Origin of the sequence: Burkholderia sp. 9777_1386 (assembly GCF_015712265.1) — a bacterium.
GTDB classification, from domain to species: Bacteria; Pseudomonadota; Gammaproteobacteria; order Burkholderiales; family Burkholderiaceae; genus Burkholderia; species Burkholderia cenocepacia.
This window is the reverse complement of sequence record NZ_JACCQB010000002.1, coordinates 115,344-230,686: the sequence shown is the minus strand read 5'-3', so window position 1 is coordinate 230,686 and position 115,343 is coordinate 115,344. Positions and strand designations below refer to the sequence as shown.

The 115,343-nt window shown below is 67.0% G+C and carries 97 protein-coding genes, 1 tRNA gene and 3 pseudogenes (2 of these 101 cut by a window edge); 65 read left to right on the top strand and 36 right to left on the bottom strand.

The window, feature by feature from the left end; all coding sequences use genetic code 11:
* The 4 genes from dnaG to H0X91_RS03045 form a co-directional block, all read left to right on the top strand.
* Positions 1–851: the 3' portion of a DNA primase gene (dnaG, locus tag H0X91_RS03060; RefSeq protein WP_059722584.1), read on the top strand. Its footprint begins 1,027 nt before the window's first position; the window shows 851 of its 1,878 coding nt (coding positions 1,028–1,878); its start codon lies beyond the left edge, outside the window; its stop codon occupies positions 849–851.
* A gap of 88 nt (positions 852–939) precedes the next feature.
* On the top strand, positions 940–3,357 hold the full coding sequence (gene rpoD / locus H0X91_RS03055; RefSeq protein ID WP_077020949.1) for an RNA polymerase sigma factor RpoD: 2,418 nt from the start codon (positions 940–942) through the stop codon (positions 3,355–3,357).
* A 138-nt stretch (positions 3,358–3,495) separates the two neighbouring features.
* A tRNA-Ile gene (locus tag H0X91_RS03050) sits at positions 3,496–3,574 on the top strand.
* A 314-nt stretch (positions 3,575–3,888) separates the two neighbouring features.
* The gene (locus H0X91_RS03045; RefSeq protein WP_006495999.1) at positions 3,889–5,436 is read left to right on the top strand and encodes a phospholipase D family protein; all 1,548 of its coding nucleotides are present in this window, start codon (positions 3,889–3,891) and stop codon (positions 5,434–5,436) included.
* Between the two features lie 7 nt (positions 5,437–5,443).
* Here the strand turns inward: H0X91_RS03045 and pdxR (H0X91_RS03040) are convergent, their stop codons facing one another.
* Positions 5,444–6,925: a MocR-like pyridoxine biosynthesis transcription factor PdxR gene (gene pdxR, locus H0X91_RS03040; RefSeq protein ID WP_196432795.1), complete on the bottom strand. Its 1,482-nt coding sequence runs from the start codon at positions 6,923–6,925 to the stop codon at positions 5,444–5,446.
* 233 nt (positions 6,926–7,158) lie between these two features.
* Between pdxR (H0X91_RS03040) and H0X91_RS03035 the strand changes: the two genes are divergently transcribed.
* Positions 7,159–7,809, top strand: coding sequence for a pyridoxamine 5'-phosphate oxidase family protein (locus H0X91_RS03035; RefSeq protein WP_006489063.1), 651 nt, complete (start codon positions 7,159–7,161; stop codon positions 7,807–7,809).
* A 148-nt stretch (positions 7,810–7,957) separates the two neighbouring features.
* Here the strand turns inward: H0X91_RS03035 and H0X91_RS03030 are convergent, their stop codons facing one another.
* The 6 genes from H0X91_RS03030 to H0X91_RS03005 form a co-directional block, all read right to left on the bottom strand.
* A complete protein-coding gene (locus H0X91_RS03030) occupies positions 7,958–9,781 on the bottom strand; it encodes a S53 family peptidase (protein WP_196432794.1) in 1,824 nt (607 codons plus the stop codon).
* Positions 9,782–10,409: 628 nt separating this feature from the next.
* Positions 10,410–11,033 carry a hypothetical protein gene (locus H0X91_RS03025; RefSeq protein WP_058902880.1) on the bottom strand — a complete coding sequence of 208 codons (624 nt, stop codon included), beginning with the start codon at positions 11,031–11,033 and terminating at the stop codon, positions 10,410–10,412.
* On the bottom strand, positions 11,030–11,722 hold the full coding sequence (locus H0X91_RS03020) for a response regulator (RefSeq protein WP_006489056.1): 693 nt from the start codon (positions 11,720–11,722) through the stop codon (positions 11,030–11,032). Before H0X91_RS03020 ends, H0X91_RS03025 begins: the two co-directional genes overlap by 4 nt.
* Positions 11,723–11,823: 101 nt before the next feature.
* Positions 11,824–13,254: an efflux transporter outer membrane subunit gene (locus H0X91_RS03015; RefSeq protein WP_196432793.1), complete on the bottom strand. Its 1,431-nt coding sequence runs from the start codon at positions 13,252–13,254 to the stop codon at positions 11,824–11,826.
* Between the two features lie 4 nt (positions 13,255–13,258).
* Complete coding sequence (locus H0X91_RS03010) at positions 13,259–16,402, bottom strand: multidrug efflux RND transporter permease subunit (RefSeq protein WP_060268321.1); 3,144 nt, start codon at positions 16,400–16,402, stop codon at positions 13,259–13,261.
* 20 nt (positions 16,403–16,422) lie between these two features.
* Positions 16,423–17,583 (bottom strand): efflux RND transporter periplasmic adaptor subunit, encoded by a 1,161-nt coding sequence (locus H0X91_RS03005; RefSeq protein ID WP_058902884.1) that lies wholly within the window; start codon positions 17,581–17,583, stop codon positions 16,423–16,425.
* A gap of 176 nt (positions 17,584–17,759) precedes the next feature.
* Here H0X91_RS03005 and H0X91_RS03000 point away from each other — a divergent pair.
* A pseudogene (locus H0X91_RS03000) lies at positions 17,760–18,612 on the top strand (APH(3') family aminoglycoside O-phosphotransferase).
* Between the two features lie 118 nt (positions 18,613–18,730).
* Here the strand turns inward: H0X91_RS03000 and H0X91_RS02995 are convergent.
* The 6 genes from H0X91_RS02995 to H0X91_RS02970 form a co-directional block, all read right to left on the bottom strand.
* Complete coding sequence (locus H0X91_RS02995; RefSeq protein ID WP_048985241.1) at positions 18,731–19,201, bottom strand: VirK family protein; 471 nt, start codon at positions 19,199–19,201, stop codon at positions 18,731–18,733.
* Positions 19,202–19,282: 81 nt separating this feature from the next.
* Positions 19,283–19,894, bottom strand: a complete 612-nt coding sequence (locus H0X91_RS02990; RefSeq protein WP_006483790.1) for an ankyrin repeat domain-containing protein — start codon at positions 19,892–19,894, stop codon at positions 19,283–19,285.
* 78 nt (positions 19,895–19,972) lie between these two features.
* A complete protein-coding gene (locus H0X91_RS02985) occupies positions 19,973–21,508 on the bottom strand; it encodes a catalase (RefSeq protein ID WP_006495986.1) in 1,536 nt (511 codons plus the stop codon).
* A gap of 235 nt (positions 21,509–21,743) precedes the next feature.
* A complete protein-coding gene (locus H0X91_RS02980; RefSeq protein ID WP_034202624.1) occupies positions 21,744–23,231 on the bottom strand; it encodes an efflux transporter outer membrane subunit in 1,488 nt (495 codons plus the stop codon).
* A gap of 13 nt (positions 23,232–23,244) precedes the next feature.
* Entirely contained in the window at positions 23,245–24,831 is a 1,587-nt protein-coding gene (locus H0X91_RS02975) for an MDR family MFS transporter (RefSeq protein ID WP_048985245.1), read from the bottom strand.
* The gene (locus tag H0X91_RS02970; RefSeq protein ID WP_034202622.1) at positions 24,824–25,948 is read right to left on the bottom strand and encodes an HlyD family secretion protein; all 1,125 of its coding nucleotides are present in this window, start codon (positions 25,946–25,948) and stop codon (positions 24,824–24,826) included. Before H0X91_RS02970 ends, H0X91_RS02975 begins: the two co-directional genes overlap by 8 nt.
* A 91-nt stretch (positions 25,949–26,039) precedes the next feature.
* On the opposite strand from H0X91_RS02970, the gene H0X91_RS02965 reads away from it, so the two are divergent.
* On the top strand, positions 26,040–26,873 hold the full coding sequence (locus H0X91_RS02965) for a CerR family C-terminal domain-containing protein (RefSeq protein WP_077020954.1): 834 nt from the start codon (positions 26,040–26,042) through the stop codon (positions 26,871–26,873).
* Between the two features lie 33 nt (positions 26,874–26,906).
* Here the strand turns inward: H0X91_RS02965 and H0X91_RS02960 are convergent, their stop codons facing one another.
* From H0X91_RS02960 to H0X91_RS02950, 3 genes are all read right to left on the bottom strand, one after another.
* Positions 26,907–29,366: a mechanosensitive ion channel family protein gene (locus H0X91_RS02960; protein WP_196432792.1), complete on the bottom strand. Its 2,460-nt coding sequence runs from the start codon at positions 29,364–29,366 to the stop codon at positions 26,907–26,909.
* Positions 29,367–29,701: 335 nt separating this feature from the next.
* Positions 29,702–30,661 (bottom strand): LLM class oxidoreductase, encoded by a 960-nt coding sequence (locus tag H0X91_RS02955; RefSeq protein WP_048985249.1) that lies wholly within the window; start codon positions 30,659–30,661, stop codon positions 29,702–29,704.
* 99 nt (positions 30,662–30,760) lie between these two features.
* Positions 30,761–31,492, bottom strand: coding sequence for a GNAT family N-acetyltransferase (locus H0X91_RS02950; RefSeq protein WP_112750691.1), 732 nt, complete (start codon positions 31,490–31,492; stop codon positions 30,761–30,763).
* 991 nt (positions 31,493–32,483) lie between these two features.
* Between H0X91_RS02950 and H0X91_RS02945 the strand changes: the two genes are divergently transcribed.
* Together H0X91_RS02945 and H0X91_RS02940 are read left to right on the top strand one after the other, a co-directional pair.
* On the top strand, positions 32,484–33,392 hold the full coding sequence (locus H0X91_RS02945) for an NAD-dependent protein deacetylase (RefSeq protein ID WP_048985286.1): 909 nt from the start codon (positions 32,484–32,486) through the stop codon (positions 33,390–33,392).
* Positions 33,389–34,030 carry a DUF938 domain-containing protein gene (locus tag H0X91_RS02940; RefSeq protein WP_062885412.1) on the top strand — a complete coding sequence of 214 codons (642 nt, stop codon included), beginning with the start codon at positions 33,389–33,391 and terminating at the stop codon, positions 34,028–34,030. The genes H0X91_RS02945 and H0X91_RS02940 overlap by 4 nt, the downstream gene beginning before the upstream one ends.
* Positions 34,031–34,045: 15 nt before the next feature.
* Here H0X91_RS02940 and H0X91_RS34915 read toward each other — a convergent pair.
* Positions 34,046–34,120, bottom strand: a pseudogene (locus H0X91_RS34915) (6-phosphogluconate dehydrogenase); the annotation flags it as partial.
* Positions 34,121–34,126: 6 nt separating this feature from the next.
* Between H0X91_RS34915 and gndA the strand changes: the two are divergent.
* Together gndA and H0X91_RS02930 are read left to right on the top strand one after the other, a co-directional pair.
* A complete protein-coding gene (gene gndA / locus H0X91_RS02935; protein ID WP_006479382.1) occupies positions 34,127–35,539 on the top strand; it encodes an NADP-dependent phosphogluconate dehydrogenase in 1,413 nt (470 codons plus the stop codon).
* Between the two features lie 200 nt (positions 35,540–35,739).
* Complete coding sequence (locus H0X91_RS02930) at positions 35,740–36,084, top strand: DUF4148 domain-containing protein (protein ID WP_006485136.1); 345 nt, start codon at positions 35,740–35,742, stop codon at positions 36,082–36,084.
* A gap of 115 nt (positions 36,085–36,199) precedes the next feature.
* Here H0X91_RS02930 and H0X91_RS02925 read toward each other — a convergent pair whose 3' ends face one another.
* Positions 36,200–36,520, bottom strand: coding sequence for a hypothetical protein (locus H0X91_RS02925; RefSeq protein ID WP_006485139.1), 321 nt, complete (start codon positions 36,518–36,520; stop codon positions 36,200–36,202).
* 425 nt (positions 36,521–36,945) lie between these two features.
* Here H0X91_RS02925 and H0X91_RS02920 point away from each other — a divergent pair, with 425 nt between their 5' ends.
* On the top strand, positions 36,946–37,680 hold the full coding sequence (locus H0X91_RS02920) for a peptidoglycan DD-metalloendopeptidase family protein (RefSeq protein WP_034202615.1): 735 nt from the start codon (positions 36,946–36,948) through the stop codon (positions 37,678–37,680).
* Between the two features lie 57 nt (positions 37,681–37,737).
* On the opposite strand, the gene H0X91_RS02915 is transcribed toward H0X91_RS02920, so the two are convergent.
* Positions 37,738–38,376, bottom strand: coding sequence for a Pr6Pr family membrane protein (locus H0X91_RS02915; RefSeq protein WP_012493201.1), 639 nt, complete (start codon positions 38,374–38,376; stop codon positions 37,738–37,740).
* A 226-nt stretch (positions 38,377–38,602) separates the two neighbouring features.
* Here H0X91_RS02915 and H0X91_RS02910 point away from each other — a divergent pair, with 226 nt between their 5' ends.
* The 5 genes from H0X91_RS02910 to H0X91_RS02890 all read left to right on the top strand — a co-directional run bounded on the left by H0X91_RS02910 (position 38,603) and on the right by H0X91_RS02890 (position 44,233).
* Positions 38,603–39,139 carry a cytochrome b gene (locus H0X91_RS02910; protein ID WP_006483770.1) on the top strand — a complete coding sequence of 179 codons (537 nt, stop codon included), beginning with the start codon at positions 38,603–38,605 and terminating at the stop codon, positions 39,137–39,139.
* Positions 39,140–39,294: 155 nt separating this feature from the next.
* Positions 39,295–39,663 (top strand): DUF2946 domain-containing protein, encoded by a 369-nt coding sequence (locus tag H0X91_RS02905; protein WP_196432791.1) that lies wholly within the window; start codon positions 39,295–39,297, stop codon positions 39,661–39,663.
* Between the two features lie 83 nt (positions 39,664–39,746).
* Entirely contained in the window at positions 39,747–41,879 is a 2,133-nt protein-coding gene (locus tag H0X91_RS02900; RefSeq protein WP_196432790.1) for a TonB-dependent copper receptor, read from the top strand.
* A gap of 221 nt (positions 41,880–42,100) precedes the next feature.
* Positions 42,101–43,195, top strand: coding sequence for a triacylglycerol lipase (locus H0X91_RS02895; protein WP_196432789.1), 1,095 nt, complete (start codon positions 42,101–42,103; stop codon positions 43,193–43,195).
* Positions 43,196–43,198: 3 nt separating this feature from the next.
* Positions 43,199–44,233: a lipase secretion chaperone gene (locus H0X91_RS02890; RefSeq protein ID WP_080324262.1), complete on the top strand. Its 1,035-nt coding sequence runs from the start codon at positions 43,199–43,201 to the stop codon at positions 44,231–44,233.
* A 27-nt stretch (positions 44,234–44,260) separates the two neighbouring features.
* On the opposite strand, the gene pdxR (H0X91_RS02885) is transcribed toward H0X91_RS02890, so the two are convergent.
* On the bottom strand, positions 44,261–45,784 hold the full coding sequence (pdxR, locus tag H0X91_RS02885; protein WP_112750690.1) for a MocR-like pyridoxine biosynthesis transcription factor PdxR: 1,524 nt from the start codon (positions 45,782–45,784) through the stop codon (positions 44,261–44,263).
* Positions 45,785–45,891: 107 nt separating this feature from the next.
* Between pdxR (H0X91_RS02885) and H0X91_RS02880 the strand changes: the two genes are divergently transcribed.
* The 5 genes from H0X91_RS02880 (at position 45,892) to H0X91_RS02860 (ending at position 52,035) form a co-directional block, all read left to right on the top strand.
* The gene (locus H0X91_RS02880) at positions 45,892–46,995 is read left to right on the top strand and encodes an ABC transporter ATP-binding protein (protein ID WP_012493203.1); all 1,104 of its coding nucleotides are present in this window, start codon (positions 45,892–45,894) and stop codon (positions 46,993–46,995) included.
* 76 nt (positions 46,996–47,071) lie between these two features.
* Positions 47,072–48,118: an ABC transporter substrate-binding protein gene (locus H0X91_RS02875; protein WP_058902895.1), complete on the top strand. Its 1,047-nt coding sequence runs from the start codon at positions 47,072–47,074 to the stop codon at positions 48,116–48,118.
* A gap of 111 nt (positions 48,119–48,229) precedes the next feature.
* Entirely contained in the window at positions 48,230–49,486 is a 1,257-nt protein-coding gene (locus H0X91_RS02870; RefSeq protein WP_027810457.1) for an ABC transporter permease, read from the top strand.
* Positions 49,487–49,523: 37 nt separating this feature from the next.
* Positions 49,524–50,360: an ABC transporter permease gene (locus tag H0X91_RS02865; protein ID WP_196432788.1), complete on the top strand. Its 837-nt coding sequence runs from the start codon at positions 49,524–49,526 to the stop codon at positions 50,358–50,360.
* Positions 50,361–50,616: 256 nt separating this feature from the next.
* Positions 50,617–52,035, top strand: a complete 1,419-nt coding sequence (locus H0X91_RS02860) for an MFS transporter (protein WP_006487759.1) — start codon at positions 50,617–50,619, stop codon at positions 52,033–52,035.
* A 62-nt stretch (positions 52,036–52,097) separates the two neighbouring features.
* Here H0X91_RS02860 and H0X91_RS02855 read toward each other — a convergent pair whose 3' ends face one another.
* Positions 52,098–53,831: a S53 family peptidase gene (locus H0X91_RS02855; protein WP_062910533.1), complete on the bottom strand. Its 1,734-nt coding sequence runs from the start codon at positions 53,829–53,831 to the stop codon at positions 52,098–52,100.
* A gap of 647 nt (positions 53,832–54,478) precedes the next feature.
* Between H0X91_RS02855 and H0X91_RS02850 the strand changes: the two genes are divergently transcribed.
* From H0X91_RS02850 to H0X91_RS02840, 3 genes are read left to right on the top strand one after another with little or no spacing between them, the layout of a single operon-like run.
* Positions 54,479–54,802 (top strand): ArsR/SmtB family transcription factor, encoded by a 324-nt coding sequence (locus H0X91_RS02850; RefSeq protein ID WP_058902898.1) that lies wholly within the window; start codon positions 54,479–54,481, stop codon positions 54,800–54,802.
* A complete protein-coding gene (locus H0X91_RS02845; RefSeq protein WP_034202609.1) occupies positions 54,802–55,239 on the top strand; it encodes an SRPBCC family protein in 438 nt (145 codons plus the stop codon). The genes H0X91_RS02850 and H0X91_RS02845 overlap by 1 nt, the downstream gene beginning before the upstream one ends.
* Entirely contained in the window at positions 55,236–55,676 is a 441-nt protein-coding gene (locus tag H0X91_RS02840) for a DUF1801 domain-containing protein (protein WP_034202608.1), read from the top strand. Before H0X91_RS02845 ends, H0X91_RS02840 begins: the two co-directional genes overlap by 4 nt.
* A 176-nt stretch (positions 55,677–55,852) precedes the next feature.
* Here H0X91_RS02840 and acnA read toward each other — a convergent pair whose 3' ends face one another.
* The 5 genes from acnA to H0X91_RS02815 form a co-directional block, all read right to left on the bottom strand.
* The gene (gene acnA / locus H0X91_RS02835; RefSeq protein WP_006495966.1) at positions 55,853–58,570 is read right to left on the bottom strand and encodes an aconitate hydratase AcnA; all 2,718 of its coding nucleotides are present in this window, start codon (positions 58,568–58,570) and stop codon (positions 55,853–55,855) included.
* 52 nt (positions 58,571–58,622) lie between these two features.
* Positions 58,623–60,074 carry a bifunctional 2-methylcitrate dehydratase/aconitate hydratase gene (locus H0X91_RS02830; protein WP_196432787.1) on the bottom strand — a complete coding sequence of 484 codons (1,452 nt, stop codon included), beginning with the start codon at positions 60,072–60,074 and terminating at the stop codon, positions 58,623–58,625.
* Between the two features lie 27 nt (positions 60,075–60,101).
* The gene (locus tag H0X91_RS02825) at positions 60,102–60,614 is read right to left on the bottom strand and encodes a hypothetical protein (protein ID WP_006487782.1); all 513 of its coding nucleotides are present in this window, start codon (positions 60,612–60,614) and stop codon (positions 60,102–60,104) included.
* A 230-nt stretch (positions 60,615–60,844) separates the two neighbouring features.
* Positions 60,845–61,852: an HpcH/HpaI aldolase/citrate lyase family protein gene (locus H0X91_RS02820; RefSeq protein ID WP_059722611.1), complete on the bottom strand. Its 1,008-nt coding sequence runs from the start codon at positions 61,850–61,852 to the stop codon at positions 60,845–60,847.
* Between the two features lie 185 nt (positions 61,853–62,037).
* Positions 62,038–63,024 (bottom strand): malate dehydrogenase, encoded by a 987-nt coding sequence (locus H0X91_RS02815; RefSeq protein WP_006487742.1) that lies wholly within the window; start codon positions 63,022–63,024, stop codon positions 62,038–62,040.
* Between the two features lie 288 nt (positions 63,025–63,312).
* On the opposite strand from H0X91_RS02815, the gene H0X91_RS02810 reads away from it, so the two are divergent.
* The 7 genes from H0X91_RS02810 to gltA all read left to right on the top strand — a co-directional run bounded on the left by H0X91_RS02810 (position 63,313) and on the right by gltA (position 69,243).
* The gene (locus tag H0X91_RS02810; protein ID WP_077020964.1) at positions 63,313–64,137 is read left to right on the top strand and encodes a GntR family transcriptional regulator; all 825 of its coding nucleotides are present in this window, start codon (positions 63,313–63,315) and stop codon (positions 64,135–64,137) included.
* Between the two features lie 169 nt (positions 64,138–64,306).
* Positions 64,307–64,723, top strand: coding sequence for a succinate dehydrogenase, cytochrome b556 subunit (gene sdhC / locus H0X91_RS02805; RefSeq protein ID WP_012493208.1), 417 nt, complete (start codon positions 64,307–64,309; stop codon positions 64,721–64,723).
* A gap of 4 nt (positions 64,724–64,727) precedes the next feature.
* Entirely contained in the window at positions 64,728–65,096 is a 369-nt protein-coding gene (gene sdhD / locus H0X91_RS02800) for a succinate dehydrogenase, hydrophobic membrane anchor protein (protein ID WP_006487767.1), read from the top strand.
* 3 nt (positions 65,097–65,099) lie between these two features.
* Entirely contained in the window at positions 65,100–66,875 is a 1,776-nt protein-coding gene (sdhA, locus tag H0X91_RS02795; protein ID WP_006487772.1) for a succinate dehydrogenase flavoprotein subunit, read from the top strand.
* A 21-nt stretch (positions 66,876–66,896) separates the two neighbouring features.
* Positions 66,897–67,598, top strand: coding sequence for a succinate dehydrogenase iron-sulfur subunit (locus H0X91_RS02790; RefSeq protein ID WP_006479352.1), 702 nt, complete (start codon positions 66,897–66,899; stop codon positions 67,596–67,598).
* A 7-nt stretch (positions 67,599–67,605) separates the two neighbouring features.
* Positions 67,606–67,875 (top strand): FAD assembly factor SdhE, encoded by a 270-nt coding sequence (locus tag H0X91_RS02785; protein ID WP_006495963.1) that lies wholly within the window; start codon positions 67,606–67,608, stop codon positions 67,873–67,875.
* Positions 67,876–67,941: 66 nt separating this feature from the next.
* Positions 67,942–69,243: a citrate synthase gene (gltA, locus tag H0X91_RS02780; RefSeq protein ID WP_006487713.1), complete on the top strand. Its 1,302-nt coding sequence runs from the start codon at positions 67,942–67,944 to the stop codon at positions 69,241–69,243.
* Between the two features lie 90 nt (positions 69,244–69,333).
* On the opposite strand, the gene H0X91_RS02775 is transcribed toward gltA, so the two are convergent.
* Entirely contained in the window at positions 69,334–70,311 is a 978-nt protein-coding gene (locus tag H0X91_RS02775) for a helix-turn-helix domain-containing protein (RefSeq protein WP_058902902.1), read from the bottom strand.
* Between the two features lie 72 nt (positions 70,312–70,383).
* Between H0X91_RS02775 and H0X91_RS02770 the strand changes: the two genes are divergently transcribed.
* From H0X91_RS02770 to H0X91_RS02750, 5 genes are all read left to right on the top strand, one after another.
* Positions 70,384–70,773 (top strand): VOC family protein, encoded by a 390-nt coding sequence (locus H0X91_RS02770; protein ID WP_006493458.1) that lies wholly within the window; start codon positions 70,384–70,386, stop codon positions 70,771–70,773.
* A gap of 110 nt (positions 70,774–70,883) precedes the next feature.
* On the top strand, positions 70,884–72,134 hold the full coding sequence (locus H0X91_RS02765) for a DUF1479 domain-containing protein (RefSeq protein ID WP_080324652.1): 1,251 nt from the start codon (positions 70,884–70,886) through the stop codon (positions 72,132–72,134).
* A gap of 209 nt (positions 72,135–72,343) precedes the next feature.
* Positions 72,344–73,102 carry a dimethylarginine dimethylaminohydrolase family protein gene (locus H0X91_RS02760; RefSeq protein WP_043205168.1) on the top strand — a complete coding sequence of 253 codons (759 nt, stop codon included), beginning with the start codon at positions 72,344–72,346 and terminating at the stop codon, positions 73,100–73,102.
* A gap of 98 nt (positions 73,103–73,200) precedes the next feature.
* Positions 73,201–73,665, top strand: a complete 465-nt coding sequence (locus H0X91_RS02755) for an Lrp/AsnC family transcriptional regulator (protein ID WP_006487769.1) — start codon at positions 73,201–73,203, stop codon at positions 73,663–73,665.
* Between the two features lie 103 nt (positions 73,666–73,768).
* On the top strand, positions 73,769–75,301 hold the full coding sequence (locus tag H0X91_RS02750) for an amino acid permease (protein WP_060212533.1): 1,533 nt from the start codon (positions 73,769–73,771) through the stop codon (positions 75,299–75,301).
* Between the two features lie 87 nt (positions 75,302–75,388).
* Here the strand turns inward: H0X91_RS02750 and H0X91_RS34910 are convergent.
* The 3 genes and pseudogenes from H0X91_RS34910 to H0X91_RS02740 form a co-directional block, all read right to left on the bottom strand.
* Positions 75,389–75,547 (bottom strand): annotated as a pseudogene (locus H0X91_RS34910) (LysR family transcriptional regulator); the annotation flags it as partial.
* Positions 75,548–75,633: 86 nt separating this feature from the next.
* Positions 75,634–76,359 carry a glutathione S-transferase gene (locus H0X91_RS02745; protein WP_006487776.1) on the bottom strand — a complete coding sequence of 242 codons (726 nt, stop codon included), beginning with the start codon at positions 76,357–76,359 and terminating at the stop codon, positions 75,634–75,636.
* Positions 76,360–76,480: 121 nt separating this feature from the next.
* On the bottom strand, positions 76,481–76,804 hold the full coding sequence (locus H0X91_RS02740) for a cupin domain-containing protein (protein WP_006487734.1): 324 nt from the start codon (positions 76,802–76,804) through the stop codon (positions 76,481–76,483).
* 347 nt (positions 76,805–77,151) lie between these two features.
* On the opposite strand from H0X91_RS02740, the gene H0X91_RS02735 reads away from it, so the two are divergent.
* The 8 genes from H0X91_RS02735 (at position 77,152) to asd (ending at position 83,839) form a co-directional block, all read left to right on the top strand.
* Entirely contained in the window at positions 77,152–77,976 is an 825-nt protein-coding gene (locus tag H0X91_RS02735) for a hypothetical protein (RefSeq protein WP_006495956.1), read from the top strand.
* Between the two features lie 35 nt (positions 77,977–78,011).
* Positions 78,012–78,767: a hypothetical protein gene (locus H0X91_RS02730; RefSeq protein WP_059722617.1), complete on the top strand. Its 756-nt coding sequence runs from the start codon at positions 78,012–78,014 to the stop codon at positions 78,765–78,767.
* A 207-nt stretch (positions 78,768–78,974) separates the two neighbouring features.
* Positions 78,975–80,384 (top strand): 3-isopropylmalate dehydratase large subunit, encoded by a 1,410-nt coding sequence (gene leuC, locus H0X91_RS02725; protein WP_043205143.1) that lies wholly within the window; start codon positions 78,975–78,977, stop codon positions 80,382–80,384.
* 3 nt (positions 80,385–80,387) lie between these two features.
* Positions 80,388–80,534 (top strand): entericidin A/B family lipoprotein, encoded by a 147-nt coding sequence (locus H0X91_RS02720; protein ID WP_006487745.1) that lies wholly within the window; start codon positions 80,388–80,390, stop codon positions 80,532–80,534.
* A gap of 67 nt (positions 80,535–80,601) precedes the next feature.
* On the top strand, positions 80,602–81,252 hold the full coding sequence (gene leuD / locus H0X91_RS02715) for a 3-isopropylmalate dehydratase small subunit (protein WP_012493210.1): 651 nt from the start codon (positions 80,602–80,604) through the stop codon (positions 81,250–81,252).
* Between the two features lie 75 nt (positions 81,253–81,327).
* Positions 81,328–82,395, top strand: a complete 1,068-nt coding sequence (leuB, locus tag H0X91_RS02710) for a 3-isopropylmalate dehydrogenase (protein ID WP_006487719.1) — start codon at positions 81,328–81,330, stop codon at positions 82,393–82,395.
* Positions 82,396–82,513: 118 nt separating this feature from the next.
* Positions 82,514–82,633: a hypothetical protein gene (locus H0X91_RS02705; protein WP_006756675.1), complete on the top strand. Its 120-nt coding sequence runs from the start codon at positions 82,514–82,516 to the stop codon at positions 82,631–82,633.
* 84 nt (positions 82,634–82,717) lie between these two features.
* Positions 82,718–83,839, top strand: coding sequence for an aspartate-semialdehyde dehydrogenase (gene asd / locus H0X91_RS02700; RefSeq protein ID WP_012493211.1), 1,122 nt, complete (start codon positions 82,718–82,720; stop codon positions 83,837–83,839).
* A 96-nt stretch (positions 83,840–83,935) separates the two neighbouring features.
* On the opposite strand, the gene flgE is transcribed toward asd, so the two are convergent.
* On the bottom strand, positions 83,936–85,180 hold the full coding sequence (gene flgE / locus H0X91_RS02695) for a flagellar hook protein FlgE (protein ID WP_196432786.1): 1,245 nt from the start codon (positions 85,178–85,180) through the stop codon (positions 83,936–83,938).
* Between the two features lie 26 nt (positions 85,181–85,206).
* Here flgE and H0X91_RS02690 point away from each other — a divergent pair, with 26 nt between their 5' ends.
* From H0X91_RS02690 to H0X91_RS02630, 13 genes are all read left to right on the top strand, one after another.
* The gene (locus H0X91_RS02690) at positions 85,207–85,473 is read left to right on the top strand and encodes a hypothetical protein (RefSeq protein ID WP_124550401.1); all 267 of its coding nucleotides are present in this window, start codon (positions 85,207–85,209) and stop codon (positions 85,471–85,473) included.
* A gap of 521 nt (positions 85,474–85,994) precedes the next feature.
* Positions 85,995–88,109: a FimV/HubP family polar landmark protein gene (locus H0X91_RS02685; protein WP_196432785.1), complete on the top strand. Its 2,115-nt coding sequence runs from the start codon at positions 85,995–85,997 to the stop codon at positions 88,107–88,109.
* Complete coding sequence (truA, locus tag H0X91_RS02680; RefSeq protein WP_006495949.1) at positions 88,109–88,921, top strand: tRNA pseudouridine(38-40) synthase TruA; 813 nt, start codon at positions 88,109–88,111, stop codon at positions 88,919–88,921. Before H0X91_RS02685 ends, truA begins: the two co-directional genes overlap by 1 nt.
* Entirely contained in the window at positions 88,918–89,619 is a 702-nt protein-coding gene (locus tag H0X91_RS02675) for a phosphoribosylanthranilate isomerase (protein WP_034202598.1), read from the top strand. Before truA ends, H0X91_RS02675 begins: the two co-directional genes overlap by 4 nt.
* Positions 89,620–89,673: 54 nt before the next feature.
* Positions 89,674–90,867, top strand: coding sequence for a tryptophan synthase subunit beta (gene trpB / locus H0X91_RS02670; RefSeq protein WP_006484413.1), 1,194 nt, complete (start codon positions 89,674–89,676; stop codon positions 90,865–90,867).
* Between the two features lie 9 nt (positions 90,868–90,876).
* Entirely contained in the window at positions 90,877–91,728 is an 852-nt protein-coding gene (locus H0X91_RS02665) for a DNA-methyltransferase (RefSeq protein ID WP_006484405.1), read from the top strand.
* A gap of 95 nt (positions 91,729–91,823) precedes the next feature.
* Positions 91,824–92,639: a tryptophan synthase subunit alpha gene (gene trpA, locus H0X91_RS02660; RefSeq protein ID WP_060268273.1), complete on the top strand. Its 816-nt coding sequence runs from the start codon at positions 91,824–91,826 to the stop codon at positions 92,637–92,639.
* Positions 92,640–92,701: 62 nt separating this feature from the next.
* Positions 92,702–93,574: an acetyl-CoA carboxylase, carboxyltransferase subunit beta gene (accD, locus tag H0X91_RS02655; protein WP_006484412.1), complete on the top strand. Its 873-nt coding sequence runs from the start codon at positions 92,702–92,704 to the stop codon at positions 93,572–93,574.
* A 99-nt stretch (positions 93,575–93,673) separates the two neighbouring features.
* Positions 93,674–94,984 carry a bifunctional tetrahydrofolate synthase/dihydrofolate synthase gene (gene folC, locus H0X91_RS02650; RefSeq protein WP_196432784.1) on the top strand — a complete coding sequence of 437 codons (1,311 nt, stop codon included), beginning with the start codon at positions 93,674–93,676 and terminating at the stop codon, positions 94,982–94,984.
* Positions 94,985–95,013: 29 nt separating this feature from the next.
* Complete coding sequence (locus H0X91_RS02645; RefSeq protein ID WP_034178306.1) at positions 95,014–95,850, top strand: SPOR domain-containing protein; 837 nt, start codon at positions 95,014–95,016, stop codon at positions 95,848–95,850.
* A 7-nt stretch (positions 95,851–95,857) separates the two neighbouring features.
* A complete protein-coding gene (locus H0X91_RS02640) occupies positions 95,858–96,352 on the top strand; it encodes a CvpA family protein (protein ID WP_006491262.1) in 495 nt (164 codons plus the stop codon).
* A gap of 51 nt (positions 96,353–96,403) precedes the next feature.
* The gene (gene purF, locus H0X91_RS02635) at positions 96,404–97,936 is read left to right on the top strand and encodes an amidophosphoribosyltransferase (RefSeq protein WP_006495945.1); all 1,533 of its coding nucleotides are present in this window, start codon (positions 96,404–96,406) and stop codon (positions 97,934–97,936) included.
* A 259-nt stretch (positions 97,937–98,195) separates the two neighbouring features.
* Positions 98,196–99,386, top strand: a complete 1,191-nt coding sequence (locus H0X91_RS02630) for an O-succinylhomoserine sulfhydrylase (protein ID WP_080331150.1) — start codon at positions 98,196–98,198, stop codon at positions 99,384–99,386.
* 101 nt (positions 99,387–99,487) lie between these two features.
* On the opposite strand, the gene H0X91_RS02625 is transcribed toward H0X91_RS02630, so the two are convergent.
* From H0X91_RS02625 to H0X91_RS02615, 3 genes are read right to left on the bottom strand one after another with little or no spacing between them, the layout of a single operon-like run.
* Positions 99,488–100,453: an NAD-dependent epimerase/dehydratase family protein gene (locus tag H0X91_RS02625; protein ID WP_006495943.1), complete on the bottom strand. Its 966-nt coding sequence runs from the start codon at positions 100,451–100,453 to the stop codon at positions 99,488–99,490.
* Positions 100,440–101,486, bottom strand: coding sequence for a GDP-mannose 4,6-dehydratase (gene gmd / locus H0X91_RS02620; protein ID WP_006491261.1), 1,047 nt, complete (start codon positions 101,484–101,486; stop codon positions 100,440–100,442). Before gmd ends, H0X91_RS02625 begins: the two co-directional genes overlap by 14 nt.
* 35 nt (positions 101,487–101,521) lie before the next feature.
* Complete coding sequence (locus H0X91_RS02615) at positions 101,522–102,586, bottom strand: acyltransferase family protein (RefSeq protein ID WP_006495941.1); 1,065 nt, start codon at positions 102,584–102,586, stop codon at positions 101,522–101,524.
* 468 nt (positions 102,587–103,054) lie between these two features.
* On the opposite strand from H0X91_RS02615, the gene H0X91_RS02610 reads away from it, so the two are divergent.
* From H0X91_RS02610 to H0X91_RS02600, 3 genes are read left to right on the top strand one after another with little or no spacing between them, the layout of a single operon-like run.
* On the top strand, positions 103,055–105,247 hold the full coding sequence (locus H0X91_RS02610; RefSeq protein WP_196432812.1) for a hypothetical protein: 2,193 nt from the start codon (positions 103,055–103,057) through the stop codon (positions 105,245–105,247).
* Positions 105,248–105,287: 40 nt separating this feature from the next.
* A complete protein-coding gene (locus H0X91_RS02605; protein WP_006491256.1) occupies positions 105,288–106,754 on the top strand; it encodes a flippase in 1,467 nt (488 codons plus the stop codon).
* Positions 106,751–109,219 carry a glycosyltransferase family 4 protein gene (locus H0X91_RS02600; protein WP_012493216.1) on the top strand — a complete coding sequence of 823 codons (2,469 nt, stop codon included), beginning with the start codon at positions 106,751–106,753 and terminating at the stop codon, positions 109,217–109,219. The genes H0X91_RS02605 and H0X91_RS02600 overlap by 4 nt, the downstream gene beginning before the upstream one ends.
* A gap of 382 nt (positions 109,220–109,601) precedes the next feature.
* On the opposite strand, the gene H0X91_RS02595 is transcribed toward H0X91_RS02600, so the two are convergent.
* Entirely contained in the window at positions 109,602–110,777 is a 1,176-nt protein-coding gene (locus tag H0X91_RS02595) for an acyltransferase family protein (protein ID WP_006495937.1), read from the bottom strand.
* A 217-nt stretch (positions 110,778–110,994) separates the two neighbouring features.
* Here H0X91_RS02595 and H0X91_RS02590 point away from each other — a divergent pair, with 217 nt between their 5' ends.
* Together H0X91_RS02590 and galU are read left to right on the top strand one after the other, a co-directional pair.
* The gene (locus tag H0X91_RS02590) at positions 110,995–111,138 is read left to right on the top strand and encodes a hypothetical protein (RefSeq protein WP_006479318.1); all 144 of its coding nucleotides are present in this window, start codon (positions 110,995–110,997) and stop codon (positions 111,136–111,138) included.
* A gap of 229 nt (positions 111,139–111,367) precedes the next feature.
* Positions 111,368–112,255: a UTP--glucose-1-phosphate uridylyltransferase GalU gene (gene galU, locus H0X91_RS02585; protein ID WP_006482949.1), complete on the top strand. Its 888-nt coding sequence runs from the start codon at positions 111,368–111,370 to the stop codon at positions 112,253–112,255.
* A gap of 365 nt (positions 112,256–112,620) precedes the next feature.
* On the opposite strand, the gene H0X91_RS02580 is transcribed toward galU, so the two are convergent.
* Positions 112,621–113,739, bottom strand: coding sequence for an acyltransferase family protein (locus tag H0X91_RS02580; protein ID WP_006495936.1), 1,119 nt, complete (start codon positions 113,737–113,739; stop codon positions 112,621–112,623).
* A gap of 266 nt (positions 113,740–114,005) precedes the next feature.
* Between H0X91_RS02580 and H0X91_RS02575 the strand changes: the two genes are divergently transcribed.
* Both H0X91_RS02575 and H0X91_RS02570 read left to right on the top strand, forming a co-directional pair.
* Complete coding sequence (locus tag H0X91_RS02575; RefSeq protein ID WP_006492882.1) at positions 114,006–114,455, top strand: HU family DNA-binding protein; 450 nt, start codon at positions 114,006–114,008, stop codon at positions 114,453–114,455.
* Positions 114,456–114,729: 274 nt separating this feature from the next.
* Positions 114,730–115,343: the 5' portion of an AadA family aminoglycoside 3''-O-nucleotidyltransferase gene (locus tag H0X91_RS02570; RefSeq protein ID WP_043205167.1), read on the top strand. Its footprint extends 178 nt past the window's final position; 614 of the gene's 792 nt are visible here — the first part of the coding sequence; its start codon is at positions 114,730–114,732; the stop codon falls past the right edge of the window.

Sequence of the window (115,343 nt, the reverse complement as noted above, 5' to 3'; positions counted from 1 at the left end):
ACCGGACGATCCGATTCCTTTTTCTGCCGGCCGAGCACGATCCGGACAGCTACGTGCGCGAGTTTGGCGCGGAGGCGTTCTCCGAGCAGGTCGAGCGCGCGATGCCGCTGTCGCAATTTCTGTTGAACGAAGCGATTGCCGGCAAGGCGCTCGATCAGCCGGAAGGCCGCGCGAAGGCGCTGTTCGATGCGAAGCCGCTGTTGCAGGCGCTGCCCGCGAACGCGTTGCGCGCGCAGATCATGCACATGTTCGCCGACCGCCTCGATATCCCGTTCGAGGAGGTCGCGGGGCTGTCGGACGTCGACACGCGCATCGCGACGCCGCCGCGCCAGGCGCCCGCGCGCAGCGAGCGGCGCCGCGTGACGGACAGCGAAAAGCGCGCGCTGCGCACGCTGGTGATGCATCCGCGCGTCGCATCGCAGCTCGACGACGAACAGATTGCGACCCTGCGCGCGCTGCCGCGCATCGGCGAGCTGTTCGCGGAAGTCGTCGATCATGCGCGTGCGCTGGGCGACGGCGCGGAGTTCCGGCTGCTGTCGGATGTCCTGAGGACGTCCTCGAACGGGGCGACTTACGAGGAAATCTTCCGCGAAATTCTGGACTATGATGAAAACGTCCGCGATTTGCTGTTACAGAATCCGGAAGACGAGACGGTGCCCGAGCGGCAACGTGAGCAGGAGCGGATTGCGGGGGAGGAGCTGCAGGCAGCGGTGCTCAAGATGCGCTACGACGCCTGCTGCGACCGGCTGGACAGGCTGGCGCGGCAATCCACCTTCACCCCCGAGGAATTGGCCGAATTGACGGAATTGAACCAGCAGCGAACCGACATGAAGCGTCGGCTCGGGCTGTAGGCGGCCGGGGCGCTTAGAGAGGGCTCCCCAGCGTGCTATAATATAAGGTTTCCAGCGGTTTGTTTTCTAAGCAGAGGCGAGAATCGCGATGGCAAAGACGACAGGCGGAAAGAAAGCAACAGGCAAGGGCTCGACGGAGCCGACCAAGAAGGTCACAGCGGCCAAGTCTGCTTCTTCCACCAGGACAACGTCTTCAGCCACGTCAGCCCCTGCAGGAAAGAAAACCGCGGCCGGCACTGCTCAGGCTGCGCCGGCGCCGGCAGCCAGAACACGGGCTGCCGCCAGACCCGACTCCGGGCCGGCCAAGCCGGCGGCGAAGCGGGCAAGTGCGAAAAGCGCAAGGGACACGACTGCCGACGCGGACGAAACGGCAGTACGTACTACTCATGCACCCACGGTTCAACCGGCTGTCGTCCAGCAGCCGCGAGTCGATATAGCCGGTACGGCGAACTCCATGACCAAAAAGCTGAACGAAGTATCCGTCGAAGACGACGCAAATCAGAGCGACGAGCAGCCCGCAGCCGCGGCTGCACCGGGCAAATCCAAGGTGCGCGATCGTCGCGCCAAGGAAAAGGCGCTGCTGAAGGAAGCGTTCGCGACGAGCACGCCGGGCACGGCCGAGGAGCTCGAAGAGCGCCGCGTGAAACTGCGCGCGCTGATCAAGCTCGGCAAGGAGCGCGGCTTCCTGACGTATGCCGAAATCAACGACCACCTGCCGGACAACTTCACCGAGACCGAAGCCCTCGAGGGCATCATCGGCACGTTCAACGACATGGGCGTGGCGGTTTACGAGCAGGCGCCGGACGCGGAAACGCTGCTCCTGAACGACAACGCGCCCGCCGCGTCGTCGGACGATGAAGTCGAAGAGGAAGCGGAAGTCGCGCTGTCCACCGTCGATTCGGAATTCGGCCGTACGACCGATCCGGTCCGGATGTACATGCGCGAGATGGGCACGGTCGAGCTGCTCACGCGCGAAGGCGAAATCGAGATCGCGAAGCGGATCGAGGACGGCCTGCGCCACATGGTGATGGCCATCTCCGCGTGCCCGACGACGATCGCCGACATCCTCGCGATGGCCGAACGCGTCGCGAACGAAGAGATCCGCGTCGACGAGCTCGTCGACGGCCTGCTCGATCCGAATGCTGCGGACGCCGCCGATACGGACGGTTTCTCCGCGAAGGAAGCGGAAGCGATCGAGAACGAGGACGAGGAAGCCGAAGAGGAAGAGGAAGAAGAGGAAGAGGAGGAAGACGACGGTGCCGCGCAGGCATCGGCGAACGCCGCCCAGCTCGAAGCCCTCAAGCGCGCGTCGCTCGAGAAGTTCTCGCAGATCAGCGAGTGGTTCGACAAGATGCGCCGCGCATTCGAGAAGGAAGGCTACAAGTCGAAGGCCTACCTGAAGGCGCAGGAAACGATCCAGAGCGAGCTGATGACGATCCGCTTCACCGCGCGTACCGTCGAACGCCTGTGCGACACGCTGCGTGCGCAGGTGGACGAAGTGCGTCAGGTCGAGCGTCAGATCCTGCACATCGTCGTCGACAAGTGCGGCATGCCGCGTTCGGAATTCATCGCACGCTTCCCGGGCAACGAGACGGATCTCGACTGGGCCGAGAAGATCACCGCGGAAGGCCATTCGTACAGCGCGGTGCTGTCGCGTAACGTCCCGGCGATCCGCGAACAGCAGCAACGCCTGCTCGACCTGCAGGCGCGCGTCGTGCTGCCGCTGAAGGACCTGAAGGAAACCAACCGTCAGATGGCGGCCGGCGAACTGAAGGCACGTCAGGCGAAGCGCGAAATGACCGAGGCCAACCTGCGTCTCGTGATCTCGATCGCGAAGAAGTACACGAACCGCGGCCTGCAGTTCCTCGACCTGATCCAGGAAGGCAACATCGGCCTGATGAAGGCGGTGGACAAGTTCGAATACCGTCGCGGCTACAAGTTCTCGACCTATGCGACGTGGTGGATCCGTCAGGCCATCACGCGCTCGATCGCGGACCAGGCGCGCACGATCCGTATTCCGGTTCACATGATCGAAACGATCAACAAGATGAACCGCATCTCGCGGCAGATCCTGCAGGAAACCGGTCTCGAGCCGGATCCGGCAACGCTCGCCGAGAAGATGGAGATGCCGGAAGACAAGATCCGCAAGATCATGAAGATCGCGAAGGAGCCGATCTCGATGGAAACGCCGATCGGTGACGACGACGATTCCCATCTCGGCGACTTCATCGAGGACACCAACACGGTCGCGCCGGCGGATGCCGCGCTGCATGCCAGCATGCGCGACGTCGTGAAGGACGTGCTCGATTCGCTGACGCCGCGCGAGGCGAAGGTGCTGCGGATGCGTTTCGGTATCGAGATGAGCACCGATCACACGCTCGAGGAAGTCGGCAAGCAGTTCGACGTCACGCGCGAGCGGATCCGTCAGATCGAAGCCAAGGCGCTGCGCAAGCTGCGTCACCCGAGCCGTTCCGACAAGCTGAAGTCGTTCCTCGAAGGGAACTGATTTCCAGCGTCTCCGTTACGAACGCCGCCGGTATCCGCATGATGCCGGTGGCGTTCGTTCCCTCTGTCGTCTTTGTTGTTACAATGCCGGCCCGGCTTCGTTGTCGGGGTGGCGTGTAGCACGCCGCGCTTCTCGTCTGGGCCCCTAGCTCATGCTTGGTTAGAGCAGCGAACTCATAATTCGTTGGTGCCGGGTTCGACTCCCGGGGGGCCCACCAGATTACGTTCCTCGAGCGATCGCGGAACGTCGCAAAACCCGCGATGGCATCATGCGTCGCGGGTTTTTCTTTGTGTGCGGTCCGAATGTGTCGAACGCGTTGAACGGGTGCACGTCGGCGCCGCATGTCGTATTGCCGCCACCGGGGAAACACGGAGGGCGTGCCGTCCCGCTATCAATCGAAGTATGCTGTGGCGCGACCGCCGCGCACGACCGGATTCCCGTCGAGCGCGCGACCGCCGACCCGCGCCGCGCGCGATCGGGCAGCGAGAACAAACACCAACCAACTTTGCCCGACCGTGAGGGGCGGCCATCATGACCATGCTGCGTTCGTGGGGTGCGATTCTCTCGTCGCTGGCGCTCGTCGCGTGCGCCAGTCTTCCGCCGCAGGCCGATCGCGCGCCGACCCATGCATTCACCGATACGGACGATACGCGGCTCGGCGCCGCGTTCCGGCAGCAGGCCGGTACGCATCCCGGGCAGGACGCATTTCATTTGCTGACCGATCCGGTCGATGCGCTGGACGCCCGCGTGTTGCTCGCCGATCGCGCCGACCGCTCGCTGGACCTTCAGTACTACATCTGGCACGACGACCTGACCGGCCACGAACTGGCCGATGCGGTCATCCGCGCGGCCGATCGCGGCGTGCGCGTGCGCGCGCTGCTCGACGATCTCGGCACCAACGCGGACGACCGCAAGCTGCTCGAGATCAGCGCGCATCCGAACATCGAGATCCGGCTGTTCAATCCGGTGGCCACGCGCCGGTTCAAGAAGCTCGGCACGGTATTCGAGTTCTCGCGCGTCAACCGGCGCATGCACAACAAGGCGATGATCGCGGACAACCAGGCGGCGATCGTCGGCGGCCGCAATATCGGCGACGAGTACTTCGGCGCGTCGTCGATGCTGGAGTTCGGCGATCTCGACGTCGTCGTTCACGGCCCGGTCGTGAAGGACATCTCGACCGAATTCGACACGTTCTGGAATTCGCCGTACGCGTATCCGGTCGATACGCTGGTCGGCCACGATGCGGCGCCGGGCGGGCTCGACCGCGAGCGCGAACGGCTGCGCGACTACCTGCGGGCCATGGAGGACAATCCGTACGTGCTGGAAGCCCGGCAGCGGCTCGACCGGATCGTCCACGGGCAGGGCACGGCGCTGTCGTGGGGGCATGCGACGGTGCTGTACGACGATCCGTCGAAGATCGCGCACGCGCCAAAGGACAGCGACGGGCATCTGATGCCGCAGTTGCGTGCGCTCGCGTTGCAGCCGCAGCACGACCTGCTGATCGTGTCGCCGTATTTCGTGCCGGGCAAGGACGTCGTCGAGCGGCTGCGCGCGCTGACGGCGCGCGGCGTGCGCGTGACGGTGCTGACCAATTCGCTCGCGTCGACCGACGTGGCGGCCGTGCATGCCGGCTACCGGCGCTATCGAAGCGATCTGGTGAATGCGGGCGTGCGGCTTTACGAGCGCCGGCCATCGGGCGACAAGAGCATTTCGAAGCAGGTCATCATCGGCTCGTCGCGCGCGTCGCTGCATGCGAAGACCTACGTGTTCGATCACAAGAGCATCTTCATCGGGTCGATGAATCTCGATCCGCGCTCGTTGAACCTCAATACGGAAATCGGCGTTTACTGCGAGAGCCCGGCGATTGCATCGCAGGTCGCCAACGACCTGGAAGGGCGACTCGACCAGATCGCCTGGCGTGTCGAGCCGAGAACCGATCCGGCCGGCAAAGGGCGATTGAAGTGGATTCAGACCGATGGCGGGAAGGTCACCGAGATCGATCACGAGCCGGAGGTGTCCGCCGCGCGGCGGATGGAAGTGTGGTTTCTCGGGCTGTTTCCGATCGAATCGCAACTGTGAGCGACATTCAGCGCCGCGCGCGGCGGTGCCGGTCGATGACGGCCGCGAACTGCATCGCCGCTGTCTCGATCGTCGCGTCGCTCAGGCCTGAATAGCCGAGCACGAAGCCGTTGTACCGGCGGCCGTCGCCGCGGCGGCCGTCGCCGATGCAGTAGCTGCTCAGCGGTTGCAGCAGCAAGCCTTCCGCGGCTGCCGCCCGCGCGACGTCGGTATCGTGCAGCGGCGCGGCGAGATCCGTGGAGAGATGCATGCCGCCCGGGCTTTCCCGCACGCTCAGCGACGTGCCGAGATGGCGCGCGAGTGCCGCTTCGAGGCGGCTGCGCCGGTCCGCGTAGCGCGCCCGCATCTTCCGCAGGTGCCGCGCAAAGAGGCCGGTATCGATGAATTCTGCCATCGCCAGCTGGTCGGCCGAATGGCCGCGATGGACCAGTTCGCGCAGCGTTCTCGTGAAGCGGTCGACCAGCACCGGCGGCACCACCATGAAGCCGAGCCGAAGGGCCGGAAACATCGTCTTGCTGAACGTGCCGAGATAGCACACCGGCGCGTCGGCATGCAGGCCCTGGATCGCGGGCAGCGGCTGGCCGCCGTGACGGAATTCGCTGTCGTAGTCGTCCTCGATGATCCACGCGCCGCAGGCGCGGGCGCGCTCGACGAGCGCCGTGCGCCGCCCGGGGCTCATCAGCGCGCCGAGCGGGTACTGGTGCGACGGCGTCGCATAGATCAGCCGGGGCGGGCGAGTGCGCCACTGCTCGTCGGTCGGCGCCATGCCGTCGCGATCGACCTCGATCGGCACGAGATTCAGGCCGGTCGAGCGGAACGCGGTCCTCGCGCCGTTGTAGCACGGGTTCTCGAGCCAGCCGTTTTCGCCGGGATTCGCGAGCATGCGCGCGCACAATTCGAGGCTGCTCTGCGTGCCGTCGGTGATGAATACCTGGCCCGTGTCGCAGCGCACGCCGCGCGAGACGCGAATGTACGCGGCCACCGCGCGTCGAAGCTCGGGCAGCCCTTCGACCGGTCCGTACGCGAGCCGGGCCGGCGTGATGGTCTTCCATGCGCGCTCGATGCAACGACGCCACTGGGCAACCGGAAATTCGTCGAGCGACGGCAGGCCGGGAACGAACGGCAGCATGCGCTCGGGCTCGGGATCGGCATTTTCCAGCCCGTGCACGCGCGCCGACAGGCGGACCGGTGCGGAGCCGTCTTCATGGCCGGCGCTCGGGTGGGTGCGGCCGTCCCATCGCGTGATCGTGCCGTTGCGCGTGGCGGCCACGAAGCCTTCCTCGGCCAGGCGCTCGTACGCATAGACCGCGGAATTGCGCGCGACGCCCAGCTCGGCCGCGAGCACGCGCGTCGACGCGAGCCGCGTGCCGGGCGGCAGGTGTCCGTCCAGCAGCATGCTGCGCAGGCTCCGGTAGAGGGCTTCCTGCCGACTATGCGTGGTCGCGCCGTCCTGTCCGGCAAGCGACGAGATGAGCAGCGCGAGATCCATGGGCTGGTTCCAGAAATTTTCCTTGTGCTGGTTCTTTCGAAGACGCCGCGCGCATCGTATCGTTCACGTTCTCGCGGGGCAGGCCGGTACACGCGGATTTTGAGTGACGGCGCGACTTGCGGTACGCGCGTATTTTGCTCGATTCGGCCGGCGACTGTCGACGGGCGGCCCGATCGCGCCTCGGGCATGGAGTCGGCACGATGCCGATACGATTAATTTCGCAGTACAGATATATGAACGACCAGACCACGCTCTCTTCCACCTCGCGTACGACCATTCGTCGCCTGCCCGAACTGGCGAGCCACGATCGCACGATGCTCCACCACATCGTGGACGACGCGTACGTCTGTCACATCGCGTTCGGCGACGGGCAGAACACGCACTGCATCCCGACCGCGCACTGGAGAAGGGGCGACGCGCTCTATATCCACGGCTCCAACGGCAGCCGGATGATCAAGGCACTGTCGGCCGGCGCGCAGGCTTGTGTCGCGATGACGCTGCTGGACGGCCTCGTGCTGGCCCGCTCGGCCTTCAACCATTCGATGAATTATCGATCCGCGGTGATCTACGGGCAGTTCGACGTGATCGACAGCAGTGCGGAAAAACGCGCCGCGCTGGATGCGTTGATGGACAAGATCGCGCCGGGCCGCAAGCATGAAGCGCGGCCGGGCAATTCGAAGGAACTCGACGCGACCCGCGTGCTGCGGATTTCGATGGCGGAAGCGGCCGTGAAAATCAGCGATTCGCTGCCGTCCGACAAGGACGAGGATCTCGGGCTGGCGGTCTGGGCCGGGATCCTGCCGCTGAAGACGACACGCGGCGCACCGGTCCATGCGGACGGCAACGTGGCGGTGCCGGACTACGTCCGGAACTGGGCCGATTGAGCGGCACGGCGAGGCTTGCATCGGAGCGGCGAGACGGCGCGGCATGCGGAAAACCCGCGACGGCTTCGCAGCCTTCGCGGGTGGCCGGACGCGGTTGCGTGAGAGACGTCGCGCGCCTGCTCACGCAACCGGTTCGGTCAACGACCCGTCAACGCGCGAAATCCGACGTGCTCTGGATGAACGCGTTCAGCTTCGAGATGTTCACGCTGCCGAAGCCCGTCGTCGCATCCCAGCCGGCCTTCGCCTTGTAGCCGTAAGTGCCGCTGCCGTTGTTGCCGGACGTGACGTCGTGCAGCAGCGCCGCGTTGGTCGGGAAGTACTTGTAGATGCTCGACGCGGGGAACCCGAGCGCATTGTTGTTGGCCGACTGCAGCCGCGCCCAGATGCCCGTGAAGATCGGTGCGGCGAGGCTCGTGCCGCCTTCGTTGTTCAGGTAGCCCGACCCCCACAGCGTGTCGGACGTCTGGCCGTTCACGACGAGAATCGCACCGGTGCGCAGGTCGGCGTCGAAGCCGACGTCGGGCAGCGCGCGCTTGGTCGAACCGGTGAGGGTCGACGACTGCCAAGTCGGCGCGGCTTCGTACTTGCTGTATCCGCCGCCCGTCGACCACACGGTGCCCGGCTGCCAGCTCGGGTCGTTCCACACGATTTCGCTGTTGTACGCGTTGGTCGACGTGTTGGTGAACAGCGTCGTGCCGCCTACCGCGATCACGTACGGCGACGTGGCCGGCTCGCTCACCGTGTAGGTCGAGCGCGACGGCGTGCCGCTCGCGCATTCGTACGCGCCGTGGTCGCCGGCGGAAACGGAGAAGGTCTGCCCTTGCGCGACCGCCTGCTTGAAGATGGTGTCGTCGGTCGCCTGCGAGCCGGTGCTGTACGCGGACGATTCGCACACGCCGAGCGACACGTTGATCACCTTCGCGACGTTGTCGGTCACGGCCTTGTTGTACGCGGCCGTGATCGCGGTGAGCGTCATCGACGGCGCGGTGTAGAACACGACCTGCTTCACGCTGCCGCCGGCCGCGCCGACGATCGACTGGCTGTCGAGGTTCCATTCGACGGTGCCGTCGGTGTCGGTGTACGAGCTGCCGGACGGGCCCGTCTTCACGATGCTGCTGCTGATCGTGCCGAGGCCGTTGTTCGCGGCGAACGTATTGAGGTCGCTCACCGTCTGCGACAGGTCGCCTTCGGAGATGATGCCGACCGTGGTTTGCGACGCCGTCGGCGTGCCGTCGCCGCCGTAGATCGACGAGAACTCGGTCGGGTTGTGCGGCACCGCCGACGCGCCGGCGGGGATCGTCAGGTTGCTGGTGTTGCCTTGCGGCTTGCTGCCCGCGCCCGTATGCATCAACTCGACGTTCTGCAGGCCCAGCACCGCGCCGACGATGTTGCCGATCGCGTTCGGCACTTGCGCGGCGTCGGTGTTCGCATAGACGCTGCGGCCGTTGCGCGTGAAGCGCTTGAGGGTGGTGCGGAACGCGGACTGGACGGTTGCCGCGGTGCCGGACGCGGAGACCAGCAGCCGGTTCGGCGCGACCACGATGTTCACGAAGCCTGCCTTGCGCAGATGGGCGACGACGGAGGCGACCTGCTGGTCGGTCGGCGCATATTGCGCGGCGAATTGCGCGGGCGTGAGGAACTGCCGGTAGTGCGGCGAGCCCGGCGTATGCAGGTCGCGCAGGTACTGGTCGAGCTGGGCTTCGTTGCGCAGGTTCAGCCCGAGCACGATGTCCACCGATTCGCCCGGTGCCATGTCGATGGCAGCGGCGGCGGTGCTGGCGGCGGGCGCGCCGGCCGTACCGGCTTCGTTTTGCTGCACGAGCGGCAGGAAGCCCTTGGTACGCGTTTCCGTCCAGCCGGCCGCGGGCGCGGCATGGGCGGTCGCCATGCCGAACGAAGCGGCTGCCGCGGCGGCGAATGCGAGTTTGACGAGGCGAATGTGCTTGTGTTTCTTGTTTGCAACCTGATTCATTTGAATTACCCCTCCGGTTGAACATCGAACGGCACCAACAACAACGGTCGACAGCGGTGCGGGTCATGCACCGCCGCTTTCTGCCGCATGCGGGCGGATGGCACGGACGCGACAGGGCCTTTCGCCCGATCCGGAAAGCGGTTTGTCTCCGGGGGCGAAATACGGAAAACGCGGTAACGGAAAGGCTGCGCCGCGAGGCGGGGCAGTCGCGCCGGATCCGGCGCGGGCGGGGTTGCTAGAGCAACAGCTTCGTTGTCCTGCTCATTTGATTCGATCCTTCGGCCCGCTGCCGGTGGCAGCCGTCCAGTGAAATGCATCGGGATGCGGCACGCGCCGGCGTGCGAACGAATCATTCGACGGCGCGTACTTCGGTGCAGCGGAAGCGAAAAAACGTGGAGCGGAATCGTTTGCGTGGCAGGCAATCCGTCGGATTGCTTGCATCGGACGGTATCAAGAACGAAAGCGCGATGTCAAACTTTTTTTGATTATATGAAACTAAATTAAATCGAATAAACCGAAATGATTTTGAAAAGATTGGCGGTGTTTTGTAATGTTCAAAACCCGCGATGCAGGTAATGCCGAAAACGACTCGCCGATCATTTCCGATGTGTTTCGAAACGGCCGGCCGTTATCGAGGAAATACTCGAATGGCCGCAGCCTCTCGTTCGGCTAACTGAAGGTCGTCGACGAACCGGAACAGCGCATCGACATGCTGAAGCAGCGCGTCGCGCGACGCAGCATCCGCATCGGTGGCGAGCGTCCTGATGGCGTCGAGCCGGGTTTCGAGTTCGGCGAGCCGGGTGCGCGTGACGCGACTGCTGCTGGCGACGGTGACCGTCGCATCGGATGGATTCGTACGTTTCATTGCATGAGTCATCGCATTGAAGTGCTCGATGAAGCGAGCCACGTCGGCCGGGCAGCCGTCGCGGGAAATGATGCGCGCCGACGGATCGCCGGCGACGATCCGGCCGGCGGTATCCGCCATGGCGTCGAGCGTCGCGAGCATCCGGCGGATCGACCTGACCAGGTCGAATGCCGCGGCCAGCAGGCAGACGAACAGCACCGTCGCCGGCACCAGGTAAGGGGACGCACTGCGGATCATCGCGCCGGCGGTCGCGTCGTGCGGCAACGCGGCCAGCGTAGGCACGGCGTACACGAAGCACGCGACGGTGCAGGCGAGCAGCACGACGACGAGCGCGCCCGTGCCGATCGCCCGCCCGATGTGCCGGCCGGGTCTTGCCGGCAGCGTCACTGCACGCCCCGCAGTCGGTAGCCGACGCCGCGCATCACCTCGGGCATGCCCGGCGCGCCGGCCTGTTCGAGCTTCTTGCGCAGCCTGCAGATGTGGCTGTCGACCGTGCGCTCCAGCGCACTGACGTCGGCCATGCACGCATCGAGCAATTCGCCGCGCGTGAACACGCGGCTCGGCGATCTCGCCATGTGCGCGAGCAGCCGGAACTCCGTCAGCGTCAGCGTGATCGGCACCTCGGTGCCGGCCGTGCGCACGCGGGCCAGATAGCTGTCGGTGTCGATCTCGAGGTCGCCGACGCGCAGCATCCGCATGGTCGGCGGCGCGGCCGACCGGCGCAGGATCGCGCGCAATCGCGCGACGACCTCGGCCGGGTTGAACGGCTTGACGATGTAGTCGTCCGCGCCGGCGTGCAGCGCCTGCAGCCGGTCGAGATCGCGATCGAACGCGGTGACGACGACGATGGGCGTGTTGTCGCGCCGTCGCAGCTCGGCGAGCACGTCCCAGCCGTTCTTCCGCGGCATCTTCACGTCGAGCAGGATCAGGTCGGGTTTCAGGTGCGGTTGCATGTCGAGCACCGCTTGCCCGTCGGCGACGCGATAGGTGCGAAAGCCGTCGTGCTTCAGGTAGGCATCGAGAATGTCCGAGATGTCGGGCTCGTCTTCTGCAATCAGTATCAGGGAATTCGTCATGGAGTGTGCCGTGCGATGTCGAACCATCGGGGCGGCCCGTCGCCGGGCCGGATCACGCCGTTCCGTCACGGTGCCGCGCGGGACGGAACGGCGCCGTTCGCTCAGTTCCGCACCACGCGCTGCGACGGTGCGACGTCCTTGTCCGTCAGGCCGCCGCCGAGCGCCTTGTACAGCGCGACGGCATTGCCGAGCTCGCTGCGGCGCAGGTCCAGCAGCGCCTGTCGTGCCGCATAGAGCTGCCGCTGCGAATCGAGCAACTCCAGCCGTCCCTCGACGCCCGCGCGATAACGCAGGTTCGACAGGTCGGTGCGGCGTTCGGCCGAGCCGACCATGCGCGTTTGCGCGTCGATCTGGCGGCCGAAGGTTTCGCGCCCGGCGATGCCGTCGGCCACTTCGCGGAACGCGGCCTGGATCGCGCGTTCGTATTCGGCGATCGCGCTGGACTTGCGCACTTCCGCGAGGCGCAGCTCGGCGCGCAGCCGGCCGCCCTGGAAGATCGGCACCGTGACCTGCGGCGCGAAGCTCCATACGCGCTGGCCGCCGTCGAACAGACTGCCCATCGCGGGGCTGAGGAAGCCGATCGACGACGTCAGCGACAGGCGCGGGAAGAATGCGGCGCGCGCGGCGCCGATGTCCGCATTCGCGGCGACGAGGTTCTGTTCGGCCTGCCGGATATCCGGCCGACGGAACAGCAGCTCGGACGGCAGGCCGGCCGGCAGTTGCGTCATCACCGGTTGCTGCTGGAGCGGCAGCGGCTCGGGCAGATCCTTCGGCAGCTCGGTGCCGACCAGCAGGCGCAGGGCATTGCGTGCCTGCTCGACGGCGCGCGTGCGCGCTTCGAGATCGGCCGTCGCGCTCGCGACCTGGCCTTCGGCCTGCGCGATGTCGACACCGCTCGCCTGGTGCGCTTCCTTCAGGCGGCGCGCGAGATCGAGCGACTGCCGCCAGTCGGCGAGCGTGCGCTCGGACAACTGGCGTTGCTCGTGCGCGAGGCGCTCGGCGAAGTACGCATCCGCCACGCCGCCGACGAGCGAGATCTGCACCGCGCGGCGGCCGTGGTCGGTCGCGACGTAGCGCGCGAACGCGGCATCCGACTGCGATTTCACGCGGCCGAACAGGTCGATCTCGAACGCGCTGATGCCGACGTTGACGCCGTACTGGTTCTGCGTTGCGCCGAACAGCGGCGGATTCGACTGCGTGTCGTCCGACGTACGCTGGCGCGTGAAGTTCGCGCCGGCGCCGATCGACGGCAGGCGCGCGGAACGCTGGATGCCGTACTGCGCTTCGGCGGCTTCCACGTTCAGCGCCGCCACGCGCAGGTCGCGGTTGTTCTCGAGCGCGAGCTCGATCAGGCGTTGCAGGCGGCGGTCGCCGAACATCGTGCGCCAGCCGAGGTCGGCGGCGTTCGCGTCGAGATCGGCGGCAGCGGCGGCCGTGTAGGCCGTCGGCACCGGCATCGACGGTTTGACCAGCGTCGGCGCGAGCGAGCAGGCCGACAGTGCGAGGACGAGGGGAAGAACAAGCAATCGCATGGCATCAACCTTCCTGTCCGTGAGTCGGGGTGGCCGGCTGCGTGCGGGACGCCCGCCATGCGCCGATGCGCTCCTGGATACTCATCACGAACACAAAGAAAACAGGGACGAAGAAAATGGCCAGCACCGTGGCGGTCACCATGCCGCCGAACACGCCGGTGCCGATCGCGTGCTGCGTCTCGGCGCTGGCGCCGGTCGCGATCATCAGCGGCACGACGCCGAGGCCGAACGCGAGCGAGGTCATCAGGATCGGGCGCAGGCGCAGCTTCGACGCCTGCACGGCCGCTTCGATCAACCCCCTGCCTTCCTCGCGCAACTGCTTCGCGAACTCGACGATCAGGATCGCGTTCTTCGCGGACAGGCCGATCACGGTGATCATCCCGACCTTGAAGAACACGTCGTTCGGCATCCCGCGCAGCAGCACCGCACCGATCGCGCCGATCAGGCCGAGCGGCACCACCAGCATCACCGACAGCGGGATCGACCAGCTTTCGTACAGCGCGGCGAGCACCAGGAACACGACGATCATCGACAGCACCATCAGCATCGGCGCCTGCGACGCCGACTGGCGTTCCTGCAGCGACTGGCCGGTCCACTCGACCGCGAAGCCCGGCGGCAGTTGCGCGGCGAGCCGTTCCATCTCGGCCATCGCCGCGCCGCTCGACTGGCCGGGCGCCGCGTTGCCGGAAATGCGCGCGGACGGATAGCCCTTGAAGCGCACCATCTGCAGCGGCGTGTCGGTCCACACGGGGCGCACCACCTCGGACAGCGGCACCATGCCGCCGGCCGCGTTGCGCACGTACAGCTTCATCACGTTGTCGATCTGCATGCGTGCCGGCGCGTCGGCCTGGATGATCACCTGCTGCATGCGGCCCGCGTTCGGGAAGTCGTTCACGTAGGTCGATCCCATCGCGGTCGACAGCGTGTCGCTGAGCGTCGTGAACGACACGCCGAGCGCCTGCGCCTTCGCGCGGTCGATCTCGAGGCGAATGCTCGTGCCGGCCGGCAGACTGTCGGGGTACACGCCGGTCACGACCTTGCTTTGCGCGGCGAGTTCGAGCAGCTTCGCTTCGGCCGCCTTGAGCGCCGCCGTGCCCTGGTTGGCGCGGTCTTCCAGGCGCATCGAGAAGCCCGAGCTGTTGCCGAGTTCGTCGATGGCCGGCGGCAGCAGGCTCATCACCGTGCCTTCGGTCACGCCGGCCATCGCTTGCTGCGCGAGCATGCCTTCCTCGAGGGTCGATGCGCCGCCGCGGTTCTTCCAGTCCTTCATCACGGACCAGTTGATCGCCGCGTTCGGACCCTGGCCCGAGAAGCCGTAGCCGATCACGGAAATGCTCGACTGGATTGCCGGACGTGAAGCAAGATGCTTCTCCAGCGTTTTGACCACGTCGTGCGTACGCTCGGCGGTAGCGTCCGCGGGCAGCAGAAAGCTGGTGATGAAGTAGCCCTGGTCTTCGTCCGGCAGGAACGACGACGGCAGGCTGCGGAAACCGAGCACCAGTGCGCCCGAAATCGCGACGAACACCAGCATCACGCGGCCCGTGCGGCCGACCAGGCGGCCGACGCGCGTCTCGTACCATTTCGTCAGGCGGTCGAAGCGGCGGTTGAACCAGCCGAAGAAGCCGCGCTTCTCGTGATGGCCCGGTGCGAGCGGCTTGAGCATCGTCGCGCACAGGGCCGGCGTGAGCGTCAGCGCCAGCAGCGCGGAGAACAGGATCGACACGGCCATCGACAGCGTGAACTGCTTGTAGATCACGCCGACCGAGCCGCTCGCCATCGCCATCGGCAGGAACACCGCGGTCAGCACCAGCGTGACGCCGACGATCGCGCCGGTGATCTCCTTCATCGCCTTCGACGTCGCGTCCTTCGGCGACAGTCCTTCCTCGGCCATCAGGCGTTCGACGTTCTCGACGACGACGATCGCATCGTCGACGATGATGCCGATCGCAAGCACCATGCCGAACATCGTCAGCACGTTGATCGAGAAGCCGGTCAGCAGCATCACCGTGAACGTGCCGAGCATCGCGACCGGCGCGACGATGGCCGGGATCAGCGTATAGCGCACGTTCTGCAGGAACAGGTACATCACGAGGAACACGAGCACCATCGCTTCGAGCAGCGTGTGCAGCACTTTCTCGATCGAGATCTTCACGAACGGCGACGTGTCGAGCGGGATCGAGTAGCTCATGCCCGACGGCATCGACTTGCTCAGTTCGGCCATGCGCGCGCGGATCGCGTCCGCCGTCTTCACCGCGTTGGCGCCCGGCGCGAGCTGCACGCCGGCGAGAGTGGCCGGCTTGTTGTTCTCGCGGCTCACGAACGTGTAGTTTTGCGAGCCGAGTTCGACGCGGGCGACGTCGCCGAGCACGACCTTCGAGCCGTCCGCGTTCGCGCGCAGCACGACCTTCGCGAATTCTTCCGACGTCGCGAGCTGACCTTGCGCGGTGAGCGGCACGGTCACGCGCTGGCCCGGCAGCGCGGGCAGCGCACCGAGGCTGCCCGGTGCGATCTGCACGTTCTGCTGGCCGATCGCGGTCGTCAGATCGCTCATCGACAGGCCGAAATTGATCAGCTTCTGCGGATCGACCCAGATGCGCATCGCGCGTTCGGAGCCGAACTGCAGCACACGGCCGACGCCGTCGATGCGCCGCAGTTCCTCGGACACGCTGCGCGCCATGTAGTCGGCGAGCGCGCCTTCGTCGAAGCGGCCGTTGTCGGAGCGCAGGCTGACGATCATCAGGAAGCCGGACGACGCGGATTCGACGATCAGCCCGTTCTGGCGCACGGCGGCGGGCAGGCGCGGCTCGACCGACTTGATCTTGTTCTGCACGTCGACCTGCGCCATCTCCGGATTGGTGCCCGGCTTGAACGTGACGGTGATCTGCGCGCTGCCGGACGTGTCGGCCGACGATTCGAAGTACAGCAGGTTCTTGACGCCGGACAATTCGCGCTCGATGAGGCTCAGCACGCCGTCGTTCATCGTCTGCGGCGTGGCGCCCGGGTAGTTCGCGGTGATCGTGACGGACGGCGGCGCGACCGACGGGTAGCGCGCGACCGGCAGTTGCGGGATCGCGATCAGCCCGGTCAGGATGATGAAGAGCGCGATCACCCACGCAAACACCGGGCGGCGGATAAAGAATTCAGCCATGACTGGAGGCTCCTCGTGACTCAGTGCGCGGACGCGATGGCGGCCGCGTCAGGCGACTTCCAGTCGGTTGCGGCGGCCGGCGCGCCGTCGGTCAGGCGTTCCATGCCTTCGACGACGATCTTCTGGCCGGCCTGCAGGCCCGACTTGATGCGATAGCTGCGGTTCGTCAGTTCGCCGACCTCGACCGCCTTCAGGTGAGCCATACCCTTTGCGTCGAGCACCCACACCTGCGGCTTGCCGCCGGCGCGCACGATCGCCTGTTGCGGCACCATCACGGCGTTGGCGTAGTGCGCGCGCGGAATGCGGGCACGCACGTACATGCCCGGCAGCAGCTGGCGTTTCGGGTTGTCGACCAGCACGCGCAGCAGCACGTCCCCGGTGCCCGGATCGACGTTGACGCCGGAGAACAGCATGCGGCCCTTGACGTCGTAGCGCGTGTCGTCGTCGCGCAGCACGTCGACCGGCAGGCCGTTGCTGTCCGACGCTTGCGGTTGAGCGGCAAGCGCGCCGCGCAGCGCGTCGAGCGACGCGGCCGGTTGACGCACGTCCACGTAGACCTGGTCGATCTGTTGGATGCGCGCCATCGGCTGGCTGTCGCTGCTCGATACCAGCGCGCCTTCGGTCACGAGCGCCTGGTCGATGCGGCCGGCGATCGGCGCTTCCACCGTCGCGAACTTCAGGTCGAGCTGGCGGCGCGCGAGCGTCGCGCGGGCCTGCGCGACGTCGGCCGCGGCCTGGTCGCGTTGCGAGACGGCGTCGTCGTACACCTGGCGGCTGATCGCATCGGCCTCGACGAGCGGCTTGAAGCGCGCGGTCTGCACCTTCGCGCGTTCGAGCGCCGCCTGCGCGCGCTGCAGCGACGCGGCGGCCGTGTCCATCTCGGCCTTGAACGGCGCCGGATTGATCTGGAACAGCGGCTGGCCCACGCGCACTTCGGTGCCTTGTTCGAACAGCCGGCGTTGCACGATGCCGCTCACCTGCGGCCGGATCTCGGCGACCCGCACGGCCGCGACGCGGCCCGGCAGGTCCTCCGTCACGTCGACGCGCGTGGCGGCCACGGTCATGGCCGCCACCGGGGTGGCCGGCGCGGCGGCCGGCTGTTCGGACGGCCCGCAACCCGCCAGCATTGCCGCCACCAGCGCGCATACGGCGCCGTAGCAGCATCGTTTTTGGTTCTTCATAGCGACTCCAGGAAGCGCAGGCAGCCCACTGCCTGCTTTGACGGGGCGGAGTGTGCGTGGATTAGTTGGCGTCTTTGATGCGGAAAGATGGAGATTCGATGGAGCCGGCGAAAGGAGACGAAATGCGGACGTCGGCGAGGGGGGGGATGGTCTGATGAATTGGGCGGCGCTGTATCATGCGCGCGGTGTTGCCGGCACATTGCGTGCCGGCCCCGTCAACGAGGATCGAGTTCGCCGTGACCGATAACGACCCGCTCATCAACGACATGCCTACGACGTGGCAGGCCACGCTGGCCGGCTGCCGATGGACGCGACAGACGGACGGCCAGTCGGATGCCGCGGTGTTCCGGCTCGATGCGCGCGACGGCTCGCGCCGGTTCGTCAAAACCGAGCCGGCGGGGCCGCTCGGCGAATTGCCGGACGAGGCGGTGCGGCTGCGCTGGCTGGCGACGACGGGCGTGCCGGGTGCGCGGGTGCTCGACGTCGCGTCGGCGGCGGGGCGCGAGTGGCTGCTGCTGAGCGCGGTGCGCGGCGACAACCTCGCCGTCGCGTCACTTGCGCCGGACGAAAGTGACGATCGTCGCCGACGCGCTGCGTGCGCTGCATCGGCTCGATCCGGCCACATGCCCGTTCGATCACGGCGCGGCGCGTCGAATCGCGCGCGCCCAGGCACGGATCGACGCAGGGCTCGTCGACGAGGACAACCTCGATGATGCGAATACGGGCGTGCCGCTCGACACGATGTTCGCGAGGTTACTGGCGCAACGGCCGGCGATCGAGGACGGGGTCGTCACGCACGGCGACGCGTGTCTGCCGAACTTCATGGTCGACGACGGCCGCTTCTCCGGCTTCATCGATTGCGGGCGCCTGGGCGTGGCCGATCGCTATCAGGATCTGGCGCTGGCATCGCGCGATATCGAAGCGGACCTGGGCAGCGAATGGGTCGCGCCTTTCTTCGTGCGGTACGGGATCGAACGTCCCGATCCGGAGCGGATCGCTTTCTATCGTCTGCTCGACGAGTTTTTCTGAATCCGAGCCCTGCACGAGCGACGCACGGGACGGTTTGCCTGTTCCGTACGTCAACCCAATTTCGTAGTCGTCCTGATGTTTCGGCGCGGATGCCGGCGTCCACTACGAAGTCCTTGCGTCAGTCGCGATCTCGCCACGCGTAGGCGAAACGAAGACCGTCGCCGAGCGTGCACTGGAAAACCTGCGCGGGCGCGACCGGCTGGTACGTGGTCGGCGACAGCGAGCGGACCGTCACCGTCGCGCTTTCATCCTGCATCACGCGGTACTGGATCAGTTCGAGGACGGTCGCGCCGCTTGGCTGGACGGTGAGGTGCTGGTTGGCGAACGCGAGCGTATTGCCGCCGACTTCCATGAAGTCGCGTATCGCGAAGCCGCCCGACACGGTGGGCGCCGCTGCCTGGGTGCCTGCCTGCTGCGCGTTCTGGCACTGGTTCGGCGAAAAGATCGCGGTGACCGTCACGCCGGCAAAGAGCCGCGTGCGCAACTGGCGATACGAATTGGCGCTGTCCGGTTGGGGGCTCGCGGCGGTTGCCGCGAGACTGGTTGCCACGCCGGCGGCAACCAGAACAATGGCGAAGCGATTCAGCATTTTCCTGTCTCCGTGCGATGAAACCCACGGCACGATAGCACGGTGCATCCGCATTGTTCAGACGGTTGATTCGTAGTCGCGCTACCGTTTGGCGCCCGCCTCCCGCAGTGCGTCCACGGCATACGCGTTGTCGTGCGTCAGCGCGAGTTGAAGCAACGACTGGCCGCGCCGGTCGACATGGTTCGGATTCGCGCCATGCGCGACGAGCAGCGGAATCAGCTCGAAGCGGTTGAACAGCGTCGCGAACCCCAGTGCGGTTTCGCCGGCGCCGTTCGTCTGGTCGATCGGGCAGTGCGTGTCGATCAGGCGCCGCGCGATGTCGGGTTCATTCTTGAAGAGGGCGCCCATCAGCGCCGTATTGCCGTGACGATCGCCCGTGCACGCATTGGCGCCGGCCGATAAAAGGTAGTCGAGCGCCGCGGGCTGGCCGTCGTATGCCGCGAGGATCACGGCCGTATAGCCGTGGCCGTCGGTGGCGTCGACCGGATAGCCGGCGTCGTGCAACGCGCGCAGGATGTCGACGCGGCCGACGCGCGCGGCGTCGAACCAGTCGTCGTCATAGCGGCGTAGCGCGGCAGGGTCGGCCTTGCCGTAGGTTGGCCGGTCGGGCAGGTGCGCGCAGCCGGCGAGCGCGGCCAGCGCGAGCGCCGCCGCGGCCGCGCGGATCGCGTGGGGGAAGCGTTCGAATCGCATGAGGGTGTCCTGATGAAGTGGCCGGGCCGACGTGCGCGGCGCGAGCGCGCACGTCGGCAACGGCCCGAGCCGCGAGGATCAGTTGTCGCTCAGCTTCGCCGCGAGCGACTGCACTTGCTGGACGTTCGCGTGAACGGCCTGCGCGAGACGCGTACCGTAATCGGCGTCGGCCTTGTAGAAGTACGACAGCATCGCGTACTGGTTCTGCGCGTTCTTCACCTGGCCGAGGTCGCCGGACAGCGCGGTGACGAGGTCGTCCTTGTCCTGCTGCGACAGGCTGCGGTAGTACTCGCCCGCCTGACGGAACGGCAGCTTCTTGCGGATCGCTTCCTGCTGCGTCGTGCCGTCGAGCGCCATGCGGACCGATTTGTACTGCGGGTCCTGCGCGAGTTCGTTCAGCGTCGACGGTTCGTAGTTCACCTCGCCCTTGCGGTCGCCGGCATTCATCTTGCCGTCCTGGTTGTTGTTGACCACCGGCACGACGGGGCGATTGATCGGCAGATCCATGTAGTTCGCGCCGAGCCGGTACATCTGCGTGTCGGCGTATGCGAACAGGCGGTCCTGCAGCATCCGGTCCTCGGACGGCTCGATCCCCGGCACGAGCCGCGACGGCGCGAACGCCGATTCCTCGGTCGACTGGAAGTAGTTGTCGGGCACGCGATCGAGCGTCATCGTGCCGATCTTGCGTTCAGGCACGCCGGTCCAGACCTTCGTATCGTCGAGCGCGTCGAAGTCGAAGCGGCTCAGGTCCTTCGGCGTGAGCACCTGCACGTACAGGTCCCACTTCGGGAAATCGCCCTGTTTCAGCGCGCCGTACAGGTCGTTCGTCATCATGTTCCAGTCGCGGCCGATCGATGCGGCGATCTCTTGCGGACGCAGGCCGTGCACCCCTTGCCGGCTCTTCCAGTGGAACTTCACGTAATGCACGTCGCCTTGCGCATTGACGAACTTGAACGCATGCACCGCGAAGCCGTCCATGTGGCGATACGAATCGGGCATGCCCTCGTCCGTGTACAGCCTCGTCAGCATGTGGGTCGCTTCGGGCGTGTGCGCGAAGAAGTCGAACGCGAGGTTCGGGTCCTGCACGCCGGTCACGGCGCTCGGTTTGTTCGCGTGCACGAAGTCGGGGAACTTGATGCCGTCGCGAATGAAGAACACCGGCCAGTTGATGCCGACCATGTCCCAGTTGCCCTGTTGCGTATAGAACTTCACCGCGAAGCCGCGCGGGTCGCGCGCCTGTTCGGGCGAGCCGCGATAGCCCATCACGGTGGAGAAGCGCACGAACACCGGCGTGCGGGTGCCCGGCGTGAAGACTTTCGCTTTCGTCAGGTCGGAGATGTCGGCGCTCGGCACGAACTCGCCGAATGCACCGGTGCCGCGCGCATGCACGACGCGCTCCGGAATGCGCTCGCGATCGAAGCGCTGCAGCTTCTCGATGAGCGCGGAGTCTTGCAGCAGCACCGGGCCGGCGGGGCCGGCCGTCTGCGAATTCTGGTTGTCGCCGACGGGCGCGCCGGTGTCGCGCGTGAGTTCGGCGGCGTACGGCGAAGCGGAGAGTGCCACGCAGATTGCGGCGACTGCGTGCCGTAGCACGCGAGGGGAAGATGAGGACATGACGATGGAACTCCTTGAATCCGATCGGTGGTGGGGAAGCCGACTGAATTAGAAGAGATCGTCAGACGATTGGCTAATTGATATTCGATATGTTTTCGATAGTCGCGGCGTCGAGGCGGCGCGAACCGTTCGTTGCGCGGGAAGCGAAGCAGTATTGTTGCGCGCGCAATGAGTTGTTGCGGAATTGTTTCGACGAGCATGATGCATCGGTCGTGCATGATTTGAGTCGGCGCCGTCAACCGGCGCTTGCCTGCCATCCGAGCCCGAGGCTCTTCTGCACCGACACGTAATTCTTGATCAGTTCGGCTTGCCCGGCGATCACGTTCTGCTGCGCGGACAACGCTTCCCGTTGCGTGTCGAGCAGGTCGATCATCGACGCGACGCCCGCGCGATAGCGCTGGTCCATCAGCGTGCGCGAATGCACGGCCGACGTTTGCACCTTCGTCAACGCGACGACGTGCTCGCGCTGATGCCCGTAACGCTGCAACGCGGTGTTGGCATCCTGCAATGCACCGAGCACGGCCTTCTGATAGTTCGCTTCCGCTTCGTCGCGCGACGCTTCGGCCGCGCGCACCGCGCCGCGCGTGCGTCCGAAGTCGAGAATGTTCCATTGCAGGTACGGCGCGCCGACCCACGTGAAATTCTGCTTGCGGAACAGGTGGCCGGGGTCGGTCGCGCTGAAACCGAGATCGCCGAGCAACGTCACCTTCGGGAAATAGTCGGCGACATGCTCGCCGATCTGCGCATTGCTCGACGCGAGCCGGCGCTCGGCCGCGCGAATATCGGGGCGCTGTTTCAGCAGCGTGGCCGGATCGCCGATCGCAACGCTGGCGGGCAGCGTCGGCAAGGCCGCGTCCGGGGTCGACAGCGCCGCATCGAGCGCGCCCGGCGCGCGGCCCGTCAGGATCGCGAGCCGGTCGAGCGACTCGGTGACCTGCGCATCGAGCGGGATCAGCGACGCGCGCGTGTTCTCGACCTGCGTCGTCAGGCGCTCGATGTCCGTATCGGCCGCGACGCCGCGTGCGCGGCGCTGCTGCGTGAGGTCGAGCATCTGCTGCTGCAATTGCGCGGTGCGTCGCGACAACGCCAGCCGTTGCTGCTGGTCGCGCAGGTCGACATACGCATTCGCGACTTCGGCCGCGATCGACACCTGCGTGTCGGCGAGATCGGCATCGACCGCTTCGGCCTGGGCGGACGCGGCTTCGACCGCGCGGCGCGTGCCGCCGAACAGGTCGATTTCCCAGGTCGCGTCGAAGCCTGCCGAATAGAGTTGCAGCGGCCCCGAGCCGCCGAGCGACGGCGACGCGCCACCCGACTGGCCCGAGCCGTTCGACGGCAGCAGCGAGCCGGCCGCGCCGACGTCCGGTTCCCGCATGCGGATGGCCGCGACGGTGGCCGACGATTTCGGCATCTGCGCGGCGCGCTGTTGCGAGAGCTGCGCGCGGGCCGCGCGCAAGCGGGCCTGCGCCGCGTGCAGATCGGGGTTGTACACGAGTGCGGCGATGATCAGCTCGTCGAGCTGGCGATCGTTCAGCGCGTGCCACCACGCGCTCGGTGCGGGCGCGGCGGTGTCGACGCCGGTGGCCGGCGCACGCACGAAGGTCGGCGCATCCGGCGCGGCGGGCGCGCCGCGGTAGTCGGGGCCGACCGTGCAGCCGGCGAGCAGGCATGCGGCCGCGCACAGGGTGAGCGCGGGGCGGCGGGGCAGGGAGAGGGGTTTCATCGCGTATGACGGGTCAATGGCCGGACGACATCGGTTGCGGCCCGCGCGGCGTTCTCAGCAGCAGCGCGAGCGGCACGCAGGCGAGCAGCGCGAGGCCCAGCAGGTAGAAGGTTTCGGAGTAGGTCATCACGATGGCCTGGATCTGGATCTGCTGCGCCAACTGGCCGAGCGCGCGCAGGTTCGAATACGCGAGATCGCCGGTGTGCGCGAACCAGTTGGCCGTATAGGCCGACAGTCGATCCTGCCCGATCAGCGAGTTCGCGCTCACCGATTCGCGCAGCGCGGCCGTATGGAAGGTCGTGCGCCGGTCGATCACGGTGCCGATGATCGCGAGCCCGATCGAGCCGCCGAGGTTGCGCGCCATGTTGTAGAGCCCGGCCGCATCGCCCGAGTCTTCGCGCGCGACGGCCGCCATCGACGCCTGGTTGAGCGGCATCATCGCGAGCATCTGCGCGAGACCGCGAATCAGCTGCGACCACACGAAATCATGGCCCACGCTCTGCGCGGTCAGGCTGATGTCGAGCATGCAGCTCAGGCAGAACAGCAGCAGCCCCGTGATCACGAGGAGGCGGAAATCCACCTTGCCGAGCAGGCGCGGCAGGATCGGCATCACGAGAAAGGCCGGCAGCCCCGACAGCAGCATGATCGCGCCGGCCTGTTCCGCGTTGTAGCCGGCGACGATTGCGAGGAACTGCGGCAGCAGGTAGGACACGCCGTACAGCCCGGCGCCGACCGCGGATACGATCACGATCACGCTCGCGTAGCGCGGGTTGCGCATCAACGACAGCCGCATGATCGGCCGCTTCGCGAAGCGTTGCGACAGCGCGATCAGGACCATCCCGACGAACGACACGATGCTCAGCGTGACGATCATCTGCGATTCGAACCAGCGTTCGCGCTGGCCTTCCTCGAGCACGACGGTCAGCGAGCTGAGGCCGATCGCGAGACCGAAGATGCCGAGCCAGTCCGCGTTGAAGAACGCACTCCAGTGCGGCCGGTCCGACGGCAGCCCGAACACCAGCAGCGCCATCAGCAGCAGGCACACGGGCAGGTTCAGGAAGAAGCACCAGCTCCAGTTCACGTTTTCCGCGAGCCAGCCGCCCAGCACCGGGCCGAACAGCGGCCCGAGCAGCACGATCAGGCCGAACAGCGTCATCCCGACCGGCAACTGCGACAGCGGCAGGCGCGTGCGGATGATGGTCTGCGCGGTCGGGATCAGCGCGCCGCCCGTGAAGCCCTGGCCGATCCGGCCGGCGATCATCATCGGCAGCGAGTGCGACCAGCCGCACATCATCGAGAACGCGATGAACAGCGCGGAGTTCGTCAGCAGGAAATTGCGCAACCCGAACACGCGCGTGAGCCAGGCGGCGAGCGGGATCATCACGATTTCCGACATCAGGTAGCCGGTCGAGATCCACGTGCCTTCGGTGCCGGTCGCGCCGATTTCGCCCTGGATCTGCGGCAGCGCGGAGTTCGTGATCGAGATGTCGAGCGTCGCCATCAGCGCGCCGAGCGCGCCGGCCGCGACCGCGATCCAGTCGGTCACGCTCGCGCGGCCTTCGTGCGGCGGCGCGGGCATCGTGGCGGGCGTATCAGCCATGATGCTGCTCGTCGCGGGCGGAGCGCGTATCGACGTCGACCGTCACCGACAGCCCGGGCAACAGCATGCGCTGCGCGCGGGCGTTCGCGGCGAGACGGATGCGCACCGGCACGCGCTGGACGATCTTCGTGAAGTTGCCGGTCGCGTTCTCGGGCGGCAGCAGCGCGAACTGCGCACCGGTGCCGGGCGCGAAGCTGTCGACGACGCCGGACAGCGGGCCGTCCGGCAGCGCATCGACATGCAGCTCGACGGGTTGGCCGATGCGCATGTTGCCGATCTGCGTTTCCTTGAAGTTCGCGACGAGATAGATCGAGTCGACCGGCACGACGGTCAGCAGGCGCGTGCCGGGCTGCACGTATTGCCCGACGCGCACCGTGCGATCGCCGACGCGGCCCGCGAGCGTGCTGCGCACGATCGTGTTGTCGAGGTCGAGTTGCGCCTGTGCGGCGCTGGCCTGCGCAGCCTCGAGCTGCGCGCGTGCCTGCTGGAGCTGCGCGGTGAACGACGCGATCTGCGTGCGGGCGGCGGCGATCGACGCGTTGTTCGCGGCGAGCGTCGCCGCCGCCTGATCGCGCGTGCTCTTCAGGTCGGCCACGCGTTCATGCGTTTCGGCGCCCGTCGCCGCGAGGGGTGCGTAGCGCGTGTACTCGTCGCTCGCGTGCTGCGCGTTGATGCGCGACACCTTCGCCTGCGCGTCGGCCTGCTCGAGGTTCGCGTGCTGCTGGCTGATGTCGGCTTCGGCGCGCGCGATATCGGCGCGACGGGCGTCGACGGTCGCCAGCGCCTGCGCGAGCGCCACCTGGTACTGGCGGACGTCGAGCCGCACGAGCGGATCGCCGGCCTTCACGGGCTGGTTGTCGCGCACATAGACGTCGGTCACGTAGCCGGCCACCTTCGGTGCGGCGGTCATGCTGTCCGCCTGCAGATACGCGTCGTTGGTGCTTTCGATGAAACGTCCGACCGTCCACCAGCGGCCGAGCCACACCGCGCCGCCGATGGCCGCGAGCACGGCGACCGCGAGCAGGACGCGCCGTTTCGTTCCGCCGTTCCGGTTGCGCGGCATTGTTCCGTTTTCCTGACGATCTGCTTTCTGTGGCGGGTCTTGTGGCGTCGACATGCGGGATCCAATTTATTCCGAGTGGAAGAATTATTCCAGTTGGTAAAATTGTGTCAAGTAGAATGTCGATCGATCGAATGACGAGGAAGGCATGAACGAAGCGAAGAAGCTGCGCCGCACGTCGGCGGGCGGCTACGCGCGCGGCGACGAGACGCGCCAGCGGATCATCGAGGCGGCGATCGAACTGTTCGGCGAACGTGGGTTCGCGGGCGCGTCGACGCGCGAGATCGCCGCGATGGCGGGCGTGAACGCGCCGGCGCTCCAGTACTACTTCGAGAACAAGGAAGGCGTGTACCGCGCGTGCGTCGAGACGATCGCGGAGCACGGCTGGGCGGTGTTCGCGCCGGCGGTCGGCCATGCGCGGGCGATGCTCGAGGCCCACGCGAGCGTCGACGAACTGATCGATGCGTTCATCGGGCTGCTGCGCGCGCTGTCGGACCGGATGTTCACCGCGCCGAAGACGATGAACCAGCGGATGTTCTTCGCGCGCGAGCAGGGCGGCCAGGAACCGGCGAGCGCAAGCGAGATCCTGATGACGCGCATGCGCAAGCCGCTCAACGACGTGAGCGCCGAGCTGATCGGCCGCATCACCGGCCGGCCGGCCGACGATCCCGTCACGCGGTTGCGCGCGCTGAGCCTGTTCGGGCAGATTACGGTGTTCCACATCGCGCAGCGTTCGGCGCTGCAGTTGCTCGAATGGGACGCGTTCGAGGGCGAACGCGCGGCGCTGGTGACCGAAACGATTGCCGACCAGACCCGCGTGCTGCTCGAGCAGTGGCATGCGCAGCGCGATGCGGGTGCCGCCGATTCGGAAGCCGTTGCGAAGCGCGGGCAGGGTGCCGTCGCGAAGCGCGCGGCGAAGCCGGGGGCGGCACCGCCCGCGGCGAAACGCACGGCGCGCGTGAAGAAGCCTGCCGCGCGTTGAGCGCGGCAGGTTACCTGTCCCGGGCGATCGCGATCAACCCGGCTTGCGCGCCGCTTCGTCGGGCGACGGCGGCGGGGCTGCCGTATCGGCGGCATTCCGCGTGTCGGCGCGCGGATCGTTTTCGTCGGCGGCGACAGGCCGCGAGCCGTCCGCATAGGCCACGACGCTGCGCTGCGGATTGGCGATCCGGATTCCGCGTTCGCGGAACGTCTCGGCGATCCGCCGGTTGAATTCGCGCTGCACGCTCCAGCGCGCCGAGTCCGTGCACTGCATCTGTCCGGCCAGCGCGAGCGCCGCGCCGTCGACCTGGTCGATACCCCAGTAGCTGAAGTCCGACAGGATGCCGTCGTGATACTTCGGATCGTCGCGCAATGCGGCGCCGATTTCCTTCAGCGTCGCGATCGCGCGGTCGATGTCCTCGCCATACGCGATGCTGACCTTGACGGCCGCGTTGCCGAGCCCGCGATTCGTGTTGTTGACGGTCGTCACCGAGCTGAACGGGATCGTGTACAGCGACCCGTCGCCGGCGCGCAGCCGCACGGTGCGGATCGACAGGTATTCGACCGTGCCCGACACGCCGGCGAGCGTGACCCAGTCGCCGACCTGCATCGCGTTTTCCATCAGCAGGAAGATCCCGGTGATGAAATCCTGCACCAGCTTCTGCGAGCCGAAGCCCAGCGCGACGCCGAAGATGCTGGCGCCGGCGAGCAGCGGCCCGACGTTCACGCCGAGTTCGCTGAGGCCCGTCAGCACGACGACGAGCGCGATCATCACGAACAGCAGCGAGCGCAGCATCGGCAGCAGCGTGCGCAGCCGCGCCGCGCGCACCAGGTTGCCTTCGCGCGTCCAGCGCTGCAGACGGCGCTCGATCGCGATGTTGGCCGCTTCCCACACGACGAGTGCGACGATCGCCGCGATCGCGATCGTCACCAGCGCGGACGCGAGCCGGTGGCCGATCGTGCCGGTTTCGAACGCGCGGAAGATCGGCACGCCCCAGATCTGCAGCAGCAGCACGAGGGTCACGACGCCGATCGCCCCGGACACGATCTGGCGCAGCAGCGGGTAGTAGCGGTACGCGTGCAGATGAACGAGCGTGCGGTCGTCCTCGCGGCGCTGGAACAGCCGCGCGAGCGCGCCGAACACGACGATCGACACCATCCGCATCGCGATCATCACCGCGATCGAGCGGCCGCCGAGCGTGATCAGCACGCGATAACCGTTGTGGACGTCGAGCGCCCACACGAACCACAGCGCCATCACGATGAAGACCGAGACGGGCGCCCACGCGTCCGCGAGCGCGTTGCCGACGACCGAGAAGGTCGGGCGATCCGCGCCGGCGGCACGGATGCGTGCCGCGACCGGCCGCCGGCACTGCAGGATCAGCACCGAGATCATCACGTGGCCGACGAGCGCGACGGCCTTCAGCAGCGCGACATGGCCGGCTTCGTTCAGACCGAAGTTCGCGGCGATCTCGACGGCCGCCGTGCATGTGCCGACCACGACCACGATCCGTGCGATCGAGCGTTGCGCGAATTCGGCCCATGCGTCGCTGATATGCAGCAGCCGCAATTGCCGCGCATCGGGCTGGAAGAACAGCCGGCTGACGATCGTGACGAGCCGGCAGATCACGTAGATGTCGATCAATGCTTCGAGCGCGGCGTCGATCGGCGTGCCGGCTTCGTCGAGCAACGACATCGTCAGGCTCGCGACACCGACGAATACGAGCAGCGGCACCACGCGCAGCGCGAGACTGACGAGCGCGCGCGGCAGCCGGTGCAGCAGCGTGGTGTGTCGGCGTGCATGGCCGCGGCTTTGCGTGGACGAGGGAGCGTCGACCGTGTCGGCGTGATCGGGTGGGGCGGATGTATCGGGCGGCGGTGCGTGATCCTCGTCCGATGCGGCGGAATCGGACGCGGTGCGGCGCGACGTATCGGCGCGGCGTGCGGCCACCGCGGCCAGCGCGCGTCGCAACACCCGCTTCGCGAGCCATTCGACGACGAGCGCCGGCAGGAGCACCGCGAGGAGGATCCCGAGCGTGCGAGTGAGATCCGCCCGCTGGTCGGCGCGCACCAGCTTGTCGTGCCACCAGCTGCCCACCGACCCGATGTCGAGCAGCGAGCGCAGCGATTCCTGCAGCGCGTTGCCGATCTGAGCGGCCCAGCGCGATCCCTGGCGGACGAGCATCGACGCGAGCCCGTTCGACGTGAGCGCGGCCGGCGCGGCGGCCGCCGATGCGCCGCTGGCCGCAGACGCTGCGCTGGCCGGCACCGCCGGTGCGCTCAACGCGCCGACCGCCGCGATGGCGCGTAGCGTCGTTTCGACTTGCGCGCGCTCGCGCGGGTTTTCGAGCACATTCAGTGCCTGCCGCGCCTGTTGCGGCGTCAGTGCGGGCGCGGCGTCGGAGGCGGCCGACGCGGCGGCCGGAGCGGGAGCGGTCGCGTGAGCGGCCGAGACGACGGCGGCGAGCAGCCAGCCGAGAAGGATATGTCGCATGGAGTGGGCATGCGGGTGCGTGTCGTCACGCGGCCCGCCAGGCTGAACGATGGACGGAAGTTAACATGATCGCGATCGGGACCGAATAGTTCCGTCGTTCCGTCGCCGACGATTCGGATCGGGCATGCGCGACGCCGGCCATGCAGGCGCGCAAGTCGTGTGCCGGACGCAGACCGTCGGCTGTCCGATATCGGACGCAAGATCCCGCTTCCCCGATCGTAAGGAGCCTGTCACGCGGGTTTATCGACGCCGGCGCGGGATGCGTCACCCAGCGAGCGCTCGTTCGATCACGATCCACGCGTGCATTCCATCACGGAATTCGGATTCCTGATTAATTACGCCTGCTCGTCATGAAATACCGGCAAGACGTGCTCGGCGATTTCTTCGATGACCTCGCGCACGGGTCGGTCCGAGCCCAGGTTCAGCGTGACATGATGCGTACCCGCCGTGCGCATGTCCCGCAGGATGTCGACCAACGCGCGGCGCCCGGTAGCGTAACCGAGCGGCAGCGCGGTGGCCGGCGTATCGGGGTGCGTGGCGAGATCGAGCCGCATCGAGACGCCGAACGCGCGAAACGGCGGCGACGCGAGCCGGTCGACCGCCGCGCGCCACATCGAATAGCGGGCGCGCTGCGTATCCGGATCGCGGTGATACGTCATCCAGCCGATCGAATGCCGGGCGATCCAGTCGACGCTCTGTCCACCCGAGCCGACCGCAAGCATCGGCACCGCGTCGCCGTCGCGCGGCAGCAGCGTGAATTCGGGCGCATCGGGCGGCGCTTCGTCGGGCAGCACGCGCGACGGCACGCCGAGCGCGGCCGCGACGACGTCCCAGTGCGCGCGATAGCGGTCGCGCCGCGTTTGCGCGTCGACGCCGAACGCCGCGTATTCGGGCGGCCGGTCGCCGGAGCCGAGCCCGAGGATGAAGCGCCCGCCCGACAGCGTCGCGACCGACAGCGCACCTTTCGCGATATGCAGCGGATGGCGCAGCGGCAGCACGATCGCGCCGCTGGCGAGCGCGATCCGGCGGGTGCGCGACGCCAGCGCGCCGAGCAGCACCCACGGATCGAGGTGGCCGACCGGGTCCGGATAGTCGGCGCTGTTCAGCGGCACGTCGCGAATCCACAGCGCGCGAAAGCCGAGCGAATCGGCCAGCGCCGCGAGTTCGAGCTGTTCGTTGAAGTCCGCGACGATGTGGCCGCTGCGAAGCAGCGGAAGCGTGAGGCCGATCGACAGCCGCCCGGCCGAGAAGACGCGATGCGCGACGTCGGCGCGGGTGGAAGCGGAAGGGGTCATGGCGAGTCCTTGGGGGCGAGGCGACGGGAACGCGCGGCGTTCCGTGTCCGAATGCTAGCGTGTTTGCGCGATGCGCGAGCGGGACGGTTCCGCCCCGCGCTACCCGACCCGCAGCGTCGCGCCACGCAACGCGAGCCCCAGGCGTGACGCCACGCGTTGCGACGCGCGGTTGTCGCGGTCGGTGCTGTAGAACAGCGTGCGCGTGCGCAGCGACGGCAAGCGCGACCACGCGGCGGTGACGGCGGCCGCGAGGCCGCGCCCGCGGAACGCCGGCGCGGTCGCGACACCGAGTTCGGCGCCGACGTCGGACAGTCGCGCGGCAAACGCGAGCGACGCGATTTCGCCGTCGACCACAGCCGCGCACCACGGCGCCCACAGATCGGCGGCGCTTCGAAACCCCATCGACAGCAGCCCTTCCGGCATGCCGTGCACGGCCAGCGATCGCAGCAATCGTCGACCCGTGTCGCTGTCGCCGTCGACCAGCGTGGCGTGCGCGTCGGTATCGAATTCGAGCGCATGCGGCAACGCATACACGAGGCCGATGTTCCAGTGCGAAACGGGTGCGAGCAATCCGAGATAGCGTTCGAGGTGCGTGGGCGGCGCGTCGTCCGACCACGGCGGTTCACTGTCGGCCACGCGCGTCAGTTCGTCCGCGATGCCGGCGGGTACGTCCGCACGTACGCCGGACAGCGTGCCGCCCGCGCAGCGGCCGAGCCAGAAGCGTGGCGCCGGCGATTCGTCGGGATCGTTCTCGCGTTCGATCCGGCGATCGGGGTGCAGCCTGAACAGCGTGCGGTAGTCGATCTCCAGCCAGTTCTTCGTGTCGGGCATGCGGCGAGTGCGGGTTCCGGTCGGGCGGTGCAGATCCGCGGGAAGGGGCAATGCCGGGCGCTCGCATCCGGTGACGGGGCGGCGCCAATTGTAGCCGATTGTAAGGCGATTGGCCGCCGCGCGCAGCGCCGACGCGACGATGCCGGCGGCACCGGCGGTGCGTTTCAGTTTCGAAACATTCGGGCTTTCTGACGGGGCGCGATGCCTGCCCGCGGCCTTGCCGGGCCCCGCGAGGCCTTGCGCCATGAAACATGGTGCGCTCCTTGCATGGTGGTATGGGCCGTGAGCGCGATCGCGGGCGCAGTCGACCCGGCAATCGCTTCAGTGGGTCGGATGTATCGGAGACGGGGACAAGAGAATGAGAAAAGACCGAAACGCAACGAATCGTGTTGCAAACATGAATCGCCGACCTGCCAGGGTAGTCGCTTCCCCGCTGATTGCGGCGACGTGAGCGAGCGGCTTTCCGTTCCATCCGAGCAATCGGGTTCGTTCTGAACGACGACGTGCATGCGTGACGCACGAAGCCGACCGGTGCCGGTCGGCCGTCGCGGATGAACCGCGAACGCAGGCGGATGGCGTCGGCCCGGATCCCGGAATCGTCATGCCATGACACCACGCCCGTCGTCGCGCGGCGAACGCGTTTGCGCGATGGGCTTCGCATCGGCGTGACGAGCCGGTGGAACGGGATCGGGTCGGGAAGGCCGATGACGCGCCGATGCGCGCGGCAGGCGGAACACGCAGGGTCCAGGGGAACGGCCGTCGATCGCGGTATGACGGGCGTCGCAACATTGTGCTGTCAGTTGATCCACTACCCCGATGGATCAATTGTTGAAGCGCCCGTCGCCGAGCGGCGACGGGCGTCTTTTTGCGTGCGCGGGCGTGCCGTGGCGGCGGTCCGCCCGATCGCACGGCGTTCTGTATCATGTGCTGGCGTGCGTGGCCGCCCGTGCGGGCGCACGGCCTGCCCGGCGCGACCGATCACGTTGCCAACATGAACGATAAAGCCTTGCCCGATCCCTCCATCGCCGACGTCGATCCGGCCGCGCTCGATGCGCTGCACACGTTCGTCGAGCGTCATCCGCGCCTGCTCGTGCTGACCGGCGCGGGCATCAGCACCGATTCCGGCATTCCCGGTTACCGCGACCGCAACGGTCAATGGATGCGCTCGCCGCCGATCCAGCTTCACGAATTCCTCGGCTCCGATGCCGCGCGGCGCCGCTACTGGGCGCGCAGCATGATCGGCTGGCCGGTCGTGGGCCGCGCGCGGCCGAACGGGTCGCACGTCGCGCTGGCGCGGCTCGGCGGCGCGGGCCGGATCGAACGCCTCGTCACGCAGAACGTCGACGGCCTGCATCAGCGGGCGGGCAGCGACGACGTGATCGAACTGCACGGCGGGATCAACGGCGTGACCTGCCTCGACTGCGGCGCGCATCACGCGCGGGCGACGATCCAGACCGTGCTCGAAGCCGACAATCCCGAGTTGCTGGGCGCGCAGGCCGAGCCGGCGGCGGACGGCGACGCGCATCTCGAATGGGCCGCGCTCGATACGTTCCGCATCCCGGCGTGCCCCGCGTGTGGCGGCCTGCTGAAGCCGGCGGTGGTGTTCTTCGGCGAGAACGTGCCGCGCGAACGCGTGGCGCTGGCGTCGCAGGCGCTCGATGCGGCCGACGCGCTGCTCGTCGTCGGTTCGTCGCTGATGGTGTATTCCGGCTACCGCTTCTGCGTGTGGGCGCAGGCGCAGCACAAGCCGCTTGCCGCCCTCAATCTCGGCCATACGCGCGCCGACCCGATACTGACGCTGAAGGTCGAGGCGCATTGCGCACCCGCGCTCGACGCACTCGTGGCGCGGCTCGGGCTCGGGCGCAGCAGCGCGGGCGACACGCAGGAGCATGCATCGTGACCGGCGCCGCTTCTTCCCCCGATCCGTCCGCGCGGCTGTCGGCGCCGGCGGCCGAACGCAATCGCGGGCCGATCCTCGACGTGCTGCGGCGCGTGCTGCCGGCGAGCGGCAGCGTGCTCGAAATCGCGAGCGGCACCGGGCAGCACGTCGTTCATTTCGCGCAGGCGTTGCCGGGCCTGCACTGGCAGCCGAGCGATCCCGATGCGCAGGCGCGGCGTTCGATCGCCGCGTGGGTTGCGCATGCGGGCCTCGCGAACGTCGCCGGGCCGCTGGCGTTCGACGTGCGCGACACGCCGTGGCCGGTCGCGGCGCTCGACGCGATCGTCTGCATCAACATGATCCATATCTCGCCGTGGGCCTGCACCGACGCGCTGTTCGCCGGTGCGTCGCGCGTGCTGCGGCCGGGCGGCGTGCTGTTCCTGTACGGCCCGTATCGTCGCGAAGGCCGGCATACGGCCCCGTCGAACGAGGCGTTCGACCAGCAGTTGCGCAGCCGCGATCCGTCGTGGGGCGTGCGCGATCTGGAGACCGTGGTCGCGCTCGGCCTCGATCTCGGGCTCGACTGCATCGAGGTCGTCGAGATGCCGGCGAACAACCTGAGCGTCGTGTTCCGGCGCCTGCCGCACGCGGAGCAATGACACGCAAGCGCGCAGCGCCGCCGGGTTTCCACTATCCTTTCGCCTGTGCGCGCGCCCGGCTCGGGTCGCGCCCCGTTTTTTCCGGAGAATTGACTAATGGGCAAACAAGCAATCGGTGTGATCGGGCTCGCGGTGATGGGCCGCAATCTCGCACTCAATATCGAGAGCCGCGGTTACGCGGTGTCGGTGTTCAACCGCAGTCGCGAGAAAACCGACGAACTGATCGCCGAATTCCCCGGCCGCAATCTGGTGCCGACCTATACGCTCGAAGAATTCGTCGCGTCGCTCGAAACGCCGCGCCGGATCCTGATGATGGTGAAGGCCGGGGAAGCGACCGATGCGACGATCGCCTCGCTCAAGCCGCTGCTCGAGAAGGGCGACGTGCTGATCGACGGTGGCAACACGCATTTCACCGACACGATCCGCCGCAACCAGGAACTCGCGCAGTCGGGCCTGCATTTCATCGGCACCGGCGTGTCGGGCGGCGAAGAGGGCGCGCTGCGCGGCCCGTCGATCATGCCCGGCGGCCAGCGCGACGCGTACGACCTCGTCGAGCCGATCCTCAAGCAGATCGCCGCGAAGGCGCCGTCGGACGGCGAGCCGTGCGTCGCGTACATGGGCCCGGACGGTGCGGGCCACTACGTGAAGATGGTCCACAACGGCATCGAATACGGCGACATGCAACTGATCGCCGAAAGCTACTCGGTGCTGAAGGACGTCGCGGGCCTGACCAACGACGAACTCGGCGCGGTGTACACGGAATGGAACCAGGGCGAGCTCGACAGCTACCTGATCGAGATCACGTCGAAGATCTTCGGCAAGAAGGATGAAGAAACCGGCAAGCATCTCGTCGACGTGATCCTCGATCGCGCGGCGCAGAAGGGCACCGGCAAGTGGACGAGCCAGAACGCGCTGGATCTGGGCGTGCCGCTGCCGCTCATCACCGAGTCGGTGTTCGCGCGCGTGCTGTCGTCGCTGAAGACCGAGCGGGTCGCGGCCAGCAAGATCCTGTCGGGCCCGGCTGCCGCGCCGTTCGACGGCGATCGCGCTGCATTCGTCGAAGCGGTGCGCCGCGCGCTGTATCTGAGCAAGGTGATCTCGTACGCGCAGGGCTTCGCGCAGCTGCGCACGGCGTCGGAAGAATACGGCTGGAACCTCGATCTCGGGACGATCGCGAAGATCTTCCGCGCGGGCTGCATCATCCGCGCGCGCTTCCTGCAGAAGATCACCGACGCGTATGCGAAGGATCCGGCGCTCGCGAACCTGCTGCTCGACCCGTACTTCAAGGACATCGCCGCGAACTACCAGACCGCGCTGCGCGACGTCGTGGTGGCCGCGGTGAAGGCCGGCGTGCCGGTCCCGGCGTTCGCGTCGGCGGTCGCGTACTTCGACAGCTACCGGTCCGAGCGGCTGCCCGCGAACCTCGTGCAGGCGCAGCGCGACTTCTTCGGCGCGCACACGTTCGAGCGCACGGACAAGCCGGGCAGCTTCCACGCGAACTGGTCGTAACCGGCTAGCGGCGGCGGCATTGTTGCGAAAATCTATTTTTTGAATAGGGTTTTTCTATCCCGGATGCCGGCATTGTTGGCTCCGGGGAAACAGTGTTTTCGTTCTTTCATGGTTTTCCCTAGGTGCTGCCGGGACTAAACTCTGTTCCATCGCTGCAGACATGGTGTGTGCGGCGGAGCAAAAAAATCCCGGAGGTAATCATGAAATCGCTGATCGCAACGTTCGCTGCTGCTGCTGTCCTCGCCGTCCCCGCCGTCTCGTTCGCCCAACAGAACGCGCCCGTCACCCGTGCCCAGGTGAAGGCCGAGCTGGTTCAGCTCCAACAGGCCGGCTACAAGCTGGGCAGCGACCGGACCAACTACCCGGAAAGCATCCAGGCTGCCGAAGCCCGTCTGAACCCGCAACAGAACGTCGCCGCTGCCGACACGACCGGCTACGGTGCGCAACCGGCTGCTGGTCAGGAATCGGGCGCGCCGGCCGCGGCCAAGACCGGCTGGCAAGTCAAGCGCATCTCGGATGGCGCACCGGTCTACAAGGGTCGTTAATGGCACGGCCGCGCTGGCGACCGCATCTGACCCCCTGTAGTACGAACACCCCGTCGTACCGCTATGCGGAACGACGGGGTGTTTTCATTGGAACGCGCAATGAATGCGGCGGCGTTCAGTGCAGCGGGCGTCTGCCGCGCCCGATCTCGCGGAACAGCGCCTCGGCCGGTTCCAGCACCTGCAGCCACGTTTCGTCGTAACCGCTCAGCGTATCGAGCGCGTCGCGCAGTCGTTCGATCGCGAGGACCGGCAACTCGACGCTGTGGCGCGTGGCGCCGGTCAGGTGCGTGACGCTCGCCAGCTGAACCAGCGCGTCGGCCGCTTCGGCGACGTCGGTCGCGAACAACAGGTGCCGGTTGAGCAATTCGACCAGACCGCTGGAACCGGCGAAATCGTCGGCGTCGAGCTGCACGGAGAGAAACGTCGCGTTATTCATTGTCTTGCTCCTCGTTGTCGTTGGATCGCGCTGCGCACCACCGAGTATAGGCGGCGATCGAAGCGGAGAATATGACGGGGCCGATACGGCGGGCGAGGGCGGCCGCGCCCGCGAGAAACCCGCAAGCGCCGGCCGGATGGCCCGCCCGGCGCGGCGCGCGGCCCGCCGGGATGCCCGTGCGATGCCGCAAGATTGTTTCCGGATCGGGCAACTGTCGGGGTGTTGACCGCGACAAATGGTATCTTTGCCGGTCGGGACGACGCGAAAAAGGGGCCGGTGAGCTCATCCGCGCCGACGTTCCGCTGTGGAAACTGACGGCCGCGAAAGCGGTCGGATACTGGTTGATCCGGCCGTTCGGCCGGACATCGTGCGTCGCGCGCCGGGGGGGCGGTGGGCGGCGCGACGACGCAAATCCGGGAGGACCCTTGAGAGAAACTATTCCCATCCACGACACGCTCACGCGCTGGCTGCCGCAGGCGGCGCTCGTTGCCGCGGCCATCGCGCTGACGGGCTGCACGATGACGCCGTGGACCGACAGCTGGCAACCCACGCGCCAGCCGGCGCCCACGTCGGCTGCGACGCCGGGCGTGATTGCCGGCTATTACCGCGTGAACCCGGGCGATACGCTGGCGGGCATCGCGAGCGCCTACGGACAGCGCGTGCAGGACGTGGCCAGCTGGAACCACATGGCGCCGACGGACGCCGTGTCGCCGGGCCAGGTGCTGCGGGTCGCGCCGCCGCCGGCGGCGAATGCGTACGGGCAGCCGCCCGCGGCCGCCGCCCAGCCGGGCTCGCTCGCGTGGCCGGCCACGGGTGTCGTCGCGACGCCGTTTGCGGCCGGCAAGTCGCGCGGCGTCGTGATCGCCGCATCCGGGCCCGACCACTCGGTGCGGGCCGCGGCAAACGGGCGCGTGGTGTACGCCGGCTCCGGCGTCAAGGCGTATGGCCCGCTCGTGATCCTGAAGCACGACAACGGGCTCATCACGGCCTACGGGCACAACGGCAAGCTGCTCGTCAACGAAGGCGACGCGGTGCGCCAGGGCCAGCCGGTCGCCGAAATGGGCACCGACGCGAGCGGTCGTTCGACGTTCGAGTTCGAAGTCCGCCAGAACGGCAAGGTCGTCGATCCGATGAACTTCCTGCCGCGCAACGGCGGCTGATCGTCGGTATCGCCACGTGTGCGCCGGGCGGCGCACACGTTCGAACCGCTTCCATCTTCATCCTTCCTTAAGCGTCGCGCTGCCAGACTGTCTCGCATGATTGCCGAGCCAGCGAATGCCCAGTGCGAGCGCCGCCGCGCCGAGCGCGATCAGCGAACACTGGATCGCGACCGGCAGATAGCCGTGCGGCCGCGGATCGACGAACGGGTAGGGATACCAGTCCTCCACCGCGCCGCGCACGAGCGTATAGCCGAGATAGACGACCGGAAAGCCGAGCCACGCGAACGCACTGCGGCGCGGAATCGGCGAGCGCGGTTCGACATACAGCCAGTCGCACAGCATCACGAGCGGCACGATCCGGTGCAGTACCCAGTTGTTGAACGCCGGCGTGACGTGGCGCAGCGCATCGAGCCGCGCGAGCAGCAGCTCGTAGACGATCGCGGTGATCAGCACGTACAGCACCGCCGCGCCGCGCATCGATTCGTAGCGGGCCGAGCCGGGCCGCGCGATGCGCCACAGCCCCGCGGCCAGCATCGCGGCCGCGTAGAGGCTGCTCAGTTGCGTGAAGTAGCTGAGGTAGTTGCCGAGATGGAAGCTCGGCAGGCGCCAGTAGTCGGCGACGCTGTGCAGCGTGGTGGACACCGCGAGCAATGCGGCGATCAGCCGGTAGGCTGCAACGAAGAACGCTTTGCTCATGATGCCCGCGCGCCGTCGCACCAAAGCTTCATCGTGCCACAGCCGCCCGGGCGCGCGATGCGGATTTTCCATAGGCCGGCCGCGCGCGGCGCGCGTTGACGATTCGTCGGATATTTGACCGCGCCGTGCAAAACCGGCCGCCCGCGCGGCTACAATCGTCACAGCCTTGCCGGGCGCAGGCCGGCTGCAGCTGGCGCCCCTCCCCGAATACAACACGAGACGAAGCATGAAAAACATCCTCGCGAAACAGACGCGCTACAGCTCGCCCGCGATCTTCTTCCACTGGGCCATCTTCCTGCTGGTCGCGCTGGCCTACCTGGCCATCGAGATCCGCGGACCGAAAGGCAGCGACAGCCGGGCGTTCTGGATGAACGTGCACCTGACGGCCGGTACGTTCGTCCTCGTGCTGTCGGTGCTGCGCGTGCTGTGGCGACTGGTCAGCCGCGCGCCGGAAGCGATTCCGCAGGCGACGTTGCTGCGCTGGCTGTCGAAGCTCGCGCATCTCGCGCTCTACGTGTTCATCATCGCGCAGCCGCTGCTCGGCATCATGATGATCAACATGGGCGGCAAGCCGGTGTCGCTCGACTGGCTCGGCGTGTCGTTCACGCTGTTCGGCCCCGACAAGGCGCTGCGGCCGACGATCAAGGAAGCGCACGAGCTGATCGGCAACGCGTTCTACTTCGTGATCGGCCTGCATGCGCTGGCCGCGCTCTACCATCACTTCATCCGGCGCGACGACGTGCTGCGGCGCATGGCGCCCTGATCATCGCGCGTCCGAAGCGCATCGCAGGCGGGGGCGCATGGTTGTGTTGACAACCATGCGCCCCCGGTTCGTTTACCGTCGTCGGCACTGGTCATCGCGTTGAACATTCTGTAACATCTCGGCTGTTTTTACATTCCGCTTACTCGTCGCCGCACATGCTGCACCGACATCGTCACCTGACTGCCTGGCTTGGCCTGCTCGCGATCTGGATCGCGATCGCCGCGCCGCTGGTGTCGCAGTGGCGTATCGCGCAGGCGGCCACGCCCGATGCGATCGTCTGCAGTACCGAGCATGGCGCGCATCGTGCGCCCGCTGCCGGCGGCATGCGCGATCATGCGCTGCATCTCGACGCGTGCGGCTACTGCGGCTTCTTCGCTCATAGCCCGGCCATCGGCGCGCCTGCCGCCGCGTCGGTCGGCGCCGTTCCCGTCGTTTCCGTTTCCGTCGCCGCGCCGCCTGCCGTCGCGGCGCGCAGCGACCGCTATCCGCGCGCCTATCCGCGCGCACCGCCCGAGCGCGCCTGACGCGTTTCCCGCCGTTTCTCATTCCGCCGATATCCGTGCGGCCCGTCGAGGCCGCGTGGAGGGCGTCACTCGGGCTTTCGATCATGACCAATTTCCAGTTGCGTGCACCACAGGCGTCACGCAATGCCCGTGCGCGGCCCTTGCCGCGCATGCTGAAACTCACCGTTCCCGCGCTGGCTGTCGGCGCGCTGGCCGCGAGCGCCGCCGCGGCCGAAACGGCGCCTGCGGCCGGCGCGACGGCGAACGACGCCGCGATGCTGTTGCCGCCCGTCGAAGTCGTGGCGGCGCCGCTGTCGACGCCGCTCGTCGTCGTCACCGATCCGAAGGCGCCGCGCCAGCCGCTGCCCGCCAGCGACGGCGCCGACTACCTGAAGACGATCCCCGGCTTCACGTCGATCCGCAGCGGTGGCACGAACGGCGATCCCGTGCTGCGCGGGATGTTCGGTTCGCGGTTGAACATCCTGGCGAACGGGATGCCGACGCTCGGCGCGTGCCCGAACCGGATGGACGCGCCGACGTCGTACATCGCACCGGAAAGCTATGACAAGGTGACGGTCGTGAAGGGGCCGCAGACCGTGCTGTACGGTCCCGGCGCATCGGCCGGCACCGTGCTGTTCGAGCGTGTGACGCCGCGTTTCGAGCGCCCCGGCATGCGCTTCGAGGGCAGCCTGGTCGGCGGATCGTTCGGCCGCAACGACCAGAACATCGACCTCACTGCCGGCACGCCGGACGTCTATGGCCGCGTGATCGCGAACCACGCGCATTCGCAGGACTACCAGGACGGCAACGGCAACACCGTGCCGTCGCAGTGGGACAAGTGGAACGCCGATGCGGCGCTCGGCTGGACGCCCGACGACCATACGCGCGTCGAGCTGACGGCCGGCACCGGCGACGGCTACGCACGCTATGCGGGCCGCGGGATGGACGGCGCGCATTTCCGCCGCGAGACGTTCGGCCTGTCGTTCGACAAGCGGCATCTCGGCGACGTGCTCGACCGGATCGAGGCGCGCGTGTACTACAACGAAGCCGATCACGTGATGGACAACTACACGTTGCGGCAGCCCGACCCCGCGAGCAGCATGCCGATGCGGATGGCCGCGGACGTGCGGCGCCGCACGGTGGGCGCGCGTGCGGCCGCGACGTTCCGCTTCGGCGACGACTTCAAGCTCGTCACGGGCGTCGATGCGCAATCGAACCGGCTCGATTCGCGCTCGTCGATGGGGCAGCAGAACTACCGCGACCAGCCGTGGGATGCGCAGGCGACCATGTGGAATGCGGGCGTGTTCAGCGAGCTGACGTGGTATGCGAGCGACGTATCGCGCGTGATCGGCGGCGCGCGCGTCGACTATGCGAGCGCACGCGACAAGCGCGCGATGAAGCGCGGCATGATGATGAGCAAGCCGAATCCGACGTTCGACGACGATCGGACGAAAGTGCTGCCGAGCGGCTTCGTGCGCTACGAGCGCGATCTCGCGTCGCTGCCCGTCACGTGGTACGCGGGGATCGGCCACGCGGAGCGTTATCCGGACTACTGGGAACTGTTCTCCGCGACGCGCGGGCCGACCGGGTCGGTCAACGCGTTCTCGGCGGTGCGGCCGGAGAAGACCACGCAGCTCGATATCGGCGCGCAATATAAGAGCGACCGGTTCGATGCATGGGTGTCGGCGTACGCGGGCTACGTCCAGGACTTCATCCTGTTCGACTATGCGACCGGCATGATGGGCCCGACCACGCAGGCGACCAACGTCAACGCGCAGATCATGGGTGGCGAGGCCGGCGTGTCGTGGCGGCCGGTCGCGCCGCTGCGCGTCGAGACGTCGCTCGCGTATGCGTGGGGGCGCAACGTGGCGAGCGGCGATCCGCTGCCGCAGATGCCGCCGCTGGAGGCGCGCATCGGGCTCGAATACACGCGCGGCGCCTGGTCGGCGGGCGGCCTGTGGCGCATCGTTGCGTCGCAGCATCGCTATGCGCTGAACGAGGGCAACGTGGTCGGCAAGGACTTCGGCCCGAGCGCCGGATTCGGCGTGCTGTCGCTGCATACGCAGTACAACGTCAGCAAGACCGTGCAGATTTCGGTGGGGGTCGACAACGTGCTGAACAAGGCCTACACCGAGCATTTGAACCTTGCCGGCAACGCGGGTTTCGGCTATCCGGCGAATGCGCCGGTGATGGAGCCGGGGCGTACCGCGTGGGTACGCGTGAGCGCGAAGCTGTAGCGCGCCACGCGCGTGTGCGCCGCAGCATGCGCGTGCCTGCACGCCGCCCCGCCCGAACGGGCGGGGCGCGTCAACCGATTAGAGAACCGTATCTAGTCGGGGCGCAAACGTTCGCGAGTCGTGCTTCACTCCCGCATTCGACACACGAGGTCCGTGCGAGGCGGCGTGCGTGTCGATCCGGTGTCATTCGCACCGGCAGCACAATAATCAGGAGAACATGCATGGCCAAATCGATGTGTTCCAGGGTAATGGCAGGGGCAGTGGCATGCGCGATGAGCGTCGCGCCGTTCGCGGGGACGACCGCGCTGACGACGCTCGCGACGACGCACGCGGCGATGGCGGCAACCGCGCCCGCCGACGACTATGCGACGACGCGCTATCCGATCATTCTCGTGCACGGGTTGACCGGCACCGACAAGTACGCGGGCGTACTCGATTACTGGTACGGCATCCAGGAAGACCTGCAACAGCATGGCGCGACCGTCTACGTCGCGAACCTGTCGGGCTTCCAGAGCGACGACGGCCCGAACGGGCGCGGCGAACAGCTGCTGGCTTACGTGAAGACGGTGCTCGCCGCGACCGGCGCGACCAAGGTCAATCTCGTCGGTCACAGCCAGGGCGGGCTGACGTCGCGCTATGTCGCGGCCGTCGCGCCCGATCTCGTCGCGTCGGTGACGACGATCGGCACGCCGCATCGCGGCTCCGAGTTCGCCGACTTCGTGCAGGACGTGCTCGCGTACGATCCGACCGGACTGTCGTCGACGGTGATCGCCGCGTTCGTCAATGTATTCGGAATCCTGACGAGCAGCAGCCACAACACGAACCAGGACGCACTCGCGTCGCTGAAGACGCTGACGACCGCGCAGGCCGCCACCTACAACCAGAACTATCCGAGCGCGGGCCTCGGCGCTCCCGGCAGTTGCCAGACCGGCGCGCCGACGGAAACCGTCGGCGGCAACACGCATCTGCTGTATTCGTGGGCCGGCACGGCGATCCAGCCGACGCTGTCGCTGTTCGGCGTGACGGGGGCGACGGATACGAGCACCGTTCCGGTCGTCGATCCGGCGAACGTGCTCGACCTGTCGACGCTCGCGCTGTTCGGCACGGGCACGGTGATGATCAACCGCGGTTCGGGCGAGAACGACGGGCTCGTGTCGAAGTGCAGCGCGCTGTACGGCAAGGTGCTGAGCACGCGCTACAAGTGGAACCATATCGACGAGATCAACCAGCTGCTCGGCGTGCGCGGCGCGTATGCGGAAGACCCGGTCGCGGTGATCCGCACGCATGCGAACCGGCTGAAGCTCGCGGGCGTGTGATCGATGGCGGCACGTGAAGGGCGCGCGCCGCTCGTGCGGCGCGCTGCGATCTACGGGGGCGTGGGGCTCGCGGCAGTCGCCGGCGTCGCGATGTGGAGCGGTGCGGGATCGCATCGCGGCACGGGCGCAGCGGGTGATGCGCCGGAGGCGGCCGCGGTGGGCGGCGTGGCGGTCGCCGCATCGCAGGCCGCGGTGCCGGCGAGTGCGGGCGTGCCGCCGTCGCTCGCCGGTTCCAGTGCGCCGCGGTTGCCGCTCGATGCAGGCGGCCATCTCGCGAAGTCGCGCACGGTGCGCGATTTCTTCGACTATTGCCTGACCGCGCGGAGCGACCTGAGCGCGGCCGCGCTCGATGCGTTCGTCGTTCGCGAGATCGCCGCGCAGCTCGACGGCACGGTCGCACAGGCGGAGGCGCTCGACGTGTGGCATCGGTATCGCGCGTATCTCGATGCGCTCGCGACATTGCGCGACGCCGGTGCGGTCGACAAGTCCGATCCCGGCGCGTTGCAGCTCGCGCTCGATCAGCGGGCGTCGATCGCGTACCGCACGCTCGGCGACTGGAGCCAGCCGTTCTTCGGCGCGGAGCAGTGGCGGCAGCGCTATGACCTCGCACGCTTGAAGATTACTCAGGACCGCTCATTGACCGATGCGCAGAAGGCCGAACGGCTCGCGGCGCTCGAGCAGCAGATGCCGGCCGACGAACGCGAGGCGCAGCAGCGGGTGGACCGGCAGCGCGCGGCGATCGACCAGATCGCGCAATTGCGGAAGAGCGGCGCGACGCCCGATGCGATGCGCGCGCAACTGACGCAGACGCTCGGGCCCGAGGCGGCGGCGCGCGTCGCGCAGATGCAGCAGGACGATGCGTCGTGGCAGAGCCGTTACGCGGATTATGCGGCGCAGCGTGCGCAGATCGAGTCGGCCGGCCTGTCGCCGCAGGACCGCGACGCACAGATTGCCGCGCTGCGGCAGCGCGTGTTCACGAAGCCCGGCGAAGCCGTACGCGCGGCGTCGCTCGATCGCGGCGCGGGCAGCGCGCATTGACCCGGGTGTCGCCGCGTGTGGCGGGCTTCATGCCGCGCGCGTGATGTGTCGCGGCAGATGTTGCTCGATGGTATCGGCGAGCGTATCGAACGCGGGCCGGATGCCTTCGTGCGCGACGCATGCATAGCCGAGCAGCAGGCCCTGCCGCGCGGTGTCGAGGTTGCTGTAGTAGCTGGTCAGCGGGCGCACGATCACGCCGGCGTCGAACGCGCTCTGCGTGACCGCGCGATCGTCGCACGCATCGGGCAGGCCGAGCACCAGATGCAGGCCGGCCTCGTCGCCCATCACGGGCAGCGCCTCGCCGAAGCGCGCCCGGATCGCGTCGATCATCAGTTGCCGGCGCTCGCCGTACAGCGTGCGCATTCGTCTGACGTGCGAAGTGAGGTGGCCGTCCATGATGAATTCGGCGAGCACGGCCTGCTGCATCAGCTGGCCTTCGCGGTACAGCTCCGACAACCCGGTGCGGAAGGTGTCGACCAGGTGCTCGGGCACGACCATGTAACCCATCCGCAGCCCCGGGAACAGCATCTTGCCGAGACTGCCGACGTAGATCACGCGGCCGCCGTCGTCGAGACCCTGCAGCGACGCGAGCGGGCGGCTGCCGTAACGGAATTCGCTGTCGTAGTCGTCCTCGATGATCCAGCAGCGGTGCTGGCGCGCATATTCGAGCAGCATGCGGCGCCGCGCGAGGCTCATCACCATCCCGAGCGGGTACTGGTGCGACGGCGTGACCAGCACGAGCCGAGGCGGGTGCTGCATGTCGCTCGCGCGCGGGTCGAGCCCTTCCTGGTCGACCGGCACCGGCACGAGCGTCAGGCCGGCCGCCTGCAATACGCTGCGCACGCCCCAGTAGCACGGTTCCTCGACCCACGCACGATCGCCGATGTCGGACAGCAGCCGCACCGCGAGATCGATCGACTGATGGATGCCCGTCGTGATGATCACCTGGTCCGGCGAGCATTTGACCGAGCGCGCGACGCGCAGGTAATCGGCGAGCGCACGCCGCAGCGGCCGGTAGCCGCCGCCCGGCGCATAGGTCAGCAGCTCCGGATTGGCCTCCTTCCACAGCCGCGCCTGCAGGCGGCTCCACGTGCGGCTCGGGAATTCCGACACGTCCGGCACGCCCGGCATGAACGCACCCCACTGGCGCCGCGAGACGCCCGCATGCTCGATCAACTGCCGCCCGCGCATCGACAGGCTGCCCTGTGCGTCGGGCGCCGGCAGTTCGTCGGCGGCTGACGGCGGCGGCGTGGCGCCCGGCACGCGGATCGCGGCGGCGTCCGGCCGCGTGTCGGCCACGTAGGTGCCGCTGCCGGTCGTCGTCAGCACGTAGCCTTCGGCCGTCAGCTGGTCGTACACGTGCAGCACCGTATTGCGCGCGATCGACAGGTCGCCCGCGAGCGTGCGCGAACTCGGCAGCTTTGTCCCTGGCCCCAATTCCCCGGTCAGGATGGCCTGCTGCATCAGTTGCAGCAGCTGCCGGTACATCGGTTCGGGCGAGCTGCGGTCGATGCGGGCGGACAGCCAGTCGGCGACGATCACGGTATCCAAAGTGGTCCTACTAGGAATATTGAAATGGTTCCCTAGTATAGAACCGTGCGCGCCGTATAGTGGCTCGCATCTCAAAATCAATTGGCGCGGAACCAGGGGACAGCACGATGAAGTCCGATGATGTGATCGTCAGCTTTCGCGGCGTGCGGAAGACCTACGACGGCGAAACGCTCGTCGTCAAATCGCTCGACCTCGACATCCACCGCGGGGAATTCCTGACGCTGCTCGGGCCGTCCGGCTCGGGCAAGACCACCTGCCTGATGATGCTCGCCGGCTTCGAATTCCCGACCGGCGGCGAGATCCGCCTCGACGGCGAGCTGCTGAACAACGTGCCGCCGCACAAGCGCAACATCGGCATGGTGTTTCAGAACTACGCGCTGTTTCCGCACCTGACGGTCGAGCAGAACGTCGGGTATCCGCTGACGGTGCGCAAGCTGCCCGCCGGCGAGCGCGCGGAGCGTGTCGCGCACGCGCTGAAGATGGTGCAGATGGAGCGCTTCGCGAAACGCTATCCGGCGCAACTGTCGGGCGGCCAGCAGCAGCGTATCGCGCTGGCGCGCGCGCTTGTGTTCGAGCCGAAGCTGGTGCTGATGGACGAACCGCTCGGCGCGCTCGACAAGCAGTTGCGCGAACACATGCAATACGAACTGAAGGCGCTGCACGAAAAGCTCGGCGTGACCTTCGTGTACGTGACGCACGACCAGGGCGAGGCGCTGACGATGTCCGATCGCGTCGCCGTGTTCGACAAGGGCATCGTGCAGCAGCTCGACACCGTCGATCGCCTGTACGAATCGCCGTGCAACGAATTCGTCGCGAACTTCATCGGCGACAGCAACCGGCTGCGCGGCACCATCGCGCGCGTCGACGGCGAATTCTGCGAATTCCGGCTCGACGACGGCACGAAGCTCGTCGGCCGCCATATCGGCGAAGCCGCCGAGGGCGCATCCGCTGTCGCGTGCATCCGCCCCGAGCGCATGAGCCTCGCCGCGCACGGCGCGAACGGGATGAATGGCGGCGCCGCCAATTGCGTGAGCGGCGAGGCGCGCAGCCTCATCTATTTCGGCGATCACGTGCGCATGCGCTGCGCACTGCCGGGCCAGGACGAGTGCTTCGTGAAGGTGCCGCTCGGCACCGGCGCGCTCGACGCGTTCTCGCCCGGCGCCCCGGTCTCGCTTGCGTTCTCGCCCGAACACCTGCGCGTGTTCGCGTGAGCATGGTTTACCCGCTTTTCCGCAGCACGTCGTCAACAACAAAGCCCACTTCCACCACGAGAGGAGAGGAACCATCATGAAACGAGCAAGCTTTACCGCGCGCCGTACGGCACTCGCGCTGGCACTGGTCGCGTTCGGCGCATCGGCCACGGCTGCCGAGCTCACGGTCGTCAACTTCGGTGGCGCGAACGGCGACGCGCAGAAGGTCGCGTTCAACCAGCCGTTCGAGAAGGCGACCGGCAACAAGGTCACGGCCGTCGAATACAACGGCGAGCAGGCGAAGGTGAAGGCGATGGTCGAGGCGAAGCACGTCAACTGGGACGTGGTCGAAGTCGAATCGGGCGACCTGAACCGCGGCTGCGACGAAGGGCTGTACGAGAAGCTCGACTGGTCGAAGATCGCGAAGAAATCCGACCTGATTCCGGAAGCGCCGCAGGTGTGCGGCGTCGGCTTCTTCGTGTGGTCGACCGCGCTGTCGTACAACGCGGACAAGCTGAAGTCGGCGCCCACCGGCTGGGCCGATTTCTGGAACGTGAAGAAATTCCCCGGCAAGCGCGGGATGCGCAAGGGCGCGCGCTACAACCTCGAATTCGCGCTGATGGCCGACGGCGTCGCGACGAAGGACGTCTACAAGGTGCTCGGCACGAAGGCCGGCCAGGATCGCGCGTTCAAGAAGCTCGACGAGCTGAAGCCGTACATCCAGTGGTGGGAAGCGGGCGCGCAGCCGCCGCAGTTCCTCGTCGCCGGCGACGTCGTGATGTCGACCGCGTACAACGGCCGCATCGACGCCGCGCAGAAGGAAGGCAAGAACCTGAAGGTCGTGTGGAACGGCAGCATCTACGACCTCGACTACTGGGCGATTCCGAAGGGCTCGCCGAACAAGGCGCTGGCCGAGCAGTACATCGCGTACTCGCTGACGCCGAAGCCGCAGCAGGCGTATGCGCAGCACATCGCGTACGGCCCGACGAACGTTGCCGCAATCAAGGCGCTCGACGCGAAGACGCTCGCGAATCTGCCGAACTCGCCGGCCAACGGCAAGAACGCGGTGCTCGAGGACATCGGCTTCTGGACCGACCACAGCGACGAGCTCGAACAGCGCTTCGCCGCGTGGGCAACGAAGTAACCGGTCAGGCATCCTCACGGGTGTCGTGATGCAACCGGCCGCGCGACGCGTCGATCGCGTCGCGCGGCATGCCGCCGGAACGTGTCCGGCCGGAGAGACCAGTTGAATACGATGACGATCGCGCCTTCCTCGCCGTCGACCGCCGCGCTCAAGCGCGAGCTGAAGGCCGCCGAGGCCCGCAAGCGCACGATGGCGCTGCTGCTGGTCGCGCCGCTCGCGATTTTCCTGCTGCTGATTTTCGTCGTGCCGATCGGCACGCTGCTCACGCGCGCGGTGCAGAACCCGGAGATCGCGACCGCGTTGCCGAACACGGTCGCCGCGTTGTCGGGCTGGGACCGCAAGACGCCGCCGGCGGACGCCGCGTATGTCGCGCTCGCGGCCGACATGACGAAGGTGGCCGACAGCGAGGCGATGGGCGCGCTCGCGCGGCGCCTGAACACCGAGATTCCCGGCTATCGCTCGCTCGTCGCGAAGACGGCGCGCGCGATGCCGCTGAAGGGCGACAATGACGCGGCGCTGACGCCCGCGCAGACGCGCGCCAAATTCATCGACCTCGATGCGCGCTGGGGCGACGTCGCGTACTGGCAGTCGATCGCGAAGAACGGCAGCCAGGTGTCGCCGTTCTACCTGCTCGCCGCGCTCGATCACAAGCAGGACGGCTTCGGCCACATCGTGCAAGCCGATCCCGATCAGTCGATCTACCTCGCGATCTTCGGCCGCACGTTCGTGATCGGCGTCGCCGTCACGCTGTTCGCGCTGCTGCTCGGCTATCCGCTCGCGTACTGGATCTCGACGCTGTCGGAACGACGCGCGAACCTCGTGATGATCCTCGTGCTGATTCCGTTCTGGACGTCGGTGCTCGTGCGCGTCGCCGCGTGGATCGTGCTGCTGCAGAGCGAAGGGCTCATCAACACGGCGCTGATCGGCAGCGGGCTGATCTCGCATCCGCTGACGCTGCTGTTCAACCGCGTCGGCGTGTACATCTCGATGACGCACATCCTGCTGCCGTTCATGATCCTGCCGCTCTACAGCGTGATGAAGTCGATCCCGCCGACCTACCAGCGCGCGGCCGTGTCGCTCGGCAGCCATCCGTTCGCCGCGTTCTGGCGCGTGTACGTGCCGCAAACCTATCCGGGCGTCGGCGCGGGCGCGCTGCTGGTGTTCATCCTCGCGATCGGCTACTACATCACGCCCGCGCTGCTCGGCGGGCCGAACGACCAGATGGTCAGCTACTACGTCGCGTACTTCACGAACGTGACGATCAACTGGGGCATGGCGTGTGCGCTCGGCGGGCTGCTGCTCGCGGCGACGCTGGTGCTGTACGCGGTGTACGGGCGCTTCACGCGCACCAACGTGAGCCTCGGCTGAGCGCCGGGCACAGGGAAACGGGAAGGGGATGCCGACCATGAAACTCGCCAGGCCGCTGTTCGCGCCGCACATGTCGTTCGTCGAGCGCGCGTGGTACGTCGCGTTGCGCGTGCTCGTCGTGGTGACGCTGCTGTACCTGATCCTGCCGGTGCTCGCGATCGTGCCGCTGTCGTTCTCGTCGAGCACGTTCCTCGTCTATCCGATTCCGGGTTTCTCGATGCGCTGGTACGAGAACCTGATCGCATCGGACGAGTGGCGCATGGCCGCGAAGAACAGCTTCATCGTCGCGCCGTCGGCGACCGTCGTCGCGACCGTGCTCGGCACGCTCGCCGCGATCGGCCTGACGAAGGCCGATTTCCGCGGCAAGGGGCTGCTGATGGCCGTGCTGCTGTCGCCGATGATCGTGCCCGTCGTCGTGGTCGGCGTCGGCATGTACCTGTTCTTCGCGCCGCTCGGACTCGCGAATACCTACACGGGGCTGATCGCCGCGCACGCGGCGCTCGGCGTGCCGTTCGTCGTGACGACGGTGGCCGCGACGCTGCAGGGCTTCAACCAGAACCTCGTGCGCGCGAGCCTGTCGCTCGGCGCGAGCCCGGTGTCGACCTTCTTCCGCGTGACGCTGCCGGTGATCGCGCCGGGCGTGATGTCGGGCGCGCTGTTCGCGTTCGCCACGTCGTTCGACGAAGTGGTCGTCACGCTGTTTCTCGCGGGCGCGGACCAGACGACGCTGCCGCGCCAGATGTTTACGGGCATTCGCGAGAACATCAGCCCGACGATCGCCGCGCTCGCCACGATCCTGATCATCTTCTCGACGAGCCTGCTGCTCGCGCTCGAATGGCTGCGCGGTCGCAATGCGCGGCGGGCAGTGTCGTAAATAGCGGCGGTCGGCCGCGCGCCGTCCGACAGGCGGCGAGACCGCCGCTCGTTGCGTCTTCATCGGTGCCGCTCGTTCGACGCGGCATGCCGAATCTTTCGTTTCGCTGACTGACGGCGCGGCCGCCTGCACGTTCGGTGCGGCTCTGCAACAATACGGCTCGCGGTGCCGCGCGTTCCGTTCTTGCCGCACGGAGCGCGCGTCGCCGCGCCGCTCAATCCGCGACGCCGCGCGTCGCTCGTCAGCCGAGCCCATCTTGTCCGAATTCGCTTCCCCCGCCGGCGCCCACGAGCCGGCCGTCAACTGGCGCGCGATGTCCGCCGTGCTGCTGGCCGTCGCGCTCGCGACGCTCGACACCGCGATCGCGAACACCGCGCTGCCCGCCATCGCGACCGACCTGCATGCGTCGCCGGCCGCGTCCGTGTGGATCATCAACGCGTACCAGCTCGCGATGGTCGCGACGCTGCTGCCGTTCGCGTCGCTCGGCGACATCGTCGGTCACAAGCGCGTGTATGTCGCGGGGCTGGCGGTGTTCACGCTGGCGTCGCTCGGTTGTTCGCTCGCGTCGACGCTGCCGATGCTGACGGCCGCGCGCATCGTGCAGGGCTTCGGCGCGAGCGCGATCATGAGCGTCAACGTCGCGCTGATCCGCGGCCTGTTTCCCGCGCATCGACTCGGGCGCGGCGTCGGCTTCAACGCGCTCGTCGTCGGCGTGTCGTTCGCGGTGGGGCCGACGATCGCGTCGCTGATCCTGTCGGTAGCCGCATGGCCGTGGCTGTTCGCGGTGAACGTACCGCTCGGCGTGTTCGCGCTCGCGGTGGCGATTCCGTCGCTGCCGCAGACGGCGCGCGGCAAGCACGTGTTCGATCCGGTCGCCGCGCTGTTCAACGTGATCACGTTCGCGTCGCTGATCTTCGCGCTCGGCGAATTCGCGCAGCGCGGGCCGCTTTCCGTCGTGTTCGCGTCGGCCGCGGTTGCACTCGCGTTCGGCTGGCTGTTGATCCGCCGCCAGGCCGGGCATCCGGCGCCGATGCTGCCGGTCGACCTGTTCCGCCGGCCCGTGTTCACGCTGTCCGCGCTGACGGCCGTCTGCGCGTTCGCCGCGCAGGGCCTCGCGTTCGTGTCGCTGCCGTTTTATTTCGAAACCGTCCTGCATCGCAGCGCGGTCGAAACGGGGTTCCTGATGACGCCGTGGTCGGCGATCGTCGCGCTCGCCGCGCCGATCGCGGGGCGGCTGTCGGATCGTTATCCGCCAGGGTTGCTCGGCGCGATCGGCCTGGCGTTGCTGAGCGCGGGCATGGTGTCGCTCGCCGCGCTGCCGGTATCGCCGGGCGTCGTCGACATCGGCTGGCGGATGATGCTGTGCGGCGCGGGCTTCGGCTTCTTCCAGTCGCCGAACCTCAAGGCGCTGATGTCGAGCGCGCCGCCCGAGCGCAGCGGCGGCGCGAGCGGGATCATCGCGACCGCGCGGTTGATCGGGCAGGCGACGGGGGCGGCGCTGGTCGCGCTGTCGTTCGGCATTGCGGGCCGTCACGGGCCGACGCTTGCGTTGATGCTCGGCGCGGGTTTCGCGGGCGCGGCGAGCGTCGCGAGCGGGCTGCGGCTGTTCGCGCCGTCGCATCGGGCCGGCGCACCGGTCGTGTCGGAGCGCGTGAAGGAGCCGGCGACGGAGTAGGGGCGGGGCGGTCACAACCGGCGCTCGGCAACCCTCGCCGCGCGCCGGCCTTCACGCTTCGCTCAGAACCCGCCCGACTTGATCAGCTGGTTGAGGTTCGCGATGTTCAGGCTGCCGAAGCCGGTGGTCAGATCCCAGCCGGTGCCGGCCTTGTAGCCATACCCCTGATAGCCGTTGTTGCCCGACGTGACGTCATAGCGCACGAGCGACGGATGCGACGGAATGTCCGCATAGAAGTTGCTGGCCGGGAAGCCGAGGCCGGTCCCGTTCGCCGCGAGCAGGCGGGCCCAGAAGCCCGTGAAGATCGGGGCGGCGAGGCTCGTGCCGCCGATCTGCTGCAACTGGCCGTAGTTGTAGATGTACGCGCCCGTGCTCTGCGCGGCGTCGAACGAGACGTCCGGCAACTGGCGATTGCTGCCCGACTGCCACGACGGCGCGGGCAGGATCGTGCTGACGCCGCCACCCGTCGCCCACAGCTTGCCGTTCGAATCGAGCCCTTCGTTCCACACCGTCTCGTTCGAGAACGCACCGGCCGACGTCGTGTAGAGCGTCGTGCCGCCGATCGCGAGCACGTGCGGCGACGAAGCCGGCCACGACACCGTGTAGTTCGCGCCGTCCGGATAGCCGCGGTTGTTGCACTCGTACACGCCTTCGTCGCCCGACGATACCGAGAAGGTCTGCCCCTGCGCGGCGGCCGTCGTGAAGATCTGTTCCTCGGCGTCGAGCGTGCCGTCCGCGTTCGCATCGGTTTCGCACCAGCCGAGCGACACGTTGATCACCTTCGCGGTGTTGTCCGACACCGCGCGGTTGAATGCCTGCGTGAGGCCCGTGTTGCCGGCGGCGTTGAGGTCCGCCATGTAGAACACCAGCTTGCCGACCTGGCCGCCGGCCGAGCCGACGATCGACTGGCTGTCGAGATCCCATTCGCCCTGGCCGTCCTGGTCGTCGGTATAGCTGCCGCCCGTGCCGTTGGTCTTGACGGTCTGCGTGGAGACCGTGCCGTAGCCGTTGCTCGACGTGAACTGCTTCAGGTCCTGCAGCGTCTGCGACACGCCGCCGATCGTGATGATGCCGACCGTCACGCCGGCCGCGGTCGGCACGCCGGTCGCGTTGTAGAGGCCCGGGAATTCCTTCGGATAGTGGCCGGTGGCCGTGCCGGCGGCGAGTGCCTGCGGCTTCGCGACGTTGCCGATGCGCAGCATCGGCCGCGCACGCGCGACACTTTGCAGCCCGAGCACCGAGCCGACGACGTCGCCGAGTGCGCGCGGCACCTGCGCGGTCGACGTGTTGGCGAAGCCCGAGCGGCCCGCGTACTCGAAGTGCACGAGCGACGTGTTGAACGCAGCCTTCACCGTGCCGGCCGTGCCGCTGGCGGAGACCAGCAGCCGGTTCGGCGCGACCTCGACATTTGTGAAGCCGCTCTTGTGCAGATAGTCGACGACCGACTTCACCTGCGCGTCGGTCGGCGCGTAGTTCGCGAGGAATTGCTCGTGCGTCAGGTACTGGCGGTAATGCGCGCTGCCGGGCCGGTTCACGTCGCGCGCCAGTTGCTTGAGCTGCGCGGCGTTGCGCAGCTTCAGGCTGACGACGACGTTGGTCGTTTCACCGGCTGCCAGTTCGAGCGACGGCGCCGCACTGCGCGCCATCAACTGCGGGCCGGTCAGAAAGGCCTTCGTATGGGTATCGACCCAATCCGTCGTCGCATGCGCCGCAGCGGCGGCGAACACGAGCGGTGCCACGCACGCCAGGCGGCGGGGCGACGGAAGGGGAAGGGCAAACCAGGCGTTCCTTTTCATCGGGAGTCCTTTTTTAGGAGAGGCGACGTTACTGGAACCCCCGGCCCTTGTGGGGCCGCGAGCGGTGACGAGCGTAGGGCCTCGGTGCCGTTCGGGTAGCTGCCAGTTTCCATAGCTGTCAGTTCTGACAACGGGGCGCGTGAGTGCGTGCGCGGCGTCGTTCACGCTGGCAATGGCGGGCGCCGTGGGCGGAACCGGTTCGCGGCACGACGGCGCGGCCACGCGCGTCGCTTACACGCACGCGTCGTTCGTTGCAGCATCGGAATGTGCGCGGGCCTGGAAGGGCGCGCCGCGCGGTTGCGTGGCGTGTGCGTGTCAATGGCCGCACGCCGTATCGCACTATGTGGTCATTGGAAGCGACTCGTCAGGAACGGCTTCGTGCAGGCACAAGAACGGGGCAGGCCGAAGCCGAACGTTTCCCGAACTGTGGAACAGTCCAGCGGCCAGTCTTGCAGGCTGCTTTCGGATCGCGCGTCGCAATCGCGGATTAGAGGAAATGCTCGAATCGGGTGTCGACTCGAGCCAGTGCGACGCACGCACCCATGGCGCGGGATCGAACGATGTCGTTCGCGAAATCCCGCCTTGACGTACGGCGATCAGCAGATATCCTTCAATCCATAACCATCGAGTTATGAATTGTGCCAGACATGCAGAACACCCACGACACGCTGTTCCGGACACTCGCCGATCCCACGCGCCGCGCGCTGTTCGAGCGGCTGTGCGCGGAGGGCGAGCTGACGGTCGCCGCGCTGACCGCCCGCGCGGGCGTGTCGCAGCCGGCCGTGTCGAAGCACCTTGGCGTACTGAAGCAGGCCGGGCTCGTGAACGACCGTCACGAAGGCCGGCAGACGCACTACAGCGCGCAGCCGCAGGCGCTGGCCCCGTTGATCGACTGGACGAGCCAGATGGCGGGCTTCTGGCAGAGCCGGTTCGATGCCCTTGAAGATCTGCTCAAAAGGATGGATCAGTAATGAACCAAGCTTCTACCGAAACGCGCTCCGTCGTCGTCGACCGGGAGCTGCCGCATCCGCCGGAGAAGATCTGGCGCGCGCTCACGCAACCGCACCTGATCGCGGCGTGGCTGATGCAGAGCGACTTCGAGCCCGTCGCGGGCCGTGCATTCACCTTTCGCGCGGACTGGGGCTCGGTCGACTGCACGGTCCTGACGATCGAGCCGCAGCGCGTGCTGTCCTATACATGGGCCGCCTATGGCCTCGAAAGCGTCGTGACGTGGACGCTCACGCCGACGCCGCGCGGCACGCTGTTGCGGATGGAGCAGGCCGGCTTCCGCACGGACCAGGAGCAGGCGTACCGCGGTGCGCAGCACGGGTGGGCGCAGTTCTTCGCGTCGCTCGAACAGGTGCTGGCGCGTCCCGATCCCGATGAAGGCACGGAGGCCCGCGCATGAGTACAACCGATCTCACGCCGTCGGCGCGCATCGACGCGCTGATCGCCGGCATCGCCGACTGGCGCGGCAAGACTTTCGCGGACCTGCGCCAGACGATCCTCGACGCGCAAGCGGGCATCGTCGAGGAATGGAAATGGATGGGCAGCCCCGTATGGTCGTGCGACGGGATGATCGCAGTGGCGAACGCGCACAAGGGCAAGGTGAAGCTGACTTTCATGCACGGCGCGAAACTGCCCGATCCCGACCAGCTGTTCAACGACGGTCTCGACGGCAATGCGCGGCGGGCGATCGATTTCTTCGAAGGCGACAGGATCGACAAGCGGGCATTGAAGAACCTCGTGCGCGCGGCGATCGAATACAACCGCACGCATCTGAAGAAGAACGCGCGATCGGGTTCCTCCGCGGGCGCGAAGGCGCGAACCAGCAAGGCGGCGTGACGCGCGAGCCGGATGCCGGCGGGTGACGTCGCGCGAAAGCGGGCCGCCGCCGTGCGATCGGCGCTGCGCCGGCCGTACACCGACCGGTGCACGAAAAAAAGCCCGACACGAGGTCGGGCATCCAAATCGGCCGCAACCGCCGCGAGGCGGCTGCGGCACCTGCAACGGCCGCGCGCTTACGCCGCGAGCAGCGAGCGCAGCACGAACGGCAGAATGCCGCCGTGCTTGTAGTAATCGACTTCGATCGGCGTATCGATGCGCAGCAGCACCGGCACGCGCTGCGTTTCGCCGTTCTTGCGATGGATCACGAGCGTGACGTCCTGCTGCGGCTTGAAGTCGTCGCCGAGGCCTTCGATGTCGTACGTCTCTTCACCGGTGATGCCGAGCGACTGGACGCTGTCCGAGCCCTTGAACTGCAGCGGCAGCACGCCCATGCCGACCAGGTTCGAGCGGTGGATCCGCTCGAAGCTGCGTGCGATCACGGCCTTCACGCCGAGCAGTTGCGTGCCCTTCGCGGCCCAGTCGCGCGACGAGCCCGTGCCGTACTCTTCGCCCGCGAACACGACGGTCGGCGTGCCGGCGGCCACGTATTGCATGGCCGCGTCGTAGATCGACTGCTGTTCGCCGCTCGGCTGGTGGATCGTCAGGCCGCCTTCGACGCGCGTACCGTCTGCCTTCGCCGGGATCATCAGGTTCTTGATCCGGACGTTCGCGAACGTGCCGCGCATCATCACGTCGTGGTTGCCGCGGCGCGAGCCGTAGCTGTTGAAGTCGGCCTTCTGCACGCCGTTTTCCTTCAGCCACTTGCCGGCCGGCGAGTCTTCCTTGATCGAGCCTGCCGGGCTGATGTGGTCGGTCGTGACCGAGTCGCCGAAGATGCCCAGGGCGCGCGCGCCCTTGACCGTCGGGATCGATGCAGCCGGCTCCATCGAGAAGTCGTTGCCGAAGAACGGCGGCTCGGCGATATACGTCGACTTCGGCCAGTCGTAGACCTCGCCCGTCTCACCCTCGATCTTGCTCCAGAGGTCGCCCTTCTTGGTCAGCTTCGAGTAGTTGTCCTCGAACTTCTTCGGGTCGAGCGCGAACTTGAGCAGCGCGTGGATTTCGTCGCTCGTCGGCCAGATGTCGCCGAGGTAGATGTCGCGGCCGCCCTTGCCCTTGCCGACCGGCTCGGTCATCAGGTCGCGCGTGATGTTGCCGGCGATCGCGTACGCGACGACGAGCGGCGGCGACGCGAGGAAGTTCGCGCGGATATTCGGGTGGATACGTGCTTCGAAGTTACGGTTGCCCGACAGCACGGCCGCCGCGACGATGTCGTTCTTCGTGATCGCTTCGTTCAGTTCCGGCGTCAGGTCGCCCGCGTTGCCGATACAGGTCGTGCAGCCGTAGGCCGCGACTTCGAAGCCGAGCTTCGACAGGTAGGGCAGCAGGCCCGTCTTCGTCAGGTATTCGGTGACGATGCGCGATCCCGGCGCGAGCGAGGTCTTGATCTTCGGGTCGACCGTGAGGCCGGCCTCGACCGCCTTCTTCGCGAGCAGGCCGGCGGCCAGCAGCACGCTCGGGTTCGACGTGTTCGTGCACGACGTGATCGCGGCGATCAGCACGTCGCCGTTCTTCACGTCGACGCCGTTGCTCGTCGTGTACTGCGTGTTCAGGTCTTCCGCCTTCTTCGCGAAGCCGTTCTCCGCGACCGGCTTCGAGAACAGGTCGGTGAACGTCGACTTGACGTGGCCGATCTCGATGCGGTCCTGCGGGCGCTTCGGGCCGGCCAGCGACGGGGCGACCGTCGCGAGGTCGAGCGTCACCGTCTTCGTGTAGTCGATGTCGCCGGCCTTCGGAATGCCGAACAGCTTCTGCGCCTTGAAGTAGTTTTCGAACGCGGCGATCTCGGCCTTCGTGCGGCCGGTGCCTTCGAAATAGTCGATCGTCTTTTCGTCGACCGGGAAGAAGCCCATCGTCGCGCCGTATTCCGGCGCCATGTTGCCGATCGTCGCGCGGTCCGGCAGCGAGAGCGACTTCGTGCCTTCGCCGAAGAATTCGACGAACTTGCCGACGACCTTCTCCTTGCGCAGCATCTCGGTGATCGTCAGCACCAGGTCGGTGGCCGTCACGCCTTCGCGCAGCTTGCCCTTCAGCTCGACGCCGACGACGTCCGGCGTCAGGAAGTACACCGGCTGGCCGAGCATGCCGGCTTCCGCCTCGATGCCGCCCACGCCCCAGCCGACCACGCCGATGCCGTTGATCATCGTCGTGTGGCTGTCCGTGCCGACGAGGGTGTCCGGGTAGTACACGGTGTCGGCGCCGTCGGCCTTCTTGTGCACGCCGCGCGCGAGGTATTCGAGGTTCACCTGGTGGACGATGCCCACGCCCGGCGGCACGACCTTGAACGTGTCGAACGCCTGCATGCCCCACTTCATGAACTGGTAGCGCTCGTTGTTGCGCTGGAATTCCAGCTTCATGTTCAGGTCGAGCGCGTCCTTCTGGCGGAAGTAGTCGATCTGGACCGAGTGGTCGACGACGAGATCGACCGGGACCAGCGGCTCGATCTTCTTCGGGTTCTTGCCCGTACGCTCGGCGACGCCGCGCATGGCCGCGATGTCGGCGAGCAGCGGCACGCCCGTGAAATCCTGCAGCACGACGCGCGACACGACGAACGGAATCTCGTCGACGCGCTTCGCGGTCGGCTTCCAGTTCGCGAGCTGCTCGATGTGCTCTTCGGTGATTTTCTTGCCGTCGTAGTTGCGCAGCACGGACTCGAGCACGATGCGGATCGACACCGGCAGGCGTTCGATCTTCGTCTTCAGCTCCTTGCCGAGTTGCGGCAGCGAGTAGAACTTGCCTTTGCCGGAACCGCTGTCGAATTCCTTGAGGGTCTTGTGGAGATTGTGGGCCATGGTGATTTTCCTGGGTTTAAGGCTAGGAAACAAAGAGTCCTGTATCTGACGGCTATATCACATACAAGTCGACGTACTCATCGACCGGCATCGCTTCGAGCTCTGCCTGGTCCAGCGACACGTCGAGAATCGCTTGTTGCTGCTTGGCCGGGAAGCGGCGGGCGAGGTTGGTCCTGAACTTCTCGACCAGCAGCGGAACGCCTTCGGCGCGGCGCCGCCGATGGCCGAGCGGGTACTCGACCGCCACTTCGGCAAGCTTCGATCCGTCCGTGAACGCGATCGTCAGCGCATTCGCGATCGATCGCTTGTCCGGATCGTGATAATCCTTCGTGAACTGCGGATCCTCGACGCACACGGTTTTCGCACGCAGCGCGTCGATGCGCGGGTCCGCCGCGGCCGAGTCTTCATAGTCGGCCGCGGTCAGCCGGCCGAACAGCAGCGGCACGGCGACCATGTACTGGATGCAGTGGTCGCGGTCGGCCGGATTGGCGAGCGGGCCCTGCTTGTCGATGATGCGGATCGCGGCCGCGTGCGTGCGGATCGTGATCCGGCTGATGTCGTCGGTCGTGCGGCCCGCCGCGGCGAGCTGCGCGTGCAGCTGCAGCGCGGCCTCGGCGGCCGTCTGCGCATGGAATTCGGCGGGGAACGCGATCTTGAACAGCACGTTTTCCATCACGTACGTGCCGTACGGGCGCTGGAAGCGGAACGGCTTGCCGTCGAACAGCACGTCGTAGAAGCCCCAGGTCTTGGCGGTGAGCGCCGACGGATAGCCCATTTCACCCGTTTTCGCGATCAGCGCGAGGCGCACCGCGCGGGACGTCGCGTCGCCGGCCGCCCAGGATTTGCGCGAACCGGTGTTCGGCGCATGGCGGTAGGTACGCAGCGCGTGGCCGTCGACGAATGCGTTGGAGACCGCGTTGATCAACTCGTCGCGCGTGAGCCCGAGGAGCCGCCCGACGACGGCCGTCGACGCGACCTTCACGAGCAGCACGTGGTCGAGCCCGACCGCGTTGAACGAATTCTCGAGGGCGAGGCAGCCCTGGATCTCGTGGGCCTGAATCATCGCGACCAGCACATCGCGCATCGAGAGCGGCTTCCGGCCGGCCGCGCGGGCCGTGCGGGAGAGCCAGTCGGCCGTCGCCAGGATCCCGCCGAGGTTGTCGGACGGATGACCCCATTCGGCGGCGAGCCAGGTGTCGTTGAAGTCCAGCCAGCGGATCATCGCGCCGATGCCGAACGCGGCCTGGACGGGATCGAGCTGGAAGGACGTGCCGGGCACCTTCGCACCGTTCGGCACGATCGTGCCGGGCACGACGGGGCCGAGCAGCTTGGTGCAGGCAGGGTAGGACAGCGCCTCGAGTCCGCATCCGAGCGTGTCGATCAGGCAATGACGCGCCGTCTCCAGCGCGAGCGCGCTGTCGATGCCGGTGTTCAGCACGTAGTCGACGATATCGACGAGTACCGTATCCGGAGCAGGGCGGACGTTGGAGACCGGGGCGGACATCGAGGGGCCGGGAGCGGAAAAACGCGCTTAGTTCGTGGCCGGCTTCAGCTCGTTCGACTGCGTCGGTGCTGCCGTGCCTTGCGCCATTTCCGGCGTCACGCATTCGTCCGCGAGGCGCTCGCCGCCGTTCGCGTCGGAGAACAGCATCGCCTTGGTCGGGATCACGACCAGCTTGAAGCCCGCTGCCGGATCGTAGAACGTGTCGGCGCCCGTCGTCGTGGTCTGACGCGGCAGCTTGTAGTTCTTCTTCGCCCAGTGAACCGTGACAACCTGGTCGCGCTTCATGTCGCCGGCGAGGTCGAACGACAGACCTTCCTTACAGGACCACTTGACCGCGCCGTCCGGTACCGGATCGACCTTGGCCGCCGCGCGTGCCTGCGCCTTCTTGCTGCGCGGGATGATGCGCTTGGCCGGCGCCGGGCGCTTGGCCGTGGCCTTCTTCGCGGTGGTGGCCGTACCCTGGGCAAACGCGCTCGGAGCCGACACCAGCATCGTGGCGGACAAGGCGCCGATGGCGGTAGCGATCAGGAGTTTCTTCATGGAGTCAGAACCTTTCGATAATCAGTTGACAAGGGCCGGCAATCGAAACTGCCGGCCGGTTTGAAACTGCACGCGCCCCGAAAGCGCGCAGCGGCCGCTATTTTCACCTATTTGGCCGCGCATATATCAGGTTTTCGGGCTCCGTTACGTTTTTTGTCGTTTCGCAAACCTCTGTCCGGTTCGCGCATCGACGAATGCATGAAACGCGTGTATCGACAGGTGGCGCGCGCTCACGGCGCGACGCCCGCTGCGGCAGGGCCGAACAGCGGTGCGGCCTCGGACGGTACGGGTTGGCCGGTGGCCTGCGCGCGGCGCAGCACCGACCAGTAATAACGATAACTCGCGCGATCGTGCAGCGTATCACCGTGGCGCGTCGGGCCCCAGTCGGCGGCCTGCGCGGCCAGCAGGATCTCGGCGGCCAGCGTGACTTCGTCGGTGCGCGGCGCGAACGCGTCGACGATCGGGCGGATCTGCGCGGGGTGGATGCTCCACATCCGCGTGAACGCGAATTCGTCGCGCGCGCGGCGCGCATCGCCGGCCACGACGCTCATGTCGCGCACCTCGGTCGTCACGTTGTGCGACGGCGTCTTGCCGTGCGCGTGACAGGCGGCGGCGATTTCCAGCTTCGCGCGGCGCACGAGCGGATGATCGAACTGGCCGGGCGAGCGCATCGCGGAATCGGGAATCGCGCCGTGGTGCGCGGACACGAAATCCATCAGCCCGAAGCTCAGCGTGCCGACCGTCGGCAGCGCGGCGAGGGCGGCCGCCTGCGCGAGCGCGCCGTGCGTCTCGATCAGCACGTCGACCGGGATCGGCTGCGCGATGCCGAGCTCGCGGCGGGTGCCTTCGATGAACGCGGTCATTTCGGCCGCGTCGGCGGCGTTCGCGACCTTCGGCAGCGTGATGTAGGCGGGTACGCGCGATGCGCGCAGCACGATGCGCACGTCGTCGCGCCAGTGCGGATGGGAAAAGTCGTGGATGCGGACGCCGACGCGGCCGAAGCGGTTCTCGGCGCTGCCGAGCAGGTCGGCGACGAGCGCCGCGTGCGCGGCCTCCTGGCCGACGGCCGCGCCGTCCTCGCAGTCGAGTGTGAGGTCGAACACGGGACCCAGCTCGGCCTGCAGCGCGAGCGACTTGCGCATCAGCTTCTCGCTGCCCGCGTAATGATCGCAGCAGGGCAGGATCGCGGGCGGGGACGCCCCGTCGTACAGCACTTGTGCAGGAGTGAGCACGGCCATCTCTTCTACGTCAGGGAAGCGGGTCAACGTGGAGAAAATCGGATTCGGGCAGGTTCTGGGCCGGTGCGCGGCGGGCGTCGGGCGGCAAAACGTGCGCGGATCGGATCGTTCGGCAGGGCCGGCGGCTGGCCGGCCCGGACCGGAACCGGGTGGCCCGAGGGCCGCCCGGCAAAGGCGCATGATGCTTAGTTCTTCAGCAGGTGGGCGACGCCATCGCGCTCTTCGAGCAGCTCGGCCAGCGTGCCGTCCATCTTCTCGCGCGAGAACGCGTCGATTTCCAGGCCTTCGACGCGCTTGTATTCGCCGTTTTCGCAGGTGACCGGCACGCCGTAGATGATGTCTTCGGGGATGCCGTACGAGCCGTCCGACGGGATGCCCATCGTGACCCACTTGCCGTTCGTGCCGAGCACCCAGTCACGGACGTGGTCGATCGCCGCGTTGGCTGCCGACGCTGCCGACGACAGGCCGCGCGCTTCGATGATCGCCGCGCCGCGCTTGCCGACGGTCGGGATGAACGTGTCGCGGTTCCACACGTCGTCGTTGATCAGCTTCAGCAGCGATTCGCCTTCGGCGGTCGCGAAGCGGAAGTCCGGGTACATCGTCGGCGAGTGGTTGCCCCACACGGCGAGCTTCTCGATCGACGCGACCGGCTTGCCCGACTTGGCGGCGAGTTGCGACAGCGCGCGGTTGTGGTCGAGGCGCAGCATGGCCGTGAAGTTCTTCTTCGGCAGATCCGGCGCCGACTTCATCGCGATGTACGCGTTCGTGTTCGCCGGGTTGCCGACGACCAGCACCTTCACGTCGCGGCTCGCGACTTCGTTCAGCGCAGCGCCCTGAACCGTGAAGATTTCGGCGTTTGCCGACAGCAGGTCCTTGCGCTCCATGCCCTTCGAGCGCGGGCGTGCACCGACCAGCAGCGCGACGTCTGCATCCTTGAATGCAACCTTCGGATCGTCGGTGATCACGACGCCCGCGAGCAGCGGGAACGCGCAATCGTCGAGTTCCATCACGACGCCTTTGACGGCGGCTTGGGCTTGCGGGAGGTCGAGCAGTTGCAGGATGACCGGCTGATCCTTGCCGAGCAGGTCGCCGTTCGCGATGCGGAACAGCAGGGAGTAAGCGATTTGACCTGCGGCGCCGGTGACGGCAACGCGCTTTGCGGGCTTAGCCATTGAAAATCTCCAGGACGGGTGAAGCGTTGGACGCGAGCGAAAACGCCATTCTATGCGCGTTGTGCGTAGCGTTGCATTGAAGCAGGGCGGAGGACTCGCGATGGCAGACGCGGTGAACCTGGAGACGGCCGTGGCACGTAGCCGGGGACGCGCTGTTGCACCCGCGAACCCTTGCTCGACCGGGAGTGTAGGAGCCGTCACGCGCAAAGTCAAACGGTATCATATGTCTTATATAAGACAGATGTTTTGCGGAAATTGAGTGGACGAAAAAGTGCGGTTTGTGATGAAATGCGCGCCATGACATCGAACCAGGCGAACACCGCGAATCAGACCGGCGCAGGCGGCCCAGGGCAGCCGGGTGCGGGCGATCCCGCAGCCTCGCCCGCGGCCTCCGCGTCGCCGACGTTCAGCCCGTTATACCAGCAGATTAAGTCATTGATCACGCAAAGTCTCGAATCCGGCGAGTGGAAGCCGGGCGAGATCATCCCCAGCGAAGTGGAGCTCGCGGCCCGTTACAAGGTCAGCCAGGGCACCGTTCGCAAGGCGATCGACGAGCTGGCCGCCGAAAACCTCGTGGTCCGGCGGCAGGGCAAGGGCACTTTTGTTGCAACGCACAACGAAGATCGCGCGCAGTTCCGCTTCCTGCGGCTGCTGGCCGACGACGGTGCCGAGCACCCGCACGTGAGCCGCCTGCTCGAATGCCGGCGCCTGCGCGCACCGGCCGAGATCGCGCGGCAGCTCGACCTGAAGCCGGCCGATCCCGTCGTGCAGGTGCGCCGCCTGCTGGAGTTCGAGAACGAAGCGACGGTGCTCGACGAGATCTGGCTGCCGGGTGCGATGTTCCGCGGGCTCACGTTCGAGCGGCTGAGCGAATACAAGGGGCCGCTCTACGCGATGTTCGAGACGGAGTTCGGTACGCGGATGATCCGCGCGACGGAGAAGATCCGCGCGGTCGCGGCGGATCCGGCGGTGGCCGACCTGCTGCACGTGCCGGCGGGTTTCCCGCTGCTGTCGGTGGAGCGCGTGTCCTATACGTACGGGGACCGGCCGGTGGAAGTGCGACGCGGCTGGTATGTCACAACCGGGTACTACTATCAGAATGACTTGAGTTGACGACGTTCGGCTCAGGCCGCGTGCATTCGCGTACCCCACGCTCGCGAAGCACGTTTCGGGCCGCCTTTGTTCTTGTTCGCGCAACTATCCAGAGCAGACTTTCGCTGCAGCGCGATATAAAAAGGCGCTAAAATTGCGGATTAGTGTGACAACATAGTAGGGGTCTAGCATGACTGACGCAGTAAGAAAGCCGAGGCCGGAATACCGGAACATCGGATTCGGCGATATCACGATGAAATATCGCATGCCGCTGGCGGCGATATTGTCGATTCTCCATCGAGTCAGCGGCGCGCTGCTGTTCTTGTTCCTGCCGTTCCTGCTGTTCCTCTTCGACCAGAGCCTGACGTCCGAGCTCAGCTTCGAAGTCTTCAAGGCCTTCCTCTCCAACATCGTCGTCAAGCTGATCGTCCTCGCGTTGTCGTGGGCCTTCTTCCACCATTTCTGCGCCGGCATTCGCCACCTGCTGATGGACGTCAATCACGACGCCGTCACGAAGGAAGGCGGCAAGCGGACGGCAGTCGTCGTCTTTGTCGTCTCGATCGCGCTGACGATCGCCATGGCACTCAAACTGTTCGGAGCATTCTAAGAAAATGGCAGCCAACAACCGAATCGGCTCGAAGCGCCTCGTCGTCGGCGCACACTACGGCCTGCGCGACTGGCTCGCGCAGCGCGTCACCGCCACGATCATGGCGGTCTACACGGTCATTCTGCTCGTCCTGTTCTTCGGCGCGCACGATTTTTCGTACGAAGGCTGGGCATCGATCTTCGCCGCGCAATGGATGAAGCTCGCGACCTTCGTGATGCTGCTTTCCCTCTTCTACCACGCATGGGTCGGCGTGCGCGACATCTGGATGGACTACGTGAAGCCCGTCGGTGTGCGCCTGCTGCTGCAATCGCTGACCATCGTCTGGCTGCTCGCATGTGCGGGCTACGCCGCGCAGATTCTCTGGAGAGTGTAAAGAATGGCTGCAATCAAAACTTCCCTCCCGCGCCGCAAGTTTGACGTCGTGATCGTCGGCGCGGGCGGCTCCGGCTTGCGCGCGGCGCTGCAACTGTCGCGCGCGGGCCTGTCGGTCGGCGTGCTGTCGAAGGTGTTCCCGACGCGTTCGCACACGGTGGCCGCGCAAGGCGGTATCGGCGCGTCGCTCGGCAACATGAGCGAAGACAACTGGCACTTCCACTTCTACGACACGATCAAGGGCTCCGACTGGCTCGGCGACCAGGACGCGATCGAATTCATGTGCCGCGAAGCGCCGAACGTCGTGTACGAGCTCGAGCATTTCGGCATGCCGTTCGACCGCAACGCGGACGGCACGATCTACCAGCGTCCGTTCGGCGGCCACACCGCGAACTACGGCGAGAAGCCGGTCCAGCGCGCTTGCGCGGCCGCCGACCGTACCGGCCACGCGCTGCTGCACACGCTGTACCAGCAGAACGTCGAAGCGAAGACGCAGTTCTTCGTCGAATGGATGGCGCTCGACCTGATCCGCGACGCGGACGGCGACGTGCTCGGCGTGACGGCCCTCGAGATGGAGACGGGCGACGTCTACATCATGGAAGGCAAGACGACGCTGTTCGCGACGGGCGGCGCAGGCCGGATCTTCGCGGCATCGACCAACGCGTTCATCAACACCGGCGACGGCCTCGGCATGGCCGCGCGTTCGGGCATCGCGCTGCAGGACATGGAGTTCTGGCAGTTCCACCCGACCGGCGTGGCCGGCGCGGGCGTGCTGATCACCGAAGGCGTGCGCGGCGAAGGCGGGATCCTGCGCAACGCGAACGGCGAGCGTTTCATGGAGCGCTACGCGCCGACGCTGAAGGATCTGGCGCCGCGTGACTTCGTGTCGCGTTCGATGGACCAGGAAATCAAGGAAGGTCGCGGCGTCGGTCCGAACAAGGATCACGTGCTGCTCGACCTGTCGCACATCGGCGCCGAGACGATCATGAAGCGTCTGCCGTCGATCCGCGAAATCGCGCTGAAGTTCGCGAACGTCGACGCGATCAAGGAACCGATCCCGGTCGTCCCGACGATCCACTACCAGATGGGCGGCATCCCGACCAACATCCACGGTCAGGTCGTCGGCACGTCGCGCGGCCACAAGGATCCGGTCAACGGTTTCTACGCAGTGGGCGAGTGCTCGTGCGTGTCCGTGCACGGCGCGAACCGCCTCGGCACGAATTCGCTGCTGGACCTCGTGGTGTTCGGCCGTGCGGCCGGCAACCACATCGTCGAGCACGTGAAGAACCAGAAGGAACACAAGCCGCTGCCGGCCGATGCAGGTGAATTCTCGCTGGCGCGCCTCGCGAAGCTCGACAAGTCGACGTCGGGCGAATACACGCAGGACGTCGCGAACGACATCCGCTCGACGATGCAGAAGCACGCAGGCGTGTTCCGCACGTCGGAACTGCTGAAGGAAGGCGTCGACCAGATGGCCGGCCTGAAGGCGCGCGTGGAAAACATCCACCTGAAGGACAAGTCGAAGGTGTTCAACACCGCGCGCGTCGAAGCGCTCGAGCTGGAGAACCTGATCGAAGTGGCCCGCGCGACGATGGTGTCGGCGGAAGCGCGCAAGGAAAGCCGCGGCGCGCACGCGCACAGCGACTACGAACACCGTGACGACGAGAACTGGCTGCGCCACACGCTGTGGTACAGCGAAGGCGATCGCCTCGACTACAAGCCGGTTCAAATGAAGCCGCTGACGGTCGAATCCGTGCCGCCGAAGCCGCGCACGTTCTAAGCCGAGTCAAAGGAATCCGAAATGGCAAAACGCATTTTTGAAGTCTACCGCTACGATCCGGACAAGGACGCAGCGCCGCGCATGCAGACGTACGAGCTCGAGATCCAGCATGAGCGCATGCTGCTCGACGCACTGGTCAAGCTGAAGGCCCTGGACGAGACGCTGTCGTTCCGTCGTTCGTGCCGTGAAGGCGTGTGCGGTTCGGACGCGATGAACATCAACGGCAAGAACGGTCTCGCGTGCCTGACGAACCTGAACGACCTGCCGCAGAAGATCGTGCTGCGTCCGCTGCCGGGCCTGCCCGTCGTGCGCGACCTGATCGTCGACATGACGCACTTCTTCAACCAGTACCACTCGATCAAGCCGTACCTGATCAACGACGCGCCGCCGCCGGAGAAGGAACGCCTCCAGTCGCCGGAAGAGCGCGACGAGCTCGACGGCGTGTACGAGTGCATTCTGTGTGCGAGCTGCTCGACGTCGTGCCCGAGCTTCTGGTGGAACCCGGACAAGTTCGTCGGCCCGGCCGGCCTGCTGCAGGCTTACCGCTTCATCGCGGATAGCCGCGACACGGCGACCGGCGAGCGTCTCGACAACCTGGAAGACCCGTACCGTCTGTTCCGTTGCCACACGATCATGAACTGCGTCGACGTTTGCCCGAAGGGCCTGAACCCGACGAAGGCGATCGGCAAGATCAAGGAACTGATGGTCCGCCGCGCTGTTTAAGGTCGAGATGAGCGATTCGCATCAATCCGACCCGCACCGTCGCGCGCGCCTTCGCTGGCGTGCGCGGCGGGGTCTGCTGGAAAACGACATCGTTTTCGAACGGTTCTTCAGCAGATACGAGCATGACCTCACCGATGCAGACGTAGGCGCGTTGTCGCGCCTGCTCGATCTGAGCGACAACGACCTGATGGACTTGCTCCTCGCGCGCAAGGAACCAGAGGGCGACCTAGACAGCCCGGACATTCACCGGCTGTTGGAGATGCTGCGCAACGTGTAACGCCAAGGTGTAACGCGCTGTGCCCGTTATCGAATCCCGTTTCTTTATTTCGATTGAGGATGTGCCATGACTCCGTCTGATGTTAAAGCCACGCTATCGTTCAGCGACAACTCGCCGAGCGTCGAACTGCCGATCTACAAGGGCACGATGGGCCCGGACGTGATCGACATCCGCAAGCTGTACGGCCAGACCGGCAAGTTCACGTACGACCCGGGCTTCATGTCGACGGCTTCGTGTAATTCGGCGATCACGTACATCGACGGCGACAAGGGCGAACTGCTGTATCGCGGCTACCCGATCGACAACCTCGCGCAAAACGCGGACTTCCTCGAAAGCTGCTACCTGCTGCTGAAGGGCGAACTGCCGAACGCCGCGCAGAAGAAGGAATTCGTCGACACCGTCACGAAGCACACGATGGTGCACGAGCAGATGCACTTCTTCTTCCGTGGCTTCCGTCGCGACGCGCACCCGATGGCGATCCTGGTCGCCGCGGTCGGCGCACTGTCCGCGTTCTACCACGACTCGCTCGACATCAACGACCCGCGTCACCGCGAAGTGTCGGCGATCCGCATGATCGCGAAGCTGCCGACGCTCGTCGCGATGGCGTACAAGTACAGCATCGGCCAGCCGTTCGTGTATCCGAAGAACTCGCTGTCGTACAGCGCGAACTTCATGCATATGATGTTCTCGAACCCGTGCGAAGAGTACAAGGTCAACGACGTGCTCGTCCGTGCGCTCGACCGTATCCTGATCCTGCACGCCGATCACGAGCAGAACGCATCGACGTCGACGGTCCGCCTGGCCGGCTCGTCGGGCGCGAACCCGTTCGCGTGTATCGCAGCCGGTATCGCGTGTCTGTGGGGCCCGGCGCACGGTGGTGCGAACGAAGCCGCGCTGAACATGCTCGAGCAGATCGGTTCGCCGGACAACATCCCCGAATTCATCAAGCAGGTGAAGGACAAGAATTCGGGCGTGAAGCTGATGGGCTTCGGCCACCGCGTGTACAAGAACTACGACCCGCGTGCGAAGCTGATGCGCGAAACGTGCTACGAAGTGCTGAACGAACTGGGCCTGCACGACGACCCGCTGTTCAAGCTCGCGATGCAGCTCGAGAAGATCGCGCTGGAAGACGAATACTTCGTGTCGCGCAAGCTGTACCCGAACGTCGACTTCTACTCGGGCATCGTCCAGCGCGCGCTGGGCATCCCGACGTCGATGTTCACGTGTATCTTCGCGATGGCACGTACGGTCGGCTGGATCGCACAGTGGAACGAAATGATTGCGGATCCGGAACAGAAGATCGGCCGTCCGCGTCAGCTGTTCATCGGCGATACGCCGCGCGAAGCGAAGCCGCTCAACGCACGTTAAGCCGTGTGTGGCGCGAACGGCCGGCAGGCCGCTCGCGTCGGGAAATCGCCACGCCACGACACCCCGACGGGTCCGCCCGTCGGGGTGTTTTCATTTGGGCGGTCGATGTTGGCCCGATCCGGTGCGGCGCTCCAGCGATGGCGGCCGTGTGTCGAGCGCGGGTGCATCGCCGTCGGGCGCGTGGCCGTGCTGCTTGAAGAACTGCCGGTACGCGCCGGGCGTCGTGCCGCGCGCGGCGAGGAACTGGCGATTGAAGTTCGCGGCATTCGGAATGCCGCAGCGCGCGGCCACCGTCGCGATCGGCCAGTCGGTGCCGACGAGGTGGCGGCATGCGTGCGCGAGCCGCAGCCGCTGCACGTAGCGGCCGACGCTTTCGCCGAGATGCCGGACGAACAGCCGTTGCAGCGTGCGTTCGGACATGTGCGCGGCAGCGGCGAGTGCATCGATGCGCAGCGGTTCGTGGAAATGCCGGTCGATCGCGTCGAGCACGCGGTCGAGGCGCTCGGCCTCGGGCGCGGCCGGGTCGGCGGGCGACGCGGCGCCGTCGGGCCGGTCGTACGCGTGCGCGGTGGCGAGCGGTTCGCCGCCGGTTTCCGCGAGATCGGCAAGCGTGTCCAGCGTGGCTGCGAGCCGCACGCGCGGCGACGGATCGAGCAACAGCGGCAGCCGCGCGCGCATCGCGCGGGCCGTCTCCCCGTCGAAGCGCAGGCCGGGCGCCGCGCGTCGCAGCAGCGAACGCAGCGGCGCGTATTCGGGGCAGCAGTCGGCCAGCCGCCGTGCCCAGTCTCCGTCGAACCAGACGACGAGCGCCACCTCGGGCGCGTCGCGATCGATGCGCGCGTTCGACGACCACGTATGCGGCAGGTTGGGCGGCACGAGCACGAGATCGTCGTCCGCGTAGTGTGCGACGTGATCGCCGATGAAGCGCTGGCCGCGGCTGTTGAGCGTCAGCGTCAGTTCGTACTCGGGATGGCGATGCCATTCGAACGGGATGCGCGCGAGCTGACGGTGATAGACGCGGATCGAACAGCCGGATGCGAACGTCACGTGCTCGTATTGCGGTTTCATCACGGCCTCCGTTTGGGGGCGGGCAGCGCGTCGTGGCATGATCGTGAGCGATCGTCACCTCGGAGCGATGCCATGCTTTCACATGTTTGCGTGGGCGTCAGCGATACGGCGCGCGCCTACGATTTCTACGCGCCGTTGTTCGCGGCACTCGGGCTGCGCCTGAAATTCCGCGAGCCCGACGGCTGGTCGGGCTGGATGCCGGCCGACGCCGAGCGGCCGCTGTTCTTCTTCGGCAAGCCGCTCGACGGCCACGCGCCGGCGCCGGGCAACGGCCATACGATCGCGTTCGATGTACCGACCCGCGCGCACGTCGATCGCTGCCATGCGCTCGCGCTGCGGCAGGGCGGCACCTGCGAAGGGCCGCCGGGCCTGAGGCCGTACTATCACCGCGACTATTACGGCGCCTATTTCCGCGACCCGGACGGCAACAAGCTCTGCGTGGTCTGCCATCGTCCCGAGTGACACGCGATTGTCAGGATTGTATCGATCATTGGCCGGATAGTGGTGATCGCGGCCATGCGCCGGCCGTACGCTGACGGCACATCACGACACGCTTCAGCGAGGAGACGACGATGCAACTGACGATTGACGATCTGCCCGCCGCGATTCGCGCGGCGAAACGGGCGCTGCGCGCCGACTTGCCCGGTTACGCGGCCACGTTCCGCGAACTCGAAGGCGACATTGCACGGCAGGTCAACGCGATCCGCCGCGCGCACGCGCATGGCCATGACGTGATTCCGGTCGTGCCGTTCGCGGATATCGCGGACGGGAGCGTCGATCCGCACGCACTTGCCGCGATCCGCACGCATGGCGCGGTCGTGATCCGCGGCGTGTTCGATGCGCGGCAGGCAAGCGACTGGAACGACGAGATCGGCGCGTATCTGGATGCGAACCGTTTCGCCGAGCGGCTGCATGCACGCGCGGAGGACCGTTACTTCGGCAATCTCGCGTCGGGCAAGCCGCAGATTTACGGCGTCTACTGGTCGAAGCCGCAGGTGGCTGCGCGCCAGTCGCCGGCGCTCACGCAGGCGCGCGTGTTTCTGAACCGCTTGTGGCGGCATGCGGACGGCGCGCGCACGCATTTCGATCCCGACCAGGTGCCCGCGTATGCGGACCGGATTCGCCGCCGGCCGCCCGGTTCGACGTCGCTCGGGCTGTCGCCGCATGTCGACGGCGGTTCCGTCGAGCGCTGGCTCGGCGCGAATTTTCGGCAGGTCTATCGTCACGTGCTGGCCGGCCGCTGGCGCGATTACGATCCGTTCGATGCGGCGTTCCGACCCGACGTCGAGGAGATTCCGTCGCCGGCCGTGTGTTCGATGTTCCGCACGTTCCAGGGCTGGACCGCGCTGACGCCGCAAGGGCCTGGCGACGGCACGCTGCAGCTGATTCCGGTCGCGAACGCGATGGCCTATGTCGTGCTGCGCGCGCTGCAGGACGACGTCGCCGACGACGACCTGTGCGGCGCGCGTCCCGGCCGCGCGCTGTCGATTCGCCCGGAATGGCACGCGCTGCTGCTCGATGCGCTGGTGCCGATCCCGCACATGGCGCCGGGCGACGCGGTGTTCTGGCACGGCGACGTCGTGCATGCGGTCGAGGATGCGCATCGCGGCAGCGGCGACAGCAACGTGATGTACATTGCGGCCGCGCCCGGCTGCGCGAAGAACGACGCGTACCTGCAACGCCAGCGTTCCGCGTTCCTGCGCGGCGACAGCCCGCCCGATTTCCCGGCCGATCATTTCGAAGTCGATTTCGACGGCCGCGCGGGGGAGGGCGATCTCACGCCGCTCGGCCGTTCACAGATGGGGTTCGCGCCCGGCGCGTAACGCGCGTGCGGCGGCGAAAGCGGACGTGTGCAAGACCGCGGGCGGGCCGTCTGCCGAATCCGCTGCGTGGTGCACGCAATTCGACGCAATCGGCTGTCGGCGCCGCCGAAATCGACGCGAATGGCGCAATTTGGCTTCCGATAATGGTCCGGACACAACGCCGCCGGCCCGTGCGCCGCACGGAAGCGGCGCAGACCATGGAGGAGTCGATGCAATTCACGCAAGCGATCGTTCGCCGTCCCGCGCCGTCCTGCGGCGCGGGCCTGACCACCGCCGAACTCGGCGCACCCGATTACGACAAGACGCTCACGCAGTTCCACGCGTACTGCGACGCGCTGCGCACGCTCGGCGTCGAGTTGACCGAACTGCCGCCGCTGGAGGCGTTTCCCGATTCGCACTTCGTCGAGGACGTCGCCGTCGTCACGCCGGAATTCGCGGTGATCACGCGTCCCGGCGCGCCTGCCCGGCGCGGCGAGACGGTTCATATCGAAGCGGCGCTCGCCGCGCATCGCGAACTGCTGCCGATGCAGTCCGGCCGTCTCGACGGCGGCGACGTGATGCAGGTCGGCAAGCGCTTCTTCATCGGCCTGACGAGCCGCACCGACGCGGAAGGCATCGCCGCGTTCGACGCGCTGGTGTCGCGCCATGGCTATTCGGTCGTCGCGGTGCCGGTCGGCGCCGGCCTGCACCTGAAATCGGTCGTCAACGCGCTCGGCGACGACACGCTGCTCGTGACCGACGCGCTGGCCGCGCATCCGGCATTCGCCGACTATCGCCGGATCGCGATCTCGGCCGCCGACGAATACGCGGGCAACACGCTGCGCGTGAACGGTACGCTGATCACGCCGGCCGGCTATCCGCGCGTGCATGACGCGATCGCGTCGCTCGGCATGCCGCTGCACGTGATCGACACGAGCGAGTTCCGCAAGATGGACGGCGGCCTGACCTGCCTGTCGCTGCGGTTCTAGCCGATTGGCGCGCGGCCGCTTCGGCCGGATAATGTGGCCCCCGCGCGGAACGGCACACGTTCCGCGCACCAGCCACGACCCGACCGGAGCGAACGCGGATGACCGACAAGAAGATGCAGCTCGACAAGATCGATCTCCGGATCCTCGACATCCTGCGTACCGACGGGCGAATCTCGTACCGGAAGCTGTCGGAGCTCGTGAACCTCACGCCGCGGCCGTGCCAGGCGCGCGTGGAGCGGCTCGAGGCGCTCGGCGTGATTGAAGGGTATCGCGCGGTGATCAAGGCGCCGCGCGCGACCAAGCCGATCGTCGTGATCGCGCAGATCGTGCTGGCCGACCACGGGCGTTCGCAGGCGCCGTTCGAGGAGGAAATGCGCGCGAATCCGGCCGTGCTCGATTGCTGGCTCGTCAGCGGCACGTTCGATTTTCTCGTGCGGCTCGCATGCGAGGATCTCGACGAGTACCGGCGGATCGCGAACGTATGGCTGGAAAGCCCGCGATTCCGGATCGAGAAGATCGTGACGACGGCCGAACTGCAGGCGATCAAGCGCAGCGTCGTGTGATGCGACCGGCCCGGCAGGGCCGGTTTCGAGGCGAATGACCAGGTCGATCGATTTGCATTCCAAATCAAATTTGGCTGACCGGATCACAATCAGGGTGAACACTATGGATGCTATGCAAGCGGCAGCGGAGACGGCCGCGTCGTCCGGGGCGACGCTGAAGCGTCGTCTGCAGGGCCGCCACATCGCGATGATCGCGATCGGCGGTTCGATCGGCACGGGGCTGTTCGTCGCGTCGGGCGCGTCGGTCGCGCAGGCGGGGCCGGGCGGGGCGATCGCCGCGTATCTCGCGATCGGAATCATGGTCTATTTCGTCGTCACCGGGCTCGGCGAGATGGCCGCGTTGATGCCGGTATCGGGCTCGTTCGCGATCTACGGCGAGAAGTACGTCGACGAAGGTTTCGGCGTCGCGCTCGGCTGGACCTACTGGTACAGCTGGGCGGTGACGATCGCGATCGAGCTGGTCGCCGCGCAGATCGTGATGCGCTACTGGTTTCCGTCGGTGCCCGGCGTGTGGTGGGGCGCGAGCTTCCTCGTGCTGATCTTCCTGCTCAATACGCTGTCGGTGCGCGGCTTCGGCGAATCGGAATACTGGTTCTCGCTGATCAAGGTCGTCACCGTGATCGCATTCATCGCGGCCGGGCTGCTGATCGCGGCCGGCGTGCTCGGGACCGGGCATCCGGTCGGCTGGCGCAACTTCACGACCGGCGACGCGCCGTTCGTCGGCGGCGTGCACGCGATGATGAGCGTCGCGCTGATCGCGGGCTTCTCGTTCCTCGGCACCGAGCTGGTCGGCATCACGGCCGGCGAATCGGAAAACCCGCGCAAGACGATCCCGCGCGCGGTGAAGCAGATTTTCTGGCGGATCATGCTGTTCTACGTGCTCGCGATCTTCGTGATCGGCCTGCTGGTGCCGTACACCGATCCGAACCTGCTGAAGAGCGACGTGACCGACATCGGCGTGAGCCCGTTCACGCTGGTGTTCAGCCATGCGGGGTTCCCGCTCGCGGCCGGCGCGATGAACCTGGTGATCCTGACGGCCGTGCTGTCGGCCGGCAATTCCGGCACCTACGCGGCGACGCGGATGCTGTACAACCTCGCATCGGAGGGGCGCGCGCCGGCCATGTTCGCGACGCTGTCGCCGGGCGGCGTGCCGCGCAACGCGCTGTACGCGACGATGGCCGTCGGAGGGTTGTGCTTCCTCACGTCGCTGACCAGCAACCAGCGCATCTATCTGTGGCTGCTGAATACGGTCGGCATCACCGGCTTCATCGCGTGGCTCGGCATCGCGGTCTGCCATTACCGGTTCCGCAAGGGATTCCTGAAGCAGGGCTATCGGCTCGACCAGCTGCCGTATCGCGCGAAATGGTTTCCGTTCGGGCCGTTGTTCGCGATCGCGATCTGCATCGTGATTTCGCTGGGCCAGGATTACCAGGCATTCTTCGCGGCGCGCATCGACTGGATGGAAGTACTGTCGATCTATGTGTGGATTCCGCTGTTCGTCGCGATCTGGTGGGCGTATCGCCGCGCGCGCAAGAGCCGGCTCGTGCGCTACGAAGAGATGGACATCGGGCCGTGGCTCACGCGCTCGGTCGAGGCCGTCGACGCGGCGGCCTCGCAGCACGGGCAGCCGCGCTGATCGCCGGCGGGCGACGGCGAGGCGACGGGAGCCGGCGCGAATCGCATGGCCTCCGTCGAACGAGCCGTGCCGCCACGCGCGTTTCGGTCAGCGTGCCTGCTTCAACTGCGCCTTCATGAAATCCACCCATGCGCGTACCTTCTGCGGCACGTGTCGCGTCGCGACGTACGGCGCGTAGACGTTCTGCTGCGGAAACCGGTACGCGGGCAGCGCGTCGACCAGCGTGCCGTTTGCGAGATCGTCCTGTGTTCCGGCGCGAAGCGGACGGCCTGATCGTGTGGCGCCACCTGCACGAGACGGCGGTCGCCGCGTGAACGACGCGTACGCCGCCGTTACTTGTCCAGCTCCGGATAGTGCCGGAAGATCCCCATGTCGTTGAACGGGATGCGGCGCTCCGATGCCAGGTAGCGCGCGACGGGCGGATGCTCCGCGACGCGATCGTGCAGCGCGACGAGCGCCGCGACCTTGCGCTCCGCGCGCTTCATCGCCTTCGGGAACGCATAGCGCAGCCCCTCGATCAACTGGAACATCGTCAGGTCCGCATAGCTGAGCGCGTTGCCCGCGATATAACCGTTCTTGTGCGGATTCTGTTCGAGCACGCGATCGAAGTAGCCAAGGAACTTCGGCAGCCGGTTCTCGAGGAAATCGGCCGCGCGCTCGGCCGCTTCCGCTTTCTGGTCCTCGTAGTACAGGCCGCTGCCGATCGGATGGTGCGTGTCGTGGATCTCGGTGATGAAATCGGCGGCGGTCAGCTGGATCTGATGCACCCACAGCCGGCCGGCTTCGTCGTCGGGCGCGAGCCCGAGCCGCGCGCCGAGAAACAGCAGGATGTTCGCGGTCTGCCCGACGACCACGTCGCCCGCCTTCAGGAACGGCGGTGCGAACGGCACGCATTCGGCCTGCGTGCTGTCCATCATGCGCATCATGGCCGTCACGCCCATTCCGCGCCCCGATTCGCGCGCGACGTCGACGTAGTCGGCTTCGGCGGCCTCGAGCGCGAGCCGTACGTACTCGCCGCGGCCCTGGATCTCGGGCCAGTAATAGAGTTCATATCGCATGCTGTTCTCCTGTTCGTTGAACCGAATGCTGCCGGCTGCATGAAGGCGGGGCGGCCATGCGGCTCCCGCTGCGAATAGACAGTCTAGGAGATCGCGGGGAAAGTGCCGCGGGCGTCGCGCGTCACGCGCCGCGTTCGCCGCCTTCGGGGCCGTAGAAGAACACCCATGTCGAGAAATCGTCGGAGAAGCCGACGAAGCGATGCTCGGCGTGCGCGGGGACGAACAGCGCGTCGCCGGCCGCGACGTCGCATTCACGCCCGTCGACGACGAAGCGCGACGTGCCGGCGGCGATCACGTAGACCTCGTCGCGTACGTGCGGCGTCTGCCGATCCTCGATGCGCGGCCGGTACAGCTCGACGTCGAGCGTGCCGTGGTGAAACAGCGTCGTGAACAGCGTGCCTGCGTCGTCGAGGCGCGCAAGCGATTCTTTCAGGCCGAGCTTCATGAGGGCTCCGGGTCCGGATCACGGGAACGTGCGTTGCGTCATCGTAGCGCGCGCGTCGATACGTCGAAACCCCGCGCCGGCCACCGGCGAAACAAGGGGCGATGCGCTCGCCACGGATGAAACGGCTTCGACCATCGGCGAAACGGAGCGGTAGCCGAGCGGATTCGATCGGCATTTTCACTCCAATTTAACCAACGCCGCCTACGATCGCGCTTCGCCGATCGGTGATGCGTCGCGATGCCGTTTCATGCGTGGCTGCCGTTGCCTTTCCCCTTGATTCCGCGAAATCCGGCGGTCCTGCCTGTCGTCAGGCGCGCTCGTCATTCGCCTCCTTTCATCTCGCACCCATGAGTCAGCATCCCCCGGCCTCGTCCCGCAGAACATTCCTGTCCGCCGCGCCGGCCGTCGCGGCGGCGTCATTCCTCGGCGCATGCGGCGGCGGCGACGACGTCACGTCGGCGCCGATCGGCGACGCCGCGCTCGCCGCGCAGATGTCCGCGAAACTGAACGCCCAGCTCGACGATGCGGCGACGGTCGACGCGATCGTGCCGGCGATGACCGATGTCGGCTTCACGTGGGCGCTGCCGACGGTGCCGGCCGCGCAGATCGGCGCGATCGTCGCGTACAGCTTCGGCAATCGTCCGAACGCGGCGAGCGGCAATACGTCGAGCACCGGCGGCAACCAGTCCGCGCTGCCCGATCCGGGGCCCGTCAACGAAGCGCTCGCGGACGCCGTGTACCGCATCCGCCAGTTGAAACCGGTCAAGGTCTACGCGCAGTGGGAAATCGCGCGCTTTCTCGTATCGAAATACGGGCTGGGCGCCGACGTGCTGTCGTCGATCGAACCGGTGATTGCGAGCGACGGCTCGATCGTCTACCTGAGCACCGCGGGCGTCGCGGCCGTGGCGGTATCGCGTGCGGGCGGCGCGGCCGCGATGGGCACCGTCGCGGTGGTTGGCCATCGCGATCATGCGAAGCGCTGCATCCAGACCTCGCGGCAGGCGGGCATGCAGGCGGCCGCGGTCGCCGAGGTGCCGCTGCCGACCACGTACGACCCGCAGTCGGGCCAGCCGTGGACGCGCAACCGCAGCCTCTATCTCGTGCACGACATGTATGCGCAGATGCTGACGCACGCGATGACCGCGACGATGCAGGCGTTCCCGAAAGGCTGATGCCTTCCGTCGTTTCCCATTCGAATTCCGTGACCATGACGAACCGCCGCCATTTTCTCGCCTCCACTTCATTGCTCGCCGCCTCGTGCGCCGCCGCGCCCGCGTTCGCAAGCGACGCCCCCGTTTCCGATGCGGAACTGCAGCGCCAGATGCTCGGCAAGCTGACGAACGAACTGAACGATCGCGCGACTGCCGCCGACGAAACCGGTTACCTGCTCGACACGTTTTTCGCGTGGACGCCGCCGTCCGTCGACGCGGCCGGCGTCAACACGATCGTCGCGTTCGGCTTCGGCAGCCGCGCCGGGTCATCGGCCGCCGCGCCGCTGCCGGGCCCCGTGAACGAGGCCATCGCCGACGCCGTGTTCCAGCTTCGGCAGAAAGCCGCGGTGCCGGTTTTCGCGCAGCAGGAAGTCGCGAGCGTGCTCGCGTCGAAGTACGGACTGACGGCCGGCGTGACGTCGATCGCGACGCCTGCCGCGGTCGCCGGCAGCCCGATACCGACACCCGACGGCGTCGCCGCCGCGATCGTCAGGCAGGCCGGTTCGGCCGCGGCGCTCGGCAAGGTCGGCGTGGTCACGCATCGCGATCAGGCGTCGATCGCCGTGCGCATGTCGAATGCGGCGGGGATGCAGGCGGCGGTGCCGGCCGGACTGGCGCTGCCCGGCGCCTATGATGCATCGGCCCAGCAGCCGGCGATGCGGCGGCGCGATCTTTACCTGATGAGCAATGCCGGCATGCAGCTCGCGATGCTGCGGCTCGACCTGATCAATCGCGAATATCCGGGCGGCTAGACGCGCAGCGCACCCCGCGCGCGATCGCCGCGCGCCGGATCGTGCGTGCCACATGTTGGCGGGTAATGCCGATACAGGTATTGGCACTACCAGCCAAACCACTGTTTTTAATGGGTTTTTTCGCGTCCGGCCTGCGCCGCGACGCGTTCTGCGTGGCATAATCGACCGCATCCGCAAGGCTTGTAGTCACAACGACCCCGCATACCCATGGCACAGACTCTCTACGACAAACTGTGGAACACCCACGTGGTCCACACCGAGGAAGACGGCACGACCCTGCTCTATATCGACCGTCAGCTGCTGCATGAAGTCACGAGCCCGCAGGCATTCGAAGGGCTGAAGATGGCGCAGCGCCCGGTGTGGCGCATCAGCGCGAACCTGGCCGTGTCGGACCACAACGTGCCGACCACGGACCGCAGCCACGGCATCGCCGATCCCGTCTCGAAGCTGCAGGTCGACACGCTCGACGCGAACTGCGACGCATTCGGCATCACCCAGTTCAAGATGAACGACGTGCGCCAGGGCATCGTCCACATCATCGGGCCGGAACAGGGCGCGACGCTGCCGGGCATGACGATCGTGTGCGGCGATTCGCATACGTCGACGCACGGCGCGTTCGGCGCGCTCGCGCACGGCATCGGCACGTCGGAAGTCGAGCACGTGCTCGCGACGCAGACCTTGCTGCAGAAGAAGAGCAAGAACATGCTCGTGAAGGTCGAGGGCGCACTGCCGCGCGGCTGCACCGCGAAGGACATCGTGCTCGCGATCATCGGCAAGATCGGCACCGCGGGCGGCACCGGCTACGCGATCGAATTCGGCGGCTCGACCATTCGCGCGCTGACGATGGAAGGCCGCATGACCGTCTGCAACATGGCGATCGAAGCCGGCGCGCGCGCGGGCATGGTCGCGGTGGACGACACGACGATCGACTACCTGAAGGGCCGTCCGTTCGTGCCGACCGGCGCGGAATGGGATCAGGCCGTCGAATACTGGCGCCAGTTCAAGTCGGACGACGGCGCGCACTTCGACCGCGTGGTCGAGCTGAACGCGGCCGAGATCGTCCCGCAGGTCACGTGGGGCACGTCGCCGGAAATGGTCACGTCGATCGACGGTCGCGTGCCCGATCCCGAGCGCGAGAAGGATCCGGTCAAGCGCGACGCGATGGAGCGCGCGCTGGCGTACATGGCGCTCGAGCCGAACACGCCGATCGAATCGATCAAGGTCGACAAGATCTTCATCGGCTCGTGCACGAATGCACGGATCGAGGATATCCGCGCGGCCGCGTATGTCGTGAAGAAGCTGAACCGTCGCATCGCGTCGAACGTGCGGCTCGCGATGGTCGTGCCGGGCTCGGGCCTCGTGAAGGCGCAGGCCGAGCGCGAAGGGCTCGACAAGGTGTTCACCGACGCGGGCTTCGAATGGCGCGAGCCGGGCTGCTCGATGTGCCTCGCGATGAACGCCGACCGGCTCGATCCGGGCGAGCGCTGCGCGTCGACGTCGAACCGCAACTTCGAAGGCCGGCAGGGCGCGGGCGGCCGCACGCACCTCGTGAGCCCCGCGATGGCGGCGGCCGCGGCGATCGAAGGCCACTTCGTCGACATTCGCCAGCTGGGGTAACGCGTGACGGCATCGAAGGTCATCGCGCGGCTGGTTGCCGCGCTGGCGCTGGCGGGGCTGGGCTTCGGCCTCGCGGGCTGCAATACCGTCCGAGGCTTCGGCGAGGACGTCAACGCCGCCGGCAACGCGCTGAAGCGCGCCGCGGACTGACACCGCCACCGAGAATTTGTCGATGGGCGCCGGCCGCGTGCCGGCCCTTCAACCGGATAGACGGATCATGGAAAAATTCACTGTACATACCGGCGTCGTGGCGCCGCTCGATCGCGAGAACGTCGACACGGACGCGATCATCCCGAAGCAGTTCCTGAAGTCGATCAAGCGCACGGGCTTCGGTCCGAACGCGTTCGACGAATGGCGCTACCTCGATCACGGCGAGCCGGGGCAGGACAACTCGAAGCGTCCGCTGAACCCGGACTTCGTGCTGAACCAGCCGCGCTACCAGGGCGCATCGGTGCTGCTCGCCCGCAAGAATTTCGGCTGCGGCAGCTCGCGCGAGCACGCGCCGTGGGCGCTGCAGCAGTACGGCTTCCGCGCGATCATCGCGCCGAGCTTCGCGGACATCTTCTTCAACAACTGCTTCAAGAACGGCCTGCTGCCGATCGTGCTGACCGAGCAGCAGGTCGATCACCTGTTCAACGACACGTATGCGTTCAACGGCTACCAGCTGACGATCGACCTCGACGCGCAGGTCGTGCGCGCGGGCGACGGCCGCGAGTATCCGTTCGAGATCACCGCGTTCCGCAAGTACTGCCTGTTGAACGGCTTCGACGACATCGGCCTCACGCTGCGCCACGCGGACAAGATCCGCCAGTTCGAAGCGGAGCGGCTCGTGAAGCAGCCGTGGCTCAACACGAAGCTGGTCGGCTGATCGCGCGTGGCGGGTGCGCCGTGCGCGCGCTCGCCGGCCTGTCTCCCCAACAACCTACCCAGTCAGGAATTTCGCATGAAGATTGCAGTGCTGCCCGGCGACGGCATCGGTCCGGAAATCGTCAATGAAGCCGTGAAGGTGCTGAACGCACTCGACGAGACGTTCGAACTCGAACAGGCGCCGGTCGGCGGCGCGGGCTACGAGGCGAGCGGCCATCCGCTGCCCGACGCGACGCTGGCGCTCGCGAAGCAGGCCGACGCGATCCTGTTCGGCGCGGTCGGCGACTGGAAGTACGACTCGCTGGAGCGCGCGCTGCGCCCCGAGCAGGCGATCCTCGGGCTGCGCAAGCACCTCGAGCTGTTCGCGAACTTCCGCCCGGCGATCTGCTATCCGCAGCTCGTCGATGCGTCGCCGTTGAAGCCGGAGCTCGTCGCGGGCCTCGACATCCTGATCGTGCGCGAACTGAACGGCGACATCTACTTCGGCCAGCCGCGCGGCGTGCGCGCGGCGCCGGACGGCCCGTTCGCCGGCGCGCGCGAAGGCTTCGACACGATGCGCTATTCGGAGCCGGAAGTGCGCCGCATCGCGCACGTCGCGTTCCAGGCCGCGCAAAAGCGCGCGAAGAAGCTGCTGTCGGTCGACAAGTCGAACGTGCTGGAGACGTCGCAGTTCTGGCGCGACATCATGATCGACGTGTCGAAGGAATACGCGGACGTCGAGCTGTCGCACATGTACGTCGACAACGCGGCGATGCAGCTCGCGAAGGCGCCGAAGCAGTTCGACGTGATCGTCACGGGCAACATGTTCGGCGACATCCTGTCGGATGAAGCGTCGATGCTGACGGGCTCGATCGGCATGCTGCCGTCGGCGTCGCTCGACAAGAACAACAAGGGCCTGTACGAGCCGTCGCACGGTTCGGCGCCGGACATCGCCGGCAAGGGCATCGCGAACCCGCTCGCGACGATCCTGTCGGCCGCGATGCTGCTGCGCTACTCGCTGAATCGCGCCGAGCAGGCCGATCGCATCGAGCGTGCGGTGAAAACGGTGCTCGAACAGGGTTATCGCACGGGCGACATCGCGACGCCGGGCTGCAAGCAGGTCGGCACGGCGGCGATGGGCGACGCGGTGGTCGCGGCGCTGTAAGCGGACGGATCGAAGTCCGGTAACCAAGATGAAAAGGGCGCGAACGGGCCGTAAAAATCGGCCGGTTCGCGCACCGTTGGCCGTTGTGCGGGCCAGCGGCTTTGTGTAGACTCGAACGATGGCGCTGATTTCCCTGATCTCCCCGGTCCTGAAACTCCACGGCAACACTGCCCGTGCGGGTGCGCGCGCCATCGTCATCACGAAAACCATTACCACGAAAACGATCATTAAACGCTGATCGCCGTCGTGCCCGCCTGTTTCCCCGCGCGGTCACGCGGGGACGGAAATGGCGGGGAAGCTCCATTCAAGCAAAGGGTTAGTCATGAACGTAGGTCTCGTAGGTTGGCGCGGCATGGTCGGCAGCGTCCTGATGCAGCGCATGCAGGAAGAGGGCGATTTCGACCTGATCGAACCGGTGTTCTTCAGCACCAGCAACACGGGCGGCAAGGCGCCGTCGTTCGCGAAAAACGAGACTACGCTCAAGGACGCGACCAACGTCGACGAGCTGAAGAAGTGCGACGTGATCATCACGTGCCAGGGCGGCGACTACACGAACGACGTGTTCCCGAAGCTGCGCGCGGCCGGCTGGAACGGCTACTGGATCGACGCGGCGTCGTCGCTGCGGATGAAGGACGACGCGGTCATCATCCTCGATCCGGTCAACCTCGACGTGATCAAGGACGCGCTCGTCAAGGGCACGAAGAACTTCATCGGCGGCAACTGCACGGTCAGCCTGATGCTGATGGCGCTCGGCGGCCTGTTCCGCGAGAACCTCGTCGACTGGATGACGGCGATGACCTACCAGGCCGCATCCGGCGCGGGCGCGCAGAACATGCGCGAATTGCTGTCGCAGATGGGCGCGCTGCATGGTTCGGTGCAGGAGCAGCTCGCCGATCCGGCTTCCGCGATCCTCGACATCGACCGCCGCGTGCTCGCGACGATGAACAGCGACGCGATGCCGACGAGCCAGTTCGGCGTGCCGCTCGCCGGTTCGCTGATCCCGTGGATCGACAAGGATCTCGGCAACGGGATGTCGAAGGAAGAGTGGAAGGGGGGCGCGGAAACCAACAAGATCCTCGGCAAGCCGGCGATGGGCGAGCCGGGTGCGATCCCGGTCGACGGGCTGTGCGTGCGGATCGGTGCGATGCGCTGCCATTCGCAGGCGCTGACGATCAAGCTGAAGAAGGACGTGCCGCTCGACGAAATCAACGGCATCCTCGCGTCCGCGAACGACTGGGTGAAGGTCGTGCCGAACGAGCGTGAAGCGTCGATGCGCGACCTGTCGCCGGCGAAGATCACCGGCACGCTGACGGTGCCGGTCGGCCGCCTGCGCAAGCTCGCGATGGGCGGCGAATACCTGTCGGCGTTCACGGTCGGCGATCAGCTGCTGTGGGGCGCGGCCGAGCCGCTGCGCCGCATGCTGCGCATCCTGCTCGACAAGTAAGCACGGCTGTCCGGCCAGCGGGCCGGGCTGCACGACACGACGCGCCGCGTCGGCCTCGAGATCCGGGGCCGGCGCGGCGCGTTTTTCATGCGCGGGTCAACGCAGGTTCAGCAGCGTCTGGTCGACCGCCTGCTGGGTCTTGATCGTCTGCGCGTTCGCCTGGTAATTGCGCTGCGCGGTGATCAGGTTCACGAGCTCGGTCGTCAGGTTCACGTTCGAATTTTCCAGCGCGCTCCCCTGCAGCGTGCCGTGGTTCGTGCTGCCCGGCGCGGCGATCTGCGGCACGCCAGACGCGGCCGTTTCCGCATACTGGTTGCCGCCGATGTTCACGAGCCCGTTCGGGTTGTTGAAGTTCGCGAGCGCGATCAGGCCGAGCACCGCGCTCTGGCCGTTCGAGTAGTTGCCGGTCAGCTTGCCGTCGGTGCCGATCGAGAACGTCGTCAGCGTGCCGCTCGCGAAGCCGTCCTGCGCGAGATTGGTCACGCCGTCCTTGCCGCCGTACTGCGTCGTGCCGCCCAGGTCGAGCGTCAGGTTCTGCGGATTGGCGCCGCCCGTTGTGTTCGGGATCGAGAACGCGAACTGGCCGAGGCTCGGCGTCGGCTGGCCGGTCGCGGCCGACGTCGTCGAGCTGATCCGGCCCGACGCATCGAACGTGACGGTGCCGAGATTCGTCGGCGTCTGGCCCTGCACGCCCGCGTAGGCCTGCCACGTGCCGGCCGCGCTCTTCGCGAAGTACATCGTGACCTGCTGCGGGCCGCCGAGCGTGTCGTAGACCTGGATCGACGAGTTGTAGTTGTACGTCGTGTTGTCGGTCGCGTTGAACGGCGTCTTGGCCGGCACCTTGTCCTGCGCGTTCAGGTTGAACTGGCCGGTGATCTTGCTCGTCGCGCGCGGCGCGATGTTGTTGGTCGGCGCCTGGAGCGGCACGGTCTGCGCGGTGTTGATCACGCCGCCGGCGCCCGCCGCATAGCCCATCAGGTTGCGGCCTTGCGCGTCGACGATCGCGCCGTTCTTGTCGCGATGGAACGTGCCGTCGCGCGAGTACGTGGTCACGCCGTTGCTGGACATCTGGAAGAAGCCGTTGCCGTTGATCGCGACGTCGAGCGACGACTTCGTCGAATTGATCGTCCCCTGGCCGAAATTCTGCTGCACCGACGCGAGCCGCGTGCCGATGCCGATCTGCGTGTTGACCGACGTCGCGACCGAATTCGCGTACATGTCGGCGAAGTTCGCGCGTCCCTGCTTGAAGCCGACCGTGTTTGCGTTCGCGATGTTGTTGCCGATGACGTCGAGATTGCTCGACGCACCGGCCAATCCGCTCAAGCCCTGCTGATAGCCCATGTTCGGTCCCCGTAACGAGCTGGTGAGTGAATGCAGTCGTGCGACTGCGCGATGACCCTCCGGTACCTCACGGCATCAGCCCGGCCGCGCGCGCCCGCCTTTCCGGCATGTGCAGGCGCGAGGTCGAAAGATGCCGATTCCTGTTTGAAGGCGATCGTATCGACGGCGATTATTTGGTCTGTGTAATTTTGTGTAATGTAATTGAATTGATGCAGAAACGATCGCTTTTGTATGAGCAATGGCGTGGGCGTAAGGCGGTGAAAGCCTTATGGGGTGGGGCTTTGGCCGTGTAAATTTTCATTTCTCCGATAAGAGAGGGGAATTGCCTTCTTATCGACGAATTGAAATTTGTCGGGAGCGGGATTAAGCGCCGATCAGGATTTGTTTTGATTTTCGGCGGCTAGTTCATTAACGGCGGGCAGGGCGGATTGTTGAGAAAATCCCTGCGATTCTGTCGTCGTGATCCTGCGGCGGACGCTGGGTCGGCGCCGGAAAGCCGCTTCCTCCGACAGGGGCGCGACGCTGCTGCGAGACGGCTTTCGCCTGCGGCACGCAGGTTCGTCCTGATCGATCGGATGCATGGACTACGACAGGCGCGGCCGCGCGACACGAGCGCCTACCCCGCGCCCGGTTGCACCTGCCGGCGACGAATTCGGCCGGAACCCGATCGTGTGAAGTAAACTACGCGGTTACGACGCACAGACCCGCCGAAAGCGTCGCGTTCCGCGCGACGCTTTTGCATTTCTGCAGCCACTTTATTGACGCTTCCAACCGTGAATCCGAGCCGCGCCCGCGCGCGGCGATAGAGCCAACGATGTCCCGAATTTCCTTGTTTCCGCGTCAGTCCCGTCTGTCGCGCGCCGTGCGTGGCGCGCTGGCGATCCTGGCGCTCGGCGCAGCCGCATCGGCATGGGCAGTCGGCGCCGGCGAACTGCCGGCGTCCGCTGCCGGCGCCGCCGCTCCGCTTACCGTGACGGTCCAGCCGGGCCAGTCGCTGAACGACATCGCGAAAGCGGCCACGCAATCGCACGATCCGGGCGTGCTCGCGCGCGCTGGCCGTGCGCTGTTCGACGCCAATCCGCAGGCGTTCATGAAGCGCGACGCGAGCCGCCTGAAAGTCGGCGCGACGCTGACGGTGCCCGCGCTCGACGCCACCGGCGCGGCGCTCGCGCCGGCCGGCGCATCCGCTGCCTCCGGGACGACGGCCGCTTCCGCGCCCGCCGCCGCATCGGGCGCGGCGGTGATCGCGCAGCATGGCGCGTCGGCGCCGCATGCCGGCTCGGCCGTGCAGTCCGCGCCGGTGGCGCCTGCCCAGCATGCAACGCCGGTGAGCGGCGCGAGTGCCGCGACGGCGGCGGGGGCATCGGCTTCGAGCGGTGCCTCTTCGAACGGGGCGTCGGTCGCACATGGCGCGTCGGCTGTCGACGGCATGCAGTCGGCGGCGCCTACGGCCGGGGCAAGCGGCCCGCACGTATGGAGCGGCGCGATCCAGTCGGCGCCGTCGGCCACGAGCGACGCCGCGGGGCAGGCGGTGCCGGGCGGCCCGGTTTCCGGCGTGCACGAACCGGCCGGCGCAGCGCCCGCCGTGAGTGCGTCGCAGCCGCGGCCGTCGAGCCTGCAGCAATTGCTGGCGCTGAAGAATCGCGTGCTGATGGAGTTGCAGAAGCACGGCATCGGCAAGCCGGCCACGACGACCGGCGTCGCGCCGGCGCCGGCTCCGGTGCCCGCCGCGCCGCGTCCGGCCGCGAACGACGCCGGTGCGTCGGCCGCCGCATCGACGGCAAGCGAAGCCGCGTCGGGCGTGGCAGCCAGCGCGCCGCAACCGGCATCGGCGTCCGTGCAGCCGGTCGCGCCCGTCGCGACACCTGCACGTCGTCCCGAACAGATGGATTGGCGTCCGGCCGCCGTGGCCGGCGCTGCCGTGATCGTGCTCGCGGCCGGCTTCGCGTGGCGCAAGCGCCGCAAGGGGCGCCGCGCGGATGATGCGGGTACGGCTACGGTCGCGGCAGGCGGTGCCGCGGAAGCGGAAGCCGCGCCGTCCGTCGAGCGCGAACTGCCGATCACGCCCGAGATGCCGGTTGCGCGCGATGCGGCGTCCGACATGAACCTCGCTGCGGCGACTGCGGCGGCGGCGGAGACCATCGAGCCGCCCGCAGCGGACACCTCGCCCGCACCCGAAGTGACGGCACCGCCGCGCGACGAGTCGCCCGAATTGCCGTCTGCTCATGCGGCGGAGTCGCCCGCGAACGACGCGACTCCGGTTTCGGCCGAGGCGCCGCACGACGCGGCGCCAGCGGAAAAAAACACCGCCGCCGATCAGCCGGCCGAGCCGCCCGCGGCGTCCATCGCGCCTTCGAGCACCGAAGCGCAGCACGCGACGCTGATGCAGAACGCGATCAGCGCGCTCAACAGTCTCGACATGCCGTTGCCGCCGCGGGCGACAGACGAGCCGTCGTTGACGCCGGAGGAACGCGCGGCGCGGGAAGCGCAGCCCGACGCCGATAAAATCGCAACTAACGGTCAATCCGCCCAGCACCCGCCGATTGGCTCGGGTGAGACGACGCCGGAACATCCGGCCGACCAGGACGACGAGTTCGACTGGGACCCGGACGCCGCGACGCCTGCCGGCCACGCGGGCCAGCCGCCCGCGACGTCGTCGCTGCCGGCGCTCGGCGGCGCGCAGTTCGGCGCGCTGAAGCTCGATTTCGATCTCGACCTGCCGTCCACGCCGGGCGCCGCGCTGCCTGCGCTCACCGCGGACGAGCTCGCGCGCATCGCCCGCAACAAGCTCGATCTCGCGGCGGAGTACGTCGAACTGGGCGACCTGTCCGGCGCGCGCACGCTGCTGCAGGAAGTGGTCGACGCGAACGACGCCGCGACGCGCGACGATGCGCGCGCGCTGCTCGCGAAACTGGCGGACGAGGCGTGATGCGGATCGCGCTGGGCATCCAGTACGACGGCGCGGCGTTCTGCGGCTGGCAGGCGCAGCCGCACGGCAAGACCGTGCAGGACCGGCTCGAACATGCGCTGGCCGAGTTCGCGCGGGTGCCGCTGCACACGACGGTGGCGGGGCGGACCGACACCGGCGTGCACGGGCTCGGGCAGGTCGTGCATTTCGACACGGAGCTCGAGCGCGAGGTGTTCTCGTGGGTGCGCGGCACCAACGCGTTCCTCCCGCCGACCGTGTCGGTGCAGTGGGCGAAGCCGATGCCGGACACGTTCCATGCGCGCTTTTCGGCGTTCGAGCGCACCTATTACTACGCGCTGTACGTGCATCCGGTGCGTTCGCCGATGCTGGCCGGGCGCGCGGGCTGGATCCACACGCCGCTCGACGACGACGCGATGCGCGCCGCCGCCGCGTACCTGATCGGCGAGCACGACTTTTCGTCGTTCCGGTCGTCGGAATGCCAGTCGAAGACGCCGGTCAAACACCTGTATCAGATCGACGTGCGGCGCGCGGGGCATTTCATCCATTTCCGCTTCCGCGCCAACGCGTTCCTGCACCACATGGTGCGCAACCTGATGGGCTGCCTCGTCGCGGTGGGGCGCGGCCGCTATCCGGCCGACTGGCTCGCCGACGTGCTGGCCGGGCGCGACCGCAATCTCGCGGCGCCCACGTTCATGGCCGACGGGCTGTACCTCGCCCACGTCGGCTACCCGGCGGAATTCGCCGTCCCGCCCGCGCAGCTCGGCAGCGTGCCGTGGAGCAGCGTCTGGGCGGATCTGGACCCACAAACATGACGGAGCACGCCGTGTCTTCTTCGACTTCCGCCGCGGCTGGCCTGGCGCCGCGCACGCGCATCAAGCTGTGCGGGCTGTCGCGCCCCGAGGACGTGCTGCACGCGGCGGCGCTCGGCGCCGATGCGATCGGCCTCGTGTTCTACCCGAAGAGCCCGCGCGCGGTGTCGATCGCGCAGGCGGCCGAGCTGGCGAGCCTCGCGCCGCCGTTCGTCTCGGTGGTCGGGCTGTTCGTGAATGCGACCGAAGCCGAGATCGAAGCCGTCGTGCGCGACGTGCCGCTCACGGTGCTGCAGTTCCACGGCGACGAGACGCCGGAGCAGTGCGACGCACTTGGCCGCGCGGCACGCCTGCCGTGGTTGCGCGCGGTACGCGTCGGCCCCTCGACGCAGCGTGCCGATTTGGTAGAATCGGCTCTTCATTATTCGAAAGCGCGCGGCCTCCTGTTCGACACCCTGGTGCCGGATTACGGCGGTAGCGGCAAGGTCTTCGATTGGTCTCTTATTCCCGCAGAGCTCGCGCGTCGGGCCGTTTTGAGTGGTGGCTTGAACGCGCAAAACGTCGGTGATGCGATCCGCCAGCTGCGTCCGTTTGCTGTCGATGTCTCGAGTGGCATCGAAGTGGAGGGCGCGAAGGGCGTGAAGGATCACGCCCGGATGGCGGCGTTCGTACGCGCGGTGCGCGCAGCGGACGCCGGGTGATGCAAGCCGGTGCGACCCCCAAAGCGGGCGCACCGACCGATCGAGAGAGACACCATGTACAACCTTCCTGATGATCGCGGCCATTTCGGCCCGTATGGCGGCGTGTTCGTCGCCGAGACGCTGATTCACGCGCTGGACGAACTGCGCGCGGCGTATGAAAAGTTCCAGAACGATCCCGACTTCGTCGCCGAATTCGAGCGCGAGCTGAAGTATTTCGTCGGCCGCCCGTCGCCGATCTATCACGCGCAGCGCTGGAGCGAGATGCTCGGCGGCGCGCAGATCTACCTGAAGCGCGAAGACCTGAACCACACGGGCGCGCACAAGATCAACAACGTGATCGGCCAGGCGCTGCTCGCGAAGCGCATGGGCAAGAAGCGCGTGATCGCGGAAACCGGCGCCGGCCAGCACGGCGTCGCGACCGCGACGATCTGCGCGCGCTTCGGGATGGAATGCGTCGTCTACATGGGCTCGGAGGACGTGCGCCGGCAGGCCGCCAACGTCTACCGGATGAAGCTGCTCGGCGCGACCGTCGTGCCGGTCGAATCGGGTTCGCGCACGCTGAAGGACGCGCTGAACGAAGCGATGCGCGACTGGGTCACGAACATCGAAAGCACGTTCTACATCATCGGCACGGTCGCGGGCCCGCACCCGTATCCGATGATGGTGCGCGACTTCCAGCGCGTGATCGGCGACGAGTGCAAGGTGCAGATGCCCGAGCTCGCCGGCCGGCAGCCGGACGCGGTGATTGCGTGCGTGGGCGGCGGGTCGAACGCGATGGGCATCTTCTATCCGTACATCGACGATACCTCGGTGCAGCTGATCGGCGTCGAAGCGGCCGGCGACGGCCTCGATACGGGCCATCACGCGGCATCGCTGATCGCCGGCAGCCCGGGCGTGCTGCACGGCAACCGCACGTACCTGCTGCAGGACGACAACGGCCAGATCATCGAGACGCATTCGGTGTCGGCGGGCCTCGACTATCCGGGCGTCGGCCCCGAGCACGCATGGCTGAAGGACAGCGGCCGCGCGCAGTACGTGCCGATCAGCGACGACGAGGCGTTGAAGGCGTTCCACGACTGCTGCCGGATCGAGGGGATCATTCCCGCGCTCGAGTCGAGCCACGCGATCGCGTATGGCGTGAAGCTCGCGCCGACGTTGCCGAAGGACAAGATCCTGCTCGTCAACCTGTCGGGCCGCGGCGACAAGGACATGCACACGGTCGCCGAGCGATCGGGCATCGAGCTCTGACCCCGACCGATGCGTGACCTGATCGAAGAGCCGGGCGGCGGCGCCGCGAGCGAGGCGGAGGCGGTTCAGCCCGCCGCTGCCGTGCCGCGCGCGCTGCCGTCCGGTATCGAGCTGCACAACCGCGATTTCCTGACCCACGCCGCGCACCTGCCGGATGCGTCGATCGACCTGATCGTCGCCGATCCGCCGTACGGGCTCGGCAAGGACTACGGCAACGATTCGGACAAGCGTTCGGGCGACGACTTCCTCGCGTGGACGCGCGAGTGGCTCGACCTCGCGATTCCGAAGCTGAAGCCGAGCGGGTCGATGTACATCTTCTGCACGTGGCAGTACGCGCCGGAAATCTTCAGTTTCCTGAAGACGAAACTCACGATGGTCAACGAGATCATCTGGGACCGGCGCGTGCCGAGCATGGGCGGCACGACGCGCCGTTTCACGTCGGTGCACGACAACATCGGCTTTTTCGCGGTTTCCAAAGCGTATTACTTCGATCTCGATCCGGTCCGCATCCCGTACGACGCCGACACGAAGAAGGCCCGCTCGCGCAAGCTGTTCGAAGGCAGCAAGTGGCTGGAGATGGGCTACAACCCGAAGGACGTCTGGTCGGTCTCGCGCCTGCACCGGCAGCACGCGGAGCGCGTCGATCATCCGACCCAGAAGCCGCTGGAAATCATCGAGCGGATGGTGCTCGCAAGCTGCCCGCCGGGCGGCCGCGTGCTCGATCCGTTCATGGGCAGCGGCACGACCGCGGTGGCCTGCGCACGGCAGGGGCGCGACTTCGTCGGCTACGAGATCAACGAAAGCTATTGTGCGATCGCGCACGAGCGCGTGAGCGCGCTCGCCGCGCCGGCGTGCGCGTGAGTCGCGCCGCCGCGTCGCCGAACGCAACGCATACATCGTATGAGACCGGAGCAAGCGCTGAAGCGCCAGCTCCGGATCGACACAGGAAAATTGCCATGTCCCGTATTCAGCAGACCTTCGCCGCGCTCGCCGAACAAGGCCGTAAGGGCCTGATCCCGTTCATCACGGCCGGCGACCCCGATCCCGCGAAAACCGTCGAATTCATGCACGCGCTCGCCGCAGGCGGCGCGGACGTGATCGAACTCGGCGTGCCGTTCTCGGACCCGATGGCCGACGGCCCGGTGATCCAGCGCTCGTCGGAACGCGCGCTCGCGCGCGGCGTCACGTTGAAGAGCGTGCTCGCCGACGTGAAGCGTTTCCGCGAAACCGACCCCAAAACCCCCGTCGTGCTGATGGGCTATGCGAACCCGATCGAACGGATGGGGGTCGACGCGTTCGCGGCCGAAGCGCACGCGGCCGGCGTCGACGGCGTGCTGGTGGTCGACTATCCGCCGGAAGAGGCCGGTGTTTTCGCCGAGAAAATGCGCGCCGCGCAGATCGATCCGATCTTCCTGCTGGCGCCCACGTCGACCGACGAGCGCATTGCCGACGTCGGCAAGATCGCGAGCGGCTACGTGTATTACGTGTCGCTCAAGGGCGTGACCGGCGCGGGAAATCTGGATGTTTCGAGCATTGCAGGTAAAATCCCGGCCATCAAGTCGCGCGTGCCGGTTCCGGTGGGCGTCGGCTTCGGTATCCGCGACGCCGAAACGGCGCGCGCGGTGGCCGAAGTGTCGGATGCCGTCGTGATCGGCAGCCGCCTGGTGCAGCTGCTCGAGAGCGCCGCGCCGGAAGGCGCCGCCGCCGCGCTGAAGTCTTTCATTGCCGAGCTGCGTGCCGCGCTGGACGGCGCGGGCAAGACGGCGCGATAAACACAACAGGAAGCGGGAACGGGCCGGTCGGCCCGCCCCGCCACGGAACAGGAAACCATACGATGAGCTGGCTCGACAAACTGTTGCCGCCGAAGATCAAGCAGACCGACCCGAAAAGCCGCAAGGGCATTCCGGAAGGCCTGTGGGTCAAGTGCCCGTCCTGCGAGGCCGTTCTCTATCGCAACGACGTGGACGCGAACCTGCACGTGTGCCCGAAGTGCGATCACCACATGCGCATCGGTGCACGCGAGCGCCTCGACGGGCTGCTCGATCCGGAAGGCCGCTATGAAATCGGCCAGGAAATCGTGCCGGTCGACACGCTGAAGTTCAAGGACAGCCGCAAGTACCCCGATCGTCTGAAGGAAGCGATGGACGAAACCGGCGAGACCGACGCGATGGTCGTGATGGGCGGGGCGATCCACACGCTGCCCGTCGTCGCGGCCTGTTTCGAGTTCTCGTTCATGGGCGGCTCGATGGGCTCGGTCGTCGGCGAACGCTTCGCGCGCGGCGCGCAGAACGCGCTGGAGCAGCACGTGCCGTTCATCTGCTTCACCGCATCGGGCGGCGCGCGGATGCAGGAAAGCCTGCTGTCGCTGATGCAGATGGCCAAGACCACCGCGATGCTGACCAAGCTCGCCGAGGCGAAGCTGCCGTTCATCTCGGTGCTGACCGACCCGACGATGGGTGGCGTGTCGGCGAGCTTCGCATTCCTCGGCGACGTCGTGATCGCCGAGCCGAAGGCGCTGATCGGCTTCGCCGGCCCGCGCGTGATCGAGCAGACGGTCCGCGAGAAACTGCCGGAAGGTTTCCAGCGCGCCGAATTCCTGCTGAAGACCGGCGCGATCGACATGATCGTCGATCGTCGCAAGATGCGCGACGAGATCGCGCAGTTGCTCGCGCTGCTGCAGCGACAGCCGGCCGACGCGCTGGCCTGACCGGCGCAAGGTTGTGACTCCGCGCGTCGCCTGGCTCCAGCGTCAGGCGGCGCGCTTCGTTTTTTGGCGTAGTGACGGTACCGATCCAGATTTGATCCGATGAGCACTTTTCCCACTCTCGACGCGTGGCTTTCGCATCTCGAACGCGCGCACCCGGTCGGCATCGACATGGGCCTGACCCGCATCGGGCAGGTCAAGGCGGCGCTGCAGCTCGAATTCGCGTGCCCGGTGATCACCGTCGGCGGCACGAACGGCAAGGGCTCGACCTGCGCATTCCTCGAGACGATCCTCGTGCGCGCGGGCTACAAGGTCGGCTGCCACACGTCGCCGCACCTGCTCGAATTCAACGAGCGCGCGCGCGTGAACGGACAGAACGTGACCGATGACGAACTGCTGCCGCACTTCGAGGCCGTCGAAGCCGCGCGCACGTCGCTGGCCGAGCCCGTGTCGCTCACGTATTTCGAATTCACGACGCTCGCGATCCTGCATCTGTTCGCGGCGCGCGGGCTCGACGCGGTGATCCTCGAAGTCGGCCTCGGCGGCCGGCTCGATGCGGTCAACATCATCGATACCGATTGTGCGATCGTCACGAGCATCGACATCGACCATACCGAATACCTCGGCGACACGCGCGAGAAGATCGCGTTCGAGAAGGCCGGGATCTTCCGCGCCGACAAGCCGGCGATCTGCGGCGATCCGGCCGCGCCGCAGACGCTGATCGACCACGCCGAAGCGATTGGCGCCGACCTGTGGCTCGTCGGCCGCGATTTCCGCTACGAGGCGCAAGCGGGCGCCGAGCGCCAGCAATGGAGCTACCTCGGCCGCGAGAAGCGCTATCCGGCGCTCGCGTACCCGGCGCTGCGCGGCGCGAATCAGCTGATCAATGCGTCGGCCGCGCTCGCCGCGCTCGAGGCGCTGCGCCCGGTGCTGCCGGTGTCCGCGCAGGACATCCGGCTCGGGCTGGCGAACGTCGAGCTGCCGGGGCGCTTCCAGGTGCTGCCCGGCAAGCCGGCGATCGTGCTCGACGTCGCGCACAATCCGCATGCGTCGGCCGTGCTCGAGCAGAACCTCGGCAACATGGGCTTCTTCCCGTACACGTACGCGGTGTTCGGCGCGATGCACGACAAGGACATCGACGGCGTGCTGCAGCACCTGAAGGGCGAGATCGACCACTGGTGCGTGACCGACCTGCCGCTGCCGCGCGCGGCCTCCGCGGAGCAGCTCGAAGCCGCGCTGCGCAAGGCTGGCGTGGAGGAGGGGCCCGATTCGAGCGTGACGCGCTACGCGTCGCCTGCGGAAGCGTTTCGCGATGCACTAAAAAGAGCATCCGAGAATGATAGAATCGTGGTTTTCGGCAGTTTCCATACGGTTGCCGGCGTGCTGGCCTACCGTAAATCGCAGCAACACTGACTGACGGGCAGTTTCGGACTCAGCCATTCATGGGAATTTTCTCGTTCGGCAAAAAAGACGACGACGCGCCCCCGCGGCGCGGCGGTCGCACCGGGGCTTCCCGGAACGTGCGCACGGAGCGCACTGAACGCGTCGAGCGGCGCCCGCGCCGCACCGAGCGTCCGGAATCGGACGCACTGCTCCTCGATCCGACCCTTCCAGAAAAGCAACGCGCACGCCGGCGCCTCGTCGGCGCGATCGCGCTCGTCGTGGCCGCGGTGATCGTGCTGCCGATGGTGCTCGACTCGCACCCGAAGCCGGTCACGGACGACATCGCGATCGACATCCCGAACCGGCCCGCGCACCAGGCGGTCGCGCCGCGCGACGACGATGTGTCCGACGTGCAGGCGGGCGTCGCCCACGACGAACCGCCGGCATCCGACACGACCGTTGCGGCCGCACCGGCCCCTGCGCCGAAGGATGCCGCCAAGCCGGCCGCGAAACCCGATACGACCACCACGGCGAGCGTGACGCCGCCGAAGCCCGCGCCGAAGCCGGCCGCCCCCGCGGCGAAACCGGCCGCGCCGAAGCCTGCGCCCGCAACCGTCGCGAATGCCGGCGCCGCGAGCCCGGACAGCGGCGACGCATCGTCGCCGGCATCGCCGGCCGGTGCGCGCTTCGCGGTGCAGCTCGGCTCGTTCAAGGACGACGCGACGGCCCGTTCGTGGGCGACCAAATTGAAATCGGCGGGTGTGCCCGCATATGTCGAGCATCGCAAGCAGGCGGACGGCAGCACGGCTACACTGTTGCGTGCCGGCCCGTTCGCGGATCGATCGGCGGCTTCCGCCGCGATCGCGAAGGTGCGCGAAGCCGGTCTGACGCAGTAATGCCACGATGCTGACGGCTTTCGACTACGCTGTATTGGCGGTGATCGTGTTGTCGGCGCTGCGCGGCGCATGGCGCGGCTTCGTGTCCGAGATTTTCGGGCTGATCGGCTGGATCGCGGCGATCGTGATCGCGGGCCGCTACGTCGGGCTGGTCGTGCCGTACATCCCGGCGAACTGGCCGGGCGGCGCGCTGACGCAGTGGGTGATCGCCTTCGCGTTAGTCGTGATCGGCGTCGTGCTGGTCGCCGGAGTGGCGAACGCGCTGCTGTCGCGGATCGCGCAGGCGAGTGGCCTGGGCGGCGTCGACCGCTCGCTGGGCATGATGTTCGGGCTCGTCCGCGGCTGCGTGCTGGTGGTGCTGCTGGTCGCGGCGGCCGGGCTGACCGAACTGCCCAAACAGGATTTCTGGCGCAATGCGCTATTGCGTCCTTTTGCCGAACAGGGCGTGCACGAGCTGAAGCAGCTCCTGCCCGACGGCATGGCCCAGTACGTACGCGTGTGACGACGCGGCCGGGCAGGACGGAACCGATTTTGTCATTCTGAAGGACATGCCATGTGCGGCATCGTAGGTGTTATCTCCCAATCCCCGGTCAATCAGCTGATCTATGACAGCCTGCTGCTGCTGCAGCATCGCGGTCAGGACGCGGCGGGCATCGCGACGGCGGACGGCAGCAATTTCCACATGTACAAGGCGAACGGCATGGTGCGCGACGTGTTCCGCACGCGCAACATGCGCAGCCTGCCCGGCACCTACGGCATCGGCCAGGTGCGCTACCCGACGGCCGGCTCGGCGTCGAGCGAGGCCGAGGCGCAGCCGTTCTACGTGAACGCGCCGTTCGGGATCATCCTCGCGCACAACGGCAACCTGACGAACTGGCAGCAACTGAAGGACGAGATGTTCCGGATCGACCGCCGGCACATCAACACCAATTCCGACAGCGAAGTGCTGCTCAACGTGTTCGCGCACGAGCTGCAACTGTCGACCACGGGCCTCGAGCTCGATCCGGCGTCGGTGTTCAAGGCGGTGTCGGGCGTGCATCGCCGCCTGCAGGGTTCGTACGCGATCGTGTCGCTGATCGCCGGCTACGGCCTGCTCGCGTTCCGCGACCCGTTCGGCATCCGTCCGCTCTGCATCGGCAAGCTCGAAACCGAACACGGCACCGAATGGATGGTCGCGTCGGAGTCGGTGGCGGTCGAAGGCATCGGTTTCGAATTCGTGCGTGACCTGGAGCCGGGCGAAGCGATCTTCATCGACAAGGCCGGCAACTTCCACAGCCAGCAGTGTGCGGAGAACCCGACGCTGAATCCGTGCATGTTCGAATACGTGTATCTGGCCCGTCCGGATTCGTGTCTCGACGGCGTGCCGGTCTACAACGTGCGCCTGCGCATGGGCGACTATCTCGCCGAGAAGATCAAGCGCGAGCTGCCAAACGTGCCGATCGACGTCGTGATGCCGATTCCCGATTCGTCGCGCCCGGCCGCGATGCAGGTCGCCGCGAAGCTCGGCGTCGAGTATCGCGAAGGCTTCTTCAAGAACCGCTACGTCGGCCGGACCTTCATCATGCCGGGGCAGGCCGTGCGCAAGAAGTCGGTGCGCCAGAAGCTCAACGCGATGAGCATCGAGTTCAAGGACAAGCACGTGCTGATCGTCGACGATTCGATCGTGCGCGGCACGACCTCGCATGAAATCGTGCAGATGGCGCGCGATGCGGGCGCGAAGTCGGTGATCTTCGCGTCGGCGGCGCCGCCCGTGAAGTTCCCGAACGTGTACGGCATCGACATGCCGACGCGTGGCGAGCTCGTCGCGCACGGCCGCACCGACGAGGAAGTCGCGAAGATCATCGGCGCCGACCACCTGATCTATCAGGACGTCGACGATCTGCGCCGCGCGGTGCGCGACATCAACCCGAAGCTCGAGCGCTTCGAGGCGTCGTGTTTCGACGGCAACTACATCACCGGCGACGTGACGCCCGAGTATCTCGATGCGATCGAGCGCGCGCGCCTCACGCCGGCGTCGCAGGCCGATCGCGATACGGCCGGCGATACCGAGCGTTCGCAGATGAACCTGCAGCTGTCGGTCGAGTAACGCCGGCGCACGCTTCGATCGAGGCGTGATAGGATGTGGCCTTGCGTCGATTTGATATCAGCTTGCGGACGCGGGGCAACTTCCCAAAACAGCTAAAGCGAAGGCCGGCGGCAGCCGGCCCGAGTCGATCGCTGTCGTACCGCACCGAAGCCCGCTGATGCCGACGCATAGCGGGCTTTTTGTTTTTGGCCTGGGTTTTGACCGGGTCCGCGCCTCATGAACGACCGTCGGCGCGGCCATCGAATACGGAAAACGGAACATGGACGACTCCCTCAACTTCGACACGCTTGCCGTGCGCGCGGGCACGCAGCGCAGCGACTTCAACGAGCATTCGGAAGCGCTGTTCCTCACGTCGAGCTTCTGCTTCTCGAGCGCGGCCGACGCGGCCGAGCGCTTCGCGAATTCGGAAGACTATTTCACCTACTCGCGCTTCACGAATCCGACCGTCACCATGTTCCAGGAGCGTCTCGCGGCGCTCGAGGGCGGCGAGGCGTGCATCGCGACGGCGTCAGGCATGGCCGCGATCATGTCGGTCGTGATGTCCGCGCTGCAGGCGGGCGACCATCTCGTCAGCTCGCGCAGCCTGTTCGGCTCGACGCTCGGGATGTTCTCGCAGATCTTCAGCAAGTTCGGGATCACGACGACCTTCGTCGACCCGACGGACTTGAACGCATGGCAGGAAGCCGTGCGGCCGGAAACGAAGATGTTCTTCCTCGAGACGCCGTCGAACCCGTTGACCGAACTCGCCGACATCGAGGCGATCGGCAAGATCGCGAAGGCCGCGAACGCGCTGTTCGTCGTCGACAACTGTTTCTGCAGCCCGGTGCTGCAGCAGCCGCTGAAGCTCGGCGCGGATGTCGTGATGCATTCGGCGACGAAATTCCTCGACGGTCAGGGCCGCGTGCTCGGCGGCGCGCTGGTCGGCTCGAAGGAATTCATCATGGGCAAGGTGTTCCCGTTCGTGCGCAGCGCGGGCCCGACGCTGTCGGCATTCAACGCGTGGGTGCTGCTGAAGGGAATGGAGACGCTGTCGCTGCGCGTCGAGAAGCAATCGGCGAACGCGCTGGAGATCGCGCGCTGGCTCGACGCGCATCCGGCCGTCGCGCGCGTGTTCTATCCGGGGCTCGAATCGCATCCGCAGCATGAACTCGCGAAGCGCCAGCAAAAGGCGGGCGGCGCGATCGTGTCGTTCGAGCTGAAGGGCGACACGCCCGAGCAGCAGCGCGCGAACGCATGGCGTGTGATCGACGGCACGAAGCTGGTGTCGATCACCGGCAACCTCGGCGATACGCGTACGACGATCACGCATCCGGCGACCACGACGCACGGCCGCATCACGCCGGAAGCGCGCGCCGCGGCGGGGATCACCGAGGGGCTGATCCGCCTGGCGGTCGGCCTCGAGCATGCGGGCGACATTCGCAACGATTTGGCGCGCGGCCTGAACGGCTGAGTGACGCAGCGGTTTTCGGACCGGCATCAATGAAAACGGGCCGCTCGTGAGAGCGGCCCGTCGTCGTTTCGGCGCATGCCGTGGCGTGCGTGTCGTCCCGTTCAGCCAGCGGCGTGACCGAGCGGTGCAGCACGCATCGCGTCCACCATCCATCGCAGCGTTTCGTCGAGCGGCGTGACCGGCAATTCGCCGACCGCACGCCGCAGCTTGTCGCGCGACCCGCTCAGGCTTTTCACTTCGTTGTGTCGCACGAAGCGTGGATCGATCGTCACGTCGATCACGTAACCGGCGATGCGCGACAGCATCGCCAGCACTTCCTTCAGTGAATACGCGCGCTCCGAGCAGACGTTGAACGTCTCGCCTGCCGGTGCGGCTTCGATGAGCTTCAGATAGGCGGCCGTCACGTCGCGCACGTCGGAGAAATCGCGGCTCACGTCGAGATTGCCGAGCGAGATCCGCGGTGCGTTGCGCGCATAGTGCGCGACGAGCTTCGGCAGCAGATAGGCATCGCTCTGGCCGACGCCCGTGTAGTTGAACGGCCGGGCGATCACGATCGGCAGCCGGTCGGCCCATAGCTTCGCCGCATATTCCATCGCGAGTTTGCTGACCGCGTAGTCGTTCGCCGGCGCAGGCGCGACGGTTTCGTCGAGCACGCCGGCCGTCGAGTTGCCGTAGATGTTCGCGCTGCTGGCCAGCAACACGGCCGACGGACGGCGGTCGAGGCCGGAGAGGGCAGCCAACAGGTTGCGCGTGCCGACGATGTTGACCGCGTAGGTCTGCGACGGCTCGTCCTGTGCGACATGCGCACGCGCGGCGAGATGCACGACTGCGTCGGGCCGTGCATCGGCCGCAGCCGCGCGCATGGCCTCGGCGTCGAGCAGGTCGACGGGCAGCAGCGTGCACTGCGCGAACGCCGGATCGGCGGGGCGGGGCGTGCCGGGCGCGACCGTGCCCCAGACGTCATAGCCGGCCGCCTGCAGGCGTTCGGCCATGTAGCGACCGGTGAAGCCCGTCAGGCCCGTGACGAATGCACGGCGCGACGGACGCCCGGTTTCAGAACGTGTCATGGTGTTGGTTCCGCGTCAAATCCGCTTCGACCATCATCTGGCAAAGTTGTTCGAGCGTCGTCTTGGGTGCCCAGCCCAGTTTGCTTTTCGCCTTGTCCGCGCAGCCGATCAGCAGGTCGACTTCGGCCGGGCGGTAGAACTTCGGGTTCACTTCGACGAGCACGTTGCCGGTCGATGCGTCGAGGCCGCGCTCCTGCTCGCCCTTGCCGGTCCATTCGATCTGGTAGCCGGCCGCCGCGAACGCCATCCGCACGAAGTCGCGCACGGTTTCGGTGCGATTGGTCGCGAGCACGTAGGTGTCGGGCTCGTCGGCCTGCAGCATGCGCCACATGCCTTCGACGTATTCGAGCGCGAAGCCCCAGTCGCGTTTCGCGTCGAGATTGCCGAGCTCGAGCTTGGTGGCCTTGCCGAGCCGGATCTTCGCAACGGTGTCCGTGATCTTGCGCGTGACGAATTCGCGGCCGCGCAGCGGCGATTCGTGGTTGAACAGGATCCCGCTGCTGCCGAACAGGCCATACGATTCACGGTAGTTCACGGTCATCCAGTGCGCGTACAGCTTCGCGACCCCGTACGGGCTGCGCGGGTAGAACGCGGTGGTTTCCGTTTGCGGAATGGCCTGCACCTTGCCGAACATCTCGGACGTCGACGCCTGGTAGAAGCGCGTCTTCGGGCTCACGACGCGAATCGCCTCGAGCAGGTTCAGCGGGCCGATGCCGGTCACTTCGGCGGTCGTTGCCGGCTGGTCGAACGACACGCCGACGAAGCTCTGCGCGGCCAGGTTGTAGAGTTCGTCCGGCTGCGTGCGTTCGAGCAGGCGCAGGCTCGAGCCCGCGTCGGTGAGGTCGTGCTCGACGAGCGTCAGGTTCGGATGCGTGTCGACGCCCAGTTCGGCGATACGCCAGAAGTTCACCGAGCTGGTGCGGCGATAGGTGCCGGTGACCTCGTAGCCCTTGTCGAGCAGCAGTTTGGTCAGGTACGCACCGTCTTGCCCCGAAATTCCGGTGATGATGGCCTTTTTACGAGTTTGGCTCATGGCGTTGTCCTGGTAGAAGCAATGGATGATGAAATTCAGGCGGTCGTGCCGGCGGCGGCCGGCACCGCGCGGCGCGCGGGCCCGCGCGTCAGGCGCCGTTCGAAGCCGTACCAGCTCAGGGTCGCGTACGCGAGCGTGATCGCCAGCGCGAGCGCGGCCGTGACGAAGCGGTTCAGATGCAGCGGCCACAGCGCGTACAGCACGCTCAGGTGGATCAGGTAGACGGTGTAGCTGACGGTGCCGACGTAGACGAGCATCGGGTTCGTCAGCACACGCTGCACGAGGCCGCGGCCGCGCAGCGCGATCACGACGATCGACGTGCACAGCAGCAGCGAGATGCTGTAGAGCGCCGCATTCGACATCGGCGTGTTCGCGGCGCGAAAGCGCGGGAACGACAGGTGCAGCCAGCCGAGGATCGCGAGCGACACGAGCGCGCCGACGATCGCGAGCGGGTAGAACGGCTCGAGCGCGCGCCGGTCGCGGCGCAGCACGATCGCGAGCAAGGCGCCGGCCGCGAGCAGGTCCATCCGGAACGGCGTCAGGTAGTAGATCGGCCAGAACGAATCGAACCACGGCGTCGCGATCGCGCGCAGCACCGGCGCCGCGACGATCAGCGCGGCGGCGACCCACAGCAGCGCGCGCTCCGAGCACCACAGCACGACGAACGGCCAGAAGATGTAGAACTGCTCCTCGACCGCGAGCGACCACAACACGTTCAGGCTGTCATGGCCGATGCTGCCGAGCGACAGCCCGATATTGGTCGAGAAAAACGCGAACCACGGCCAGTGCGGCAGCCAGCTCGCGCCGAACAGCAGCGTCGACACCACCAGCAGCAGCACGTACGGCGGCAGGATGCGGCGCACGCGGCGCGCATAGAAGTGGCTGAAGTACGACTGCCCGCGCGCCTTGCGATCGAGCAGGATGCCGGTGATCAGCAGGCCGCTCAGCACGAAGAACAGATCGACACCCATCCACAGCGGCGCCTTCAGCGCGTGCTGCAGGAACACGGCGCCCACCGCGATCGCGCGCAGCCCGTCGAGCTGCACGATGCGGCCGTGTTGCGGCGGGGCGAGGTCGGCGGGGCGTGCCAGGGCCGTCATCGCGCGGCTCCTTCACGACCCGCATCCAATGCGTGTACGTATTGCATGCCTTTTAATGGAATATGGAATCGAAATCGATTCTAGGGAAAAGAAATCGGTAAAAAAACGCGCGTCATTTATCTGGCGACAAATATTCAAATGCCGATTATTGCGATCGCGAGATGAAAGGTTGGCGCCCGGGCGGGCCCGATGGGCGGTGCGGGGCGGAATTTTCTACGTGGTGGCGCGGGAAAGGCGGTCGTTATTGCCGTTTCCGCGCGCCATTTACTCGCTGTTCCGGTTCGATATTTCACGCGGAAACATCCCCAAATATTTCCAAATTTCTTGTGATTATTTTTGCTTGTAACCTGCATCGCGACGTTTGAAACCCATTTAGCGACAGCGCGCATCCGCGGCACTCCGTGGCGGCGCCGGTCGCTGTTGCATCAAGTCTGGAGAAGCGCATTGCGACGTCTGATTCTGGTTGGCATGACGGTATGCGCGGCGCTGCTGACGAGCGCCGTGCCGGCCGAAACGGTGTTGCCCGCGACGACGTCGTGGATCGGCAACACGTTCGGCTATGGCGACGGCTCATGGACGCAGATCGACATCCGCGCGATCGCGGTGACGCCCGAGGGCAAGGTGTATACGAATGCGCCGTGGGACGAGAGTGGCGCCGAGGCGAGCGTCTACCAGGACGGGAAGATGCTCGGCTTCGCCGGCGGCACGCACGGCTGGGGCAATCTCGGCGGCAACGCGATTGCGGTGAACAGCAAGTACGCGTATGTCGCGATCGGCGTCGGCAACGAGCGCGGCCACTTGCAGGCGCCCGGCATCTGGCCGGACAAGGGCAAGCAATGGTTCGGCATCTCGCGACGCACGATCGGCGACATGAAGCAGCCCGCGCCGTTTCGCGCGGCGCCGCAGGTCGCGCCGGGCGGCCGCGCCGACGCCGGCCGCGCACGGATGGCCGCCAGCTTCATGATGATGAACGAGGTGCCGGCGCCCGCGCGCTCGGAAGTCGGCGAGGCGAAGGCCGAAGTGGGCGGCCTCGCGGCCGACGACAAGACGCTGTTCGCGACCAATCCGTCGCGCGACGTGGTGGATGTCTATGACGCGGAGACGATGCAGCAGAAGGGCACGTGGAGCGCGCACGAGCCGGGCCGCATCGCGCTCGCGGGCGACGGCACGCTGTGGCTGCTGACCGATACGCTGGGCGGGCCCGCGCATCTCGTGCACGTGCGGGCCGACGGCCGCAAGCTCGACGACGCGCCGGCGCTGCCGGAAGGCACCGACGCGGTGGACGTGGCGGTCGACGCGAAAGGGCGCGTGCTGATCGCGGACAACGGGCCGCGCCAGCAGATCCTGATCTTCTCGAAAGGCGGCAACCGCTATGCGCCGTCCGGCACGCTCGGCGAACGCGGCGGCATCTTCGCGGGCCCGGTGCCGGGCCGGCCGGGGCCGCAGCGTTTCAACGGGCTGACGGGCGTCGGTGTCGACCGCGCCGGCAACATCTACGTGTCGATGAACGGGATCGGGCCGCGCCACGACACGATCGGCGCGGGGCTCGGCGCGGTGCTGGAAAGCTACACGCCGGACGGCAAGCTGCGCTGGCAGGTGCAGGGGCTGCTGTTCGTCGACGGCGCGTGGCTCGATCCCGCACGGCCGAACAGCGTGTACACGGGCAACAAGCGTTTCGAGCTCGACCTGTCGAGGCCGCCGGGCCAGGACTGGAAATACGTCGGCTTCCTGTCGAACCGCTTCAAGTATCCGGACGACCCGGTGTTCCACACGGACCAGTATCCGGGCATGCCGATCGCGCGGCGCGTGGACGGTCGCACGTTCCTGTACCTGACCGACATGTACGCGGATCACCTGAAGATCTACCGCTTCGACGCGAAGCGCGACGGCGAAGTCGCGATTCCGTCCGGCCTGATCGCGGGCCGTGCGCGACCGGTCGACAAGGTGCCGAACAAGCCGCCGGGCGGCGACTGGCTGTGGCGCGACACGAACGGCAACGGCCGGATCGATGCCGACGAGTCCGAGCTCAACACGACGGGCAAGGCGAAGGCCGGCGGCTGGGGCTGGTGGGTCGACACGAAGGGCGACATCTGGCGCACGAGCGACGTGCGCGGCATCCACCGTTTCCAGTACGGCGGCGTCGACAAGGCCGGCAACCCGATCTATTCGTACGACAAGGTGACGACCTACCCGATGCCGCAGCCGTTCACGCAGCTGCGCCGCGCGATCTACGAGCCGCAGACCGACACGCTGTACGTGACCGGCTACACCGCCGACGCGCCGCCGCAGCCGGGCATCAACAAGGAAGTCGGGCGCGTGCTGATCCGCTTCGACAAGTGGTCGACGGGCTCGCCAGTCGCGCGCTACCAGGTGGCGCTGCCGTGGAAGCTCGACGCGAAGCCGATCTTCGACCTGATCGGGATCACGGTCGAGGGGCGCTACCTTTTCACGGTGGAGCCGGTCGGCAAGATCCACGTGTACGACAAGGAAACCGGCAAGGAAGTCGGCGTGATGAGCCCGGGCGCCGAGGTCGGCAAGGCGTCCGGCTGGGTCGACGTGCCGTTCGGCATCAGCGCGTTCCGGCGCGAGAACGGCGAGTACCTGGTGTTCGTCGAGGAAGACGCGCGCGGCAAGGTGCTGATGTATCGCTGGAAACCGTGACGGGCGGCGCGCCGTCGTCGACGTCACTCAAGGCTCAAGCATGGACAAAGGCATACTCAAGAACGTTTCGATCAACTTCATCGGGCTGATCCTGCCGACCTTCGTGTCGCTGGTGACGGTGCCCGCGTACATCCACGCGCTCGGCGTCGAACGCTACGGCGTCGTCAGCCTCGTATGGACGCTGATCGGCTATTTCGGGATCCTCGATCTCGGGATGAGCATGGCCGCGCAGAACCACATCTCGAAGGCGCTCGCGAGCGGCGACGCGGACGAAAGCGCGCGCGTGTTCTGGAGCGCGTTCTGGCTGAACCTCGGCACCGGCATCGCGGGCGGGCTGCTGATCTATTTCGGCGCGTTCGTCTACACCGCGTATTTCACGAAGGTGTCGGCCGCGATGCAGCACGAGGTGTATCTCGCGCTGCCGTGGCTCGCGCTCGCGATTCCGCTCGCGAACGTGTCGTGGGTGTTCGCCGGCGCGATCAACGGCGCCGAACGGTTCGGCGTGTTCAACACGAACCAGACGATCGGCACGTTCCTGTTCCAGCTGCTGCCGCTCGCCGCCGCGTGGTGGATCGCGCCGAACCTGCAGACGGTGCTCGCCGCGGCCGTCGTCGCGCGGCTGATCGCGGCGGTGATGCTCGGGCAGGCCAGCATCAAGGTGCTCGGCATCCGCCGCATCGATCCGCCGCAGTGGGGCACCGCGAAAGGGCTGTTCAACTTCGGCGGCTGGATGCTGATCGCGAGCACGACCAGCATGATCGCCGACACGCTTGACCGCGTGATGCTCGGCGCCGGCATGGGCGCGAAATTCGTCACCTACTACACGGTGCCGCAGAACCTCGTCACGCGCCTGAACATGCTGCCGAACGCGCTGGTGCGCACGCTGTTCCCGCGGCTGTCGGCGGTCGGCCGCGATCATGCGGATACGCTCGCGCGCCAGTCGCTCGAGTTCCTGAACGGCGTGTTCACGCCGGTCGGCATCGTCGCGATCTTCGCGCTCGCGCCGTTCCTCACGCTGTGGGTCGGCGCCGATCTCGCCGCGCATTCGGCGCCGGTCGGCCGCGTGCTGGTGATCAGCGTGTGGCTCGTCGGCCAGGCGAGCGTCACGCGCATCCTGATCCAGTCGCAGGTCAACCCGGCCCGCGCGGCATTCGCCGGGCTCGTCGAGATGCCGTTCTTCGTCGGCGGCCTGTGGTTCGGCATTCACCACTTCGGGCTGATCGGCGCGGCGGTGGTCGTCGCGGCGCGCGCGCTCGTCGACTACGGCGTGCTGCTGTACCTGTCGGCGATCCGGATGCGCGCAATCGTGCTCGACATGCTCGCGCATCTCGCGTTCCTGCTGGCGAGCCTGTTCCTGGCGCAGGCGTGGCCGGGGCTCGGCGAGTCGATCGGCATGTGCGCGGTCGTGCTGGTGCTGAACGTCGCGTGGTCGCTCACGATGACGCCGGGGTTGCGCGCGCTCGTGCGCGACCTGTTTGTCCGTCTCAATGCGAGGAAAACCATATGAATCGCGATCTGGCGGAACACGCCGTCCTGAATCTCGCCACGGCCGATGCCGCCGTGGCCCACCCGGGCGACGCCGCCGCGCTGCACCGCGCGGTGTCGGCCGAGCGCGCCGGCGCGCGGCAGCCGGCGCGTGCGCTGCGCGTGGCGATCGTCCACGACTGGCTCGTCACCTATGCGGGCGCCGAGCGCGTGCTCGAACAGATCGTCGCGTGCTTTCCCGACGCGGATCTGTTCAGCCTCGTCGATTTTCTCGACGACCGCGCGTTCGTGCGCGGCAAGCCGGTGACGACGTCCTTCATCCAGAAGCTGCCGTTCGCCCGCACCAAGTACCGTAGCTACCTGCCGCTGATGCCGCTCGCGATCGAGCAGCTCGACGTGTCCGAGTACGACCTCGTGATCTCGAGCAGCCACGCGGTCGCGAAGGGCGTGCTGACCGGGCCGGACCAGGTACACATCAGCTACGTGCATTCGCCGATCCGCTATGCGTGGGACCTGCAGCACCAGTATCTGGAGCAGTCGAACCTCACGCATGGGCCGAAATCGCTGCTCGCGCGAATGATCCTGCACTACATCCGCAACTGGGACACGCGCACCGCGAACGCGGTGGACGGCTTCGTCGCGAATTCCGCGTTCATCGCACGGCGCATCAGGAAGGTCTATCACCGCGACGCGGCGGTGATCTTTCCGCCGGTCGACGTCGACGCGTTCTCGCTGAATGCGGTGAAAGAGGAGTTCTACCTGACCGCGTCGCGGATGGTGCCGTACAAGAAGATCGACCTGATCGTCGAAGCCTTTTCGCGCACGCCCGAGCGCAAGCTGGTCGTGATCGGCGACGGCCCCGAGATGCAGAAGATCCGCGCGAAGGCCGGCCCGAACGTCGAGATCATGGGCTACCAGCCGTTCGCGGTGCTGCACGACCGGATGCGGCGCGCGAAGGCGTTCGTGTTCGCGGCCGAGGAGGATTTCGGCATCTCGGTCGTCGAGGCGCAGGCGTGCGGCACGCCGGTCATCGCGTACGGCAAGGGCGGTGCGCTCGAAACCGTGCTCGACCCGCAATCGAACCTGCACCCGACCGGCCTCTTCTTCGACGAACAGACGCCGCAGGCGATCGTCGCGGCCGTCGACGATTTCGAGCGCGCGCCGCAGCGCTTCACGCCGGACGCGTGCCGCGCGAACGCGGAGCGGTTTTCCGCCGACACGTTCCGGCGGCGCTTCCTCGACTACGTGGAGCAGGCGCTGCCCGGCTCGACCGCGCAGCGCGGCACGGCCGCGCCTCTGCCGGCCGCGCGCGGCCCGGCGACGCTCGTGCTCGACCAGAGCGGCGTGCTCGGCGGCGCCGAGCTGTCGCTGCTCGAGATCATGAAGCACATGCGTGCGAACGCCGACGTGCTGCTGTTCGCCGACGGTCCGTTCCGCGCGGCGCTCGACGAGATCGGCGCGCGCGTCGACGTGGTCGAGCAGGGTGCGCTCGCGGGCGTGCGCAAGCAGGGCGGCGTGTCGTTCGGCGCGGTGAAGCAGCTCGTGCGGCTGGTGCGCGACGTCGCGCGGCGCGCGCGCCGCGCCGAGGTGATCTACGCGAACACCCAACGCGCGATGGTGGTCGCCGCGCTCGCCGGGCGGCTCGCGCGCAAGCCGGTGGTCTGGCACCTGCGCGACATCGTCAGCACCGACCATTTCGGCGGCAAGCAGTTGAAGGCGATCAAGTATTGCGCGCGGCTCGGCGTCACGCGCGTGATCGCGAACTCCGATGCATCCGCGCAAGCGTTCCGCGCGCTGACGGGCTTCACGCCGCAGCACGTCGACGTCGTGTTCAACGGCATTTCGGCCGAACCGTTCGACGCGCTCGAAGGCGTGAGCCAGGCCGCGCTGCGCGCGCGCCTCGGGCTGCCCGCGGACGCCTGGCTGGTCGGCTCGTTCAGTCGTCTCGCGCGCTGGAAGGGGCAGCACGTGCTGCTGGAGGCCGCCGCGCGGCATCCGGACATGCACGTGGTGCTGGTCGGCGCGCCGCTGTTCGGCGAGGACGACTATGCGGCGCAACTGCACGAATACGTCGCGCAGCACGGGATGGACGCGCGCGTGCATTTCCTCGGCTTCCAGCGCGACGTGGCCGCGTGCATGACGGCGGTCGACGTCGTCGCGCACACGTCGATCACGCCGGAGCCGTTCGGGCGCGTGATCGTCGAGGGGATGCTCGCGCGCCGGCCGGTCGTCGCGGCGCGGGCGGGCGGCGTCGTCGAGATCATCGAGGATGGCGACAACGGGCTGCTCTGCGAGCCGGGTAACGCGGCCGCGCTGGCCGATGCGCTGGCGACGCTCAAGCGCGACCGCGCGCTGCGCGAGCGGCTCGTCGCGAGCGGGCGCGCGACCGCGGTGCGCCGGTTCGGGACCGAAACCTACGTGGAGCGGGTCGAGAAGATCCTCGCGGATACGGCGAAGGCCGCCAAGGCCGCGAACGCGAAGAAGTAGCAGCTGGCGCGAGCCGGCGGCAAACGGGCCCCCATGCGGTGTCGTGCTGCGTGGGGGCTTCGCTTTTCAGCGGGCGAGATGTCTGGTGGTGGCGGACGGGCGGGCATGCACGCCGACTCCACATGAGGCGCGAGCATGGCCGATCGTCATCTGAAACCGGGAGCGGGCCATCGGCAACGTGAAGCGGGCAGGCGACACCGTTGCAGTCGTGCTGCAGCAACCCCGCAGAGACGGCTTACGCGGGTCGTGGCGCGGTCGGAGAGCGGCAGGCTGCCCGTCCCTTGTCGAAGCGGCCCGCGACCGCGCGCCGGCCGTGAAAAAGCCCCCGCGCGGCGAGACGCCGCGCGAGGGCCGCGAAACCGGACGGGCCGGCCGGCTTGGGTCAGACGGCCTGTTCGGGCGTCGACGCAACGACGCGGGCGGCGCGGGTCGGCTTGAAGCTGGCCGACCACGTCATCGCCGGCCGTTCGAACATCCGGTAGAACAGGTACGCCACCGGGATCGCGACGGCCATGAACGCGAACGACGGCCAGATCGACAGTTGCAGTTCGGAATGGAACAGCACCGAGCCGAGGCAGACGAACAGCGGCAGGTGGACCAGGTACAGCGAGTAGCTGAAGTCGCCGAACCAGCTCAGCACGCGCAGCGGCGGCGTCGGGCGCGGCGGGCGGGCAAGCGCGCGGTACAGGAAGCACGCGAAGCCGGCCGACCACAGCTGGAACGCACCGTACTGGCCGACATGGAACGCGCCGCAGCCGGCGGCCAGCAGCACGGCGGCCGCGACGTACCACGCGCGCGACGGCACGACGGCCATGCCGCGCGATTGCTGCGCGCGCACGTCGGCGATCCATGCGCCGATCGTCCAGGACAGCCAGTACGACGTGAAGAACTGCAGGTCGTGCCGTTCGAGCAGCCACGCCGACGCGACGTTGACGAGCGCGACTGCGGCCACGACGGCCGGCATCCCGATGCGCCGGCGCAGCGCGAACAGCAGCGGGTAGACCGCGTAGAACTGCACTTCGAGCGACAGCGTCCACAGCGCGCCGTTCGACCCGTACGTGTAGCCGGCGACGCCCTGCAGCGAGAACAGGTTCACCAGGAACGCGACCAGGCCGACGTCGCGGATCTTGTGGCTGACGGGCTCGATCTGCAGGCTGACCGCGTCGAGCGCGAGCGTGAACAGCAGCGCGGCGAGCAGCACCGGGTAGATGCGCGCGAAGCGGCGCACCCAGAAGTTCGGCGCGTCGAGCCGGTATGCGGGGTTGGCCGCGAGCTTGAGCGCCGCGTTGCGGTGGATGCAGTAGCCGCTGATCACGAAGAAGATCGGCACGCCGGCGGAGCCCCACGCGAACGGGAAGGTCAGGTAGCCGGCGATCACGCCCGGGCTCAGTGCATGACCGTAAGCATGATGGAAGCTCTGCATGCCGACCCAGACGACCTGGCGGCAGTGGAAATAGGCGACGAGCAGCGCCGCGAAGCCGCGCATCGCGTCGATCACGTGTTCCTTGTGGTCGGCGACGGGCGGCGCGGCCAGAGACGATCCGCTGAAAGCTTGCATGCGATTCGATTCCTTGCGACGGATGGACGGGAAGTTTCATCCAATCGTAATGCGCAAGAATTCGGTCAATGAATAAAAAAATCTCGCCCGGAAATATCGGTATTCCACATCATGGAGTTATCGCGACCTGAAAGCGGCTCGTCGAGGGGTGCGAATTATTTGCCGATTTTTTTCTGATAGTTTGAAGCTCCAGTTGATTGATGCAAGGAGCGGCAAGATGGACATGCATTGGATCGCGAGCGCTGCAGTACTGTTGGTCATGGCCGTGCTGTCGGCGTACCGCGAGGCGCTGAAGAACGAACCGATCCGCCCGGGCCTCGAGCGGGGCGGCGTGCCCTATATCGAGGAATTCGAATCGTAAGCATTTGTATCCGGAAAATCGGTAATTTGTTTCTGCCTCGGCAATCGGTCCGGCAATATCGACCGAATTGAAACGATTATATTTTTTCGGAATCATTGGGCAATCAGTTCATATCGAAAATGAGCGGAGTGGAATTGGCCGTACCGTCGATTCTCGATATGCCGTTCGGAACACAATCGCGCCGGGTCGCAGGTCGACGCGGCGCAGTCAACGCAATCAGGATGCGAACATGTTGAAAGTCACCAAGGCCGTGTTCCCCGTTGCCGGTCTCGGCACGCGGTTCCTCCCGGCAACGAAGGCGAGCCCGAAGGAAATGCTGCCCGTCGTCGACAAGCCGCTGATTCAGTACGCGGTCGAGGAAGCGATCAACGCCGGTATCACCGAGATGATCTTCGTCACCGGGCGCAGCAAGCGCGCGATCGAGGATCATTTCGACAAGTCGTACGAGATCGAGGCCGAGCTCGAGGCGCGCGGCAAGGAAAAGCTGCTCGAACTCGTGCGCGGCATCAAGCCGAGCCACGTCAACTGCTTCTACGTGCGCCAGCCGGAAGCGCTCGGCCTCGGCCACGCGGTGCTGTGCGCGGAGAAGCTCGTGCACGGCGAGCCGTTCGCGGTGATCCTCGCCGACGACCTGCTGCACGGCGAACAGCCGGTGCTCAAGCAGCTCGTCGACGTGTTCGACCACTATCACAGCTCGGTGATCGGGGTCGAGACGATCCCGCGCGAGGACAGCCGCTCGTACGGCGTCGTCGAAGGCCGGGAGTGGGAAGAGGACATCATCAAGCTGTCGGGCATCATCGAGAAGCCGGCGCCGGAGGATGCGCCGTCGAACCTCGGCGTGGTCGGCCGCTACGTATTCATGCCGACGATCTTCGATCATCTGCGCAAGCTCAAGCCGGGCGCGGGCGGCGAATTGCAGCTCACCGACGCCGTCCAGTCGCTGCTCGCGAACGAGCAGGTGCTCGCGTATCGCTACTACGGCACGCGCTTCGACTGCGGCAGCAAGCTCGGTTATCTCAAGGCCACCGTCGAGCTCGCGCTCCAGCATCCGGAAGTGAGCCGCGAATTCGAGGCGTACCTGCGTACCTGCTTGCCCGCGCTGGCTGCCGTCGCTTAAAGCGGCCGCGCGCTCCGTCGTTTCAGGTGGTGGTTGTTCCGTTGGCCCCGGCCGCTCGCGCGCCGGGGCTTTTTTGTTTGCGCGGGCGCGAGCGCAGGGTGCGCGACGTCGGCACGCGGTGCCGGGCAGGTGTGCGGGGTGCAGGCGCGCGACGCATGCCGGTGAGGCGGGACGTCGCGCGTGAAAGCGGTGCCGAAGCATGCGTCGCGTGACCGGATCGGTGGAGGGATTGCGCGGCATGCACGTCACTCGCGTGGGTGTCGCGCGATGACGCGGTGTCGGCCGACATGCCGCCGGTCGCCGGGCGTCACCGGTATCGACGCATTCCCGTCCGGCTTTCGCCGCGCGCCGCGTCCACGCGACGCTCAGCGCGGCGACGCGCTCGGCTGCGCGGCGAAGTGCCGGGCCAGCAGCGCGGCGATCGGCTTCTTGAAGTCGAGCAAGCGCTTTTCGAGATAACGCCAGGACAGGTGCGCGAGCAGCACGGCGAGCGCGAATTGCAGCAGTTCCGGTGCCGAGTCGCGGACGATGTCCGGCATCGGCACGTGCGCGAAGGACGCGGGCAGTACGCCGAAGCGCGCCGGAATCAGGTTGTGGAACAGGTAGAAGCCGTAGCTGATCGTGCCGAGATAGGCAAGCGGCGCCCAGTCGAGCAGCGCGACGACGGGATGCTCGGGTGCGCTGACGATCCACAGCATCAGCGCGCCGAGCGACACGGACAGGCCGAGATCCGCGAGCCCCGCGACCGCATCGGGCAAGGTCGTGCAGGCAGGCAGCGCGAGGAAGAATGCGACGCCGGCCGCGCCGAGCCAGCCGGGCGGTACGCGGCGCGCGGCGGCCGCGCCGCGATCGGCGAGCGCCATCGCGCCGACGCCGCCGAGCGCGATCAACGCGAAATTCCACGGGGAAAACGCGTAGATCAGCACCGGCGACGCGTCCGACAGGTAGAGCGCGAGATGCGCGAGCGCACACAGCGCGACGGCCGCGACGCCGAGCGCGACGTGTCGCGCGGCGGGTACCGCGAGCAGCGCGAGCGGTGCGATCAGATAGAACTGCTGTTCAACGGCGAGGCTCCAGAAATGCGACGTGGAGCCCGGCCAGCCGTCCTTGACGACGCCGATCCAGTAATTCGACAGGAACACCGCGTGCCAGGCGAGCCCGAGATTGACGCCGCGCTGGTAGAACAGCGCGTGCGCGATCGCGAGCGCGGCGAGCAGCAGGTAATACACGGGAAAGATCCGCAGCGCGCGCTTCGCGAGAAACAGCGCGAGCGCGTGGCGGCGCGTCATGGTGCCGCATTCGACCGCCTGACGGTTGCGATGCAACTCGCCGACGATCAGGAATCCGCTGATGAGGAAAAACGTCCACACGCCGAGCTTGCCGACGTCGACGGCAAGGACATGGCCCTTGTGGGACAGGAAAACGAGGATGACGGCGAGGGCTCGCAGGCCGTCGAGTCCTTTGACGTATCTGACTTCGCGCATGGAGGCATCCGGGCATTGAGCGCGCCCAGTATAGGTGCGCAAATATCGAACGTAATTCGCGTTCGGCTTGTTTGAGCCCATACGTACACGCGTTTTTTCATGCTCGAGTGTCGATGAAGTCGGTCGCGCGCAACAAAACCTGCGGGAAACCCCGCGAAAACGCATAAAAGTACTGCACGAAGCGTCAAGGCGCTTGTAGAATCCGGCGTTGAAGCGCGCGCGTTGCACGCTTCGTGTATCCAACGACCACACCTGGTAGGAGAAACATGGCGACTTCCGCAAAAAAGGTGGCCAAGAAGGCTGCCGCACCGGCGACCAAGAAAGTGGCTGCCAAAAAGGCTGCGCCCGCGAAGAAAGTAGTGGCCAAGAAGGCTGTCGCAAAGGCAGCACCGGCTGCTCCGACGCCGCTGAAGGACAAGTTCACGAAGGCATCGCTCGCAACGCACATCGCTGAGCGCGCGGCTGTCGAAGTGAAGGCGGTCAAGGCAGTGCTCGCCGCACTCGAGAACGTCGTGCTGGGCTCGGTTCACAAGAAGGGCGCAGGCGAGTTCACGCTGCCGGGTCTGCTGAAGATCACGGCACAAGTCGTGCCGGCGAAGAAGAAGCGCTTCGGCAAGGATCCGTTCACGGGCGAAGAGCGTTGGTTCCCGGCGAAGCCGGCCAGCGTGCGCGTGAAGGCACGTGCGCTGAAGAAGCTGAAGGACGCGGCAGCGTAATGCCGCGCAACGACTGCCGAATGCATGTCGGCAGCCGTTGCAGTGTCCCGAGATCCCCGTACGCGAAAGCGTGCGGGGATTTTTATTGCGTCGCGCAAAGCGCGCGGCGGCGAACGGATCGCCCGGCGATGCCGGGTTTGGCCGACGCACGATGTGCGGCGGATCGCATGTCGCGCATCCGCATCCGCATCCGCATCGCCGAGCCGCGAACTTCATTCGCGCGCCGCGTTGTTGCCGCGCGTTCCGTCGCGAGCGCATCGCGAGATTTGCCATCGTGACGGACGACACCCCGCACGACATCGCCGCACAGGTCGCCGCCGCACGTGCCGTGATCGAACGGCATCTCGGCGCGACGCTGGAAGCGATCCACCTGTTCGGATCGGCGCTCGACGGCGGCCTGAAACCGCGCAGCGACATCGATTTGCTGGTGACGGTGGCGGTGCGCCCGGACGAAGCGGCGCGACGCGCGCTGATGTCGGACCTGCTCGGTGCTTCTGCGCCGCCCGGTTGCAGCGGCGGCATGCGTGCGCTGGAGGTCACGGTCGTCGCGCACGGCGACGTGGTGCCGTGGCGTCATCCGGCACGACGCGAGCTGCAGTTTGGCGAATGGCTGCGCAGCGACCTCGACGCCGGCATCGTCGAGCCGCCGCTCGTCGATCACGATCTGGCCATCCTGCTGACGAAGGCGCGCGAGCACAGCATCGCGCTGGTCGGCCCGCCCGCGGACGTGCTGTTCGAGCCGGTGCCCGCGCGCGACTTCGTCGCCGCGCTGCTCGCTACCGTGGCGCAGTGGCAGGCGGAACCCGACTGGCGCGACGACGCGTGCAACATCGTGCTCGCGCTCGCGCGCATCTGGTATAGCGCCGCGACCGGCAAAATCGCGCCGAA

Bases quoted from the DNA above. Each gene is read 5' to 3' on its own strand.
- rpoD (WP_077020949.1), top strand. From the start codon at position 940: ATGGCAAAGACGACAGGCGGAAAGAAAGCAACAGGCAAGGGCTCGACG.
- H0X91_RS03045 (WP_006495999.1), top strand. From the start codon at position 3,889: ATGACCATGCTGCGTTCGTGGGGTGCGATTCTCTCGTCGCTGGCGCTC.
- pdxR (WP_196432795.1), bottom strand. From the start codon at position 6,925: ATGGATCTCGCGCTGCTCATCTCGTCGCTTGCCGGACAGGACGGCGCG.
- H0X91_RS03035 (WP_006489063.1), top strand. From the start codon at position 7,159: ATGAACGACCAGACCACGCTCTCTTCCACCTCGCGTACGACCATTCGT.
- H0X91_RS03030 (WP_196432794.1), bottom strand. From the start codon at position 9,781: ATGAATCAGGTTGCAAACAAGAAACACAAGCACATTCGCCTCGTCAAA.
- H0X91_RS03020 (WP_006489056.1), bottom strand. From the start codon at position 11,722: ATGACGAATTCCCTGATACTGATTGCAGAAGACGAGCCCGACATCTCG.
- H0X91_RS03015 (WP_196432793.1), bottom strand. From the start codon at position 13,254: ATGCGATTGCTTGTTCTTCCCCTCGTCCTCGCACTGTCGGCCTGCTCG.
- H0X91_RS03010 (WP_060268321.1), bottom strand. From the start codon at position 16,402: ATGGCTGAATTCTTTATCCGCCGCCCGGTGTTTGCGTGGGTGATCGCG.
- H0X91_RS03005 (WP_058902884.1), bottom strand. From the start codon at position 17,583: ATGAAGAACCAAAAACGATGCTGCTACGGCGCCGTATGCGCGCTGGTG.
- H0X91_RS02995 (WP_048985241.1), bottom strand. From the start codon at position 19,201: ATGCTGAATCGCTTCGCCATTGTTCTGGTTGCCGCCGGCGTGGCAACC.
- H0X91_RS02990 (WP_006483790.1), bottom strand. From the start codon at position 19,894: ATGCGATTCGAACGCTTCCCCCACGCGATCCGCGCGGCCGCGGCGGCG.
- H0X91_RS02985 (WP_006495986.1), bottom strand. From the start codon at position 21,508: ATGTCCTCATCTTCCCCTCGCGTGCTACGGCACGCAGTCGCCGCAATC.
- H0X91_RS02980 (WP_034202624.1), bottom strand. From the start codon at position 23,231: ATGAAACCCCTCTCCCTGCCCCGCCGCCCCGCGCTCACCCTGTGCGCG.
- H0X91_RS02975 (WP_048985245.1), bottom strand. From the start codon at position 24,831: ATGGCTGATACGCCCGCCACGATGCCCGCGCCGCCGCACGAAGGCCGC.
- H0X91_RS02970 (WP_034202622.1), bottom strand. From the start codon at position 25,948: ATGTCGACGCCACAAGACCCGCCACAGAAAGCAGATCGTCAGGAAAAC.
- H0X91_RS02965 (WP_077020954.1), top strand. From the start codon at position 26,040: ATGAACGAAGCGAAGAAGCTGCGCCGCACGTCGGCGGGCGGCTACGCG.
- H0X91_RS02960 (WP_196432792.1), bottom strand. From the start codon at position 29,366: ATGCGACATATCCTTCTCGGCTGGCTGCTCGCCGCCGTCGTCTCGGCC.
- H0X91_RS02955 (WP_048985249.1), bottom strand. From the start codon at position 30,661: ATGACCCCTTCCGCTTCCACCCGCGCCGACGTCGCGCATCGCGTCTTC.
- H0X91_RS02950 (WP_112750691.1), bottom strand. From the start codon at position 31,492: ATGCCCGACACGAAGAACTGGCTGGAGATCGACTACCGCACGCTGTTC.
- H0X91_RS02945 (WP_048985286.1), top strand. From the start codon at position 32,484: ATGAACGATAAAGCCTTGCCCGATCCCTCCATCGCCGACGTCGATCCG.
- gndA (WP_006479382.1), top strand. From the start codon at position 34,127: ATGGGCAAACAAGCAATCGGTGTGATCGGGCTCGCGGTGATGGGCCGC.
- H0X91_RS02930 (WP_006485136.1), top strand. From the start codon at position 35,740: ATGAAATCGCTGATCGCAACGTTCGCTGCTGCTGCTGTCCTCGCCGTC.
- H0X91_RS02925 (WP_006485139.1), bottom strand. From the start codon at position 36,520: ATGAATAACGCGACGTTTCTCTCCGTGCAGCTCGACGCCGACGATTTC.
- H0X91_RS02915 (WP_012493201.1), bottom strand. From the start codon at position 38,376: ATGAGCAAAGCGTTCTTCGTTGCAGCCTACCGGCTGATCGCCGCATTG.
- H0X91_RS02910 (WP_006483770.1), top strand. From the start codon at position 38,603: ATGAAAAACATCCTCGCGAAACAGACGCGCTACAGCTCGCCCGCGATC.
- H0X91_RS02905 (WP_196432791.1), top strand. From the start codon at position 39,295: ATGCTGCACCGACATCGTCACCTGACTGCCTGGCTTGGCCTGCTCGCG.
- H0X91_RS02900 (WP_196432790.1), top strand. From the start codon at position 39,747: ATGACCAATTTCCAGTTGCGTGCACCACAGGCGTCACGCAATGCCCGT.
- H0X91_RS02895 (WP_196432789.1), top strand. From the start codon at position 42,101: ATGGCCAAATCGATGTGTTCCAGGGTAATGGCAGGGGCAGTGGCATGC.
- H0X91_RS02890 (WP_080324262.1), top strand. From the start codon at position 43,199: ATGGCGGCACGTGAAGGGCGCGCGCCGCTCGTGCGGCGCGCTGCGATC.
- H0X91_RS02880 (WP_012493203.1), top strand. From the start codon at position 45,892: ATGAAGTCCGATGATGTGATCGTCAGCTTTCGCGGCGTGCGGAAGACC.
- H0X91_RS02875 (WP_058902895.1), top strand. From the start codon at position 47,072: ATGAAACGAGCAAGCTTTACCGCGCGCCGTACGGCACTCGCGCTGGCA.
- H0X91_RS02870 (WP_027810457.1), top strand. From the start codon at position 48,230: ATGACGATCGCGCCTTCCTCGCCGTCGACCGCCGCGCTCAAGCGCGAG.
- H0X91_RS02865 (WP_196432788.1), top strand. From the start codon at position 49,524: ATGAAACTCGCCAGGCCGCTGTTCGCGCCGCACATGTCGTTCGTCGAG.
- H0X91_RS02855 (WP_062910533.1), bottom strand. From the start codon at position 53,831: ATGAAAAGGAACGCCTGGTTTGCCCTTCCCCTTCCGTCGCCCCGCCGC.
- H0X91_RS02850 (WP_058902898.1), top strand. From the start codon at position 54,479: ATGCAGAACACCCACGACACGCTGTTCCGGACACTCGCCGATCCCACG.
- H0X91_RS02845 (WP_034202609.1), top strand. From the start codon at position 54,802: ATGAACCAAGCTTCTACCGAAACGCGCTCCGTCGTCGTCGACCGGGAG.
- H0X91_RS02840 (WP_034202608.1), top strand. From the start codon at position 55,236: ATGAGTACAACCGATCTCACGCCGTCGGCGCGCATCGACGCGCTGATC.
- acnA (WP_006495966.1), bottom strand. From the start codon at position 58,570: ATGGCCCACAATCTCCACAAGACCCTCAAGGAATTCGACAGCGGTTCC.
- H0X91_RS02830 (WP_196432787.1), bottom strand. From the start codon at position 60,074: ATGTCCGCCCCGGTCTCCAACGTCCGCCCTGCTCCGGATACGGTACTC.
- H0X91_RS02825 (WP_006487782.1), bottom strand. From the start codon at position 60,614: ATGAAGAAACTCCTGATCGCTACCGCCATCGGCGCCTTGTCCGCCACG.
- H0X91_RS02820 (WP_059722611.1), bottom strand. From the start codon at position 61,852: ATGGCCGTGCTCACTCCTGCACAAGTGCTGTACGACGGGGCGTCCCCG.
- H0X91_RS02815 (WP_006487742.1), bottom strand. From the start codon at position 63,024: ATGGCTAAGCCCGCAAAGCGCGTTGCCGTCACCGGCGCCGCAGGTCAA.
- H0X91_RS02810 (WP_077020964.1), top strand. From the start codon at position 63,313: ATGCGCGCCATGACATCGAACCAGGCGAACACCGCGAATCAGACCGGC.
- sdhC (WP_012493208.1), top strand. From the start codon at position 64,307: ATGACTGACGCAGTAAGAAAGCCGAGGCCGGAATACCGGAACATCGGA.
- sdhD (WP_006487767.1), top strand. From the start codon at position 64,728: ATGGCAGCCAACAACCGAATCGGCTCGAAGCGCCTCGTCGTCGGCGCA.
- sdhA (WP_006487772.1), top strand. From the start codon at position 65,100: ATGGCTGCAATCAAAACTTCCCTCCCGCGCCGCAAGTTTGACGTCGTG.
- H0X91_RS02790 (WP_006479352.1), top strand. From the start codon at position 66,897: ATGGCAAAACGCATTTTTGAAGTCTACCGCTACGATCCGGACAAGGAC.
- H0X91_RS02785 (WP_006495963.1), top strand. From the start codon at position 67,606: ATGAGCGATTCGCATCAATCCGACCCGCACCGTCGCGCGCGCCTTCGC.
- gltA (WP_006487713.1), top strand. From the start codon at position 67,942: ATGACTCCGTCTGATGTTAAAGCCACGCTATCGTTCAGCGACAACTCG.
- H0X91_RS02775 (WP_058902902.1), bottom strand. From the start codon at position 70,311: ATGAAACCGCAATACGAGCACGTGACGTTCGCATCCGGCTGTTCGATC.
- H0X91_RS02770 (WP_006493458.1), top strand. From the start codon at position 70,384: ATGCTTTCACATGTTTGCGTGGGCGTCAGCGATACGGCGCGCGCCTAC.
- H0X91_RS02765 (WP_080324652.1), top strand. From the start codon at position 70,884: ATGCAACTGACGATTGACGATCTGCCCGCCGCGATTCGCGCGGCGAAA.
- H0X91_RS02760 (WP_043205168.1), top strand. From the start codon at position 72,344: ATGCAATTCACGCAAGCGATCGTTCGCCGTCCCGCGCCGTCCTGCGGC.
- H0X91_RS02755 (WP_006487769.1), top strand. From the start codon at position 73,201: ATGACCGACAAGAAGATGCAGCTCGACAAGATCGATCTCCGGATCCTC.
- H0X91_RS02750 (WP_060212533.1), top strand. From the start codon at position 73,769: ATGGATGCTATGCAAGCGGCAGCGGAGACGGCCGCGTCGTCCGGGGCG.
- H0X91_RS02745 (WP_006487776.1), bottom strand. From the start codon at position 76,359: ATGCGATATGAACTCTATTACTGGCCCGAGATCCAGGGCCGCGGCGAG.
- H0X91_RS02740 (WP_006487734.1), bottom strand. From the start codon at position 76,804: ATGAAGCTCGGCCTGAAAGAATCGCTTGCGCGCCTCGACGACGCAGGC.
- H0X91_RS02735 (WP_006495956.1), top strand. From the start codon at position 77,152: ATGAGTCAGCATCCCCCGGCCTCGTCCCGCAGAACATTCCTGTCCGCC.
- H0X91_RS02730 (WP_059722617.1), top strand. From the start codon at position 78,012: ATGACGAACCGCCGCCATTTTCTCGCCTCCACTTCATTGCTCGCCGCC.
- leuC (WP_043205143.1), top strand. From the start codon at position 78,975: ATGGCACAGACTCTCTACGACAAACTGTGGAACACCCACGTGGTCCAC.
- leuD (WP_012493210.1), top strand. From the start codon at position 80,602: ATGGAAAAATTCACTGTACATACCGGCGTCGTGGCGCCGCTCGATCGC.
- leuB (WP_006487719.1), top strand. From the start codon at position 81,328: ATGAAGATTGCAGTGCTGCCCGGCGACGGCATCGGTCCGGAAATCGTC.
- H0X91_RS02705 (WP_006756675.1), top strand. From the start codon at position 82,514: ATGGCGCTGATTTCCCTGATCTCCCCGGTCCTGAAACTCCACGGCAAC.
- asd (WP_012493211.1), top strand. From the start codon at position 82,718: ATGAACGTAGGTCTCGTAGGTTGGCGCGGCATGGTCGGCAGCGTCCTG.
- flgE (WP_196432786.1), bottom strand. From the start codon at position 85,180: ATGGGCTATCAGCAGGGCTTGAGCGGATTGGCCGGTGCGTCGAGCAAT.
- H0X91_RS02685 (WP_196432785.1), top strand. From the start codon at position 85,995: ATGTCCCGAATTTCCTTGTTTCCGCGTCAGTCCCGTCTGTCGCGCGCC.
- truA (WP_006495949.1), top strand. From the start codon at position 88,109: ATGCGGATCGCGCTGGGCATCCAGTACGACGGCGCGGCGTTCTGCGGC.
- H0X91_RS02675 (WP_034202598.1), top strand. From the start codon at position 88,918: ATGACGGAGCACGCCGTGTCTTCTTCGACTTCCGCCGCGGCTGGCCTG.
- trpB (WP_006484413.1), top strand. From the start codon at position 89,674: ATGTACAACCTTCCTGATGATCGCGGCCATTTCGGCCCGTATGGCGGC.
- H0X91_RS02665 (WP_006484405.1), top strand. From the start codon at position 90,877: ATGCGTGACCTGATCGAAGAGCCGGGCGGCGGCGCCGCGAGCGAGGCG.
- trpA (WP_060268273.1), top strand. From the start codon at position 91,824: ATGTCCCGTATTCAGCAGACCTTCGCCGCGCTCGCCGAACAAGGCCGT.
- accD (WP_006484412.1), top strand. From the start codon at position 92,702: ATGAGCTGGCTCGACAAACTGTTGCCGCCGAAGATCAAGCAGACCGAC.
- folC (WP_196432784.1), top strand. From the start codon at position 93,674: ATGAGCACTTTTCCCACTCTCGACGCGTGGCTTTCGCATCTCGAACGC.
- H0X91_RS02645 (WP_034178306.1), top strand. From the start codon at position 95,014: ATGGGAATTTTCTCGTTCGGCAAAAAAGACGACGACGCGCCCCCGCGG.
- H0X91_RS02640 (WP_006491262.1), top strand. From the start codon at position 95,858: ATGCTGACGGCTTTCGACTACGCTGTATTGGCGGTGATCGTGTTGTCG.
- purF (WP_006495945.1), top strand. From the start codon at position 96,404: ATGTGCGGCATCGTAGGTGTTATCTCCCAATCCCCGGTCAATCAGCTG.
- H0X91_RS02630 (WP_080331150.1), top strand. From the start codon at position 98,196: ATGGACGACTCCCTCAACTTCGACACGCTTGCCGTGCGCGCGGGCACG.
- H0X91_RS02625 (WP_006495943.1), bottom strand. From the start codon at position 100,453: ATGACACGTTCTGAAACCGGGCGTCCGTCGCGCCGTGCATTCGTCACG.
- gmd (WP_006491261.1), bottom strand. From the start codon at position 101,486: ATGAGCCAAACTCGTAAAAAGGCCATCATCACCGGAATTTCGGGGCAA.
- H0X91_RS02615 (WP_006495941.1), bottom strand. From the start codon at position 102,586: ATGACGGCCCTGGCACGCCCCGCCGACCTCGCCCCGCCGCAACACGGC.
- H0X91_RS02610 (WP_196432812.1), top strand. From the start codon at position 103,055: ATGACGGTATGCGCGGCGCTGCTGACGAGCGCCGTGCCGGCCGAAACG.
- H0X91_RS02605 (WP_006491256.1), top strand. From the start codon at position 105,288: ATGGACAAAGGCATACTCAAGAACGTTTCGATCAACTTCATCGGGCTG.
- H0X91_RS02600 (WP_012493216.1), top strand. From the start codon at position 106,751: ATGAATCGCGATCTGGCGGAACACGCCGTCCTGAATCTCGCCACGGCC.
- H0X91_RS02595 (WP_006495937.1), bottom strand. From the start codon at position 110,777: ATGCAAGCTTTCAGCGGATCGTCTCTGGCCGCGCCGCCCGTCGCCGAC.
- H0X91_RS02590 (WP_006479318.1), top strand. From the start codon at position 110,995: ATGGACATGCATTGGATCGCGAGCGCTGCAGTACTGTTGGTCATGGCC.
- galU (WP_006482949.1), top strand. From the start codon at position 111,368: ATGTTGAAAGTCACCAAGGCCGTGTTCCCCGTTGCCGGTCTCGGCACG.
- H0X91_RS02580 (WP_006495936.1), bottom strand. From the start codon at position 113,739: ATGCGCGAAGTCAGATACGTCAAAGGACTCGACGGCCTGCGAGCCCTC.
- H0X91_RS02575 (WP_006492882.1), top strand. From the start codon at position 114,006: ATGGCGACTTCCGCAAAAAAGGTGGCCAAGAAGGCTGCCGCACCGGCG.